109 protein-coding genes and 1 tRNA gene (2 of these 110 only partly in view) are annotated in these 113,346 nt (G+C 68.3%); 52 read left to right on the top strand and 58 right to left on the bottom strand.

Translation table 11 applies throughout. The features are described from left to right. From JL108_RS08910 to JL108_RS08890, 5 genes are all read right to left on the bottom strand, one after another. On the bottom strand, positions 1-151 hold the beginning of the coding sequence (locus JL108_RS08910; RefSeq protein WP_205197955.1) for a hypothetical protein. 152 nt of this gene lie to the left of the window's left edge; the window shows 151 of its 303 coding nt (coding positions 1-151); it begins with the start codon at positions 149-151; the stop codon falls past the left edge of the window. Continuing rightward, complete coding sequence (locus JL108_RS08905) at positions 148-1,461, bottom strand: Rieske 2Fe-2S domain-containing protein (protein ID WP_205197954.1); 1,314 nt, start codon at positions 1,459-1,461, stop codon at positions 148-150. The genes JL108_RS08910 and JL108_RS08905 overlap by 4 nt, the downstream gene beginning before the upstream one ends. Before the next feature lie 85 nt (positions 1,462-1,546). Further along, a complete protein-coding gene (locus JL108_RS08900; protein WP_205197953.1) occupies positions 1,547-2,743 on the bottom strand; it encodes an acyl-CoA dehydrogenase family protein in 1,197 nt (398 codons plus the stop codon). Next, positions 2,740-3,912 (bottom strand): hypothetical protein, encoded by a 1,173-nt coding sequence (locus JL108_RS08895; protein WP_205197952.1) that lies wholly within the window; start codon positions 3,910-3,912, stop codon positions 2,740-2,742. The genes JL108_RS08900 and JL108_RS08895 overlap by 4 nt, the downstream gene beginning before the upstream one ends. 104 nt (positions 3,913-4,016) lie before the next feature. Next, positions 4,017-5,099, bottom strand: coding sequence for a nitronate monooxygenase family protein (locus JL108_RS08890; RefSeq protein WP_205197951.1), 1,083 nt, complete (start codon positions 5,097-5,099; stop codon positions 4,017-4,019). 306 nt (positions 5,100-5,405) lie between these two features. On the opposite strand from JL108_RS08890, the gene JL108_RS08885 reads away from it, so the two are divergent. After that, positions 5,406-5,774 carry a transposase gene (locus JL108_RS08885; RefSeq protein ID WP_205197950.1) on the top strand — a complete coding sequence of 123 codons (369 nt, stop codon included), beginning with the start codon at positions 5,406-5,408 and terminating at the stop codon, positions 5,772-5,774. A gap of 83 nt (positions 5,775-5,857) precedes the next feature. Beyond that, positions 5,858-6,559 (top strand): IS3 family transposase, encoded by a 702-nt coding sequence (locus JL108_RS20600; RefSeq protein ID WP_374190846.1) that lies wholly within the window; start codon positions 5,858-5,860, stop codon positions 6,557-6,559. A 51-nt stretch (positions 6,560-6,610) separates the two neighbouring features. Here the strand turns inward: JL108_RS20600 and JL108_RS08880 are convergent. Further along, positions 6,611-6,683: transfer RNA gene (locus JL108_RS08880), tRNA-Thr, on the bottom strand. Positions 6,684-6,775: 92 nt separating this feature from the next. On the opposite strand from JL108_RS08880, the gene JL108_RS08875 reads away from it, so the two are divergent. The 3 genes from JL108_RS08875 to JL108_RS08865 are packed head-to-tail and all read left to right on the top strand — an operon-like array spanning position 6,776 to position 9,821. Next, on the top strand, positions 6,776-7,936 hold the full coding sequence (locus tag JL108_RS08875) for an amino acid deaminase/aldolase (protein WP_205197949.1): 1,161 nt from the start codon (positions 6,776-6,778) through the stop codon (positions 7,934-7,936). Beyond that, positions 7,933-9,213: a D-arabinono-1,4-lactone oxidase gene (locus tag JL108_RS08870; RefSeq protein WP_205197948.1), complete on the top strand. Its 1,281-nt coding sequence runs from the start codon at positions 7,933-7,935 to the stop codon at positions 9,211-9,213. Before JL108_RS08875 ends, JL108_RS08870 begins: the two co-directional genes overlap by 4 nt. A 56-nt stretch (positions 9,214-9,269) precedes the next feature. Next, positions 9,270-9,821 (top strand): PepSY domain-containing protein, encoded by a 552-nt coding sequence (locus JL108_RS08865; protein ID WP_205197947.1) that lies wholly within the window; start codon positions 9,270-9,272, stop codon positions 9,819-9,821. A 126-nt stretch (positions 9,822-9,947) separates the two neighbouring features. On the opposite strand, the gene JL108_RS08860 is transcribed toward JL108_RS08865, so the two are convergent. The 5 genes from JL108_RS08860 to JL108_RS08840 all read right to left on the bottom strand — a co-directional run bounded on the left by JL108_RS08860 (position 9,948) and on the right by JL108_RS08840 (position 15,184). Beyond that, positions 9,948-10,967: an inorganic phosphate transporter gene (locus JL108_RS08860; RefSeq protein WP_185973241.1), complete on the bottom strand. Its 1,020-nt coding sequence runs from the start codon at positions 10,965-10,967 to the stop codon at positions 9,948-9,950. 3 nt (positions 10,968-10,970) lie between these two features. Further along, positions 10,971-11,588 (bottom strand): DUF47 domain-containing protein, encoded by a 618-nt coding sequence (locus JL108_RS08855; RefSeq protein ID WP_143914930.1) that lies wholly within the window; start codon positions 11,586-11,588, stop codon positions 10,971-10,973. Positions 11,589-11,967: 379 nt separating this feature from the next. Beyond that, positions 11,968-12,156: a hypothetical protein gene (locus tag JL108_RS08850; protein ID WP_205197946.1), complete on the bottom strand. Its 189-nt coding sequence runs from the start codon at positions 12,154-12,156 to the stop codon at positions 11,968-11,970. 17 nt (positions 12,157-12,173) lie between these two features. Continuing rightward, on the bottom strand, positions 12,174-14,444 hold the full coding sequence (gene purL, locus JL108_RS08845; RefSeq protein ID WP_205197945.1) for a phosphoribosylformylglycinamidine synthase subunit PurL: 2,271 nt from the start codon (positions 14,442-14,444) through the stop codon (positions 12,174-12,176). A 185-nt stretch (positions 14,445-14,629) separates the two neighbouring features. Continuing rightward, on the bottom strand, positions 14,630-15,184 hold the full coding sequence (locus JL108_RS08840) for a Uma2 family endonuclease (RefSeq protein WP_205197944.1): 555 nt from the start codon (positions 15,182-15,184) through the stop codon (positions 14,630-14,632). Positions 15,185-15,362: 178 nt separating this feature from the next. Between JL108_RS08840 and JL108_RS08835 the strand changes: the two genes are divergently transcribed. Next, positions 15,363-16,118 carry an MBL fold metallo-hydrolase gene (locus JL108_RS08835; RefSeq protein WP_205197943.1) on the top strand — a complete coding sequence of 252 codons (756 nt, stop codon included), beginning with the start codon at positions 15,363-15,365 and terminating at the stop codon, positions 16,116-16,118. Positions 16,119-16,289: 171 nt separating this feature from the next. Here JL108_RS08835 and JL108_RS08830 read toward each other — a convergent pair whose 3' ends face one another. Beyond that, positions 16,290-18,152 (bottom strand): anthranilate synthase family protein, encoded by a 1,863-nt coding sequence (locus tag JL108_RS08830; protein ID WP_205197942.1) that lies wholly within the window; start codon positions 18,150-18,152, stop codon positions 16,290-16,292. A gap of 367 nt (positions 18,153-18,519) precedes the next feature. On the opposite strand from JL108_RS08830, the gene JL108_RS08825 reads away from it, so the two are divergent. From JL108_RS08825 to JL108_RS08815, 3 genes are all read left to right on the top strand, one after another. Next, positions 18,520-19,710 (top strand): ArgE/DapE family deacylase, encoded by a 1,191-nt coding sequence (locus JL108_RS08825; RefSeq protein WP_205197941.1) that lies wholly within the window; start codon positions 18,520-18,522, stop codon positions 19,708-19,710. A gap of 33 nt (positions 19,711-19,743) precedes the next feature. Next, positions 19,744-20,724, top strand: coding sequence for a hypothetical protein (locus JL108_RS08820; protein WP_205197940.1), 981 nt, complete (start codon positions 19,744-19,746; stop codon positions 20,722-20,724). Between the two features lie 74 nt (positions 20,725-20,798). Continuing rightward, complete coding sequence (locus JL108_RS08815; RefSeq protein WP_205197939.1) at positions 20,799-22,988, top strand: MMPL family transporter; 2,190 nt, start codon at positions 20,799-20,801, stop codon at positions 22,986-22,988. Here the strand turns inward: JL108_RS08815 and JL108_RS08810 are convergent. The 6 genes from JL108_RS08810 to soxR all read right to left on the bottom strand — a co-directional run bounded on the left by JL108_RS08810 (position 22,922) and on the right by soxR (position 29,044). After that, a complete protein-coding gene (locus tag JL108_RS08810; RefSeq protein ID WP_205197938.1) occupies positions 22,922-24,493 on the bottom strand; it encodes a metallophosphoesterase in 1,572 nt (523 codons plus the stop codon). The genes JL108_RS08815 and JL108_RS08810 overlap by 67 nt on opposite strands. Further along, on the bottom strand, positions 24,493-26,583 hold the full coding sequence (locus tag JL108_RS08805) for a UvrD-helicase domain-containing protein (protein ID WP_205197937.1): 2,091 nt from the start codon (positions 26,581-26,583) through the stop codon (positions 24,493-24,495). The genes JL108_RS08810 and JL108_RS08805 overlap by 1 nt, the downstream gene beginning before the upstream one ends. Positions 26,584-26,903: 320 nt before the next feature. Continuing rightward, positions 26,904-27,146: a hypothetical protein gene (locus tag JL108_RS08800; protein WP_205197936.1), complete on the bottom strand. Its 243-nt coding sequence runs from the start codon at positions 27,144-27,146 to the stop codon at positions 26,904-26,906. Positions 27,147-27,255: 109 nt separating this feature from the next. After that, on the bottom strand, positions 27,256-27,780 hold the full coding sequence (locus tag JL108_RS08795; protein ID WP_205197935.1) for a flavin reductase family protein: 525 nt from the start codon (positions 27,778-27,780) through the stop codon (positions 27,256-27,258). A 106-nt stretch (positions 27,781-27,886) separates the two neighbouring features. Then, positions 27,887-28,504, bottom strand: a complete 618-nt coding sequence (locus tag JL108_RS08790) for a superoxide dismutase (protein WP_205197934.1) — start codon at positions 28,502-28,504, stop codon at positions 27,887-27,889. A 75-nt stretch (positions 28,505-28,579) separates the two neighbouring features. Further along, positions 28,580-29,044 carry a redox-sensitive transcriptional activator SoxR gene (gene soxR, locus JL108_RS08785; RefSeq protein ID WP_143914957.1) on the bottom strand — a complete coding sequence of 155 codons (465 nt, stop codon included), beginning with the start codon at positions 29,042-29,044 and terminating at the stop codon, positions 28,580-28,582. Between the two features lie 76 nt (positions 29,045-29,120). Between soxR and fdxA the strand changes: the two genes are divergently transcribed. After that, complete coding sequence (gene fdxA, locus JL108_RS08780; protein WP_205197933.1) at positions 29,121-29,441, top strand: ferredoxin; 321 nt, start codon at positions 29,121-29,123, stop codon at positions 29,439-29,441. A 6-nt stretch (positions 29,442-29,447) separates the two neighbouring features. Here fdxA and JL108_RS08775 read toward each other — a convergent pair whose 3' ends face one another. From JL108_RS08775 to JL108_RS08730, 10 genes are all read right to left on the bottom strand, one after another. After that, a complete protein-coding gene (locus JL108_RS08775; RefSeq protein ID WP_205197932.1) occupies positions 29,448-29,963 on the bottom strand; it encodes a PIN domain-containing protein in 516 nt (171 codons plus the stop codon). A gap of 24 nt (positions 29,964-29,987) precedes the next feature. After that, positions 29,988-30,818 carry a nucleotidyl transferase AbiEii/AbiGii toxin family protein gene (locus JL108_RS08770; RefSeq protein ID WP_205197931.1) on the bottom strand — a complete coding sequence of 277 codons (831 nt, stop codon included), beginning with the start codon at positions 30,816-30,818 and terminating at the stop codon, positions 29,988-29,990. Beyond that, positions 30,815-31,357, bottom strand: a complete 543-nt coding sequence (locus JL108_RS08765; protein ID WP_205197930.1) for a type IV toxin-antitoxin system AbiEi family antitoxin domain-containing protein — start codon at positions 31,355-31,357, stop codon at positions 30,815-30,817. The genes JL108_RS08770 and JL108_RS08765 overlap by 4 nt, the downstream gene beginning before the upstream one ends. 188 nt (positions 31,358-31,545) lie before the next feature. Continuing rightward, positions 31,546-32,292, bottom strand: coding sequence for an enoyl-CoA hydratase-related protein (locus JL108_RS08760; RefSeq protein WP_205197929.1), 747 nt, complete (start codon positions 32,290-32,292; stop codon positions 31,546-31,548). 127 nt (positions 32,293-32,419) lie between these two features. Further along, positions 32,420-33,580: an acyl-CoA dehydrogenase family protein gene (locus JL108_RS08755; RefSeq protein ID WP_205197928.1), complete on the bottom strand. Its 1,161-nt coding sequence runs from the start codon at positions 33,578-33,580 to the stop codon at positions 32,420-32,422. Between the two features lie 109 nt (positions 33,581-33,689). Beyond that, a complete protein-coding gene (locus JL108_RS08750) occupies positions 33,690-35,618 on the bottom strand; it encodes a biotin carboxylase N-terminal domain-containing protein (protein ID WP_205197927.1) in 1,929 nt (642 codons plus the stop codon). Between the two features lie 523 nt (positions 35,619-36,141). Next, on the bottom strand, positions 36,142-37,743 hold the full coding sequence (locus JL108_RS08745) for an acyl-CoA carboxylase subunit beta (protein WP_205197926.1): 1,602 nt from the start codon (positions 37,741-37,743) through the stop codon (positions 36,142-36,144). Further along, positions 37,740-38,816: a winged helix DNA-binding domain-containing protein gene (locus JL108_RS08740; protein ID WP_205197925.1), complete on the bottom strand. Its 1,077-nt coding sequence runs from the start codon at positions 38,814-38,816 to the stop codon at positions 37,740-37,742. The genes JL108_RS08745 and JL108_RS08740 overlap by 4 nt, the downstream gene beginning before the upstream one ends. Before the next feature lie 5 nt (positions 38,817-38,821). Continuing rightward, entirely contained in the window at positions 38,822-39,979 is a 1,158-nt protein-coding gene (locus JL108_RS08735) for an acyl-CoA dehydrogenase family protein (RefSeq protein WP_205197924.1), read from the bottom strand. After that, the gene (locus JL108_RS08730; protein ID WP_205197923.1) at positions 39,976-41,721 is read right to left on the bottom strand and encodes an acyclic terpene utilization AtuA family protein; all 1,746 of its coding nucleotides are present in this window, start codon (positions 41,719-41,721) and stop codon (positions 39,976-39,978) included. The genes JL108_RS08735 and JL108_RS08730 overlap by 4 nt, the downstream gene beginning before the upstream one ends. Before the next feature lie 284 nt (positions 41,722-42,005). On the opposite strand from JL108_RS08730, the gene JL108_RS08725 reads away from it, so the two are divergent. Then, positions 42,006-42,875: a universal stress protein gene (locus tag JL108_RS08725; protein ID WP_143914947.1), complete on the top strand. Its 870-nt coding sequence runs from the start codon at positions 42,006-42,008 to the stop codon at positions 42,873-42,875. A 575-nt stretch (positions 42,876-43,450) separates the two neighbouring features. After that, the gene (locus JL108_RS08720; protein WP_205197922.1) at positions 43,451-44,020 is read left to right on the top strand and encodes a hypothetical protein; all 570 of its coding nucleotides are present in this window, start codon (positions 43,451-43,453) and stop codon (positions 44,018-44,020) included. Positions 44,021-44,105: 85 nt separating this feature from the next. Here JL108_RS08720 and JL108_RS08715 read toward each other — a convergent pair whose 3' ends face one another. Beyond that, positions 44,106-44,312 (bottom strand): helix-turn-helix transcriptional regulator, encoded by a 207-nt coding sequence (locus tag JL108_RS08715; RefSeq protein ID WP_205197921.1) that lies wholly within the window; start codon positions 44,310-44,312, stop codon positions 44,106-44,108. Between the two features lie 271 nt (positions 44,313-44,583). Between JL108_RS08715 and JL108_RS08710 the strand changes: the two genes are divergently transcribed. Further along, a complete protein-coding gene (locus JL108_RS08710; RefSeq protein WP_205197920.1) occupies positions 44,584-45,471 on the top strand; it encodes a hypothetical protein in 888 nt (295 codons plus the stop codon). Positions 45,472-45,626: 155 nt separating this feature from the next. On the opposite strand, the gene JL108_RS08705 is transcribed toward JL108_RS08710, so the two are convergent. The 8 genes from JL108_RS08705 to JL108_RS08670 all read right to left on the bottom strand — a co-directional run bounded on the left by JL108_RS08705 (position 45,627) and on the right by JL108_RS08670 (position 56,422). After that, entirely contained in the window at positions 45,627-46,973 is a 1,347-nt protein-coding gene (locus JL108_RS08705; protein ID WP_205197919.1) for a hypothetical protein, read from the bottom strand. A 183-nt stretch (positions 46,974-47,156) separates the two neighbouring features. After that, positions 47,157-50,066 carry a hypothetical protein gene (locus JL108_RS08700; RefSeq protein ID WP_205197918.1) on the bottom strand — a complete coding sequence of 970 codons (2,910 nt, stop codon included), beginning with the start codon at positions 50,064-50,066 and terminating at the stop codon, positions 47,157-47,159. A gap of 256 nt (positions 50,067-50,322) precedes the next feature. Continuing rightward, positions 50,323-50,964 carry a hypothetical protein gene (locus JL108_RS08695; protein ID WP_205197917.1) on the bottom strand — a complete coding sequence of 214 codons (642 nt, stop codon included), beginning with the start codon at positions 50,962-50,964 and terminating at the stop codon, positions 50,323-50,325. A gap of 105 nt (positions 50,965-51,069) precedes the next feature. Continuing rightward, positions 51,070-51,807, bottom strand: coding sequence for a hypothetical protein (locus tag JL108_RS08690; protein ID WP_205197916.1), 738 nt, complete (start codon positions 51,805-51,807; stop codon positions 51,070-51,072). Between the two features lie 132 nt (positions 51,808-51,939). Beyond that, on the bottom strand, positions 51,940-52,671 hold the full coding sequence (locus tag JL108_RS08685) for a hypothetical protein (protein ID WP_205197915.1): 732 nt from the start codon (positions 52,669-52,671) through the stop codon (positions 51,940-51,942). Beyond that, the gene (locus tag JL108_RS08680; protein ID WP_205197914.1) at positions 52,671-53,738 is read right to left on the bottom strand and encodes a hypothetical protein; all 1,068 of its coding nucleotides are present in this window, start codon (positions 53,736-53,738) and stop codon (positions 52,671-52,673) included. Before JL108_RS08680 ends, JL108_RS08685 begins: the two co-directional genes overlap by 1 nt. 495 nt (positions 53,739-54,233) lie before the next feature. Beyond that, positions 54,234-55,034: a hypothetical protein gene (locus tag JL108_RS08675; protein WP_205197913.1), complete on the bottom strand. Its 801-nt coding sequence runs from the start codon at positions 55,032-55,034 to the stop codon at positions 54,234-54,236. A gap of 41 nt (positions 55,035-55,075) precedes the next feature. Then, positions 55,076-56,422 carry a hypothetical protein gene (locus tag JL108_RS08670; RefSeq protein ID WP_205197912.1) on the bottom strand — a complete coding sequence of 449 codons (1,347 nt, stop codon included), beginning with the start codon at positions 56,420-56,422 and terminating at the stop codon, positions 55,076-55,078. A gap of 169 nt (positions 56,423-56,591) precedes the next feature. Between JL108_RS08670 and JL108_RS08665 the strand changes: the two genes are divergently transcribed. Then, the gene (locus JL108_RS08665) at positions 56,592-57,719 is read left to right on the top strand and encodes a hypothetical protein (protein ID WP_205197911.1); all 1,128 of its coding nucleotides are present in this window, start codon (positions 56,592-56,594) and stop codon (positions 57,717-57,719) included. A 278-nt stretch (positions 57,720-57,997) separates the two neighbouring features. On the opposite strand, the gene JL108_RS08660 is transcribed toward JL108_RS08665, so the two are convergent. Beyond that, entirely contained in the window at positions 57,998-60,349 is a 2,352-nt protein-coding gene (locus JL108_RS08660) for an AAA family ATPase (RefSeq protein WP_307837225.1), read from the bottom strand. Positions 60,350-60,542: 193 nt separating this feature from the next. On the opposite strand from JL108_RS08660, the gene JL108_RS08655 reads away from it, so the two are divergent. From JL108_RS08655 to JL108_RS08625, 7 genes are all read left to right on the top strand, one after another. Then, positions 60,543-60,833 carry a helix-turn-helix domain-containing protein gene (locus JL108_RS08655; RefSeq protein WP_205197909.1) on the top strand — a complete coding sequence of 97 codons (291 nt, stop codon included), beginning with the start codon at positions 60,543-60,545 and terminating at the stop codon, positions 60,831-60,833. A gap of 66 nt (positions 60,834-60,899) precedes the next feature. Continuing rightward, positions 60,900-61,190 carry a helix-turn-helix domain-containing protein gene (locus JL108_RS08650; protein ID WP_143914096.1) on the top strand — a complete coding sequence of 97 codons (291 nt, stop codon included), beginning with the start codon at positions 60,900-60,902 and terminating at the stop codon, positions 61,188-61,190. A 120-nt stretch (positions 61,191-61,310) separates the two neighbouring features. Beyond that, positions 61,311-62,075 carry an ABC transporter ATP-binding protein gene (locus tag JL108_RS08645; protein WP_205197908.1) on the top strand — a complete coding sequence of 255 codons (765 nt, stop codon included), beginning with the start codon at positions 61,311-61,313 and terminating at the stop codon, positions 62,073-62,075. Further along, on the top strand, positions 62,075-64,432 hold the full coding sequence (locus JL108_RS08640) for an ABC transporter permease (protein ID WP_205197907.1): 2,358 nt from the start codon (positions 62,075-62,077) through the stop codon (positions 64,430-64,432). The genes JL108_RS08645 and JL108_RS08640 overlap by 1 nt, the downstream gene beginning before the upstream one ends. 236 nt (positions 64,433-64,668) lie before the next feature. Continuing rightward, on the top strand, positions 64,669-65,385 hold the full coding sequence (locus JL108_RS08635) for an ABC transporter ATP-binding protein (protein WP_205197906.1): 717 nt from the start codon (positions 64,669-64,671) through the stop codon (positions 65,383-65,385). Further along, positions 65,385-66,113, top strand: coding sequence for an ABC transporter permease (locus JL108_RS08630; RefSeq protein WP_205197905.1), 729 nt, complete (start codon positions 65,385-65,387; stop codon positions 66,111-66,113). Before JL108_RS08635 ends, JL108_RS08630 begins: the two co-directional genes overlap by 1 nt. Further along, the gene (locus tag JL108_RS08625; protein WP_205197904.1) at positions 66,110-66,694 is read left to right on the top strand and encodes a TetR family transcriptional regulator; all 585 of its coding nucleotides are present in this window, start codon (positions 66,110-66,112) and stop codon (positions 66,692-66,694) included. Before JL108_RS08630 ends, JL108_RS08625 begins: the two co-directional genes overlap by 4 nt. Positions 66,695-66,977: 283 nt before the next feature. On the opposite strand, the gene JL108_RS08620 is transcribed toward JL108_RS08625, so the two are convergent. Continuing rightward, positions 66,978-67,607 (bottom strand): hypothetical protein, encoded by a 630-nt coding sequence (locus tag JL108_RS08620; protein ID WP_205197903.1) that lies wholly within the window; start codon positions 67,605-67,607, stop codon positions 66,978-66,980. 278 nt (positions 67,608-67,885) lie between these two features. Between JL108_RS08620 and JL108_RS08615 the strand changes: the two genes are divergently transcribed. Beyond that, complete coding sequence (locus tag JL108_RS08615) at positions 67,886-68,713, top strand: DMT family transporter (RefSeq protein WP_205197902.1); 828 nt, start codon at positions 67,886-67,888, stop codon at positions 68,711-68,713. Between the two features lies 1 nt (position 68,714). On the opposite strand, the gene JL108_RS08610 is transcribed toward JL108_RS08615, so the two are convergent. The 6 genes from JL108_RS08610 to rpmB all read right to left on the bottom strand — a co-directional run bounded on the left by JL108_RS08610 (position 68,715) and on the right by rpmB (position 72,870). Beyond that, entirely contained in the window at positions 68,715-69,575 is an 861-nt protein-coding gene (locus JL108_RS08610) for a DNA-formamidopyrimidine glycosylase family protein (protein ID WP_205197901.1), read from the bottom strand. Positions 69,576-69,607: 32 nt separating this feature from the next. Next, complete coding sequence (locus tag JL108_RS08605; protein ID WP_205197900.1) at positions 69,608-70,528, bottom strand: DUF1648 domain-containing protein; 921 nt, start codon at positions 70,526-70,528, stop codon at positions 69,608-69,610. A gap of 145 nt (positions 70,529-70,673) precedes the next feature. Then, positions 70,674-72,005, bottom strand: coding sequence for a DEAD/DEAH box helicase (locus JL108_RS08600; protein ID WP_205197899.1), 1,332 nt, complete (start codon positions 72,003-72,005; stop codon positions 70,674-70,676). Between the two features lie 156 nt (positions 72,006-72,161). Continuing rightward, positions 72,162-72,467 (bottom strand): 30S ribosomal protein S14, encoded by a 306-nt coding sequence (gene rpsN, locus JL108_RS08595; RefSeq protein WP_205197898.1) that lies wholly within the window; start codon positions 72,465-72,467, stop codon positions 72,162-72,164. Beyond that, positions 72,467-72,637: a 50S ribosomal protein L33 gene (gene rpmG / locus JL108_RS08590; protein ID WP_205197897.1), complete on the bottom strand. Its 171-nt coding sequence runs from the start codon at positions 72,635-72,637 to the stop codon at positions 72,467-72,469. Before rpmG ends, rpsN begins: the two co-directional genes overlap by 1 nt. After that, positions 72,634-72,870 (bottom strand): 50S ribosomal protein L28, encoded by a 237-nt coding sequence (gene rpmB / locus JL108_RS08585; protein ID WP_205197896.1) that lies wholly within the window; start codon positions 72,868-72,870, stop codon positions 72,634-72,636. The genes rpmG and rpmB overlap by 4 nt, the downstream gene beginning before the upstream one ends. 67 nt (positions 72,871-72,937) lie before the next feature. On the opposite strand from rpmB, the gene JL108_RS08580 reads away from it, so the two are divergent. From JL108_RS08580 to JL108_RS08550, 7 genes are all read left to right on the top strand, one after another. After that, positions 72,938-73,183, top strand: coding sequence for a type B 50S ribosomal protein L31 (locus JL108_RS08580; RefSeq protein ID WP_205197895.1), 246 nt, complete (start codon positions 72,938-72,940; stop codon positions 73,181-73,183). Then, the gene (locus JL108_RS08575; protein WP_307837224.1) at positions 73,180-74,250 is read left to right on the top strand and encodes a GTP-binding protein; all 1,071 of its coding nucleotides are present in this window, start codon (positions 73,180-73,182) and stop codon (positions 74,248-74,250) included. The genes JL108_RS08580 and JL108_RS08575 overlap by 4 nt, the downstream gene beginning before the upstream one ends. A gap of 18 nt (positions 74,251-74,268) precedes the next feature. Further along, entirely contained in the window at positions 74,269-74,445 is a 177-nt protein-coding gene (gene rpmF, locus JL108_RS08570) for a 50S ribosomal protein L32 (RefSeq protein WP_143914111.1), read from the top strand. Next, the gene (gene ykgO, locus JL108_RS08565; protein ID WP_087623343.1) at positions 74,442-74,564 is read left to right on the top strand and encodes a type B 50S ribosomal protein L36; all 123 of its coding nucleotides are present in this window, start codon (positions 74,442-74,444) and stop codon (positions 74,562-74,564) included. The genes rpmF and ykgO overlap by 4 nt, the downstream gene beginning before the upstream one ends. 367 nt (positions 74,565-74,931) lie before the next feature. After that, a complete protein-coding gene (locus JL108_RS08560; protein WP_205197894.1) occupies positions 74,932-75,936 on the top strand; it encodes an NADP-dependent oxidoreductase in 1,005 nt (334 codons plus the stop codon). Positions 75,937-76,012: 76 nt separating this feature from the next. Beyond that, positions 76,013-76,900 carry an SDR family oxidoreductase gene (locus JL108_RS08555; protein WP_205197893.1) on the top strand — a complete coding sequence of 296 codons (888 nt, stop codon included), beginning with the start codon at positions 76,013-76,015 and terminating at the stop codon, positions 76,898-76,900. Then, the gene (locus JL108_RS08550) at positions 76,900-77,175 is read left to right on the top strand and encodes a Rho termination factor N-terminal domain-containing protein (RefSeq protein ID WP_143914114.1); all 276 of its coding nucleotides are present in this window, start codon (positions 76,900-76,902) and stop codon (positions 77,173-77,175) included. Before JL108_RS08555 ends, JL108_RS08550 begins: the two co-directional genes overlap by 1 nt. 146 nt (positions 77,176-77,321) lie before the next feature. Here the strand turns inward: JL108_RS08550 and JL108_RS08545 are convergent, their stop codons facing one another. Then, complete coding sequence (locus JL108_RS08545; RefSeq protein WP_240190802.1) at positions 77,322-77,846, bottom strand: Dps family protein; 525 nt, start codon at positions 77,844-77,846, stop codon at positions 77,322-77,324. A 237-nt stretch (positions 77,847-78,083) separates the two neighbouring features. On the opposite strand from JL108_RS08545, the gene JL108_RS08540 reads away from it, so the two are divergent. From JL108_RS08540 to JL108_RS08515, 6 genes are all read left to right on the top strand, one after another. Next, the gene (locus JL108_RS08540) at positions 78,084-79,214 is read left to right on the top strand and encodes an ABC transporter ATP-binding protein (protein WP_205197892.1); all 1,131 of its coding nucleotides are present in this window, start codon (positions 78,084-78,086) and stop codon (positions 79,212-79,214) included. Positions 79,215-79,260: 46 nt separating this feature from the next. Then, positions 79,261-81,093 carry an iron ABC transporter permease gene (locus JL108_RS08535; RefSeq protein WP_205197891.1) on the top strand — a complete coding sequence of 611 codons (1,833 nt, stop codon included), beginning with the start codon at positions 79,261-79,263 and terminating at the stop codon, positions 81,091-81,093. A gap of 86 nt (positions 81,094-81,179) precedes the next feature. Then, positions 81,180-82,364 carry an ABC transporter substrate-binding protein gene (locus JL108_RS08530; protein WP_205197890.1) on the top strand — a complete coding sequence of 395 codons (1,185 nt, stop codon included), beginning with the start codon at positions 81,180-81,182 and terminating at the stop codon, positions 82,362-82,364. Positions 82,365-82,596: 232 nt separating this feature from the next. Beyond that, entirely contained in the window at positions 82,597-83,289 is a 693-nt protein-coding gene (locus JL108_RS08525; RefSeq protein ID WP_205197889.1) for a histidine phosphatase family protein, read from the top strand. A 144-nt stretch (positions 83,290-83,433) separates the two neighbouring features. Further along, positions 83,434-84,387 (top strand): sensor histidine kinase KdpD, encoded by a 954-nt coding sequence (locus tag JL108_RS08520; protein ID WP_205197888.1) that lies wholly within the window; start codon positions 83,434-83,436, stop codon positions 84,385-84,387. Then, positions 84,380-85,060 (top strand): response regulator transcription factor, encoded by a 681-nt coding sequence (locus JL108_RS08515; protein WP_205197887.1) that lies wholly within the window; start codon positions 84,380-84,382, stop codon positions 85,058-85,060. The genes JL108_RS08520 and JL108_RS08515 overlap by 8 nt, the downstream gene beginning before the upstream one ends. 181 nt (positions 85,061-85,241) lie before the next feature. Here the strand turns inward: JL108_RS08515 and JL108_RS08510 are convergent, their stop codons facing one another. Further along, positions 85,242-86,000 carry an SDR family oxidoreductase gene (locus tag JL108_RS08510; RefSeq protein ID WP_205197886.1) on the bottom strand — a complete coding sequence of 253 codons (759 nt, stop codon included), beginning with the start codon at positions 85,998-86,000 and terminating at the stop codon, positions 85,242-85,244. A gap of 326 nt (positions 86,001-86,326) precedes the next feature. Further along, positions 86,327-86,968 (bottom strand): histidine phosphatase family protein, encoded by a 642-nt coding sequence (locus tag JL108_RS08505; RefSeq protein WP_143914118.1) that lies wholly within the window; start codon positions 86,966-86,968, stop codon positions 86,327-86,329. A gap of 128 nt (positions 86,969-87,096) precedes the next feature. On the opposite strand from JL108_RS08505, the gene JL108_RS08500 reads away from it, so the two are divergent. Further along, complete coding sequence (locus JL108_RS08500) at positions 87,097-88,515, top strand: hypothetical protein (protein ID WP_205197885.1); 1,419 nt, start codon at positions 87,097-87,099, stop codon at positions 88,513-88,515. Positions 88,516-88,643: 128 nt separating this feature from the next. Here the strand turns inward: JL108_RS08500 and JL108_RS08495 are convergent, their stop codons facing one another. The 3 genes from JL108_RS08495 to JL108_RS08485 form a co-directional block, all read right to left on the bottom strand. After that, complete coding sequence (locus JL108_RS08495; protein WP_205197884.1) at positions 88,644-89,393, bottom strand: enoyl-CoA hydratase; 750 nt, start codon at positions 89,391-89,393, stop codon at positions 88,644-88,646. An 11-nt stretch (positions 89,394-89,404) separates the two neighbouring features. Next, positions 89,405-90,265, bottom strand: a complete 861-nt coding sequence (locus JL108_RS08490) for an alpha/beta fold hydrolase (protein WP_205197883.1) — start codon at positions 90,263-90,265, stop codon at positions 89,405-89,407. 131 nt (positions 90,266-90,396) lie between these two features. Then, entirely contained in the window at positions 90,397-91,062 is a 666-nt protein-coding gene (locus tag JL108_RS08485) for a nitroreductase (protein ID WP_205197882.1), read from the bottom strand. 52 nt (positions 91,063-91,114) lie between these two features. On the opposite strand from JL108_RS08485, the gene JL108_RS08480 reads away from it, so the two are divergent. Both JL108_RS08480 and JL108_RS08475 read left to right on the top strand, forming a co-directional pair. Further along, the gene (locus tag JL108_RS08480; RefSeq protein ID WP_205197881.1) at positions 91,115-91,975 is read left to right on the top strand and encodes an NAD(P)-dependent oxidoreductase; all 861 of its coding nucleotides are present in this window, start codon (positions 91,115-91,117) and stop codon (positions 91,973-91,975) included. Then, entirely contained in the window at positions 91,975-92,886 is a 912-nt protein-coding gene (locus JL108_RS08475; RefSeq protein ID WP_205197880.1) for an alpha/beta hydrolase, read from the top strand. Before JL108_RS08480 ends, JL108_RS08475 begins: the two co-directional genes overlap by 1 nt. Here JL108_RS08475 and JL108_RS08470 read toward each other — a convergent pair. Further along, on the bottom strand, positions 92,876-93,304 hold the full coding sequence (locus JL108_RS08470) for an OsmC family protein (RefSeq protein ID WP_205197879.1): 429 nt from the start codon (positions 93,302-93,304) through the stop codon (positions 92,876-92,878). The two genes, JL108_RS08475 and JL108_RS08470, sit on opposite strands and share 11 nt — an antisense overlap. A 341-nt stretch (positions 93,305-93,645) precedes the next feature. Here JL108_RS08470 and JL108_RS08465 point away from each other — a divergent pair, with 341 nt between their 5' ends. After that, the gene (locus JL108_RS08465; protein WP_307837223.1) at positions 93,646-94,572 is read left to right on the top strand and encodes a cation diffusion facilitator family transporter; all 927 of its coding nucleotides are present in this window, start codon (positions 93,646-93,648) and stop codon (positions 94,570-94,572) included. Between the two features lie 14 nt (positions 94,573-94,586). Next, complete coding sequence (locus tag JL108_RS08460) at positions 94,587-96,059, top strand: SDR family oxidoreductase (RefSeq protein WP_205197878.1); 1,473 nt, start codon at positions 94,587-94,589, stop codon at positions 96,057-96,059. A gap of 50 nt (positions 96,060-96,109) precedes the next feature. Here the strand turns inward: JL108_RS08460 and JL108_RS08455 are convergent, their stop codons facing one another. The 6 genes from JL108_RS08455 to JL108_RS08430 form a co-directional block, all read right to left on the bottom strand. Continuing rightward, positions 96,110-96,433: a carboxymuconolactone decarboxylase family protein gene (locus JL108_RS08455; protein WP_205197877.1), complete on the bottom strand. Its 324-nt coding sequence runs from the start codon at positions 96,431-96,433 to the stop codon at positions 96,110-96,112. A gap of 26 nt (positions 96,434-96,459) precedes the next feature. Next, a complete protein-coding gene (locus JL108_RS08450; protein ID WP_205197876.1) occupies positions 96,460-97,887 on the bottom strand; it encodes an NAD-dependent succinate-semialdehyde dehydrogenase in 1,428 nt (475 codons plus the stop codon). 66 nt (positions 97,888-97,953) lie between these two features. Continuing rightward, positions 97,954-99,054: an ABC transporter substrate-binding protein gene (locus JL108_RS08445; RefSeq protein ID WP_205197875.1), complete on the bottom strand. Its 1,101-nt coding sequence runs from the start codon at positions 99,052-99,054 to the stop codon at positions 97,954-97,956. Between the two features lie 98 nt (positions 99,055-99,152). After that, positions 99,153-100,004 carry an ABC transporter permease gene (locus JL108_RS08440; RefSeq protein WP_205197874.1) on the bottom strand — a complete coding sequence of 284 codons (852 nt, stop codon included), beginning with the start codon at positions 100,002-100,004 and terminating at the stop codon, positions 99,153-99,155. Then, a complete protein-coding gene (locus JL108_RS08435; protein WP_205197873.1) occupies positions 100,004-100,831 on the bottom strand; it encodes an ABC transporter ATP-binding protein in 828 nt (275 codons plus the stop codon). Before JL108_RS08435 ends, JL108_RS08440 begins: the two co-directional genes overlap by 1 nt. 134 nt (positions 100,832-100,965) lie before the next feature. Further along, positions 100,966-102,573, bottom strand: a complete 1,608-nt coding sequence (locus JL108_RS08430) for a thiamine pyrophosphate-binding protein (protein WP_205197872.1) — start codon at positions 102,571-102,573, stop codon at positions 100,966-100,968. Between the two features lie 107 nt (positions 102,574-102,680). Between JL108_RS08430 and JL108_RS08425 the strand changes: the two genes are divergently transcribed. The 12 genes from JL108_RS08425 to JL108_RS08370 all read left to right on the top strand — a co-directional run. After that, a complete protein-coding gene (locus JL108_RS08425; RefSeq protein ID WP_205197871.1) occupies positions 102,681-103,214 on the top strand; it encodes a 2,4'-dihydroxyacetophenone dioxygenase family protein in 534 nt (177 codons plus the stop codon). Further along, complete coding sequence (locus tag JL108_RS08420) at positions 103,211-103,999, top strand: SDR family NAD(P)-dependent oxidoreductase (protein WP_205197870.1); 789 nt, start codon at positions 103,211-103,213, stop codon at positions 103,997-103,999. Before JL108_RS08425 ends, JL108_RS08420 begins: the two co-directional genes overlap by 4 nt. Before the next feature lie 122 nt (positions 104,000-104,121). Beyond that, a complete protein-coding gene (locus JL108_RS08415) occupies positions 104,122-105,372 on the top strand; it encodes an acetyl-CoA C-acetyltransferase (protein ID WP_205197869.1) in 1,251 nt (416 codons plus the stop codon). A gap of 40 nt (positions 105,373-105,412) precedes the next feature. Further along, a complete protein-coding gene (locus JL108_RS08410; protein ID WP_205197868.1) occupies positions 105,413-107,395 on the top strand; it encodes an acetoacetate--CoA ligase in 1,983 nt (660 codons plus the stop codon). A gap of 40 nt (positions 107,396-107,435) precedes the next feature. Continuing rightward, entirely contained in the window at positions 107,436-107,909 is a 474-nt protein-coding gene (locus tag JL108_RS08405; RefSeq protein WP_205197867.1) for a MaoC family dehydratase, read from the top strand. Between the two features lie 77 nt (positions 107,910-107,986). Next, positions 107,987-109,150 (top strand): thiolase family protein, encoded by a 1,164-nt coding sequence (locus tag JL108_RS08400; protein ID WP_205197866.1) that lies wholly within the window; start codon positions 107,987-107,989, stop codon positions 109,148-109,150. Beyond that, positions 109,147-109,608, top strand: a complete 462-nt coding sequence (locus JL108_RS08395) for a Zn-ribbon domain-containing OB-fold protein (protein WP_205197865.1) — start codon at positions 109,147-109,149, stop codon at positions 109,606-109,608. The genes JL108_RS08400 and JL108_RS08395 overlap by 4 nt, the downstream gene beginning before the upstream one ends. A gap of 109 nt (positions 109,609-109,717) precedes the next feature. After that, positions 109,718-110,248 (top strand): acetyl-CoA carboxylase biotin carboxyl carrier protein, encoded by a 531-nt coding sequence (accB, locus tag JL108_RS08390; protein WP_205197864.1) that lies wholly within the window; start codon positions 109,718-109,720, stop codon positions 110,246-110,248. Between the two features lie 5 nt (positions 110,249-110,253). After that, positions 110,254-111,699, top strand: a complete 1,446-nt coding sequence (locus JL108_RS08385) for a hypothetical protein (RefSeq protein WP_205197863.1) — start codon at positions 110,254-110,256, stop codon at positions 111,697-111,699. 12 nt (positions 111,700-111,711) lie between these two features. Then, positions 111,712-112,926, top strand: coding sequence for a CaiB/BaiF CoA-transferase family protein (locus tag JL108_RS08380; protein ID WP_205197862.1), 1,215 nt, complete (start codon positions 111,712-111,714; stop codon positions 112,924-112,926). 23 nt (positions 112,927-112,949) lie between these two features. Next, a complete protein-coding gene (locus JL108_RS20205; protein ID WP_205197861.1) occupies positions 112,950-113,333 on the top strand; it encodes a Zn-ribbon domain-containing OB-fold protein in 384 nt (127 codons plus the stop codon). Positions 113,334-113,335: 2 nt separating this feature from the next. Beyond that, positions 113,336-113,346, top strand: the 5' portion of a protein-coding gene (locus JL108_RS08370; protein WP_205197860.1) for a thiolase family protein. It continues 1,132 nt past the right edge of the window; only the first 11 of its 1,143 coding nucleotides appear in the window; the start codon lies at positions 113,336-113,338; its stop codon lies off the right edge, out of view.

Below are 113,346 nucleotides of genomic sequence, written 5' to 3'. Positions count from 1 at the left end.
CGTTGATCGCATCCGGCTCACGACCGGCGCGGCGCTCGACCATGACACACTCACGAGCATTGTCGATCAGAATGCCCAACGACACGCTACTGAGCGGGGTCCACGGATCGACCGCGCCACCACGAGCGGGGCCAAAAGCGGGATGAGTCATGATACTTTCCCCGCGGGCTCATCGGACTCCGCCTTGAGTACCGTCCACCAGTCGGTCGCCTTCGGGATGATGCCCTCTCCGCCCCGGAGCGACGGATAGGGAACCGGCTCGGCGAGGCCGGACGGCGCCTCGCCGGCTGCAAGCTTTCGTAGCGACTCCAGCAGGACGCGACGCAGCCGGATGACGGCGACATCGCTCATGCCGAGGTGCTCACGGGTTCTGTCGTAGATCGGACTCATGCTCTCCTGCACCACGAAGTCCTCGTTGTTGATCCCGCGGAGGCCGGAGAAACTGGTGCCGTTCTTCATCGCCTCACGGTCCTGCAGCCACAGGTTCTCCGCGGAGGGAAGCTCCCGAGCCTCCCCGCGCCCGTGCTCGAGACTGTCGAGCTCGACACCGGCGAACTCCAACATCGCCGGCCGTTCTTCGTCGGGGATCGGAACGCCGTCGGTCTTGTACTGGATGTAGAAGAACATGCAGTTGTGGTCGTCGATCGGGACGAACGCCTGGTGATGTGCCCAATGACCGGCCGCTCCCGGGAAGTTCGAGTGGAACGGCATAACGAACTCCGTGGCGCGAATGTACTTGGAGTCGGGATCGTTGGGGACCGGGCGTATCGCGCCGTACCGGAAACCATAGGGCTGTGACTGCGCCTCCAGCCGTGGTGCCTCCGGCGTCAGGTTCGCCAGCAGCTCGCCGCCGGAATCGGGGCCGTCAGAGGCATGTGTGAGCCAGTCCGGACGGGTGATGTTCGTGTGCAGCCAGTTCAGATGCGCTGAGTCCACCGCTCCCTCGAGGCACTGCAGCCAGTTGCAGTACTCGACCCCTTTGATGATCATCAGCTGTTCTTCGGGGAGCTCGGTGAAATCGAATCGAGGTTTCTCCGGCTCCAGCTCAGCGGGCCCGAGGTAAGTCCACACCAGGCCTCCGGCCTCCCACACCGGATAGGCGTTGGCGCGCACCCTGTCTTTGAAGGTGCTGTTCTCCGGCTCGCTCGGCGTTTCAACGAGCTCACCGTCCGGGGCGATCCTCCAGCCATGGTAGAGACACTGCAGGGTGCAGTTCTCATTGCGCGCCAGGGCGAGCGACGCGCCACGGTGCGGGCAGTGTTCGTCGAGGACGCCGACCTCGCCTTCCGTATTCCGGAAAGCCACCAGGTTCCGACCGAGCAACCGGATCCGTTGCGGCGCGCCGTCGGCCTCCAACTCGGCACTGCGCGTCGCCGGCAACCAGTAACGCTCCATGAGCTGGGCCATGGACGCATCGCCCTCAACCTGGGTGACAGCGTTGTTCTCTTCCTGAGTGAGCATTCCGAGTCCTTTCTGTGTATCGCCACCGACGACTGCGGTGGTGCGAAGTCCGCGTGCCTATTCGTCACGCACGTCTGGTGTTCGGTCAGAGCTTCGCGGCGACCGACAACTTGAGCAGTTCCGAGGTGCCGGCGAGAATCCTGAACTGTCGATTGCTGGCATAGATTCGCGAGATCGGCATCTCGTCGGCGAGCCCCGCGGCACCGAAGATCTGCACGGCTCCGTCCACGACTCGCGCGCTCACGTCGGTGATGAAGACCTTGCCGGCCGCGGCGGCGGTGCGATCCAGAGCATCGCCCCGGGCGGCATCAATGTTCTGCTTGATGAGAGCGCGCGCTGCCCGCAACTGCACCGCCATCTCGGCGAGACGGATCTTGGTGTTCTGGAAATCGAAAAGGGGACGGTTGCCCTCGACCAGGCGCTCCTTCGAATAGTCGATGGCGAGGTCCAGCGCCAGTTCGGCTTGCCCCAGAGACCGGGCCGCTGTCTGCACGCGATCGATCGCCATCATCGACGAAAGCAGTCTCGCTCCCTCCCCCTCGGCTCCAAGCATCCGGTAGGCGGGAACACGCACGTCGTCGAACGCCAGTTCGCCGAGACCATGGACCGGAAGGCCCACCATGTCGACCCTTCCCCGAGAGAGTCCCTCGGCATCGCCATCAACCGCGAAGATGCTGAGGCCGGCGCGGCTCATCGCGCGGTTGGGGTCCGTCCGAGCGACGACATAGATCACATCGGCCTGGTCTCCCATCGAGATGTACATCTTGTTGCCCCGTAACACCCAGTCCTCGCCGTCGCGACGGGCAGTCGTCCGGATCGCGGCCGAGTTCGTCCCGGCATCCGGCTCCGTGAAGCCGAGTGCCTGGATAGCGCCGGTCAAGATCCTCGGGAAGAGCTCGGCTTTCAGCTCGTCCGTCCCTCCCAGAGCAAGCAGGTTCGTCGCGTTGTCCGTGCAGAAGCAGGTGCCAACCGTCCCATAGCCGAGTGATCTGCCGAGTTCCCAGCTCATGATGAAGTTGAGAATCTCGGTGCCGCCGATCCCGCCATGCTCTTGGGGGACTCGCGAGCCGATGACGCCCGCCTTCGTGCCGACTTCCCAGAGGTGCCGAATGGGCAGGTCACCGGACTCATACATATCGATCTTGGCGTCGATCTCACGGTCCATGAAGCTCCGCACCGTTTGCCGGAACAGCTCCTCGTCACCGGTGAAGATCGACTCGCCACGAATATTGCTTGCCATCAGGCAATCCCTCCTTGACACACAGCGCACACGGGTGATCACGCACCCGGACGATGGGGAGCGAGCACGACGTCCACGTACTCGGAAACGAACGGCTCGAGATCGATCTCGTTGGCTTCCAGCCACGCCGAGTCGAAGTCCTGCCAACCCACTTCCTGGTCGTATCCGAGCTCATTGGTGACCAGGTCGTACCACCCTTCGAAGGCGTCGGTCACCGCGGTCGTCGCGGCTTCCCCGTCGACGCCCTCGGGTGCCGAGTCGGCCAGATGGCTCAACTGGTCATCGAAGAAGGAATCGATCGTCGCGACGACTTCATCGTCGTAGTCGTTGAACGTGATGCCCTTCTCGATCGCCACGTCGATGACCTTGGCGTTCGAGGCGAAGACTCCGTTGCGCAAGAAGGACTCGACGAAGACGTCCAGCCTGTCCCACAAGAGCTGCTGGGCAGCGAGAGGCAGGTCCTCCCATGCCGCGAGGCTCATATCGAACCCACTCGGGTTGGCGGATGCGGAAACCCGAGAATCGAAAGCCCAGTTCTTGCCCACATCGAGCAAGCCGTACACCTGCGCCGCGGTCAGCCCCATGTCGGCGCATTCGACGGTCCCTCGTTGCATCGCATCGAACAGCTCCGAACCTGGAATGTCCACCGGAACCGCGCCCAGCTCCTTGAGGAGCGCCGCCCGCTCGGTCGCCGACGCCCGAACCTGCCGGCCGTCGAAATCGTCGAGCGTGCTGACCGCGTTGCCTTCGGTGCAGAGGAACGCCGAGGGCCCCGTCGCCGTCGCCGGGATCAGCGGCTTCAGGCCGTTGCGCTCGTTCTCCTCGACCAGCGCGTCCTGCTCGCTCCAGATCTGACCCATCGCGCCGACCATCTGCATGGTGCCCACAACCGGTGAGGACTCGTAGAGGAAGGTGGCGCCTCCGAAGTAGTTGCCGACGGCGAACTCCTCCGGTTTGTACTGGATCTGATGCTGGCCGACGTCGACCAGGCCCTCGTTCAGGGCGTCTTCCATCGTTGTGGCATCGGCGATCGATCCGCTGTAGGCGATCTTGAAGGTGATCTTGCCACCCGACCATTCTTCAACCGCCTCCGCCCAATCGACCGCCGACTTGGCATAGTCGGCGTCGGCGCTGACGAGAAGCTGCATCGTCAGCTCAACCGGATCCATCTCCGCAAGGGCATCGATGTAGTCCTCCTTCGATGCGCCCACTCCCACACTCACCTCGTCACCGGATCGCTCGTTCGCACCGCTTCCGCAGCCGGCTAGCACAAGGCCTAGCGATGCTCCGGCGATGACGGTCCTGATGGAAGTTTTCATTGCGCCTCCGTAGTTGAAAAAGTGCCGCCGGTCTTTGAGACCAGAAGAGAAGTAGCGTTGCTCATCAGCTGCCCGGCCTCGGCGACCATGCGCTCGATGATCGTTCGAGTTGGCAGACGCTCGTCGATGAAGCCCGCAACCATTCCGGCTGCGGTGAGACCGTTCTCCACCTCGCCGTCACGCTGCGCGATACGCGCGCGCTCGGCCTTCCAGTCCATAAGTTCGACCTCGGTGAGAGCGCCGTCCTCGATCAGCCTGGTGAGTTCGTCGGTCGCCTTGCCCTTGAGGTACCGGCACGGACCGTAGACGCCGGGCATCAGGATGGAATCTTCCACGCTGGACTTGACGACCTGGTCGATGTACCGCTCATGCCAGTCGTTCTCCACGGAGGTGAGGAAGCGCGTTCCCATTCCTCCGGCCGCCGCTCCCATGGCGAGGACCGCCGCCAGTCCGGCGCCGTCTTTGAGCCCTCCCGACACCACGACGGGCACGTCCACACGACAAAGGACCTCCGGAGCGAGCACCATCGTGCTGATCGGAGTCTTGAGCGTGTGGCCGCCCATCTCATGGCCAGAGGCGATGATCGCATCGACACCGTTCGCCACCGCTTTCTCGGCGTGCCGAGGAGCGCCCACCTTGTGTTGATGAACCATTCCCTCGTCATGCGCCCGCTTCACGAGATCAGGGGAGGGAAGACCCGCCGACGTCGTCAGGACTCGGAGTTGACGCTCAGCCGCCGGATCAGATCTCCGGATCTCGAAGATGACGTCCAGAACGACCTTGGCGCCGGGTCGCTCACCGCCCTCCACCGTGGTACCCACGGGACAGTTCACCGCGACAGGACGGTCCGTCTGGCTCAGCACCAGTTCAACCTGCGCGCGCATCGCGCGCCGGAGAACGACAGGATCCTCGCTCAGCCCAGGCGTACTCAGGCTTCCGAGCGCGCCAGTATTGCTCACCGCCGCAGCAAGGCGCCCAGTACCGAGTACCCCCCCACCCATACCATCTTGCAAAACCGGATGGTGAACGCCAACTAGACGGGTCCACTTCGTTGCGAGTGTTGGCTCAATCAGATTCATCTCGACCTCTGAGGGTGATGTCCTATCGCACGTCAGATGTAATTAATACTCTATAAGACAGAGGGTAGCAGAAATGTGACGGTCGCCACCACCTGCTGGCCGACGCTGCAAGCCGACAGGGGGATCTGTCCACGTAATCCCACGGAAACGGAGTCCGAAGACATCCGAGGCTGTTTTCGCCCACAGGAAGAACGTCGAAGAGGTACCCGGTCGAGCTGCGTTGAGCGAGCGGTCCGGATGGTGACCTGGGTCAGGGGACCACGAGTCGGAGTGGAGGCGATGATCGTGTCGGATAGGAGTCTGAATATGCCTGCAGCGAAGCCGCCGGAGTTCCGGCGTCGTGCCCTGGATCTGGTCGAGGCCGGTGAATCGGTGGCCCGGGTCGCGAGGAATCTAGGGATCAGTGAGTCGTACCTGCGCCGCTGGATGGATCAGGCCGCGGTCGATTCCGGTGCGAAGGAGGGCCTGACCAGCGTGGAGAAGCGTGAGCTGGTCGAACTGCGCCGCAAGAACCGAGTGCTGGAGATGGAGAACGAGATCCTCAAACACGCCAGCGCCTACTTCGCCCGGGAGAACACCCTCCCCAAGAATGGGGTTCCGGCTCGTCCACAAGCTTGCCGACGACGGGTTCCCCGCCGCGGTGACTTGCCGGGTCCTGGAAGTCTCGACGTCTGATTACTACGACCGGCTCAAACGCCCGCCATCAGCGCGAGCGAAGGCCGATGTCGTGCTGACTGAGTCGACCCGGCAAGTGCACTATGAGTCCCGTGGGAGTTCATGCCGAGTTGCAGCTCGAGATGGGCCTGCGATTGGGCCGCAAACGCGTTGCTCGGTTGATGCGCGAGGCCAGAATCCAGGACGTGTGCCACCAGCGTGCGGCGGATCGTAGGCTGGTCAATCGCGGACCATTATTCGCTCCGAGCTGGTCGTCGATGCCCTGGAGATGGCTCGCTGGCAACGTCGTCCCGAACCAGGAACGATCGTCCACGCCGACCGCGGAGCCCAGGACACATCCTGGGTCTTCGGCCATCGCTCCGTTCCACAGGGTTACTCGGATCGATGGGTCGCGTCGCCTCCAGCGTGGACAACGCGGTCATCGAGTCGTTCTGGTCGACCATGCAACGCGCGAGTTGCTGGACCGCCACGACTGGGTCAGTCGTACCGAGCTTGCCACGGCAATCTTCGAATGGATCGAGGGCTGGTACAACCCCTGCCGACGACACACCTCCATACGGAACCTCTCCCCGGCGGAGTTCGAAGCCCTTCACAACACCGCTACCCAGGCGGCACGATCACCACAAAAGAACTGTCCGGGAAACCGGGGCAGACGCCCTCGTCCAGGACCTGAACATCCGCATCATCAACGCGGCCACCGCAGAACTCCTCCGCGAACTGACCCTCGACCCCACCCGGCGTTGCCAGGGAACCGGCCGACCTTCACCCAAATAAGAAACTCCTGAACCCACAAACCGCGGGTTCAGGAGTTTCCCATGTCCTGCGCCATCAAACGGAGCCCCCGACAGGATTCGAACCCGCGACATCCTTATTACAAGTAAGGCGCTCTACCAACTGAGCTACAGGGGCGTGCGCGACCATCGTAGGGCACGCCCCGAGCAGGGGAGCACCACTGGTGCCGCCTCCCACGCGTGGCCTGTGATCTGGGCGATACTGGATCGATGCCCGACTATGAACGGCTGCTGGCCGCCACCGCCGCCCTCGACACGCCCTATGCGATCGTCGACGAGGAGGCGCTGTGGGCCAACGCGCACGATCTCATCGCGCGAGCCGGCGGTCGCCCCATCCGCCTCGCCACCAAGTCGGTACGCGTGCGGTCGATCATCAAGAACGCCCTGACCCTCGAGGGCATCAGCGGACTGATGACCTACTCACTGGCCGAGTCGCTCTGGTGGGCCGATCAGGGTGTCGACGACATCCTGCTGGCCTATCCCACGGTCGACCGTCACGCCCTGCTCGAGCTCGCCGCCAAGGACTACCGGCTCACCTCGATCACCCTCATGGTCGACTCGGTCGATCACCTCGAGTACATCGACCACGTGCTCGGGCGCGAACATCCGGCCGTCCGGGTCGCCATCGATGTCGACGCCTCCTGGCGGATCGGTGGCGCCCATCTGGGAGTCAGGCGCTCCCCTGTCCACACCAAGCGGCAGGTGCGCCGGCTCGCCCAGGCGATCGTCGATCGCCCTGGCTTCACCTTCGCCGGGTTGATGTTCTACGACGCGCAGATCGCCGGCCTGCCCGATACCTCCCTCGCCGTACGGATCGTCAAGCGGCGCTCGGATGCCGAACTGCGCCGTCGTCGCAAGAAGATCGTCAAGGCGGTACGCGCCATCACCAGCGTCGGCCTCGTGAACGGCGGAGGGACCGGCAGCCTGCACGTCACGGGCCGCGATCCGGTCGTCACCGAGCTGACCGCCGGGTCCGGACTGTTCACGCCGACGCTGTTCGACCACTATCGCGCGTTCACCCCGCGCCCGGCGGCCTTCTTCGCGTTGTCGGTCGTGCGCAAGCCCGCTCGGGAGATCGCGACCTGTTTCAGCGGTGGCTACATCGCCTCGGGCCAGACCGGCCCCACACGCGCGCCACGGCCCGTGTGGCCCGAGGGCCTCTCGCTGCTGCACTCCGAGGGGGCGGGCGAGGTCCAGACGCCCGTGGAGGGCCGCGCGGCGCGCTCGCTGTCGGTCGGGGACCGGGTCGTCTTCCGGCATGCCAAGGCCGGAGAGATGTGCGAGCGATTCGACGAGGTCGCCGTCGTCACCTCCGGGGGACAGGTCGTCCGCACGCCCACCTACCGCGGCGAGGGCAAGAACTTCCGATGACCACCTGGACCAATTGGGGCGGCAACGTGACCGCCTCCCCCGCCCTCATCGCGACTCCCGGCACCACGGACGAGGTCGCCGCGCTCGTGCGGGAGCACACGTCGATCAAGGCCGTCGGCGCCGGCCACTCCTTCACCGATATCGCGGTGACCGACGGCGCGCAGTTGCGACTCGACCGGCTGAACCGGGTGCTCTCCTACGATCCGGCGACCCGACGGGTGCGAGTGCAGGCCGGGATCTCGCTGCACGACCTCAATCCGCAGCTGCAGCGGCGAGGTCTCGCCCTGCCGAATCTCGGCGATGTCGATCCGCAGTCGGTCGCCGGGGCCATCTCCACCGGGACACACGGCACGGGCGGGCGCCTGTTCGGCATCGCCAAGGCCGTCGTGGCACTGCAGCTGGTGACCGGCGACGGCTCGGTGGTCGAGGTCGATGAAGGGCACCCGTGGTTCGACGCCGCTCGCGTGGGGCTCGGTGCGCTGGGCATCGTCACGGAGGTGACCCTCCAGTGCGTGCCCGCGTTCCTGCTGAACGCTCGCGAGGAGCCGATGACGCTCTCGACGGTCCTCGCCGATCTCGACGATCTCGTCGACGACAACGACCATTTCGAGTTCTACTGGTTCCCGCATACCGAGAAGGCGCTCACCAAGCGCAACAACCGGGTCGGGGACGGCACGCTCCGTGCTCCGCTCTCGCGCTGGAAGCACTGGCTCGACGACGAGTTCCTGTCCAACACGGTCTACGAGCGCATCAACCGGATCGCGGCTGCCAAGCCGGCGCTCATCCCCCGACTGAATGCGATCTCGGGCTCCACGCTCGGCGCCCGCGAATACACCGATCACTCCTACGACGTGTTCGTGTCGCCGCGCACAGTGCGTTTCCGCGAATCGGAGTTCGCGATGCCGCGCGAGGCGGCGCGACAGGTGATCGCGGAGTTGCAGCGCTGGTTCGAGCGGCGCGAGCAGTTCATCGGCTTCCCGATCGAGGTGCGGTTCTCCGGCGGCGACGATATCTGGATGTCGACGGGGTACCAGCGCGACACCGTCTACGTCGCGGTGCACCAGTATCACCGCAGCGACTACGCCTCCTACTTCGCCGCCGCGCAGGACATCTTCGTCGCCCACGAGGGGCGGCCGCACTGGGGCAAGCTGCACAGCCTCGACGCCGCCTACCTCGCCCAGGTGTATCCGCGCTTCGAGGACTTCCTCGCCGTCCGGGAGCAGGCCGATCCCGAGGGACGCTTCATGAATCCGTATCTCGCCCGCGTCCTGGGCTGAACGTCCTTTCAGCGACGTTCAGCCGGGCTTCAGCGCACGCGAGTGAGGCTGGGGCCATGAACATCAAGGACACGCTCTCAGGGAACAAGAAGAAGACCGTCGTCGTGGGCGGGATCGCCGCGGTGCTCGTGCTCGGAGCCGGCGGCGCCGCGATCGCCGGCGTCGCGGGCAACGACAACCTGCGTGGCGGCGACCGCGACCGGGCCGGTGAGGCGGCCCTCGAACATGTCGGCAAGGGCGAGGTGACCGATGCCGAACGCGGGGACGACGACGATGTCGAGGCCTACGAGGTCGAGGTCACGCGCCCCGACGGCAGCGAGGTCGACGTCAAGCTCGACCAGGACTTCACCGTCATCGACAGTGACGACGACCGGGACGACAGCGGGCCCGAGGCCGATGACCGGCGGTTGAGCGAGGACGAGCGGACCAAGGCGGCCGAGGCCGCTCGGGCCGAGGTGCCGGGCACGGTGCACGATGTCGAGGCCAGCGACGACCGGATCGGCGACGCAACGGCCGCCTACGAGGTCGAGGTCGTGACCGAGGACGGCATCGACTGGGATGTCTGGCTCGACGACCAGTTCGCCGTCATCGACAGCCGCCAGGACTGACCCGGGAGCAGTGATCTACACACCTCTCCCATCGGGGCGCGGTGGATTACACACCTCTCACTCGCGACGAGGGGTGTGTAAGTCACCGCCCCGGTCGGCGAGAGGTGCGTAGGTCACCGCCCCGGGTCAGGGGAGGAAGATGCGGGCGACGAAGTAGAAGAGCGCGGCGACGGTGGCCGCGGCGGGGATGGTGACGACCCAGGCCACCACGATGCCCTGCGCCACGCCCCAGCGCACCGCGCTGAACCGCTGCGTCGCCCCCGCGCCCATGATCGCCGAGGTGATCGTGTGGGTCGTCGAGACGGGCGCGTGCAGGCCGATCGCCATCACATAGAGCACCGATGCCGCGGTCGCCTCGGCGGCGAAGCCCTTCGGCGGATCGAGCTCGATGATGCGCCGGCCGAGGGTACGCATGATCCGCCAGCCACCCGAGTAGGTGCCGGCCGCGATCGCCGAGGCGGCCGCGACGATCACCCAGAACGGCACGTCATTGCCGTCATGCAGTCCGCCGGCCACCAGCGCGAGCACGATGATGCCCATCGTCTTCTGCGCGTCCTGGAGTCCGTGACCCAGCGCCATGCCGGCCGCCGAGACGGTCTGCGCGAGGCGGAAGCCGCGATTGACACGCGTCGGTCGGGCCTTCCGGAAGACCCACATGATGATGACCATGAGCAGATAGGCGCCGATGAAGCCCACCGCGGGCGACAGCACCATCGGGATGGCCACCTTGCTGATCAGCAGATCCCAGCTCACCGTCGTCGCCGAGGCGATGCCCGCGCCGACGATGCCGCCGATCAGGGCGTGCGAGGACGACGACGGGATGCCGAAGTACCACGTGATGAGGTTCCAGGTGATCGCACCGATCAGCGCGGCGAGCACGATCGTCAGCGCATGGGCAGAGCCCTCCCCTTGACCCGGCGCCGTGTCGATCTGGATCAGCTCCTGGATCGTCTGCGCCACGCCGACGCCCAGCCAGGCGCCGACGAAGTTGAGGATGGCCGCCATCGCGAGCGCGACACGCGGCGTGAGCGCACGGGTCGAGACCGAGGTCGCGATCGCATTGGCCGCATCGTGGAAGCCGTTGGTGTAGTCGAACACCAGCGCGATCACCACGACGGTAATCACCATCGCCAGGGTGAGATCCACCGGTCAGGACTCCTTGACGGTGATCTGCTCGATCGTGTTGGCGACCGACTCGAAGGCATCGATCGCCTGCTCCACCGACTCCACGACGTCCTTGAGCTTCAGCACCTGCATCGCCTTGTAGCTGCCGTCGAAGAGGTGCGCCAGGATGCGGCGGTGGTTGCGGTCGCCTTCGTTCTCGAGCCGGTTGATCTCGATCCAGTACTCCTCCAGATCGGTCATCGTCCGCAGGCGCGGCATGGCCTCGGCGGTGAGCTGCGCGGCGCGCTGCAATACCGCGATCTGGGAGGCGAAGGCCTCGGGGAACTCGCTGACTCCGTAGAGCACGATGCTGTCGACCGCTTCGTCCATGTGGTCCATGACGTCGTCGAGGTTGCTGGCGAGGTCGTAGATGTCCTCGCGGTCGAAAGGCGTGATGAAGGTGCTGTTGACGCGCTTGATGATGCGGTGCGTCGTCTCATCGGCCTGGTGCTCGGCCTCACGCATCCGCTCGGCGATATCGCCATTGTCGATGTCGGCGTCGAGCACCTGGGCGAGCAGGTTCGCGCCGCCCACGAGATGCTCGGCGGCTTCGGTGAAGAGCTCGTAGAAGGTCGTTTCGACCGGTCGGATGCGGAACCGCACGCGGTACTCCTAGAGAGGCGGAAGTTGGCCGCCCACCATGCTAAAGGGCAGGTGCCCAGCGGCACGAGTCGCGGTCGCTGAAAGCGGTCTTCGGCCGACCGGCGACGGAGACGTCCTCGGTCGTCGAGCAACCCAACCGTCGCGTCACCACCTCGGTCGTCAAGCAACCCAACCGGCGCGTCACCACCTCGGTCGTCGAGCAACCCAACCGTCGCGTCACCACCTCGGTCGTCAAGCAACCCGACCGGCGCGTCACCACCTCGGTCGTCGAGCAACCCAACCGGCGACGGAGACGTCCTCGGTGGTTGAGTAGCCCGACCGGCGACGAAGGAGCTCGGTCGGGCGTATCGAAACCACCCCTCCGAACACCGGATCCCCCCTACTCCGTGATGAGACCACCAGGATCGATGCCGAGGAGGGCGTCGATCTGCTCGGCGGTCAGCGGCGTGACAGCTCCCGATGCAGCGATCATCAACCGGCTGACGAGGTCGATCTCGGCCAGGACGGCGTCGTCGCGCAGACGCTCATCGAGGGGTCCGAGCTCGCCTGCGGGGGGATGCGGCTCCACGGAGCGCAGCGTACCGCTCACCGCGCTTGGGCGTCGATCGTCCCTAGAACTGCCGGGAGCACGGCGCTCCAGCGATCGCTGAGCTCGGCCACTCCCACCTCGAACTGGCCGTCGACGACGATGCGATCCCCGCCGGTGCGGCCGATCGAGGAGAGCTCGACATCGAAACGCTCGGCGAGGGAGACGAAGGCCTCGTGGTTCTCCTCGGCGACGACGACGAGCGCGCGACCGGTGGTCTCGCTGAACAGATCCGCGAAGGGATCGTCGAGCTCCAGCGTGACGCCGACGCCGTGACGGAAGGCGGCCTCGGCCACGGCGACCGCGAGCCCGCCATCGGACAGGTCATGCGCGGACTCGACGATGACCTCCTTGGCGGCATGCACCATGAGATCGGCCAGCCGGCGCTCGGCGTCGAGGTCGACCGCCGGGGGCAGTCCTCCGAGGTGGCCGTGGACGACATCGGCCCACGTCGATCCCGACAGCTCGTCGGTGGTCGCGCGGCCGACCAGCAGCACGTGCGCGCCGTCGCTGCGGAAGCCCGTGGCGATGCGCTGGCGCACGTCGGCCATGACACCGAGCACGCCGACGACGGGTGTGGGCAGGATCGGGGTCTCGCCGGTCTGGTTGTAGAACGAGACATTGCCGCCGGTCACCGGGATCCCGAGTTCGGCGCAGGCGTCCTTGAGCCCGTGGGTGGCGCGCTCGAACTGCCACATGACGTCGGGGTCCTCCGGGGAGCCGAAGTTGAGGCAGTCGGTGACGGCGAGCGGCAAAGCACCGGACATGGCGACATTGCGATAGGACTCGGCCAACGCCAGTTGGGCGCCGGCGTAGGGGTCGAGCTTGGCGAAGCGACCGTTGCAGTCGGTCGAGATCGCGACCCCGAGGCCGGTCTCGTCGTCGATGCGGATCATGCCGGCATCGTCGGGCTCGCCGAGCACCGTGTTGCCGAGGACGTAGCGGTCGTACTGCTTGGTGACCCAGCTCTTGTCCGCGATATTCGGGCTGGTCAGCACCTGCTCGAACTGCTCGCGCAGCTCCTCGCTCGTGGCCGGGCGCGGGAGTCGCTCGGCGGCATCGGCCTGCAGGTCGTCCTGCCAGGAGGGACGCGCGTAGGGGCGTTCGTAGACGGGGCCGTCGTGCGCGACGGAGCGCGGGGGAACGTCGACGACGGTCTCGCCGTGCCAGTCGATGACGAGGTGATCGCCGTCGGTGACCTCGCCGACGACGACGGCCTCGACATCCCACTTGTCGCAGATGTCCATGAAGCCCGCGAGATGCTCGGGCTCGACGACCGCCATCATGCGCTCCTGGCTCTCGCTCATGAGGATCTCCTCGGGCGAGAGCGTGGAGTCGCGCAGCGGGACGTGGCTGAGCTCCACGTGCATGCCGCCGTCTCCGGCGCTCGCGAGCTCACTCGTGGCGCAGGACAGTCCGGCGCCGCCGAGATCCTGGATGCCGTTGACCACGCCGGCGGCGAAGAGCTCGAGGGTGCACTCGATGAGCAGCTTCTCCATGAACGGGTCGCCGACCTGGACGGCGGGGCGCCTGCTGGGGCCCTCCGCGTCGAAGGTCTCCGAGGCCAGGACGCTCACGCCGCCGATGCCGTCGCCGCCGGTGCGGGCGCCATAGAGCACGACCTTGTTGCCGGTGCCGGTGGCGTGGGCGAGGTGGAGGTCCTCGTGGCGCAGCACGCCGACGCAGAGCGCGTTGACGAGCGGGTTGCCGACGTAGGTCTCGTCGAAGACCACCTCACCGCCGATATTGGGCAGGCCGAGGCAGTTGCCGTAGCCGCCGACGCCGGCCACGATGCCGGGCAGCACGCGGGCGGTGTCGGGGGCGTCGAGGGGGCCGAAGCGCAGCGGATCCATGACCGCGACGGGCCGGGCACCCATCGCGAGGATGTCGCGCACGATGCCGCCGATGCCGGTCGCGGCGCCCTGGTACGGCTCGATGTAGCTGGGGTGGTTGTGCGACTCGACCTTGAAGGTGACGGCATACCCTTGGCCGATGTCGATGACGCCGGCGTTCTCGCCGATACCGGCGAGGGTCTTGCCCAGCGGCGTCTCCTGCGGCAGCTCGCCGAACTTGCGCAGGTGCACCTTGCTGGACTTGTAGGAGCAGTGCTCGCTCCACATCACCGAGTACATGGCGAGCTCGGCACCGGTGGGGCGGCGGCCGAGGATCTCACGGATGCGCTCGTACTCGTCCGGTTTGAGGCCCAGTTCGGCCCAGGGCTGCTCGTGGTCAGGGGTGGAGGAGGCGTGCTCGACGGTATCCAGCGTCACGATCCCAGCCTACTGGTGTCGCTCGGCCCGCCCAGCCGGCACTCGCCTCCCCGCCAGGAGCGGTGAGTTACGCACCCATCCGGGGCGCGGACAGGTGCGTCAACCACCGCCCCCGGGTACGAGAGGTGCGTAGCCCACCGCCCTCTGCCACGTAGCGACATCGGCGGGCCAGGCGGGCACTTGTGTCAGTCGATCAGCTCGGAGGGCACCAGGCTCAGGGCGAGAGGTTCTACGACCTCGAACCGCTCGGCGCCGGCGGCCCGGGCCACCTCGGCGTACTCGCCGTCGATGAGCGTCCAGGCCGTCACCGACGGCACGTCGGGATCGACCACCCAGTAGTGGGCACAGCCGGCGCGCTGTAGCCGCTCCTTCTTCAACAGCAGATCGAAATTGCGCGTCGACGGCGACAACACCTCCACCGCCAGCAGCGGCGGAACGGTGACCCCTCGATCTGTGAGGTCACGCCGGGAGACCACGAGGAGATCCGGCTGCATGACCGTATCTGCCGCCAGCGCCACATCGAAGGGCGCGAAGAACACTTCCTCGCTCTCCGGGCAATGGTCCTCGACAATGCGCGACAGTTTTCGGATGACCCGCTGGTGCACCGGACGCGGTGCCGGGCTCACCAGGAGCACCCCGTCGATGAGCTCGTAGCGGTGCCCGTCATCGGGCATCGTGTCCAGATCGTCGCGGGTCAGCGCCCTGCCGCGCGGCAGGCCGAGGACCTCCGGAACAGCCATGGCAGTCATCGTAGTTCGCTCCTTTCCCCATGACCATCATCGAAACGGACTCCGGGCCTGGCCACCAGGCCCTCGGCGAAAGCTGTGGACAAGCGCAGCGTCCCCCGAGTCTGTGGACAGCTCTCGGGTGATTCGGCCGATCGGCCCCGGCGGCGGCTCCGGGCTGCGACGATGAGGCATGGATGTCGAACTGCTGACCGCTGCGCTCATGGAGCCCGCCCTCGGTCCGGCGGTGCCCGCGCAGGTGCTGCTGTGTGACACCGGGAAGGGTCTCGTGCTGATCGACACCGGCTTCGGCCTCGCCGATCTGACCGACCCGGCGCACCGTCTCGGACCGATGCGGCATCTGCTCCGGCCCCGTGTCGACCCGTCCCTCACCGTCGTCGAGCAGCTGCGTCGGCGCGGCATCGAGGCAGGGGCGGTGACCGATATCGTCCTCACGCATCTCGACCTGGACCATATGGGTGGCGTGGACGACTTTCCGGAGGCTCGGGTGCACACGACCGCCGACGAGTACGCCGCGGCGGTCACCGATCCCGACCCGCTCGATCGGATCCGGTACCGGAGAAGCCAGCTCGCGACACTCCCCCGGCCGGTCCTCCACACCGGCCGCGGCGACGTGTGGGAGTTCGGCTTCACCGGCCACGAGGTGCTGCCCGGGGTGGTGCTGGTGCCGATGCCGGGACACTCACGTGGCCACGCCGCGGTGGCGGTGGCGCAGGACGACCGGTGGATCCTGCACGCCGGCGACGCGCTCTTCGACGCGAGCGTCCTCGATCCGGCGCTGCCACGGCGCGGCACGCTGCGGGCCTTCGAGCGTTCCGTCGGCCGCGATCAGCGGGCGATCTCGCGCAACCACCGGCTGCTCTCCGAGCTACACCTGCTCCCGCAGGTCACCGTCGTCCTCGCCCACGACGACCGCACGACCCTCTGACCTCGGCCCGGTTCCGTGGGCGGGACATCGGGGACGCAGGATGTGATTTCGTGGTCGTCCTGGCAACCACAGAATCACATCCTGCGTCGCCGGTGGCCCAACTGACACAGGCGGTGAGTTATCCCTGACTTCAGGCGCTCAGGTGCGTGATTGCCCACCGCCCACCGGAGGTCAGGCGGGGAGGAGCTCGTTCACGACATCGCGCAGCAGCTCGTAGCCGCGCTGGGTCAAGATCGACTCGGCATGGAACTGGATGCCGCGATAGTGCGGCCCGGCCACGAGGTGGACGTCGCCGTTGTCATCGGTCTCGACGCCGACCCCCTCGGGCAACCCGGTCTCGGGCACCCGCGCGACGAAGGTGTTGTAGAACCCCACCGTCTCGGTCCGGCCGAGCACGTCGAGCCGGCTCTGCGTGCCCTGGAAGACGATGTCCTTGAAGGTGAGATCCAGGCCCAGCTGGTGGCAGAGCGTCTGGTGACCCAGGCACACGCCCAGGAACGGCCGGCCCGAGGCGAGCAGCCGGTCCACGGCCCCCCTCAGCACCCGCATCTTGGGCTCGTCGGCACGAGGATCGCCCGGCCCGGGCCCGACGACGACGAGGTCGTAGCCGTCGAGGTCCCCCTCGGCGTAGTCGTCGTGACGCACGATATCGGTGGACATCCCGAGGACGCCGAACACGTGGGAGAGCATGTTGACGAAGTCGTCCTCGCCGTCGAGGATCACGACCCGCTTGCCGACCAGATGCGGTTCCGGCTCGGTGCCGGACTGGTCGCTGAGCCAGAACTGGCTGAGTCGCTGGTTGCGCGAGCCGAGGGCGATGAGCACGTCGTCCTCGCGGGTGAACGCGTCGAATCCCTCGGCGGCGGGCGGTGCTGCGTCCACGAGCCCGAAGGCGCTGAGGATGCCGGCGGCCTTGGCCCAGGTCTCGGCGGTCTCATAGGCGGCATCGGAGTCGCGCACGAGGGTCGCGCCGGCGCTGACCTTGAGACGGCCGTCGAGGTCGACATCGGCCGTGCGGATGAGGATGGGAGCGTCGGCCTTCTGCCGGCCCTCGGCGTCGCGCCCGACCAGTGCGGCGATCGAGGCGTAGTAACCGCGTCCCTCCGGCTCGTACTGCGCGATGAGCCGGCAGGCGTTCTCCACCGGGCTGCCGGTGACCGTGGCGGCGAACATCGAGTCGCGCAGCACGTCACGCACGTCGCGATCGGTGCGGCCGGCGAGCAGATACTCGGTGTGCACGAGGTGGCTCATCGGCTTGAGGTAGGGACCGAGCACGAGTCCGCCCTCATGGCAGATGTCGCACATCATCTTGAGCTCCTCGTCGACGACCATGAAGAGCTCGTAGATCTCCTTCTCGTCGGAGAGGAAGCGCAGCAGCTCGCGCTTGCGGTCGGCGTGGGTCTCGAGGCCGCGCATGCGGAAGGTCCCCGAGATGGGGTTCATGCGCACCTGGCCGGCGTCGAGGCTGACATGGCGCTCGGGGCTCGCCCCGATGAGATAGCGGTCGCCGGTGAAGATGAGGAAGGTCCAGAAGGCTCCGCGCTCGCGTTCGAGCAGGCGGCGCAGCACGGTCAGCGCGCGCTCGTGGCCCCAGTCCGCGACCTGCGCGCGGTAGTGGCGGCCGATGACGAGATTGGCCCCCTCCCCCACGCCGATCTCGCCGTCGATGATCTGCCGCACGATCTCGGCGTAGTCGTCATCGCTGGTGTCGAAGCCGCCGCGGTCGACGAATTCGACGGGAGCGTCGGGCAGCTGGTCGAGCACCTCGGCCAGCGGGACCTCGGCGAGGAGGTCGGCGCGGATGACCGACAGCGGCGTGCCGTCCTGGTGGGCGTCGAATCCCCGCTCGCGGACCTGAGCGTAGGGGACGAGCACGAGGTGATCCCATCGCTCCTCCGCACCGTCGACGACGGGGATGTCGGCCAGGCTCTCGATATCGGTGCGGGGGCCGCCGATGAGCGTGACGGTGTCGGCCTCACGCCCGCGGATGAGGGCGAAGGCCGGTTGAGCGAGCAGATCATCGAGCAGGGTCATGGTCTTCCTACGTGTCGCGGCCGTGGACGACGAACGCCCAGTACCGGCCTACGGCGGACTGGGCGTTGGGAACAACGGGACGACAGGCCACCTAGGAGCGGCGCCACCAGGTGCGAGTCGTCATGGACGGCAGCGTAGCGCACCCCCGCTCGGTCCCCAGCGCGGCGGTAGACCATCAACCCTTCCTCTCGGGAGCGGTGACCTACGCACCCCTCCCCGCTCAGGGCGGTGACGTACGCACCCCTCCCGACGCTCGAGACGTGCGTAACCCACCGCTCCCCAGACTGAGAGGTGCGTAGGTCACCGCCCTGCGGAGGTCGATGGCGGGTGCTGGAGAGGTAGCGAGCACGGATGCCACACTGATCGCGTGGAGATCGACGAGGACACGTTGCGCGATGACCTGGCCACCCTCGTGGGCTTCGGGGCGATCGGGGGCTCGGAGGCCGAGGTGGCCATCCAGCACTGGTGCGCCGAGCGTCTCACCTCCCTCGGCCTCGAGGTCGATCACTGGCACGCCGATCTCGAGGATCTGCGCGGCGATCCGGACTATCCCGGCGAGGAGGTCGAGCGCGAGGAGATGTGGGGCTGCGTCGCCGCCACCTCCTCCGATCGCCCCGCGTTGATCCTGGCCGGACACGTCGATGTCGTGCCGATCGGCGAGGTCGGTCTGTGGGAGTCCGACCCGTTCACCCTGACCATCCGCGACGGCCGTTGGCGAGGTCGCGGCACCTGCGACATGCTCGGCGGGGTGGCGGCGATCTTCGCCGCCGCGCGGGCCGTCGACCACCGCTCCCTCGCTCGCCCTTTCGCGATCCACACCGTCGTCGCCGAGGAGGACGGCGGGCTCGGCACCTTCGACACCCTGCGTCGCGGGCACGCCGGCGATGCCTGTCTCATCGCCGAGCCGACGGCCGGTCGGGTGGTCGCCGCCAATGCCGGATCGCTGACCTTCCGGCTCGAGATCCGCGGCGCCGCGACCCACGGCTCGATGCGCCGCGACGGCGTGTCCGCGATCGGCCTGCTTCCGCGCGTGCTCGCGGCCATCGATGAGCTCGAGGCCCGGCGCAATGCCGATGTCCCGACGCTGTTCGGACCGCTGCCGTTCCCGATCTCGGTGGGCATCCTCACCGCGGGCGACTGGGCCAGCACGGTCCCCGACCGGCTCGTCGCCGAAGGCCGCTACGGCGTCCGTCCGGGGGAGAGCTTCGCCGACGCCGAGGCCGCGTTCGAGCGCCACATCGGGCAGTTGTGTGCACAGGACCCGTGGCTGCGGGAGAACCCGATCGACGTGAGCTGGCCTGGGGGTCGCTTCGCGGCGGGCATGACCGATCCGGACCACCACTTCGTGCGGCAGGTGGGTGAGCTGACCGGGGCGGGGGCCGCGGGTGCTCCCTACGGCTCCGACCTGCGGCTGTACGTGGGAGCGGAGATCCCGACCGTGCAGTACGGGCCCGGGGCCATCGCCGATGCCCACGCCGTGGACGAGTCCGTGCCGATCGACGACGTCGTGCACTGCGCCGAGGTCTATCGCGATCTCATCCTCGCCCGTTGCACGTAGCCTTCTGCCAGGCCCGTAGCCCGAAGGAGCACGATGAACGGTCGATCCGAACACGCGGCGATCGCCCTGCGCACCCTCCTTCGCACCCGTGTCGACTCGGTGAAGGCGCTCTCCGAGGAGAGCGACCTGAGCATCGCGGACCTGCGTCCGGCGTTGGCCGAGCTGGCGGAGGCCGGGCATCTGAGTGTGGCGGGAGACCGCGTCGAGCTGTTGCCCCCGCTGCAGGCGGCCCAACGGCGGATCCTGGCCGTGACCGAGCAAGCCCATCGGGCGCTGGAGACAGTGAGCGCGACGATCGAGGATCTGCCGACCCTGCTGGCGGACTGGCAGGCCGGCAGCACCGCCGGCGCACACGGGGATCTGTTCTCAGTGGAGGTGCTGAACGGAGCCCAGGCCGTCACGAGCTTCTGGAGCCGCACGGGCTTCGGGTGGGCCGATGCGAGCAAGCCGGTCCGGATCCTGTCGCCCAGTCTTGCCTTCGTGGACGATTTCGGGGTGCCGGATGTCTCCGCCGCGGATGACTACATGCGGGACCATGCGATCGATGCCCGATGCCTCCTACCGCTGGAGGCGGTCACGGAGCCTCCGGACGGCCGGGATTTCGCTGCGTTGATCGCGCCGACGGCTCAGGTCAGGCTGGCGCGCCGGGTGCCGAGCTGGTTCATCGTCCACGGCGACACCGTCGCCGTGCCGCTCAGCTGGGGTGAGCCCCGGTTGAGCAGCATGCTCGTGATCACGTCGGCCTCACTGGCACGGCTCGCCGCGGAGTTCTTCGACGAGCTCTGGCATCAGGGCGTGCCCTTCGCGCCGGCCGATGACCGTGAGGAGGCCCCCGATTGGAGCAGTCTCCTGGAGTTGATGACGCAGAGCGCGACCGTGCAGGGTGCTGCTCGTGCGCTGGGCATCTCCGAACGCACCGCTCGGCGCCGGCTGGCCGCCGCGATGCGCCACTACGAGGTCGATGGCCTCTTTGCGCTGGGCGCTGCCTGGCAACGCACCGACGCTCCAGAATGACCGCAATATGACATGGCCAGTAATGGTCACGTCTCTGGCATATATCAGCCACTCATCGGTCTTACCGTCATGCTGTGCCTGCCTCCTTGACCCGGTGTCTGATCGCCCGTCCCTGGCGCGTGATCGTCGGCGCGCTACTCCTCCTCGCTGTCGGCGTGGGCGTCGGTCTGCCCGTCGTCGACCAGCTCAATCACGATGTCGACTCCTTCGCCGACCCCGGCTCGTCCAGTGCCCGTGCCGTAGACCGGATCGAGCAGGTGCTGGGAGAGAGCGCGGTCCCGGACCTCCTCATCCTCAGCGAGTCCGGAGATCGCGCGGCTGAGGCGGTCATCTCCGAGATCGGTGACCGGCAGGGAATCGCGCGGGTCGAGGGCGGTCCTGGCGCGGGACCCGAGTTCGTGTCCCGAGACGGGCAGCACCTCCTCTGGACGGTCGGCTTCCAGGCCGATGCCGACGCCGACGCCCTCACGCGCGAGTTGAGGGCCGAGCTCGACGCCGTCCCCGGCATCGACGTGGGAGGGTTTCGGCCCGCCTTCCAAGAGGTGAACGAGCGCATCGATCGCGATCTGCTGCGGGCGGAGCTGATGGCGCTTCCGGTCCTCTTCGCCATCGCCCTCTGGGTGTTCCGCTCGGTGGTCGCGGCGCTGCTGCCCTTGGTCGTTGGCATCGTGACGATCGTCTTCACCCTGCTGACCTTCCGACCGATCGTCGAGTTCATGGAGATCTCGGGTTTCGCGCTGAGCCTCATCACCTGCCTGGGACTCGGGCTCGCCATCGACTATTCGTTGTTCATGGTCAGCCGGTATCGCGAGGAACTGATCCGCCGGGGCGAGGGTCACGCGGCCGTCCAGGCCACTGTCGCCACCGCCGGCCGGACCGTGCTCTTCTCGGCGCTGACCGTCGCGGGCGCCGGCGCGGCCCTCCTGGTATTCCCCCTGAGATTCCTCTACTCGATGGGGATCGCGGTGGTAGCGGTCGCCCTCGTCGCTGCCGCGACGGCGTTGCTCGTGCTCCCCGCCGTGTTCGCGCTACTCGGGACCCGCGTCAATGCTCTCGCTCCGAGACGCTGGGTCCGGGCGGCCGAACGCGAGGCGAGGGCCGAACGGAGCGGCGGTTGGTACCGGCTGTCGTCCCTGGTGATGCGCCATCCGGCGCTCTTCGCGGTCGCGACGGCCGCGACCCTCCTGGTGCTGGCCGCGCCGGCCGCCCAGCTCAAACTCACCGGGGCCGGGGTCGCGATGTTGCCGACCGACAGCCATGCGCGGATCCTCGACGACACCCTCCGCGAGGACTTCGGCACCGAGATGCTGTCGCCGATGATCGTCGCGGTCGAGGCTCCGTCAGCCCGCTGGACCGAGGTTCAGCAGTATGCGAGCGCCGTGCGCGAGCTCCCGGGTGTCGATCACGTCACCGCGCCCACCTATCTCGGCGACCGTCTCTGGCAGTTCGAGGCGACCAGCGCCGGCGACCCCCTCGCACAGTCGTCCCTGGACCTGGTCGGCGAGATCCGCGGACTGCCCACCGCCTTGATCGTCGATATCGGTGGCGAGAGCGCCGAACAGGTCGATCAGGTCGCCGCACTGACCGATCGCCTGCCGTGGGCGTTGCTCATCCTGGGTCTGCTGACCTTCGTGATGCTGTTCCTGCTCACCGGCAGCGTGATCCTGCCCCTCAAGGCCATCGTGATGAATCTGCTGACCATCGCGACCACGTTCGGCATCCTGGTGTGGGTCTTCCAATGGGGGCACGGCGAGGGCGTGCTGGGCTTCACGAGCCAGGGGGCGCTGGAGTCCTCGCAACCGGTCCTCCTGTTCGCGGTGGTCTTCGGCCTGTCGACCGACTATGCGGTCTTCTTGCTGACGCGGATCAAGGAGGCGCGCGACTCCGGCATCGGCGACCGGGAGGCGGTGGCGATCGGACTGCAACGCACGGGACGGATCGTGACCGCCGCCGCACTGCTGCTGGCGATCGCGACGGGCGCGCTGGCGCTGTCATCGATCGGGACGATCAAGGAACTCGGCATCGGGATCGCCGTCGCGGTGCTGATCGACGCGACGATCGTCCGGGCACTGCTGGTACCGGCGTTGATGGCCCTGCTCGGACGCGCGAACTGGTGGGCGCCACCAGCCCTACGCCGATGGCACGACCGGTTCGGCCTGCGCGAGACGGACGCCTCGACACCGGCCGTTCAGCCAGGTCAGGGCGTGGGGGTGGCGTCGTCGGCGTCGTCGCCCGGCAGGGGTGAGAGCTCGAGCTCGGTGTAGTCGCCGACGTCGATGATGCGGCCGGGCTGGAAGGTGATGATCTGCAGACCGACCGGGCGTCCGTCGTCGAAGGTGACGAGCGTGACCTGGGCGTCGCGGCGGAGCTTGCTGCCCAGCGCGAAGGCGTACACCGCGCCGCCGGTCGAGGCCGTCGTGAGGGCCGTGGTGATGCCCTCCTCGCCCTCGGTCACGTCCGGGCCGACCTGCCGGTGCAGATGCCCCGAGAGCACGAGGTCGGCGCACCCGCGGTCGATCGTCTCGCGAGCGGAGGCCGAGCTGTGCACCATCATCACGCCGATGCGCTCCTCGGCATCACAGGCGATCTCGGCCAGCTCGGCGTCCTGGGCGCCGATCGCGTCGATATTGTCGTCCTCGTTGCCGGTGTACCCGGCGGTGAGGCCCGAGCTGCGGGGGTCGCTGTCACCGAGGATCGAGATGCCCTCGATCTCCTCGATACCGCCGTCGAGCACGGTGAAGCCGACGCGTTCCATCTCCTCGCGGATGAACGGCCCCTGGTCGTGATTGCCGGCGACCGCGTACACGGGAACATCGGAGAAGGCCGCCGCGAGCGACTGGATGCTGAAGTCCTCCCACGAGGCGCCATTGGAGGTGTCGTCGCCGAGATCCATGACGAAGGAGATGTCGGCGCGATCGCCGACGGCCTTGGCGACCTGATCCATGGTGATGTTGTTGTGCCGGTCCGTGACCACCAGGGCGGTGATCTCGTCGCCCTCGGGGGCGCGGATGCCGTCGACATCCTTCACGTCGTCGGCGAGCTTGCCGTAGAAGTCGACGGACTCGGAGTAGGTGGCGATGGCGCCGTCGAGCAGCGCCTTGCTGCCCGCCACCGCAGCTCCCTTGGACACCTCGACGTCCTGCAGGGCACTGAGGTCGGCGGGGATGTCGCCGAGCTCGGGGAACTCGGTGGTGATCGGCACCCAGGCCACCGTGCGCGTGTCATCGGAGCGATGCGGAAGCGCCACCCACAGTGAGGCGACGAGCACGATGGTCAGCGTGCCGCCGACGAGGGCCGTATGGCGGCTGGGCGGCCACGCGCCCGCCAGCTGTGTGCGCCGGGCGGGCCCCAGCAGCCGCCAGATGACGGCGATCACCACCACGGTCGCCAGGCCGGCGGCGACGCCACGGATCACCGACACGAGGGCGACATCCTGCAGGACCGCGGTGACCTTGGCGATCTCGCCTTCGGGGGCTGCCGCGATCGCGGCGTCCTGCGCCAGGATCTGCTCGAAATTGGTGATGGGGCTGTCGCGCAGCACGATATCCGCGCCGATGCCGAGCGGAGCGTCGGTGCTGATCCGGAACTCGGGAAGCAGCGGACCGGCCTGCACGGTGGCATGGCCGTCGAGGTTGCCGGTGACCGTGGCGTTGTGCGCTCCGATGGTGACGGTGCGCTCAGTGTGGAGGAAGGACGCTGTCGCGACCCACGTTCCCACCACGAGTCCTGCGAGCACCAGACCGACGATCGCGAGTACGCGACGGGTCATCACACCTCCTGTAGCCATCGTTGTGTCGTGCCGACCGTGGCCAGCCGGGACGTCGCCCTCGTCAGCACGACGTAGAGCGTGCGCCAGCCAGCAGCCGACTCCGCGACGATAGCGTCAGGTTCGGACACCAGCACGCCGTCGAACTCCAGCCCCTTGGTGGCCAGGCCGTCGAGGACCCGCACCCGGTCCGGCGCGACATCGGCCAGCGAACGCCGCCAGTGCTCCACGTCACGTTGCGCGGCGACGACCGCGACGGTGCCCTCGGTCTGGTCGAGCAACCAGTCGAGCAGTTCGCGGGAGCGTTCCTCGACCCGGTCGGTCACCTCGTGACGTGGCTCGACATCGGTGCGCCGAACCGCCTCAGCGAGATCGGGATCGTCGATCGTGCGCTGCGCCACGCGGGCGGCGAGGTCGTAGATCTCCGCGGAGTTGCGGTAGTTCTTCGACAGCCGGAAATGGTGCAGGGGTTTGTTGCCGATCGCCGCGTCGCGGGCCGCGATGGTCTCGTGCGGCCTCGGCCAGGACGACTGTGCCGCGTCGCCGACGATGGTCCAGCTCGCCAGGCGTGCCCGACGACCGAGCATCCGCCACTGCATCGGCGAGAGATCCTGCGCTTCGTCGACGAGGAGATGGGCGTAGCTGTCGTCCTCGATGCTGGAGGTCGTACGGAGTCGTTCCTCGGCCTCGTCCCGCTCCCGGCGCTCGAAACTCATCAGCTGCTTGGGCAGGCCCGCATCGAGATCGATCTCGGGCGGCACCTCGCCGAGCAGATGACGGAGCTCGTCGATGAGGGGGACGTCCTCGATGCGGGGAGCATCCGGGGACCAGGTGTCGCGCACGACGGCGATCTCCTCCGCGGTGAGCACGTCGCCGGCCAGCTCGGCGATGCGCTGCGGCAGGGTCCGCCAGGCCTCGACGGCGTCGACCTCGGGCCACCACGACTCGACGAAGTCGACGAAACGGTGATCGCCGAGCAACTCCTCGATGAAGGCGTCCTCACCCTTCTCCAGGGCGCGCTCGGCGGTGACCTGGGACCAGAGCGCGGCGAGCACCGCCGCCGGCACCTGCCGGAAGACCTGGTTGCGCGAGCCTCGGGAGAGCAGCCGACGGCCGATCCGGCGCAGATCGCGACTGCTGAGATGTAGGCGTTGATCGCGATAGAACCCGGTGTACTCGCGGGGGGCTTCGGGCATCGGCGAGCGAGCCAGGCGCCGCAGGAGGGTCGCCATCTGTTCGGAGCCCTTCACCGCCGCCGCGGCGGGGACGTCGTGTTCGGAGGCGCGGATGCCGTCGACCACATCGCCGATGGCCCGCAAGGTCACCGCGGTCTCGCCGAGGCTCGGCAGTACGCGGTCGATGTAGTTCATGAAGACCGAGGACGGCCCCACGACGAGCACGCCACCGGTCTCGAAGCGACGGCGGTCGGTGTAGAGCAGGTAGGCCGCCCGGTGCAGTGCGACGACGGTCTTGCCGGTGCCGGGCCCGCCGGTGATGATCGTGGCGCCACGGCTGGGGGCGCGGATCGCCTCGTCCTGCTCGGCCTGGATGGTGGCGACCACCGAGTGCATCTGGTCGTCGCGTGCACGGCTGAGGCTCGCGAGCAGCGCGCCCTCGCCGATGACGACCATGTCGTCGGGGGCGTGCTCGGCATCGAGCAGATCGTCCTCGACGCCGATGACGCGATCGGCGCGCGAACGAAGGACACGACGACGCACGACACCGGAGGGCTGCTGGGCCGTGGCGCGGTAGAAGGCCGAGGCGGCCGGTGCTCGCCAGTCCATCAGGAGGATCTCGCGGTCCTCGTCGCGCACACCGATACGACCGATGTAACGACGGCCGCCGTCGAGGAGGTCGAGACGTCCGAAGACGAGTCCCTCGTGGGCGGCGTCGAGGGAGGCGAGTCGTCGGTTGGCCTGATAGACCATCGCATCGCGTTCGACGAGTCCGCCTTCATGGCCGATGTGACCGCGTGCCATCCCCTCGGCGACCAGGGACCGGGCGGTCACTGCCGAGGCGTCGAGCCGCTGGTAGACGACATCGACATAGGCCTGCTCGGCGGCGATCTCCGCGCGCTCTTCTGCCTCGGTCAACCGGACTCCTTCACGACTCGCACCGAACGCTCGATTCTAGCGAGCGCCGCGAAAGGGGTGCCGGCCTACTCGGTCACTCCGGATCCAGGCCCCGGGGCGCTCTCACGACACATCCCGCGGATCTCAGCGCGTGCCGTCCTGAACTCAACGCGCATCGTCTGCGTGAGCAGCAAGCACCTCAGCACGGCGTTCACCGCAAGGCTGATGAGCACGATCGCGATCAGCGCCCATATCTGCGCCTCTGTCGTCACAGTAATCACCGACGACGGCATCTGTAGTCGACCATCGATCGGTGGTAACGGAGTCCGGCGGGATGCCGATCACTCGGGACGATGGAAGACGTGCTTCATCAATGCCTGGACATCGCGGTCCAGATAGTCCAGGCGCTCGTTCACCGCCGTGAACCGAACGACCATCTCGCTCCGCAGGCCGCCCATCTCGCTCCGCAGGCCCCCGATCTCCGCTCGTATCACCCGGATGAACACTGCACCCACCAGGCCGATGATCGCCACGAACGTCGTGAGCACACCCACGATCAACGTCCATGTCTGCGCATCCGTCATCGACAACACCCCTTCAGTATCGCTGAGAGATTCCGAGGATGCCAGGAACCGGAGACAAACGGGCGAACCTTCCACAGGCCTGTGGACAACCAGGCCGGCGGGGAAGAACTCAGCTCGCCATCGCCGACGACGGACACGGGAGCCCGCCCAGCACGCCGAAATCGCGATTCCACCGCAGGAGGGGTGTGCCGCCCTCGGTGACGACGCCACGCACGACATTTCCCACCACCAGCAGTTGATCGTGTACGGGCATCGTGGAGTCGGTGCCGCACCAGAAGGTGGCCAGGGCGTCGGGGAGCCAGAGCGGACCTTCGGGCGACGAGTCCGCGCCGGCCGCCTCGAGGGCGTTCAGTCGTTCGTCGCGGGTGCCCGGCTCCGACAGACGGCGCGCCAACGGCAGGTGATGTGCTCCGAGCAGCGATATCGCCCACGTGGACCCGGCGACGATGGCCGACAGGGCGTCGCGGTGCCGGCCGACGGAGATCGCCACCGTGAACGGGTCCACCGAGACCGTGAGCATCGGCGCGGCGATGAAGAAGCGATCGTCGTCGCCTCGGACGGTGACGAGGGTGACGCCGCTGCCGTACCGGGCGAAACCGTCGTACAGCGATGCGTCGAGAGAACGAGGAGGCATGAGGACGTCACTCAATTCTGGTCGAGCAGAGCCGGTTACCGAGGTCCTGCGTTCGCGTTGAGTGTGAGGTACCTCCCCACACTCAACGCGAACGCGGGTCTTGGGGTTAGAAGATGATCTGTCCGCCGGTGGTGGCGGCGGTGAATCGTTCTTGGGCGTCGGCCCAGTTGGCGATATTCCAGAAGGCCTTGACGTAGTCGCCCTTGACGTTGAGGTAGTCCAGGTAGAAGGCGTGTTCCCACATGTCGAGCTGGGAGATCGGGATCAGCGTCGCGGGGATATTGGACTGCTGGTCATACAGCTGGACGATGACCAGCCGCTGGCCGAGGGTGTCCCAGGCCGTGATGGCCCAACCTGACCCCTGGATACCGAGGGCGACCTGCTCGAACTGGGCGCGGTAGGCGTCGAAGGAGCCGAAGTTGTCCTCGATCGCGGCGGCGAGCTCACCGGTGGGCTTGTCGCCACCGTCGGGGGACAGGTTCTTCCAGAAGATCGAGTGGTTGATGTGGCCGCCGAGGTTGAACGCGAGGTTCTTCTCCAGCATGTTCACGGTGTCGAACTTCTCGTTCGCGCGGGCCTCTTCGAGCTTCTCGATCGCGGTGTTCAGGCCGTTGACGTAGTTCTGATGGTGCTTGTCGTGATGCAGCTCCATGATCTTGCCCGAGATATGCGGGTCCAACGCCCCATAGTCATACGGCAGATCCGGCAAAGTGTACTCAGCCATGACGATCCTTTCGCAGTGATTGCTCACCACGCTAAAACCTCATGTTCACATGAGGTCAAGGGAATGTGATCGCTCTCACTCGTCCGGGATGCCTTCCAGTCGCCGCGGCCCCGAACCGGTGGCCGCGAGGGCGTCGTCGGGATTCAACAGAGCACAGGCCTTCATCGACAGGCAGCCGCAGCCGATGCAACCGGTCAGCTCGAGCTCCAGCCTCTCGATCCCGCGGCGGCGCTCTTCCAGCTGTCGCTTCCACGCCCGCGAGGCGCGTTGCCAGTCCTCGTGGCTGGGAGTCCGGTCGAGCGGCACGTCCGCGAAAGTGGCTTGAACGTCGGCGAGAGGTACGCCGAGATTCTTGGCTACCGCGATGAGCGACACGCGACGCAGCATGTGACGCGGGAAGCGACGCTGATTGCCGGTCGTCCGCACCGACGCGATCAGCTCGAGGCTCTCGTAGTAGCGCAGCGCGGAGACAGCGACCCCGGTGCGCCGGCTCATCTCGCCGATCGTCAACAGCTCGTCGGGCGCGTGATCGGGTGACATCGCCACTCCTCACCGACTTGACCTCTAGTGCACTTGAGATTCTACGGTCGAAGCGACCCGAATCGAAAGGCCCTCGATGACCTACGTGATCGCCCAGCCCTGTGTCGATGTGAAGGATCGTGCGTGCATCGACGAATGTCCCGTCGACTGCATCTACGAGGGCGAGCGATCCCTGTACATCCAGCCTGACGAGTGCGTGGACTGCGGAGCCTGCGAGCCCGTCTGCCCGGTCGAGGCGATCTACTACGAGGACGACGTGCCGGCCGAGTGGTCCGACTACCGCCAGGTCAATGTCGACTTTTTCGCCGAGCTGGGGTCCCCCGGGGGTGCGGCCAAGACCGGTGTCCTGCCGTACGACCACCCGCTCGTCGCGGCCCTTCCTCCACAGGGGGACTGAGGCCGGCTACAGAAGCTGCCGGACCTTGGCCGCGGCTTGTCGAGTGACGGCGATGAGAGTCCGCTCAGGATAAAGATCCAGTTGATCCAGCAGGAAATCATCCGGATGGAGAACCGTGAGCTCGTACGGTTCGACGGCTGCCGGCGGGAAATCACGAAGATTCGCGGTGACCAACACTTCTACATCGGCACGCACCGCAGCGGCCAGCACATGTCGGTCCTTGGGGTCGCACATCATGGCCGATTCAAGGTCGCGATGTCCTGACACGGCGGCATCCGGGAACGAACGCCGCATCTCATTGATCCGGTGCCGCACCTGACGATCGTTCAAACCCGCCACGTCGACCAGGTTCCGCTCCAGCTCGACCAAGATGTCCTCCGACCACAGAGGCCGAAATGTCTCCGCCTCGGCAAGTCGCAGCAAGGTGTCGCACAGATGCAGCGGTTGGCATGTGCGGCCTAACCTGCGCAAACGTGGTTGACGTTGCTGGTGGCTACTGGTCGCCCTACGCTGTCCTGCCACATTTTTGCCACATCGCCGAGTCGCTCACACCGCTGCCGCCGCAATGCGGCGGACGAACTCGTTGACCCATTCGACCGCTTCCTCGACCGTCGGTAAGACGTCAAGCCCGTCGGCCGCTTCGGCATAGAGCGTGTCCCACCCGGTGCCGACCTGAATGGTCGGCGGCCATGCCTGCTGGCGGCGGTAGTCGAAGAGTCGGGCGCACGTCGCGGCCACCGGCCCCACGTTGAGGTCTTCGCGCTTGTCGAGAAGTTGGAGGTCGACCAGATCGCGTGCGCGTTCACTCCGCTCGCCTGACACGGCATGGAGCTTCTGGGCGACCTGATGGTCGGAGCGCATGACCGGGACCGGCTTCGGCGCTTCGAGCCCGACCTCGGTGAAGAGGTCGGCGAGGTCGGCAGCCAGTTGGTATTCGGGCTCGTCGGCATCGCCGATCTCGTTGTGGCCCAGCTCGAACTTCACCGTGCACCACGGCCTGCCTCGGTAGTCGAGCTTCACCTCGAAGGGTTGCATGACGTACGCCGTCGGCACGGCCGGCGGGCGAGGCGCGGGCTTCTCGACCAGCCTGCCTGTGAATCGTGCCCATCCGGACGCGAGCGATTCCTCGAAGTCGCTGCGGAAGGCGGCGAGCGGCTGGACCCGCGCGGCGTCGAGGTCTTGGGTGAACCGAGTGTCGCGCCCGTAGCGCAGCGCCATCGCACTGCCGCCCTTGATCGCACCCTCGGGGAGCATCTGGCCGACCACTACCAACGTCATGCCGATCCGACGCCGCAGCGCCAGGCCGTCGCTGCCTTCCAGGTTGCGTATGCGTTGGCCCAAGGACCGCACGTTCGTCGGGGCACCCGCGTAGCTCACGACCGAAGTCCTTTCCTGACCTGCTGCAACTCAGCCGTGGTCAATAGACCCTCGCTGCGCGCCTGCTTGGCAGCGTCCCGTAGCCGTTCTCGCTCGATGCGACCTCGACATTCGAGGATGGCGTCCGCGACCGGTTGGGCTGCCAGCCCCTCATAGAACGTGGTCCGTGCCCCTTCGTTGACTCGGGTCAGCTCGACGTACGGAGGCATCTTCGACCGAGCACGGCGGTGCACTGCCACCTTGATCTTCCGTGGGTTCACGTCGGCGAGATTGAACAGTGACAGCACCGACTCACCGTGCAGGTACGCACCTTCCCCCGCCCGCAAGAGCGCCTCGGCGAACTGGTCGTATGCGGTCGGCGGGATGTCCGGGACTCGATAGAGTCCGTAAGCGACATTCACGAGCCCGCCGCGAGCGGCAAGCTTCGGCAACTCGACGGGCGGCACGCCCGCCTCTGCTGCCTCCTTCGTGGTGACGTAGCCATAGTGATCGAGCGCGATCTCGCGCACGATCTCCCGGTACTTCACCTCGGCGGCCATGTCACAACTATACCGAAAATGGTAGTGTTGTGACCATCCTGAGCGACGGAGCCGAGCGCGTCCTTGGCCTGCACCTCGGTGGTGTAACGCATGACTTTCCCTCAACGAAAAAACGAACGCTGTCAGTGTGTACCGCTCCGCCGACACGCGGCTCGGTACGACGGCACGTTCGCGGAACCGTCGAACGGCTACCGCTTGCGGGAGAGGAAGGCGAGCATGGCCTCGCGGGCCTCGTCGCTGCCGAACAGCTCGGCGGACTGGCGCGCCACAGCCTCACCGTCGCGATCGATCCGGGCGAGGAGGCCGGCGTTGAGCAGTTTCTTGGTCTCGCGCAGCCCCTGCGGGGAGCCTTCGGCGAGTTCCGCGACCACACCGGCGACGGTCTCGTCGAGCGAGTCAGCGGGCACTGCGCGGGTGATGAGGCCCATCGTGACCGCTTCGGTGGCGTCGAAGGTCCGTGCGGTGAGGAAGGTGTCGGCGGCAGCTCGCGAGGAGAAGCGTTCGAGCAGGCTGACCGAGATGACGGCGGGCGCGAGGCCGAGACGCACCTCGGTCAGGGAGAAGGTCACCGAGTCCGCCGCGAGGACGATATCGGCCGCGCCGACGAGTCCGAGGCCGCCGGCACGCACCGGGCCGCCGAGCACGACGACGACGGGCTTCGTCGAGGATGCGATCTGACGCTGCAGCGCGACGAGGACACGTGCGCCCTCCTCCATCGCGCCCTCAGCCGCCTCGGAGAGGTCGGCACCGGAGCAGAACACCCGGTGTGCCGACCGCAGCACGATGACTCGTGCGGTGTCGTCGGCCTCGGCGGCCGTCAGTCGCTCACCGAGCTCGGTGACGAGCTGGCGGCTGAGGGCGTTGCGGTTGTGCTCGCTGTCGAGCGTGATCGTGGCGACCCGGTCGGCCACCTCGAGGTGCACGAGTTCACTCATCGTCGTTCCTTCCGTTCATCTCACCCGGTGGCGGTAGGCCGTCAACGTTATCGAGACCCGATGAGGTTGATGGTCTACCGCCACGATCGAGGTGAGGTTGATGGTCTACCGCCACCGGCTGAGTTCTCTAGTAGGACTTGGGGAGGCCGAGGGAGAACTGGGCCACGAAGTTGAGGGCCATCTCCCGGCTGACGGGCGCGATCCGGCTGAGTCGCGATGCGGCCAGGGCCTGCACGAGGCCGTACTCGGTCGCGAGGCCATTGCCGCCGTGGGTCTGAATCGCCTGATCGATCGCATCGCAGCCGGCCTCGGCCGCCGCGTACTTCGCCATATTGGCCGCTTCTCCCGCCCGCAGCAGGTCACCCTCGGCGTACAGCGCCGCGGCCTTCTGCGTCAGCAGCCGCGCCATCTCGATGTCGATGTGCAGCTTGGCGAGCGGATGGGCGATCGCCTGGTGCGCGCCGATCGGCTTGCCCCAGACATCGCGTTCCTTGGCATAGGCGACCGCTTTGCGCAGCGCCCAGCGAGCCGACCCCGTGGCCATCGAGGCGGCCATGATCCGCTCGGGGTTGAGCCCGGCGAACAGCTGGTCGAGTCCCGCGTCCTCGGACCCGACGAGGGCATCGGCCGGCAGGCGGACATCGTCGAAGAACAGCGTGAACTGCTTCTCCGGACTGACGATGCCCATGTCGATCTGCGTATAGGTGAAGCCCTCGGCGTCCGTCGGCACCATGAAGAGGGCGGGCTTGAGCTTGCCCGTCTTGGCGTCCTCGGTGCGTCCGACGACGAGCAGGTGGCTCGCCTCGTCGACGCCGCTGATGTAGGTCTTCCCGCCGGACAGGATCCAGCCGTCCTCGGAGCGTTTGGCCGTCGTGGTGATGTTGTGCGAATTCGAGCCGGCGTCCGGCTCGGTGATGCTGAAGGCATAGGTGGCGGAGCCGTCGGCGAGGCCGGGCAGCCAGCGCTGCTTCTGCTCATCGGTGCCGTACTGCGCGATGATGGTGCCGACGATCGCGGGGGACACGACCATCAGCAGCAGCGGGCAGCCTGCCGAGGCGAGCTCCTCGCAGACCGCGGCGAGGTCGCCGATCTCCCCGCCACCGCCGCCATACTCCTCGGGGATCGAGACGCCGAGGTAGCCGAGCCGGCCCGCCTCGCTCCACAGCTCGGTGGTCTTGCGACCGTCCGTGGCCGCGGCGACGAAGTACTCGTCGCCGTACTTCTTGCCGAGCGCACGGACCGCTTTGCGCAGCTCCTGTCGCTCCTCGCTCTCCACGAATGCGCTCATCTGCTCTTCCTTTCCTGACGACGTGACGTGGCCTCGATACGCTCCGGTCGAGTAGCGACCGCGAGCTCTGCGAGCCCATCGCGCTGGAGCGAGACCACCCAGTGCCCGCTCATTCGGCTTCCTCGATGACGGCGAGGACGGCTCCGGCCTCGACCTGTTGTCCGGCGCTGACGGCCAGTTCCCCCACGACGCCGTCGGTCGGCGCCGTGATCGTGTGCTGCATCTTCATCGCCTCGAGGACGACGACGGTGTCACCCTTGGCGACCTTCTGTCCCGCCTCGACGGCCACATCGGTGACGGCGGCGGGCATCGGCGCGAGCAGCGACCCTTCGGCCACCACATCGGCCGGGTCGACGAAGGTCGGCACGACCTCCAGGCTGACCGGGCCGTGCGGTCCATCGACGTCCACGACGCCCTCGCCCATCGTGAGCCGGTAGGTCTCCCGCACCGCGCCGTCCGCGAGCACCACGGTGTCGCCGCGTGCGTCGACGACGCTCACGCCGTCGAGCCATGACGACACGAGCCGCCCTCCACGCTGCTCGTACGCGACCTCGTGGTCACCGTAGCGGCGCACGCGCGGCTGGCTCGGCACATTGCGCCAGGCGGCAGGCATGCGGGAGAGCACTCGCGCGGCAGCGGCCGTCTGGGTCGCCTCCCCGATGGCGGCGGCGAGCGCCGCCTTTCGATCGGCCCGGTCGTCGCTGGGCGTCATCCAGGCATCGAGGCGTTCGTTCAGCAGCGCCGTGTGGACGCGCGCGGCCGTGAACTCCTCGTCGGTGAGGATCGCTCGCAGCAAGGCGGCATTCGTGCGGACGCCGTGCACCCGGGCGTTGCGCAGAGCGCCGTCCAGCATCCGCAGCGCCGCCCGGCGGTCGGGTCCGTAGGCGATGATCTTGGCGAGCATCGCGTCGTAGTGGATACCCACCTCGCTGCCGGCCTCGACCCCGGAGTCCACGCGCACACCGTACGCGCGAGGGTTCTCGAAGGCGACGCCCTCGACGTCGAAGGCGCGCACGGTGCCGGTCTGCGGGGCCCAGTCGTCGGCCGGGTCCTCGGCGTAAAGCCGCACCTCGACGGCGTGGCCGGACGGCTCGGGCGCGTTGCCCTGGAGTGCCGCGCCCTCGGCGATCGAGAGCTGCCAGGCGACGAGGTCGAGTCCCGTCACGCACTCGGTCACCGGGTGCTCGACCTGCAGGCGGGTGTTCATCTCCAGGAAGTAGACGCGATCGCCGTCGACGAGGAACTCGACCGTTCCCGCGCCGCGGTACCCGACGGCCTCGGCCGCTGCCCGCGCCGCGATGTGCAGCGTGGTGCGTGCCTTGTCCGAGAGATCGGGGGCGGGCGCCTCCTCGACGACCTTCTGGTGGCGTCGCTGGATCGAGCAGTCGCGGTCGCCGACGACCCAGACGCGTCCGTGGGTGTCGGCGAGCACCTGCACCTCGACGTGCCGGGCGGTCGGCAGGTAAGGCTCGACGAAGACGGTGCCGTCGCCGAAGGCCGACTGTGCCTCGGCCTTGGCCTTGGCGAGCTCGCCGTCGAGCTGGTCGAGTGACTCGACGACGCGCATGCCACGTCCGCCGCCTCCGGCCGAGGCCTTGACGAGGAGGGGAAACTCGTCGGGAGAGATGCCGTCGAGGTCGACCTCGAGGATGGGCACCCCGGCGTCGCCCATGATCTGCTTGGCCCGGATCTTGCTGCCCATCGCCTCGATCGACTCGGGCGTAGGTCCGATCCAGGTGAGCCCGGCGGCTTCGACCTGGCGGGCGAAGTCGGCGTTCTCGGACAGGAAGCCGTAACCGGGGTGGATCGCGTCGGCGCCGGCCGCGCGGGCAGCCTCGATGACGAGGTCGCCGCGCAGGTACGTGTCGCCGGGCGCATTGCCCGGGAGCCGGACGGCGACATCGGCGTCACGGACGAAGGGCGCGTTCGCGTCGGCATCGGAGTGCACGGCGACCGTGCCGATGCCGAGGTCGCGGCAGGTGCGGAACACCCGCCGGGCGATCTCCCCCCGGTTCGCCACCAGAACCCTGCTGATCATGCGGTAACTCCCTTCCGTCCGATGTGGTCTCGATACGCTCCGGTCACATGGAGCCATCGCAACAGGGCGTAGCCGCGATGGAAGCGACCTCCACTACTCGACCACCGAGGATCGGGATCGGTGGTTGAGTACCGACCGAGGAACGAGGGAGCTCGTCCCTCCCAGCCACTCGACCACCGAGGATCCATATCGGTGGTTGAGTAGCGACCGAGGAACGAGGGAGCGTATCGAAACCACCCTCCCCAAGCCTGGCCTCGATACGCCGCTCGTCCCTCCCAGCTACTCGACCACCGAGAGTCGAGCAACCTCGGTGGTTGAGTAGGAAGCTCGCTCAGCGAGCGACCGTATCGAAACCACCTTCCGCCAGCCTGGCCTCGATACGCCGCTCGTCCCTCCCAGCCACTCGACCACCGAGGATCGGGATCGGTGGTTGAGTAGGCCCGAGGAACGAGGGCCGTATCGAAACCACCCTCCCCAAGACCAGCCTCGCTACTCGACCACCGAGGGGTCGTCGTCACCGCGGTCACAGGCGGAACACCCCGTAGCCGCGGGCGCCCTCGACCGGTCCGTTGGCGATCGCCGAGAGGCAGATGCCGAGGATGGTGCGGGTGTCCCGGGGATCGATGACGCCGTCGTCGTAGCCGAGGCCCGATGTGAAGTACGCCAGCGACTCCTTCTCGATCTGGTCCTCGATGAAGGCCCGCATCTGCTGGTCGGCCTCCTCGTCGTAGGCCTGTCCCTTCGCCTCGGCCGCGCCACGGGCGACGATCGAGACGACGCCGGCCAGCTGCGCCGGTCCCATGACGGCCGATTTCGCGCCCGCCCAGCTGAACATGAACCGCGGATCGTAGGCGCGCCCGCTCATGCCGTAGTTGCCCGCACCGTAGGAGGCACCGAGCACGACCGACAGATGCGGGACCTTGGAGTTCGACACCGCGTTGATCATCTGCGCGCCGTGTTTGATGATGCCGCCCTGCTCGTACTCCGCGCCGACCATGTACCCGGTGGTGTTGTGCAGGAACAGCAGCGGCGTGTCGGTCTGGTTGGCGAGCTGGATGAACTGCGCGGCCTTCTGTGCCTCGGCGCTGAACAGCACACCTTGGGCGTTGGCGAGGATGCCGATGGGGTGGCCGTGCAGTTGCGCGTACCCGGTGACGAGGCTGGGTCCGTAGAGCGGCTTGAACTCGTCGAACTCCGAGCCGTCGACGATGCGGGCGATGACCTCGCGCGGGTCGAAGGGCACCTTGAGATCGGTGGGCACGATGCCGAGCAGGTCCTCGGGATCGAGCACCGGTTCGGCGTAGTCGGCCGCTGGAACGGGTCCCTGCTTGCGCCAGTTGAGCCGGCGCATGATCTGGCGACCGAGGCGGATCGCGTCGTATTCGTCGACGGCGAGGTAGTCGGCGAGGCCGGACTGCCGGGCGTGCATCTCGGCGCCGCCGAGGGATTCATCGTCGGACTCCTCGCCGGTGGCCATCTTGACCAGCGGCGGGCCGCCGAGGAAGACCTTGGCGCCCTCCTTGACCATGACGACGTAGTCGCTCATGCCGGGGATATAGGCGCCACCGGCGGTCGAGTTGCCGAAGACGAGGGCGACGGACGGGCGGCGGTCGGCGCTCGCCTCGGTGATGTTGCGGAAGGACCGGCCGCCGGGGATGAAGATGTCCTTCTGCGTGGGCAGGTCGGCGCCGCCGGACTCGACGAGGTTGATCGAGGGGAGCCGGTTCTCCTGGGCGATCTGCGCGGCCCGGAAGCCCTTCTTGACGGTGACGGGGTTGCTGGAGCCGCCCTTCACGGTGGGGTCGTTGGCGACGATCATGCACTCGACGCCCTCGACGACGCCGATGCCGGTGACGATGGAGCCGCCGACGGTGAAGTCGGTGCCCCACCCGGCGAGCGCGCCGAGTTCCAGGAAGGGCGAGTCGGGGTCGATGAGCAGCTCGATGCGCTCGCGGGCGGTGAGCTTGCCGCGCTTGTGGTGCCGCTCGACGTACTTCTCCCCTCCCCCGGCGAGCGCCTTGTCGTGCTGCTCGGCGAGGTCGTCGAGGCGTTCGAGCATGGCCGCCCGGTTCTCGCCGTAGGCGGGCGAGGCCGGGTCGATCGCGGTGCGTGCCGCTGGGCTCATTCCACGTCCTTCCAGAGGAGTTCAGAGGGTCGGTCGAGATGGTCGATGAGGTGATGTGCGTCGGTCTCGGCGCGTTGGCGTTCGTCGCGGGTGAGGACACGGGCCGGGGTGATCTCGATCGTGGTCGGGTCGGCCTTGCGCCGCGGTTTGCGGGTTCTCCAGGTGCCGGCGACGATGCCGTCGACGAGGAGCAGGTTGCCGCCCCAGACGTCGATCGTGCCGCCGGCGGCGACGGGTGCCTCGTAGAGCGTGCGGTCCTGGTAGGCGATGACGTACTCGTCGAAGAGCGACAGCAGCTGGGCGGTGGGGTCGACGGGCTCGTACCGGGACGAGTCGGCCAGGTCGACGAGCTCCTCACCGAGGTCGATCGTCTCGTGGGCCGCGTAGCCGGTTCTCGCGTCGGTGAGCGTCAGCCCGCTCCACCAGGCGAAGTCCCGCGCGGTGGCCGGTCCGTGGGCGGCGAGGTAGCGACCGGCGAGGCGGGCGACCGCTTCATCGTGGCCGAGGCTGACGCTCGGGATGCGCGAGGCGTAGGGCACGAAGGTGTCCCACGATCCGCGCCGGGGGCCGGTCGTGACGATCTTGTCGAGCTCGGCGCTCAGCGTCACGTGGCCCAGTGCCTGGCCCTTCAGCTCGGTGCCTCGTTCGGCGAGGCGATCGCCGATCTCGCGGCGGGTCAGCGGAGCGTCGGCGGCCTCGACGATCGCGCCGACCTGGGCGACGAGCCGATCGCGATCCTCGAGCAGGCCGGTGGTGCGCAACTGGGTGCGGAGTTGGGCGCCGATGCGCGGTGCCGTGAGGTCGAGCATCCAGTCGAGGTCCTCGACGAGGACGAAATGCCAGGTGGGGCGCAGCACGTGGTGCCGCACGATCCGGCCGTGCGCGACCTCCTCGGCGACCGCGCCGCCGCTGAGCCCGCCCGTCGTACGGCGGGCGAGCGACCAGCAGGCGTCCTCGAACTCTTGGGACTGGACCGCGGCGAGGTGATCGACGGCGGCCGCGAGGTCGGGGTACGGCGCGCCGACCAGGCGTTGCCTGGCCAGCCGTCCGTCGCGCACCTCCCTCGGGTCCATCGGTCTCAGTACCCCAGCAGCTTGGCGGCGAGGTCGTTGAGCACCTCGGTGGCGCCGCCGCCGATGCCGAGGATGCGGGCGTCGCGGTAGTGCCGGTCGATCTCGGATTCGCGCATGTAGCCCATGCCGCCGTGGATCTGCACGGCCTCGCTGACGACCCATTCGACCGCTTCGACGGCCTGGTTCTTGGCCATCGCGGCGGCGAGGATGAGCTGCGGGTCGGCCCGGTTGCCGGAGTCCTGGGCGCGTTCGACGGCCTGCCGGGTGAGGGCGCGGGCGGCCTCGGTGCGCCGGTGCATGTCGACGAGCTTGTGCCGGATGACCTGGCGGCTGATGAGCGGACGGCCGAAAGTCTCGCGTTCGCGGGCGTAGGAGACGGCGAGGTCGAGGGCGCGCTGCGCGGTCGCGTAGCTCTGCACGGCGAGGGTGAGCCGCTCGTTGACGAACTGCTGCATGACCAGGTAGAAGCCGCCGTTCTCCTCCCCGACGAGGTTGGCGGCGGGGACGCGGACGTCGTCGAAGGCGAGTTCACCGGTGTCCGAGCAGTGCCAGCCCATCTTGCGCAGGCTGCGGCTGACGGTGAAGCCGGGGGTGTCGGTGTCGATGACGAGCAGGCTGATGCCGCCGTGGCCGGGGTCGCCGGTGCGCACCGCGGTGGTGACGAAGTCGGCGCGGACGCTGGAGGTGATGAAGGTCTTGGCGCCGTTGACGATGTAGTGGTCGCCGTCCTTGACCGCGCGGGTGGTGATGCCGGCGACATTGGAGCCGCCGCCGGGCTCGGTGACGCCGAGCGAGCCGATCGTCTCGCCGGCGAGGGTGGGGCGGACGTAGCGGTCGATGAGGTCGCGATTGCCGGAGTCGATGATGTGCGGCACGGCGATGCCGTGGGTGAACAGCGACGCGAGCAGGCCGGTGGAGCCGCCGTTCTCGACGATGGCCTCGGTGACGACGGAGATGTCGATGAGGTCGCCGCCCTCGCCGCCGACGGACTCGTCGAAGCCGATGCCGAGGAATCCGGCCTTGGCGGTCTGCGCGTGGAGTTCGCGCGGCAGCTGTCCGGCGTCCTCCCACTCGTCCATGCGCGGCGCGATCTGACGCTGTGTGAAGGCGGCGACGGATTCTCTCAGCGCCACCCGCTCGGGTGTGTTCCAGCGGTCGGTCATGCGAGCAGCTCCCTCGGGATGTCGACGAGGCGGGCGCGCAGCCACTCCCCGACGGCTTTGGCTTGGGGGTCGAATCGGGTGGAGGACGCCACACCGTCGCCGAGCAGTTTCTCGACGACGAGGTTGACGGCGGCGAGGTTGTGCAGCGGGTGGACGGCGATGTCGAGGTCGGCGGTCTCGGGCAGCAGCTGGCGGACGCGATCGGCGGTGAGTGTCGCGGCGAGCCAGGCGTAGGCGGCCTCGCGTCGGGGATGATCGGAGGGGATCCAGACACCGATATTGGCGGTGCCGCCCTTGTCACCGGAGCGCGCGTAGGCGAGTCGGCCGAGCGCCTTGCGCACCGTGTCGTCAGCCCCCGGCCCCGAGTCCCCAGTCCCCGCGAGCTCCCCACTCCCCGCGAGTGGCGCACCACTCGGCGGACCCTGAGCTGGATCGGAGGAGGTCGTCGACGGTGCCGCGATGTCGATGCGCCGTCTGTCGTCCAGGACGACGACGTGCGGCACGTCGGCCTGCGGGACATAGGCCGCCCGGTAGACGCCGTAGGGCGAGGCCGCGCTGGGAGGGGCGGTGACGTGGAATCCGGGATAGGAGGCGAGGGCGAGCTCGATCGCCGCGCCGCTGAACGCGCGTCCCGCCGCCTTGGCGTCCTGGCTCTTGACGTGGCAGCGCAGCAGAGCCGCCGCCTCGGGTTCGGTCGCCGGGTCGGCGCGATCGGTGCGCACCAGCTCCCAGGTGACCTCGTCGAGCGGGAGCCGGTCGAGGGCGGCACTGAGCTGGGCGCGGACCCAGTCGGCCTTGGCCTCGATGTCCAGACCGGTGAGCACGAGCTCGACGCTGTTGCGGAATCCGCCGAGGCTGTTGAGCGCGACCTTCGTGGTGGCCGGCGGCGGTGAACCCTGCACGCCGCTCACCCGCACACGATCCTCGCCGTCGTCGGTCAGCTCGATCGTGTCGAGGTGGGTGGAGACATCGGGGTTGAGGTAGACCGGTCCGCCGATCTCGTAGACGAGTTGGGCCGTGACGGTGTCGATGGTGACGGCGCCACCGGTGCCGGGGTGTTTGGTGATGACGCTGGTTCCGTCGGCGGAGATCTCGGCGATGGGGAAGCCGAGGGGCCGGCTGGTGTCGATATCGGTGAAGCCGGAGAAGTTGCCGCCGGTGGCCTGGGTACCGCACTCGATGACGTGTCCGGCGACCACCGCGCCGGCGAGCCGGTCGAAGTCCTCGCGGCCCCAGCCGTATTCGGCGATCGCGGGGCCGACGATGACCGAGGCGTCGGTGACCCGCCCGGTGACCACGACATCCGCGCCGGCGGTGAGCGCCTCGGCGATACCGAAGGCGCCGAGGTAGGCATTGGCCGTCAGAGCGCCTTCCCAGCCGAGCTCGCCGGCACGGGAGATGAGGTCGTCTCCCTCGACGTGTGCGACCCGCACCTCCACTCCTTGCTCGGCGGCGGCCTCGCGGATCCTCTCGGCGAGCCCGGCGGGATTGAGGCCACCGGCGTTGGCGACGATCTTGACCTGCTTCTCGCGGGCTAGCGCGAGGCAGTCGGTGAGCTGGCGCAGGAAGGTCTTGGCGTAGCCGAGGTCGGCGTCCTTCATGCGGTCCTTGCCCAGGATGAGCATGGTGAGCTCGGCGAGGTAATCGCCGGTCAGGTAGTCGAGATGCCCTCCCTCGAGCATCTCGCGCATGGCGGAGAGCCGGTCTCCGTAGAAGCCCGAGCAGTTCCCGATCCGGATCATGTGTACAGACTGCCGCCTTTCAAACAAACAGTCAACCCTGATTGTTTATTAGTCGCGCGGCGGGACTGATGACGATGCGTTGAGGCTGCTATCACCGCCGCAATGCATCGTCATCAGTCCCGGGAGCGCACAGATTTCGATGCCTTTGGGTCGTCATGGCGACCCAAAGGCATCATCATCGGTCCGCGCGACGACGATGGGCGCAGACCTGGCCCATGGCCCCTGCGGGTGGACCTCGTGGCGCGTAGGTTGGAGGGAGAGCCGACACGAAGGAGTGAACTCGTATGACCGTCCCCGTCTCCGGCGCCGTCGTCGTGGGATACGACGCCTCCGAGCCCAGCAAGATCGCCGTCGAGTGGGCTGCCGCCGATGCCGATCGGCGGGGCGTGGATCTGGTGGTGGTGCACGCTGCCCGCCGGCTGAAGGGGCGCGACGACGCGGGCGGCGACGAGGGCGCTGATGCGATCGCCGAGGAGGGCGCCGAGCGTGCTCGTGAGCGCGTACCTGGGCTCACGGTGCATGCGGTCGCGCGCAAGCAGGGACCGGCGGCGGCGCTGCAGGAGTTGTCCGCCGATGCCGCCGTGGTCGTGGTGGGACACCGCGGACGGGGAAGGCTCGCCGCGGGGCTCGTCGGCTCGGTGGCGTTCACGATCAGCGCGCACGCGCAGTGCCCGGTGCTGGTGATCCGCGGCAATTCCGAGCACCTGCCGGGCCCCGACCGCCCGGTGGTGGTCGGCACGGATGATTCGGAGTTCGCTGCCCAGGCGGTCGCGGGTGCCGCGAGACTGGCGGCGTCGACGGATGCCCGGCTGATCATCGCGGCGGCGTGGGATGTGCCCGAGGCCAATCCGTGGTCGGCGGCGTATCTGGCGAATGTCAACGCCACCGAGGATGCGGCCCATGCGGCCGAGACCGAGGCGGTGGCTACGGTGGAGCGCGCTCGCGAGGCGGTGCTGGCGGAACATCCCGGGCTGACGGTCGAGGTGGGCACGCAGCGCGGCCGGCCGGAGCACGTATTGGCGGATGCGTCCGAGGGCGCGGGGGTGCTGGTGGTCGGCTCACGCGGCCACAGCGATCTGGTGGGCTTGCTGCTCGGCTCGGTGAGCCGTGCGGTGCTGCACACCGCCAATTGCCCCGTGGCCGTCATCCGCTGACCCGAGCCGCAAAGGGGCCCGGACAGCGCTGAGGCCGGCTCCCGTCATGCGGCGGGGATTCCGGCCTCCACTTCCCGGTCCCCCGAAGGGGCGGGCAATAACCCCAGCTTAACACCGCGACCGGTAAGGCATCAGACGGAATCCACACCCACCTTGTGCCCGAGCAAGGCGGACCCGGAGCGCACTGCGCAACCGAAGGCCCCTGGACAGCGCTGAGGCCGGCCCCCGCCCACGGCGGGGATTCCGGCCTCCACTTCCCAATCCCCCATCAGGGGCGGGCAATAACCCCAGCTTAACACCGCGACCGGTAAGGCATCAGACGAAACCCACACCCCACCTTGTGCCCGAGCAAGGCGGACCCGGGCGCACTGCGCAACCGAAGGCCCCTGGACAGCGCTGAGGCCGGCTCCCGCCCGCGGCGGGGATTCCGGCCTCCACTTCCCGGTCCCCCGAAGGGGCGGGCAATGCCTCAAGAATAGCAGCGATCAGACGCATGTCTATCGCCATCGGGGATATCCACAACCCTTGAGTCGCCACGCTGGCCGTCCTCGCGAATGGCTCCTAACGTGACCACCATGGAACCGGGTCTCAACGCATGGATTGACGAATCGATCCACGCGCCATCTGCTGACCTGGGGTTCTACATCCTGGCGACCGCCATCTCCGATTCGTCACGGGCCGAACGGACACGCGAACGGCTCCACATGCTGGTCTTCACCGGCCAGGAGCGCTTGCATTGGCGCGACGAGTCGCCGAAACGCCGCGCCCAGATCGTCGACGTCATCGCCTCGACGAGCCTGACCCACGTCATCGTCTTAGCGGAGGTCGAAGCCAGACGTCAGGAACGCGCCCGGCGCAAGTGTTTGCAACGGCTGCTCTTCGAACTCGATCAACGCGGCGTCACCCGCGCCTGGATCGAATCACGGCAGGCCGCACAAGACCGTCGCGATCAAGAAATGGTTGCCTCGTTACACGGTTCCGGCGCGATCTCGCCACGATTTACCGTTGCGTTCGCCAAACCCCTCGATGACCCCATGCTCTGGATCCCCGACGCAGTGGCCGGAATGACGCTTGCCGCGCTCCGCGACGACAACCACACCTGGCTCGACCAGCTCAACGACAGCTACACCCTCATCAGCCTCTGAAATACCCGCCCGCGAGCCGAGACTCGATGCATCAGGGTCGCCCCAGCGATCCTGACGCATCATCTTCGGTCCGCGCAGCGGCAGTTTAGCGGCCGGGGATGAGGTCACCCGGCGGCACGTCGAGAAAGCGGCACAGCAGCACGATGGTGTCGAGGCGCAACCCGCGCGTCGCCTCGGTCCACGCGCCTTCTTCAAGAGTCCGATAGCGAGCGGTGGTCACACCGATCTCCTTCGCCACGTCCTCCTGGCTGCACCCCGCGCTCTCGCGAGCCCATGCGAGCCGGCGTCCCATCTGCTCACTGAACACACCCCATTCATCTATAGATGACCTCACCATGGAATCAGCCTGCCAGACGACGCCGACAGCCCATCACCCGGTCCGACTTTCAGGAACCCCGGCGACCCCGCTGATCGCGCCCGAGGCCTCGAATCCCTCGAAATATTCACCTATAAATGGGATTTTGGAGTACTTTTCGGATGATCATCTGATCTCAGACCGCCCCTATGTGACGCAGGTCATTTTCGTGATTGCATAGCGCTGTAGACGCGTCGGGAGGAGCCGAATGACATCGCGCGCAGCGGGTATCAACCTCGCACGATCTATCGCGCTTGCCGTCCTCCATGACGAGCACGGTTACGTCGGCTATAGCGGCCCAGCCGGTGATCCTTCGGCGGCTCTCTTGGCCACGGGGAAGACGGTCATTGTGGAATGCGCTCGTGTCGACACGAGGACCTCGCCTACTCGATTCGCCGTCGAGCGTGCCGTGCTGGACGTGCATCTGGATTCTCCCGTACCGGTGTACGTCGCTATTCCCCAACTGGCCGAGTCGGGCGAGATCGCCGTGGGCCTATGTCCGGCAGAGAGACTGGCCAGACACTATACGAACGGCACCGAGGTTGAGACCTTCGCAGTCGGGCCGTGGCAGCGGTTCTGGCAGGCTCAATCCATACTCGCGCCGGCGACGGCTCCTCCGGCGCACCTCGCTTCCGCCGTCGAACTGAAGCCTGACGATCTGGCCGACCCACACTTGGCTACGCGTCTCTCCGCTGACGAGCCCCACTGCGATGCGGAGGAGCCGATGCCTGCCCACCATCTCGTCGGCGTGGACGGGTCGGACAAGAAGTACCTGCCGTGGGTCTGGCAAGTGCCACACCCAGAGCGCCCTCTCTTCCACTACGCGTGGACGAGCGATGGCTACCGGTTGACGGAGACCGAATCTATGCGCGAACGTCTTCGCGAGCATCTTCGACGGGTGGAGGAGGCTCGTTCTCAGTCCGACGGGGTCACGCTGGTGGTCACCCGGCCCTGGCGGACGTTGCGCCCCCTGTCTCGGCGCCTACTCGTCACGCTTCTGCTGGCGCGGATCGAGACTACCGCCGCGTCGGACTGGGCGTCCCCGATCATGGAATCCGAGGACGAGACCGACGCTCGGGGCGATGGGGAAGAGTAGGTTCTCAGCCCGCGGAGGGTTCGCCACTCTGCTGAGCGATGATCTTGCGGAGATCCTCATCGGTCCACGTCCGGTCCCTGCTTGCACCGAAGGACAGAGAACGACGAGTAGAGCCCTCGATCGAGGGGATGGTCCCCAACGAGTGCTTACGCTGCTCATCTAGCGATTTGGCCATCGTTCCTCCTGTGCTTACGGAGCTTAGCTCGTTTTTGGATACTCCACAGACCCTTCAATGCGGGCCTGGCTGAAAGGTATCGCCGGGCACTGACAAGAAGGGGTCCGGCTTGCAGCGCTGCCATCAATGACACGACGATGAAACCAATCAGCCACAGGCAACCGAGATACGGCTCGCGCAGGGCACCGACGATACTGGCGGCGATGGCGACGAGGAGCGCAGAACACGTCAGCATCGCCGCGCGAAGCGGGAGCACCAGACTCGACAGGACCGCGCTCTCACCCGCACGAGCTCCGAAGATGCCGTACGCGGCCGGCACCACCAGCAGAACAGCGACTGCACCATCCCCGGCGTCCTTGAGCGCTTGATCTGCGCCGGGCAATATCTGGTGCAGCAGGAAGACCATGAAGGTGAAGAGCGTGACCACGAGGGAGTTCGTGCGCACCCCGCGCCACTCCACCTTCATCGCGAACACCGCCTTCCAGGTCCGGTCTGCCTCTTGGCTGCTGTACGAGGCGACAGCATGGGCCACTGAGCCGCCACCCGGGTCGACGCGCCCCGACTCGTGGTCCGCCCCCTCCGGCAGCTCGAGTCCGGCCGCTTGGAGACCCTCCGAGACGTGGACTTCGAGATGGTAGGAGGCGACGTCCGATGCGCCAGCGATATCGAGGTCGAAGACGGCCGGCGAGTATCCGGCTGCGATGAGGATGCGCTGGAACCATCTTGCTTTGACCGTGCCGGGCAGGAGGTTCCAGGCATAGGAGTACTTGAAGATCCGCCGAGTGTTCGGTCGCTTCCTCGGCGCGAGGCAATACAGCACGAAGTGCGTGGACGTGTCGTACAAGAGGCCGAAGGCCTGGTCGCTGATCTTGTGTCTATCGGGGAAGGTCTGCATTGCGGCGACGGCCAGTTCCCGACCGCGCTCACGGGGCGCGAAGACCGCGGTCCGAAGCACCTCCTGCTCTGACCGGCTCAGTCTCCTTTCCAGGTCTCTGCTGAACAGATAACAGAGAGCCGACCACGTGATGTGGCCGTCGTCGGCGCGCCCGAGCACCGGTAGAGGCGTACCGGAGGCATCGACGAGATCGAAGTGCTTCATCGGTCTCTTGCGAATGAGGCCGAGCGGGACGACATCGGTGGCACCGGAGTGTCCGCAGGTCACACGCGGTGGCGTGCAGTCGATGGACACTTTGCGCCGCCCGCGGTCTCCGCCGAACATGCGCAGACTCTCGACCTTGCGGTGCCGCCATTTGCCGGCAGAGGCGAGCGCATCGGCGGTTCGGCGTCCGAGAATCAAGCAGGGGGCACCCGGGGAGTGTTTGAGCATGGCCTCCTCATATTCGCCGTTCCTCGCCGCCGGCGCTGCCGCTATCCACAGGCACAAGACGGGGTGGGCGGCATTGAGAGATGCCGCCCACCCCGCTGAGGGCAGGTCCACGCTGGGAGATGCAGTCCCGTGGACCTGAGGCCGGTGGCGCCACCCGTTGGGGTGACGCCACCGGTCGTCCGATCAGCTCGCCATGTGCTGACGTCGGCGCCAGGAGGCTGCCATCGTCACGGCTCCGGCGAGCAGGATCGCCAGGCCGAGCGGTGCGAGCAGAGCCGAGCTGTCGGCGCCTGCGTTCGGCAGGTCGCGACCCGGGCCACCCGATCCACCGGGTCCGCCTTCTCCCGGACCGGAACCGTCATCGGCGGCCGTGATGGTGATCGGCTGCCACCCGATGATGAGTCCCGACTCGGGGTTGTACACCGCGAGAGTGTGATCACCCGCGACGGTGTCGGCGGGGATCGTCACCGCGATGGTGCCGTCCGCCGAGACCGCATGGAAGCCGAGATCCCGCGGCTCGGAGTACAACCACACGATGACGTCCTGCCCGGCCCAATCGCCGCACTCCGACAGGTCGACGGTGATGGTCGACCCGGCCTCCGCGCTCTCCGGAACGATGAGGCACTCGTCGGGGTTCGGACCAGGCGGGTTCTCACCGTCGTCGCCCTTGGGCTCCACCGGACCGACCTCGTCCGAGGTCGACTCCAGCGTCTCTCCGCCACGGGTCGCGATCGTGCGGAACGCGATCTTCGCGCCCTCATGATCCTCACCGAGCGCCAGTTCCGTGCCGGTCGCGCCCTCGATGACCTCACCGTCGGCGAGCCACACGTTGGTCAGCTCCGGGCTGCCCCGGAACTCCGCCGGCGTGCCGGTCAGCGTGTGACCGACCTGAGCGGTACCGGCGATGGCCGCTGCCGTGACCTCGACGAACCGGTCCACGACCTGCTCGGTGGCTGCGGAGGTCACGGAGCGCTTCTCACCGGTGGCCGTCTCGGTCACCGTGGTGCGGAACCGGATGGACTTGCCGATGTGATCGGCGCTCAGCACCAGCGACGTGCCCGTCTGCAGGACGTTGCCGTCGGCGTCGATCCACTCGTTGACCGGATCGCCGTCGATGTCGCCGGTGAAGGTCGCCGGGGTACCGGTCAGCGTCTGCTCGACCTCGGGCGTGCCCTCGATGCTCGGGTCGCCGGTGAACTCGACCGGCACATCGGCGGCTGCGACCGGTCCGGTGGGCTCGGAGTCCGAGACCGCCGGGTCCTCACCGTCGACGACGCCCGTCGTCCGGAACACGATCTGCTTGCCCTCGTGATCTTCGTCGAGAGCCAGCGTGGTGCCGGTCTCGCCCTCGATGACGACGTCATCGGCCAGCCAGGCGTGGGTCACCGTGTCGGCGGCGCGGGTGAAGGTGGCCGGGGTGCCGGTCAGCGTCTTGCCGACCTGGGCGGTACCCGAGATGGTGGAGCGCTCGTCGATGCCGAACGGGGGCTCCGTCACGGGTCCGACCGGCTCGGAGACCCAGGAGATCGGGTCGCCGGAGACGGTCTCGGTCACGGTGGTGCGGAACCGGATGGTCTCGCCGACGTGATCGGCGCCCAGCGTCAGCGATGTCCCGGTGCCGAGGACATTGCCGTCGGCGTCGATCCACTCGTTGACCGGATCGCCGTCGATGTCGCCGGTGAAGGTCGCCGGGGTGCCGGTCAGTGTCTGGCCGGTGAGCGGGTCACCGCTGATGGTGGGCGCGTCGCCCGGCTCGACCGGCTCGGGGGCGGCCGGCTCGGTGACGGGTCCGACAGCGCTGGAGACGGACACGATCGGGTCGTGTCCTTCCTTGGTGGCCGTGGTCACGAAGACGATCGACTTGTCCACGTCCTCGGACCGCACGGTGTAGGTCGGCACGCCCGCGCTCTCGGGGAGCGCTTCGTCGCTGCCTTCGTAGCGGAACTCGGTGGTCACCGCATCGGGGTCACCGTTGAAGGTCGCTGGGGTGCCCGACAGGGTCTCACCGACCACGGGGTTGCCCGCGATCGAGGAGGCGGTGCCCAGCTCGAACTCCGGCTCGCCGCCCTCGGTGTACCAGGCGGCGATATAGCCCGACCGGCCGTTGTCGAGCAACTCGACCACCGTTCCGTTACGCACGTCCGCGGGCACCTGACGTGACTCCGCCACGGGGTCACCAGTGTTGTTGTCCCAGGCCACGACCTCGCCGGTACTGGTCATCAGATACGACAAGCCACCCGCTAGATGCGCCGCGACCGCACGGACCGGCTGACCCGTCAGATCGGCAGGTATGTGGGTGTTCTCTGTGTATTCCTCGGCGGTGTAGCGGTACACCTTGCCGTCCCCGCCGACCGCGTAGTCCACGCTGATGTCGACGATGCCCGCACTGGCCGGAATCACTTCGGCGTAGGCGCCGGAGGTGTTGACGACACCGACGGCACCGTTGGACAGTCGGACACCGCCGCCGAGCACCGCCTGCTCGGCGGTCACACCGGCCGGCAGGCTGACCGGATTCACCGCGCCCGACGCGTTGATGAACACGGCTGAGCCGTTCTGCAGCACGGTGAGCTGTCCAGCGGTCTGAGCCGCTGCACCGCCCAGATCGGAGGCGCTCCAGCTCCGGTTGGGCACATCGTTGGGACCGATCGCGCGCCCCCACTTGTGCAAGGATCCGTTCTCGGTCACGGCCCAGCCCGCCGCCGAGGAGACCACGATCGCGTCCGCGACCCGCGAGGTCCCGCTGGTGACGGCCGCCGGCATGTTCTTGATGTTGTTATTCGAGGAGTTGGCGGCGACCAGGCCGCCCTCAGGGACCCGTACCAGCCAGCTGCCGCCGTGCCCGGTCGTGAAGACCTTGTCCCAGACGAGGCCGTCGGCGAGCTGAGCCTCCAGCGGACGGGGCGCGCTGGTACCGAACTCCAGCATGCGGTTGGCTTCCGGACCGGCCGACTCATCCGCGACAGCGGATGTAGCGCTGGCGCCGACGACCAGCGCACCGGCAGCTAGCGCGATCGCGCCAGCAAGCGCAGTGAACCGGCGCCCGACCGAGCCCCTCCTTCCCGGAGGGTGGTGAGGGGTGACGTGCACAGACATGAGGCTCCTCGAGAAAGTACCGATAGTGACGGGTGTTCCGCACCACGTGCGATCCCGGCACGGGGTGTGTCGACGCCTGGGTTCACGGCCTGGGCGACCAAGCCATGAACCGGGTGTTCCGCCGTCCCCCGAAACGGCAGATGCTCCCCCGACCATCAGCTCCGGCGCACAGCGGATGATCGACTACGGGAGAGACCGGGTGCGCGGGGTGGGTTCCGGATGTCCCGGAGCCCACCCCGCTCACCGTGGGGAAGTGTCAGTTGACCGCGCGACCGTCGGTCAGGTTCAGCTCGATGGTGTTGCCACCACCGGGGATGAGCGCGTTGATCAGGTGCGTCTGGGCACCGAGCAGACCGCAGCTCTTGAAGTTGCCGATCGAGTACTCACCGACGAGACGGCCGCCGGCGGCGATATCGAAGTACTCGCCAGCGGGCGTGTCGGCCGGCACGATCACCGGGTCCGCGGTGCGGCAGTTGGAGCCCGCGAGGGTCGGGATGCCGGCCACCTTGATATTGGAGAGGCGCACGTAGTACTGCGACTCGGACTCCAAGGTGCGGAAACGACCGGCACGGACGAGCACACCGGTGGTCGGCCCGACGGGCTCGAAGTTGACGTTGGCGCTGACCGGCACGAAGCCGATCACTTTGAAGGACGTGTGAGCGCCGGGGAGGGCCATGTCGCCGGTGAAGGTGCCATCGGTCTCCACGCGCGAGTTCATCACGGCGGGGCCGAGGGTGATGGTGGAGCCATTGGAGGCGATAGTGGTGGTGCCGTTCGCGTCGTAGTCGACATTGGTGGTCTGTGCCGAGGCGGGCGAACCGCCCATCACGAGGGCGGCGCTGGCCGCCAGAGCCGTCAGTGCGGTGAGGAAACCGCGACGGCGGGTACGTGTGGTCATAGTGATCGGTCTTTCTGTATTCGGAGGAGGGAACTACAGTTGGCGCGGACCCGGGGCAGGTCGAACGAGGTCTATGCGCTCGACCCGCCCCGGGCCGCTACTCACTCACCCGTGGCTGATGTCGCCAGCACCCAGGGTGTCGAGACCGAAGCGGCTCTCAACGCCGGTCGCCTCGTTGTGGTACCACGGGCCGGCCTGGTCGCCGGTCTCGATCTGGCCACCGCAGCTCGACGCGGCGGGGGAGCCGCTGCCGTTACCAGCAGTGACGTCCAGGTCGAAGCCGGTCTCCGGCGGACCGAAATCGGCCGCCGCGAGCTCCACGGCACCGTTCACGCCGTCGGTGGGACCGGCGTAGATGGTGGCGTCGACGGAGCCCTCGGCCCACAGCTCACAGGTTCCGCCACCGGGGACGTTGAGCATGTGCGCCTCAACACCGGTGATGGTCACCTCAAGCGGGTCGCCGGCATTGGCCGGGTGCTCGCGCACCTCGAACGAGCCGGCGTCCATGGTCACGGTCACCGGGATGTTCAGCGACGTGGCCGTGCAGTCGTAGAACAGCATGCTGGTGATCTCGCCGACGACGTTGCCGATCGCGACGGTCTCGCCCTGGTTGATGAAGCCCTCGATCTCCGAGGAGTCGCACCGCAGCTCGACGCCGTAGTTGGTCATGAACGCGATCGTGTTCACGTTCGCGCCCTCGACATCGATGATGTTCGACGAGCCGTCGCCACCGACCGTCACCACCGTGTGGTTGGCATGCGCGGCGGTGGTACCGAGCGCGAGCACGGCGGCCGAGCCGAGCGCGAGGGTCGCCACCTTGGTCTTCTTATTGAGCAGTTTCATGAGATGTCACTTTCTCCTCAATCAGCCACAGCGGGACACTCCCGCAGCGGTGTCAGTCGTGGCCCGTCCACGGCTGAGTTCTTGGGTCCCCCGGCGGGAGACGTCACCAAGTTCATGGGGCGAAGGAGTCGATCAGCCATGGCTGATGTCTCCTTCGCCGAGGGTGTCGAGGCCGAACCGGCTCTGGACGCCGGCCACCTCGTCGTCGTACCAGGCCCCGAGCTGGTCACCGGTCTGGATTCCACCGAAGCAGCTAGAGACGGATGGGATACCGTTCCCGTTCCCGGCAGTGATATCGAGATCGAAGCCGGATTCCGGAGGACCGAAGTCGGCCGCCGCCAGCTCGATAGCAGCGTTCACGCCGTCGGTCGGGCCTGGGTAAAACGTCGCGTCGATGCTGCCTTCTGCCCAGTACTCGCAGGTACCACCGCCCGGGAGGTGCAGGACGTGCAGCTCGAGACCCGTGATCGTGAGCGCGATCGGATCACCAGGGTTAGTGGGCTGCTCGCGCACTTCGAGAGCACCCGAATCAGCCGTCACGGTGACGGGAATGTTCAGCGACGACCATGTGCAGTCGTAGAACAGCAGATCCGTAATCTCACCGATCACGTTGCCGACGGCGACCGTCTCGCCCTGATTGATGTAGCCCTCGATCTCCGAGCTATCGCACCGCGTTTCGAGGCCGTAGTTGGTCATCAGGCCGATAGTGTTGGTATTGATCGCCTCGAAGTCGAAGATGTTCGGCGAGCCATCTCCGCCGACCGTGACCACCGTGTGGTTAAGCGCCGCTGCCGGCGTCGCGGCGAACAACGTGATCGTTGCCGCTAGGGCGAGTCCTCGCCTCGTCACTCGCATCGTTCTCATCACGAACCCTCCGGCTTCTCGTCGGGCACCGGATACGCGGGGAAGAGCTCGTCACAATTGAAGGCGAACGGGCAGGTGTCGAATCCGGAACCTGATGTTCCGAGACCTTCATTCCAAACTTCGATGGCGTTACCGGGGCCAGAGACAGTCGCAGTTAATAGTGCCGATACATCCTCACCTGCTACGGTGCGGCAGTCTCCGAAAGCTCCCACATCTATCGTTCCGAAGAGTCGCCCGCCCGTTCCGGGGTTGTAGTAGGGCGTCGTCATGCGCGTCGTGTAGTAGGGATGCTCCTCGGGACGAATCGAAGGATCCCAACCGTAGTAATCTTCGATATCGAGGACCAACGCGCCGAGGTCGCTACGGCAACTGCCCATGAGATCGAGCGACACGCCGTCGACCGTGAGCGAATCCACGCGCACTCGCGCTTCTCCCTGGGCAGCTGGTCCATCGCCAGCAGCAGTGATGTAGTTGTTGCTCGGCAAAGGCATTCCCGGCGGATAGTTGCCTCTCGGCGGCTGCGTCTGGAACGGGGCATGCGTATGGCAAAACTCCGAGGCGCTGGAGTTGGACGGTCCATAGATGGCGGAGTCGATGGTGACATAGGCAGTCTCCACGACTCCGTCGTCCCTCTTCGGCTGCTCCAACGCCACGGTGGCCTCGACCGGCACGGATCCAAATGCGACCGTACGTACCGTGAAGGGTTGCGTCTCACCGTAGCGAATGGAGGCGTTCGCGTCCGCGTCCCTGTTGACGAAAGCAAGATAAGCACGCCATTCGGTGATCTGGTAAATACCCGGGATGGGCGTCGCCTGACACGTCAGGTCTCCGTAAGGCCGAGACTGTTCGTTGAAAACTGCCGTATCCAGGGTCGGCGTCGCGACCCACTGCTGCGACCGCTCGACATAGTTGGCACCACGCGTCTGCGACCCGATCCATTGTCCGCGAATGCCCGCGGCCCGCACATCCGGCAGGCTCGGGAACTCGGGCAGCGGCGCCCACTCTTCACTCCCCGGCACCGGGGCGGCCGTGCTGGACGGCATCACCAGCAGACCGGCGACGACCACGGCCGATGCCGTAGCGACCTTGGCCAGTCGCGCGAAAGCACCTTTCCGCCCGCGGGGGGAAGCGGACCGCGCCGTCGCAACTCGGAGTGACATGGCCCACACGCTCCCTGACAGGAGCCTGAGAGTCCACCGAGTTCGCTAAGATGGTTCCAACTTAATCATTCTGTAACCCGAAGTTATCACGTGGATGACAAAGTCCGCATGACTCAGGTCACACTCAGCTTCTCCAGCACCTCGCCACGCCCCACCTGCGCAGCACGATCCCAACCCCAACACCTGCCTTGTTCGCCTCGGCGACCACCGGCCTACGCGGGGCTCCCCATGAGGCCTCAGCTCGAGGGCACACGAGCGGCGCCGGAGGCGGCGAGCATCACCCGAGCCAGTCGCAGAAGTTGCCGTCATCACAGCGCCCTGAGCCCATGAACGATCCCGGTAACGCCGGCCGGCGCATGGGAGAGAAGTCGCCGCACCCCAGCGGGGTTCTCACCGCGCGGGTCAGGCAGCGGGAGCCTCATCCGTGATCTGATCGTCATCCGGCACGTCGATCACCACGTCCTGGCCCCACTCGCTCCACTCCACCGTCGAGGTACCCGCCCCCGGCACCTCGATCTCCATGCGGCGCGGCAGATGGTCGACACCCACGTAGAGGATGTAGTCGAACGCCTCGGGCATCCCCTCATCCACCCCGAAACCCTGCGCCTCGTACATGGCCGCCGGATCGACCGACAACACGTACCGCGTCGTGGCGACACCGTCGATCTCACCACCATCACCCTCCGAGGAGATCTCTGTGGCCGCGGCACCCAACACCTCGAACTGCCGGAGCGGATCGGCCTGCTCCAGCATGCCCGCGAGCTCCGCGCCCATCGGATCATCTTCCTGCGCGAGATCGACCCGATAGAACTTCCCATCCGTCGTCTCCCCGAGGTTGACGTAGACCTTCTGATCGACCATCCGAAGATCCATCGGCTCATCGCCCGCCATCCCCAGCGCCGAGACATCCATGCTCAGCACCGCCGCCTTCTCATCAGGATCCTTCGCGAGCGCGGAATACCCCTCCAGCACCAGTTCCTGACCGCCGATCGACGTGGTCGTGGTGACCTGGACAGTCCCGGCCTCGAGCTGAGCGGACGAGATCTCCTCCACGAAGTCGTCCTCGGCCAGCTCCACTCCCCGGTCCTCGCCGACCGCCTCCGTCGAGCCCGAACGACTCCCCGACTCGGGCGTGTCGTCCGTACACGCCGACAGCGATACCAGGGAAAAAACGGCCACGAAAGCGATCACGAGTCGGCGCATACCCGGCACTCTAACTGAGGTTTACCACCACCGTGCCGACATCACACACCCAGCAGCCGGTCGAACAGCCGCCCGAAACGGCTCACCGGCCTCAGCTCCCTGTCGAGCACCTCCGCACCATGGCGGAGGCTCGCCCACGCCACCCATCCGCGCCACAAGGACTCATACGCAGCCTCGGCCTCCTCGCGCAATCGCTCGGCCTTGTCCCGCTCCCACAGCTCGCAAGCGGACTCCAAGGTCGCCTCGGGGGAGCTCTGTTCCCGAGGGGCGGAGAGAACCTCGGACGTCCCCCTCGAACCGATGGTCAACGCGCGGGCCATCGACGCCGCGTCGCGCCCCAGCCTCCAGGGAGACGCCCACATCCGGACCCGGCGACGGGCCCAGGCGTGGAAGCGCTCCGCCCTCGGCGACGTGGAATCGCACCACCGCTCACGGAAGGTGCCCAGCATCTCCAGCACCTCATCCGTGCCACCGGATCCAGCTGCCCTCACACCCCGCGGATACCGAGCGCGCCACCGGTAACGCTCCGGCACCGAGAGCCCCGACTCCCGACACAGTCGCTCCACGGCATCCGCGATCGCGGTATCCAGCGACGATTCGAGATCGAACATCCGGTCTCGCCACTGCCCGAGCGCGTCGTCGAGTGCCTCATCGACCTGCCACACGACCTCCCAGGACGCCGAGCGACACCGCTCGGACTCCTTCAAGGTGCGCACCACTTCGTCGCGCCGCCACATCGCGGCCGCCCGCCGGCGCGGCGACACCAGCCGGACGAACGCGAACGACCCGATAGAGACGACGGCAGCAACCGCACCCAGCCACGCGATCGGCTCGATGTCGGCCTCTGCCCACCGAAGGCCACGCAACCGATCGGGGACCGGCGCACCGACGGCCCACCACGTGGCCGCCACCGTCACGACACCCACGACGCTGAACAACGCCCGCATCACGGCAGCCAGTACGAGCGGAAACCCTGCCGCCGCCGTGAAGACCCGCGCAAGGACGTCCCAGACGACTCGGTCAACACGCTCGGCCGCCGCGAGCCCATCCGCCGCCCGCGGAGACCTCCATCCGGGCCCCACGCCCGTCCGCGATCGGACGGCCACGATGGCGCGCTCGCACCGGGCCTGACCGATAGCGAGAGACCGCAACCGGTCGGTACCCGCCCCTCGTGCCGCACGGCCGAAGACCGCGTCGGTCAGCAGATAGACCCGCCAGCACACCCCGTATACGGCGAGAGCCACGAGACCCAAGACGGCGAAAGCGAAAACGGTACCGAGCACCCACGTCCCGACGACCACGACCGCTGGGTGACTCTCACCGTCCAGCCGGACAGCCTCGTACGCCCAGCGGTACGTGAAGGTGACGAGATCGAGCACGTCCCTCACTCGGCCTCCTCAGTCCTCAACTACGGCACCCCCAGAACAAATCTATATATGGTAGAACGTGGATGAGCCATTAGGCCCGCAGTCATAACGTGACAGAGAGCTTCATCGTTGTGAGGGCAACACGCGCGGCCGTCTGCTCTGCCCGCGACTGACGCCGACCGAGGAGACCGTGGACTACCGTACGTTCGCCGAAGCCTACCGGCCCGAAACCGCCGGCAACCCGTGGGCCGGGACTGACTTCGTGCCATCCGAGCTCGTCGAGATGCACGAGCTTCTCGGCCGCTTCGGACGCCTCCTTCACAGCAGACTCGCCGAGGGCGTTCCCGCCGATGCGGCAGCGTACGCACAGTTCAGCACGTTCTATGTCAACCGCGCGCTGGAGCTCGAGCCCATCATCCACCAGCATCACCAAGCCACCCTCGGAAGCGCCCTACAAGAACCCGACGCCGGCACCGGCAGCGACCGAGGCGAACGCGCCATGCACGACTACCTGAACGACTCACGCAACGACGTGAGCGGAGTTCACCGCCACCTGGACGCGGAAACACTCCTCACGGTCGAGCCCCAGCATTACGCGCGTGTCCTGACAGGAGGCATCTGGGCGGTCCAGATGTTCGGCCATACCCAGTCACAGTGGTACCAGGCGCTCACCGGCCGACCGATCCACCAAGACTCCTGGCTGCGTTCGCAGATCGGGCTCGCCAACAACGCCTCCACCATGGCCTGGCAACGCGACCAGCTCTACGAAGCCGGAGTCCTCTACCTTCCCGAAGCCGAATCGCTACGACTCACCCTCACCGGAAGCCTTGCCGAGGCGGACGCACTCATCACGTTGCTGGGAGTGGCCAGGGGAGAACCCGGACTGACGGTGATTCCAGCGCCTCCTCAGTTCGAGGCCTACGCCGGTGCCGCGAACGCCGACTTCCTCGTACTGGACCTCCGGCGCGAGCAGATCATCGGCGTCCAGGTGAAATCCTCCGAGGCGTACCGGGCACGTGAGCACTACGACCCTGACCGCATCATCCTCATCGACGCCAGCCTCGATCTCTTCGGCACGCTCTCGCGCCGAACCCGACTCGGCCATTCCGACAGCAGCACCCGCTCATGGCCCGGACAGGTCACCGGACACTTCCTCGACTCGATCCAGATCCCACGACCCCCCTGGCCTTGGCTGAACATGCAGGAGTTCACGGCATCGAGACGACGCGTCCAGAACGTGGTCGCTGAGGCCCGGGACCGCAATCACGAGGCCGAGGAGATCGTGCGCGAGCGCGTCCTCACCGCCCTCGGCCGCTGAAGCACTCGCTTCACCCAGCTACAGAGTTACTCCGCGAGCTCGGCGTAACAGGACGGAGCTTCCCTCTCGGTCGCTCGTGGCGCCGCCGCTGGAGATCCACCGGAACCGGATTCTGCGGGTCTCGCGGCCACTCCGCCACCGTGGCGGCCAGACCCCGTCGCGCTGGTTACCACGGGGGGAGTAAGCTCTTTCATTGCGACCAAGCAGGCTTGGGCGGGTGCTCTCGAGCACCCGCCCAAGTTGTTTGTTCAGGCCCGCCCGGGCGCATGCCGGCCTCCTCAGCTGACGCCCGCCCAGGCGAAGAACTCCTCCGCCGACAACACCGGCTTGCCGAACTGCTTGGCCTTACGCGCCTTGCCCGACTGGGTGCCCAGCTCCGCCACCACCAGCACATCGCACCGCGTCTTCGTGACATTGTCCACCGCCGAGAGACCCTGACGCACAGCGATCGCGGTCATCTCCTCACGCGACATCACCCGCCCGCCGGGTGTCATCGCGGTGCCCGTGAAACACACCCGCGCCCCCGGCACCAGCACGTCCGCCACGCCCGGAGCCTGCGCCTGCTCGGCCAGCAGCCCATCGACGAAGCTCACTCGCAGATACCGCTCCACACCCCGCAGCCGCTCCACCAAACCCGGCGACACGCCGGGCGCGGAAGACACCACACTCGCAAGCCGCGCCGCCACCGCCTCACGCACCACCGGAGCATGCACCTCATCGAGCGACGATCCCGCCTGCGCGCCGTCGAGCAACAGCTCGCCGAGCGCCGTGCTGACCTGCACGATCGCCGAGATCGTCGGCAAGCGCTCCGGGCCCGGCGGCCGGGCCAGCCTCACCCGCGGCAACAGATAGCTCGGCTCCAGCGAGGACTCCCCGAACTCGAAGGCCGACGACGCCACCTCGACCGGCCCACGCCGCAGATGCGCCGCCAGCACCGCCTCAGCCCGTTCCACCGCGTCCGCGGACCGCAGCTCGAGCACCTCGTCCCTCGACAACGGCACGTCGACCCCCAACGGCATCGGCACGACCACACCGCCACGCTTCAACTCGAAGTCCAGCTTGCCGAGCACCTCGTCGATCCCCGGACCGACCGGCGTGTACCCCTCCAGCAGCGGCGCCAGCACCGCCCAGGCCTCGACCAGCCGCGGAGCCAGCAGGACATCGTCGGCGGCGATCGCGAACTGCGACCGAGCCCCCGCAAGATCACGCTCGGGATTGATCAGTGTGCTCACCGACGTTCCGTCGTCGAAGGCCACCGCGATCTCGACCGGACGCGGCCTCGACATCCGTCCCTCATCGCCCACGAACGCCACCTCGAAGGCGCAGAACCTCCGCTCGCCTCCCTGTGCCGGCTCGTGGAGGAATCGCATCACCCGGCGGTCGGTCTTCAAATCGCGCGGGAACACCGGCCGCTTCAACACCAACCCCTCGGTCGACGTCGCCCGGCTCAACGCCACATACACCTGACCGACATCGAACGTGCCACCGGTCAGATCGACCACCAGCCGCTCCAGGGTCTGCCCCTGGCTCTTGTGGATCGTGATCGCCCACGCCAGCTTCAACGGCAGCTGCCGATACGTGCCCACCACCTCGTGACGCAGGGACCCGCCGTCAACGACGGGCCGCGTCACCTCCCAGACATGCGGCTCCACCTCCACGCGCGCACCATCGGAGAGCTCGACCGTCACCTCGCCATCCGGCCCGGCGTCGACGATGCGGCCGAGCGTGCCGTTGACCCACCGCCCCGCCTGATCGTTGTTGAGCATCATCACCTGGGCGCCCACCTTGTAGCGGATCACCCGGTCCGTCGGCGGATCGAAGGTCCCGAGATCGCCCGACTCCTGCGCGACCTGCTCGAGCTCCTCCCCCGGCAGCAACGCGAGCCGCTCCCGATTACGAGCCGTGACGATCCGATTCGTCGTCGCCAAGGTCAGCCAGAACTCGTCGGCCGGCGGCACGAAGTCCGGATCGACCCGCGCATTCAAGTCCTCGCGCGCCTGATCGACCAGCACCCCCTCGCGGATCGCGTTGAGGATCGACGTCAGCTGCTCATCGCCCTGCTGTCGGAAGACGTGCGACAACGACACCGTCGGGAACCCCGACCGGTCGAAGGCATCCGCCGAGAAGAAATACGGCGTGGAGTAGCGGGACGAGAAGAACGCCGCCTCAGCCTCCTGCACCACCGGCGGCAACTGGAACAGATCCCCCACCAGCACCACCTGCACCCCGCCGAAGGGCTCGCCCGGCCGAGGGCCGAACCGCTCCAGCGCCGCCGCCATCATGTCGAACACATCGGCGCGCACCATCGACGCCTCGTCGACGATGAGCGTGTCCAGCGCCTTCAACGCCTTGGTGAACCGACCCGGCGAGTACCGCCCGCCGCGCACGTCCTCCAGCCCGGTGGTCGAGGTGAAGCCGAACAACCGGTGCAGCGTGTAGCCGCCGACATTGAGCGCCGCGATGCCCGTCGGAGCGGCCACCACCACATTGCGCTCGGTACCCGCGAGGAAATGCCGGATGAGGGTCGACTTGCCGGTGCCGGCCTTGCCGGTCACGAACAGATGACCGCCCGCCTCGAGCACGGACAAGGCCGAGGCGAACTCCTCGGTGATCCGCAGCCGCTCCGCCACCGTCACGTCCTTTCGTCGAGACCCGGGCCCCTCCCGGTCACCACAGCTTTCCGCAGCCTTGGGATAACCACGTGACCAGGTTCGGGAACCCTCCTAGGATGAGGCACATCATCGTCCGGTTTCGTGATGGTGCAGACTCATATACAGATGGCCTCCACCAGTTGGCCCTACCGATCCGCGAAGAGAGAATCCGATGGCAGAGCGCATCATCGATTGGAACGACCACACCGACACGACCTCGGCCGCCCTCCGGGCAGCCCGGGAGCAGCGGGGCGAAGCGGCGGAGACCGTCGCCCAGAAGGCCGGCCTGTCGCCCGTCCACTACGCCAAGCTCGAAGAGGGCATCGCCCTCGACCTCGCACCGCGCGTCGAGGCCATCGAGCGACTCTGCGCGGCACTCGAGATCGAGCCGGGCGACCTGCTCCCACTCCCCTGGACGATCGAGGACGTCTCCGACCTGCCGGACGCGGGCGACTCCGCGTGACCACCCCATCATCTCATTGGTATTCTGAGAGTGACAATCACGAAAAGGCCATCTGGAGAGGGCATCATGAGCAGCAGCAACTACACCTGGGATGAGTTCGCGGTCGACATCGGCGCACGCATCAAGGCCGCGCGGCTCGCCAAGGGCATGAGCCAGGAGAAGGTCGCACGGGCAGCCAATATCGCCACCTTCACGTACCAGAAGCTCGAGAAGGGCGTCGCACGTCCCGGCGCCGCGCTCAACCCGCGGCTCACCACACTCGTGTCCCTGTGCCGCGCACTCGACGTCACCATCGACGACCTCATCCCCACCAAGTGGCCCGCCGAGATCCCGAGCGTCGAACGCGGAGCGCGCTGACGACTCCCCGTCATGTCATCCCGTGGGTGGACACATCCAGCTCGTGTCCGCCCACGGACCGCACCACGTTCCGACCGGCGACCGACGCCTGCAACCACGGGATTTTCCTAATGTCGAGGTATGACACAGACCGCGACATCCTCCGTCCTGTCCGGCACCGCAGCACGTGCCCGCGACCTCACCAAGACCTACGGGCGCGGTAGCACCGAGGTCCACGCCCTGCGCGGCGTCGACCTCGACCTCCCCGCCGGACGCTTCACGGCCATCATGGGACCCTCCGGCTCCGGCAAGTCGACCCTCATGCACTGCCTGGCCGGACTCGACACCCCCACCGGCGGCGAGATCACCGTCGGCGGACAACACCTCCAGACACTGAGCGACACCGCCCTCACCCGCTTCCGTCGCGACCACATCGGCTTCGTCTTCCAGGCCTTCAACCTGCTGCCGATGCTCACCGCGCGCCAGAACATCTGGCTGCCCCTCGACCTCGCCGGGAGCCGCGCCGACGACGCCACCCGGCGCCGCTTCGACGATGTCGTCGACGTCCTCGGCATCCGCGAACGACTCGACCACCGTCCCAGCGAGCTCTCCGGGGGCCAGCAGCAGCGCGTCGCCATCGCCCGCGCCCTCGTCACCACGCCCGACATCGTCTTCGCCGACGAACCGACTGGCAACCTCGACAGCGAGTCCTCCCGCGAGGTGCTGGACTTCCTGCGACGCTCCTGCCGCGAGTTCGGCCAGACCGTCGTCATGGTGACCCACGAGATCGACGCCGCCAGCTACGCCGACGACGTCCTCGTGCTCGCCGACGGCCGCATCCGCGCCCGCCTCGAACGCCCGACCCCCGAGGCCCTCGTCGACGCGCTGCGCGGGGGGCGCGCCTGATGCGCACCGTCACCCTCGCCTCCCTACGCCTCTACAAGCGGCGCTATGTGGCCGCCTTCCTCGCCGTCGCGATCGGCGTCGCCTTCATCGTGACCATCGGCGCCCTCAACGCCTCCGCCAAGGACGGACTCACCACCGGCGTGGGCACGCCGTACCGGGGTGCCGACCTCGTCGCCGCTGACGTCTACGAACCCGAACGGGCCGCCGCGATCGTCGACGCGGTCGAGGCCGACGGCGGCATCGCCTCGCCCATGGGCTACGCCATGGAAGACGCCGGAACAGTCGGCGTCGTGTCCGATGACGACACCCTTCGCTGGCAGGTCCTCTCCGACGGCGCCTGGCCCCGCGCCCCCGGCGAGATCGTCGTCGACCGGCAGGCCGCCAAGAGCAACGACGCCGCCATCGGCGACGACATCGAGATCTCCGGCATGACCTTCCAGGTCGTCGGCATCGTCGAATCCGGCGAGGCCTCCATGCGGGCCGACTACTACGCCCTCTGGGAGGACGTCAGCCAGCTCGGCTCCTTCTGGACCGACGCGGTGCTCGTCACGGGCTCCAGCGAGAGCACCATCCTCGACGCCGCACCCGATGCGCGCGTCCTCACGGCCGACGCCTATATCGACGAACGCCAGCAGGAGATCTTCCAGGGCACCGATGTCCTGACCTTCCTGCTGCTGATCTTCGTCACCATCGCACTCACCGTCGCCGCCATCGTCATCGCCAACACCTTCTCGATCCTGTTCGCGCAGCGCACCTCCGATATCGCGATGCTGCGCTGCGTCGGAGCCACCCAGGCGCAGGTGCGGCGGTCCGTGCGCGTCGAGTCGCTCGCCATCGGCATCGTCTCCTCGGTGGCCGGCATCATCGGCGGCCTCGCGCTCTCCTTCGGCGCGATCAGCGCGGTGCGCGCCGCCTTCGACAACGTGCCCCTGGGCGACCCCACCGTCCCGCTGCCGTGGCTGCTGGCCGGGTTCGTGGTCGGCGTCCTGGTGACGGTCGTCGCGGCCTGGTTCCCGACCCGCGCCACCACCCGCGTCAGCCCCCTCGCGGCACTGCGTCCCGCGGACGGCTCCGGCCTCGGCAGCGCCGCCGGCCGCGTGCGCCTGGCGAGCGGAATCGGCCTCCTGCTGGCCGGTACGGCACTGCTGGTCCTCGCCGTGGCGAGCCAGAGCATCGTCGCCATGCTCGGCGGCGGTGTCCTGTCCTTCGTCAGCATCCTCGTGCTGGGACCATCCATCGTCCCGCCGATGATCCGCGCCGCCGGAGCACTGGCACGACCCATCGCCGGCGCCACCGCCCGCATCGCGACCGACAACGCCATCCGCAATCCGAAGCGCACCGCCACCACCACCTCGGCGCTGCTCGTCGGAGTGACCCTGACCAGCGCGGTCGTCGTCGGCATGGCGAGCACCTCCAACGCGATCGCCGAGGAGAACCGCGTCAGCTATCCGGTCGACGCCGCCGTGGGTGCCGACACCGAGCTCCCCGCCGACACCGTGGACCGGCTGCTGGCCGTCCCGGACGTCGAGGAGGTCACCACCCTCGCCGGAACGATGGGAAGCATCGACGGCATCACCACCCCCGTGGCCTCGACCCCCCGGGACACGTCGATCCTGCACGACACCGAGCGGCTGCCGGTCGACGGCGAGATCCTGCTGGGCGACGACATCGCCCGGGAGCTCGACTTCCCCGACACGGTGACCCTCGACGCCGGCAACCGTCAGCTGACCCTCGACGCGCGCATCGGCGACTACGGGCACACGCCGCTCGTCTCCATCGACACGATGCGCTCGATCACGGGTTCGACCGTGCCGGTCGCCGCCTGGATCGGCACGAGCGCCGGGGCAGACCCCAGTGAGGTCGTCGGCGATCTCACCGCCGTCGCGTCGGGCCTCGACCTCCAGCTGAGTCAGTCGATCGAGCAACGGGGATACATCGAGCAGCAGATGACCATCATGACGGCCGTCGTAGTGGGGCTCCTCGGGATCGCCGTGTTGATCGCGCTGGTCGGGATCGGCAGCACACTGGGGCTTTCCGTGCTCGAACGGCGCCGCGAGAACGCCTTGCTCCGCGCCCTCGGCGTGACCCGGCGGCAGCTGCGCGCGACCCTCACGATCGAGGCGATCCTGCTGGCCGGAGCGGCGGCCGTGCTCGGAGTGGCGATCGGGACACTGTTCGGCTGGATCGGCGTCGAGGTGCTGATCGGGCAGCTCACCGATGCCGCAAGCTTGAGCGTCCCGGTCGGTCAGCTGCTGGCGATCGTCGCCATCGCCGGGGTCGCGGGCGTGCTGGCCTCGGTGCTGCCCTCCCGCCGCGCGGCCAAGGTGGCACCGGCCGCGGGTCTCACCATCGAGTGACCCGCAGCGGGCGGTGGGCTACGCACCCCTCGACGCCGGGAGCGGTGAGATAGGCACCTCTCACCCGCCGTGAGACGTGCGTGGGTCACCGCTCACGCGAGTCCCCGCCCGCGCGCGATCGATGGCGGTACGTGGTCAACGTTATCCGGGCTCTATGAGGTTGATGGGCTACCGCCGCCCACGGAAGCCATTGAGAGAGCTAGCGAACCGGGTCCACTCGAGGCATAATTCAACACATGATGAATAAATCCATCGAGGTGGACCGACTCGTCGTCCAGCGCGGCCGGTCCACCGTGCTGCCCGGCTTGGACGTCGCCATCGGCGCGGGCTCCATCACCGGCCTGCTCGGACCGAGCGGCAGCGGCAAGACCACGCTCATCCGCTGTATCGCCGGCGTTCAGCAGATCGCCTCCGGCACCGTCCAGGTGCTCGGCGAGCCCGCCGGCACACCACGCAACCGGGCCCGAGTGGGCTACGTGACCCAGGCCAGCTCGGTCTACGCCGACCTCACCGTCGAACAGAACCTGCGCTACTTCGCCGACCTCGCCGGCGCCACACGCACCCGAATCGACGAGGTGCTCGGTCTCGTCGACCTCGTCAACCACCGCAGTGCCCTGACCGGGAACCTCTCCGGCGGACAGCGCACCCGCGTCTCCCTCGCCGCCGCGCTGGTCGCCGCACCCGAGGTCTACCTGCTCGACGAGCCCACCGTCGGGCTCGATCCGGTGCTGCGTCGCGACCTCTGGCAGCTCTTCGCCGACCTCGCGAGCGACGGCGCGACGTTACTCGTCTCCAGCCACGTGATGGACGAGGCCGCCCGCTGCGACCGCGTCCTCCTGCTACGGGACGGCCACCTCATCGCCGACGACACCCCCGCCGGCCTGCGCGCCGATGCCGGCACCGACGACCTCGACGAAGCATTCCTCCGCATCGCCGAACGAGAGGCGGCCTGATGTCCCGCACACTCGCCACCGCACGCCGCGTCCTCCAGCAGCTGTCCCACGATCCCCGCAGCATCGTGCTGATCGCCGCGATGCCCTCGATCCTGCTGCTCGTCTTCCGTTACGTCTATGACGCCCAACCCGGCGTGTTCGACCGCATCGGTCCCCAGATGATCGGGCTGTTCCCGTTCATCATCATGTTCCTCGTGACCTCCGTGACGATGGTGCGCGAACGGACCTCCGGCACCCTCGAACGCCTGCTCACCACCCGACTGCGGCGCGGCGAGCTGATCGGCGGTTACGCCCTCGCCTTCGCCGTCGCCGCTCTCACACAGGCGGCGATCACCACGGCCTTCGCGCTCTGGGTGCTCGGACTCGACATCGCGCTCCCCTGGGTGCTGCTCGCCTTCGCCGTGCTCGGCGCCGTCGTCGGCACCGCGCTCGGGCTGCTCGCCTCGGCCTTCGCGCGGACCGAGTTCCAGGCCGTGCAGTTCATGCCGCTGGTGATCGTGCCGCAGATCCTGCTCTGCGGACTCCTCCTCGCCCGCGATCAGATGCCCGATGTGCTGTACGCGATCTCGTGGGCCCTGCCGCTGAGCTACGCCACCGATGCCTTCACCGAGCTGGCCTCGTCCGACAGCTTCTCCGGCGATCTCCTGCGGGACCTGCTCGTCCTCATCGGGTTCGCCCTCGTGGCGGTCTTCGGCGCGTCACTCACGTTACGACGGAGGACGGCGTGACCGGTCGCCGACGCGGCCGGCCTCGCAGCTCGGAATCGGCCGATCGGCGCGCGGCGATCCTGGCGTCGGCGCGGACCGCCTTCGCCGCGCGGGGCTTCCAGGGCACCACGGTGCGCGCGGTGGCCGCGGACGCGGGAGTGGACCCCAGCCTCGTCGCGCACTACTTCGGCAGCAAGGAGCGGCTCTTCGTCGCCACGATGGAACTGCCGGTCGACCCCGCCGCCAAACTCGCGGGCGTCATCGCCGAGGGGCCCGAGGGACTCGGCGAGCGACTGGTGCGGACCTTCGTGTCCTCGTGGGACCCGCATCGCGAGGTCATCGCGGCCCTCCTTCGAGGCGCGGTCTCCGGCAGCGAGGCCTCTCCACCGGTCATCGAGATGGCCCGCGAGGTGCTCGTCGCGGCGATCCACTCCGCCCTCGAGGGTGAACGGCGCGAACTCCGCGCGGAACTCGTCGCGGCGCAGGTCATCGGGCTCGGCATGGCCCGCTACGTCGCCGCCTTCGAGCCGCTCGCCTCGTCTCCCGTCGAGGACGTGGTGGCGGCCTACGCGCCGGCGGTGCAATCCCTCATCGACGGGTGATCGCACAGCGGTCGCGGCCTGCGCCTGGGCGGTGAGCAGTCACGCACCTGGGGCGACGGGGCGCGGGATGGCCCACCGGGCACCGGGCACCGGGCACCGGGCACCGGGCACCGGGCACCGGGCACCGGGCACCGACGGAGGATGTGACTCTACGGTTGCCATGACGACCCTCGAGTCACATCCTCGGTCGGGGATGGGACGCACGATGTGACTCTGCGGCACTCATGGCCACCGCAGAGTCACATCTTCCGTCTCCACAGGGCGGGCCGGTGGAGTGGGTCGGTCAGTTGGCGAGAGCGGCGATGCCGACGAGAAGGAAAGCGATGAACGAGATCGGCACAACCCACGCGGCCGCGATCGCCATCGTCACCGTGGTGCCGATCCGAGGAGGGAAGAAGTAGCGCGCCCGCGGCAGGTCGCCGACACTGTCGATCCACTTGCCGCTGAGGCCCACCGTGTTCCACACCCCTCGCAGCCTGGAGAAGACACGGGTACCACCGTCTCCGCCGGTGATCTGGAGCAAGGCGCCCCGAGCGTCCTCGACCTTGCCGCTCATGCTCACCGCGATACCCAGCTCGGTGGCCAACCGGTCCGGCTCGGCCACGGCCTGCAGGATCCGCCAGCGACGGAATCCGAACACGAAGACCACCAGACCCAGCACGAGGGCGACGGCCAGCGCGACCCACCGCACCCCACTGCCCTCCACGATCGCGATCATCAGCAGACCGGCGATGAAGGGCAGCGGCAGGACGAGCAAGGCCAACGTGGGCCAGCGCAACAGCCGCACGGCGAGCGTGATGACCTGCGCGGCACGCGTCGATGCGTCCGCCGTCTGCCCGTCGATCCGGGAAGCCATGTCGTCGACGGCACGATTCGCCCGCGACCCCATCCCGTCCTTGCCACTCCTGCTCATATCCCCAGCCTAGGCGTCGTCGGCAATCCGCGGGCCGCTCGGCGAGAGCGGTGGGATAGACACCTCTCACTCGGATGGCCGGTGAGATAGACACCTCTCCGGGCCAGTGAGAGGTGCGTAAGTCACCCCTCGGGCCGGCGAGACGTGCGTAAGTCACCGCCCGGGCCGGCGAGACGTGCGTAAGTCACCCCTCGGGCCGGCGAGACGTGCGTAAGTCACCGCCCGCCCCGCGAGGTGCGTACGTCACCGCCCGGGGAGCGGACGACTACTGTGCGTGAGTGGCCATCGTCCTGTCGCTCCTCTCCGCGCTCGCCTACGGCGTCTCGGACTTCGTGGGCGGGACCACCTCCAAGCGCGCATCGCCCTGGCAGGTCGCGATCCTCGCCCAGTGCGTATCGCTCGTCCTCATGCTCGGCGTGGCCGCCACGGTCGGAGGCCGGCTGACCGGACACGACATCGCCATGGCCGTGATCGCCGGCCTCGGCAACGGTCTCGGGGCCGTCTTCCTCTATCGAGGCCTCGCGGGCGGACGGATGAGCGTCGTCGCGCCCATCTCGGCGGTCGGCACCGCCCTCATCCCGGTCGTCATGGGACTCGGCTTGGGTGATCGACCCGGACTCGTCGCCGGCGCGGGCATCCTGTGCGCCTTCCCCGCGATCGCGATGATCTCGCGACCACCGGCCGACGATCCCTCGCACCGCAGCGGCGGCGTCCTCGACGCGGTCCTCGCGGGCGTGGGCTTCGGCACGCTGTTCACGGCCCTCGCCCATGTCGGCGACGGCACCGGCCTGTGGCACTTCCCGGTCATCTACGTGACCTCGCTGATCCTCCTCGTGACGACCGCCGTCACGTTCCGTCAGCCGTGGAGGCCGAACCGCGCCTCACGTCCCGCCCTCGCGATGGGCGTGCTCAGCGTGATCGCCGGAGTGACCTTCTTCTTCAGCACCCGCTACGGCCTACTGTCGGTGGTGGCGGTGGTGTCGTCGCTCTACCCGGCCGCGACCGTCCTGCTCGCGGCATCGCTGCTGCGCGAGCGGATCGCCGCCTGGCAGGGCATCGGCCTGATCCTCGCGACCCTGGCCGTCTCCCTCGTGGCGCTCGGCTGACCTACTTGAGGAACTTGCTGGTGCTGCGGTTCTTGAGCGGCTTGCCGCCGGTCTGACAGGTGGGGCAATACTGCAGTGACGAGTCGGCGAAGACGACCTCCGCGATCGTGTCGCCGCACACATCGCAGGTCTCGCCCGCCCGGCCGTGCACCCGCATCCGGGCCCGCTTGGAGTCCTTCAGCTCCGAGGCCGGCTTGCCCGCCGATGCCGCCATCGCCTCGGTCAGGACATCGTGCACCGCCGACTCGAGCCGCGCGACCTCGTGGTCATCGAGCTGCTCGGCGATCGCGAATGGCGACAGCCGCGCCGCGTGCAGGATCTCGTCGCTGTACGCATTGCCGATACCGGCGATGATCTTCTGATCCCGCAACAGTCGCTTGACCTGCATCTTGCGGGCCAGCAACGGGCGCAGCTCGAAGCCCTCGGCCAGCGGATCCGGGCCGAGGGCCGCGATACCGGGCACCTCCTGCGGATCACGCACCGTATAGACGGCGAGGCCCTTGCGCGTACCGGCCTCGGTGAGATCGAAACCGAGGCGGGGGCCCTCGCCGGCATCCAGCCGCAGTCGCATCGCGATCGGGCCGTTGCCCATCTTGAGGCGTTTGTCGGCGAGCTGATCGGACCAGCGGATCCATCCGGCCTTGGCCAGGTGGATCACCAGGTGCAATCCGTCGACCTCGATATCGATGAACTTGCCGTGCCGGGAGACCCCGGTGACAGCGAGCCCGGTGTACGCCGAGACCGGCGGGTCGAAGGTCTTGAGCACGGCGAAGGAGGCGAGCTCGATGTCGGCCACCACCGCCCCGACACACCGCTCGCGCAGGAAGCCGACCAATGCGTCGACCTCGGGCATCTCGGGCATGGGGTCAGCTTAGAGCTCTCCGCCGACACGCGTCAGCCGGCGCGCAACTGGGCATTGACCGCAGCGGCGGCTCCGCGCGCATCGTCGATCACGATGAAGAGGGGGCGCGCGTCGCGACGATGGATCACGACCGCCTCGCCGCGCTGATACACCACGCCCGTGCCGCGAGGCGTCATCCGCACACCCCAGCCGCCGAACTCGCCGGGCCCGATCGTGGTGACCTCGGCCCCGGTGATCCGGTCGGCACCGACACGCCAAACCGGCCAGGGCGCGAGGCTACGCAGACGCACGCCGCGCTGATCGACGGTCACCCGCCACCAGGCGGTCGCCAACAGCGGCAGGCCGGTCACCACGAGGATGATGCCGACCATGAAACCGGGCGCGGGCAGGAACAACAGGACCACCCCGGCGAGGAGCACGACCCCGGAGATGCCCAGGAAGATGTCGCTGCGGACGACCCCGGACCAATCCGCACTCGCCGCGGCGGGGACCGGATCATCGGGATGGCTGCCCTCGTACCGATCGCGCGGGGTGAGGAGACCACCGACGGCGCATCCCACTGCGGCGGCACCGATCGCCGCGACGAACCACCAGCTCGAGAGCTCGACACCGCTCGCATCGTCCAGGCCGCGCTGCGCACCCGTCGTGGCGAGGTCGAGTCCGATGACGAAGGAGGTCAGGCCGACCGTGAGCGCGGCGGCGAGCCGGCTCGGCGCCTTCAGCGCCCACACCACGGCACCCACCAGGAGGGCGATACCGGGGCCGACGGCGAGGGTCGTCATGAGCGAGACCGGCAGTGAGCTGTAACCGTCCGCGACACCGGAACCGCCCCAATGCCGGGCGATCTGGTCGGGCAGATCACCCGACCAACTCCACACCACGGCGACCCCCGCCAGACCGATCACGACGGGAAGGCCGAACACGATCCAGGCAGCACGAGGATGTCGGGTCATGTCCCCACGCTATCGAGCGCTCACCTCGGCGCGGGCACCCGCCGAGTGGTGCAAAATCACCCCGGACTCGATGAATCCGGGGCGAGATTGCACCACTCGTGAGGAGGGCGAGCGCGCGGACGGGCCGACGCGCTCGCCGTGCGGGTCAGACCTGAGCGGGGCGGCGCTCACCGCTGCGACGCCGGTTGCGATTACGGTTCCGGTTGCGATTGCGGTTGTTGCCGTTCGCTCCCGGACCCTGCGCACCGGGACCGCCGCGACGAGCCGGGGTGTCCTCGACCGGCGCGGGACGACCGGCACCCGAGAGGGCGTCGACCGTCATCGGCGACGGAGCGGTGGCGGCATCGTGATGCCGCGCCTCCACCCCGGCCTTGCGCTGCAGGGCGATGACGTCCTTGATGTTCTCGGGAGTGGCGACCGTGACCACGGTGCCCTTCTCCCCCGCGCGCGCCGTACGGCCCGAGCGGTGCAGGTACGCCTTGTGCTCGGCCGGCGGATCGTAGTGGACCACCAGGCCGATGCCGTCGATGTGAATGCCGCGCGCTGCGACATCCGTGGCGACGATCGCCGTCGCATCGCCACGCGTGAACTTGGCGAGATTGCGCTCACGACGACGCTGGTCGAGATCACCGTGCAGATCGACCGACTCCACGCCACGCTGCGTCAGCTGACGCGCGAGACGCGCCGCGCCGCGCTTGGTGCGCGTGAACACGATCGTGCGCGGATTGGCCTCGAGCAGCGAGGTCAAGGTCGTCGACCGCTGGTCACCGGGGACGAGCAGCACGTGGTGCTCCATCGTGACCGGCTGTCCCGCCAGCTCGTCGAGCTCGTGCAGGCGATGCTGCGGCAGGTGCTTCTGCACGAGCCGGTTGACATCACCGTCGAGGGTCGCCGAGAGGAGCAGTCGCTGACCGTCCTTGGGCGTCTTGGACAGCAGCGCGTCGACGGGCTTGTAGAAGCCGAGGTCGCACAGGTGATCGGCCTCGTCGAGCACGGTCATCTCGACATCGTCGAGGCTCACCTCGCCACGATCGAGCAGGTCACCGAGGCGACCGGGAGTGGCGACGAGGATGTCGACCGGACGCGACAGGTCGCGGATCTGACGGTTGATCGGCACGCCGCCGTAGACCGTCAGCACGCGCAGCCCCAGCGGGATCGCGAGCGGCTTGATGACCTCTTGGACCTGGGTGGCGAGCTCACGCGTCGGCAGGATGATGAGCGCGCGCGGACGCTGCCGGCGGCTCGACCCATCGGCCAGCCGGGCGAGGACGGGCAGGCTGAAGGCCAGCGTCTTGCCCGAGCCCGTGCGGGCACGGCCGAGGACGTGGCGGCCTTCCAGCGCGTCGGGGATGACGGCGGCCTGGACCGGGGTGGGGCTCGTGATCTGCTGACGCATCAGCGCCGACACGAGCGGCTTCGGAAGATCGAAGGAGGAAGAAAAGGTGGGCAGCACGGGGCTGCCGGAAGGGTGATTCACAGAACTCTCAGACGTTGCGGATGCCCGCTACCAAGTCACGCAGTATTGCGTAGTTTCGTCGGGCCGAGCGTCAGCCAGCGTCGTCGCGGCGCGCTCGTTCTGTATCAGTCTACCGCCTCGCCCAACCTCCGCCGAGGCCGGGCGAGGCGGAACCGCTCACCACGAGGACTTGGTGATGCCCGGGAGCTCGCCGGCATGAGCCGCCGAACGGAAGCGGATTCGCGACAGTCCGGCCTTGCCGATGTGCCCCCGAGGACGCCCGTCGACCTGGTCCCGGCGGCGGAAACGCACTGCCGCGGAGTCCCGAGGCAGCTTGGCGAGGGCCCGCGAGGCGGCGAGCCGCTCGGCCATCGGCAGGGTCGTGTCCTTGCTGGCGTGTCGGAGCTCGGCCCGGCGATCGGCGTGTCGTTCCACCAGCTCACGGCGCCGCTCGTTCTTGACGATCTTGCTGCGCTTCGCCATCAGCGCTCCTCCCGAAAGTCGACATGTCGCCGAATCACCGGATCGAACTTGCGCAGAACGAGGCGATCGGGGTCGTTGCGGCGATTCTTGCGAGTGACATAGGTGTAGCCGGTCCCGGCAGTGGACCGCAGCTTCACCACCGGACGGACGTCCGAGCTCCTCGAGCTCATACCTTCTCCCCTCTCTTCTGGATCTCGGCGACGACGGCGTCGATGCCGCGCCGATCGATGGCCTTGATGCCGCGCGCGCTCACCGTCAGCGTGACGCGGCGGTTCAGGCTCGGCACCCAGTAGGTCTTGCGCTGGATGTTGACGTCGAACCGCCGCTTGGTGCGGCGATGCGAATGCGAGAAAGCGTGGCCGAAGCCCGGACCCGCTCCCGTCACCTGACAGATACGTGACATACGATCTCCTTGTTGAGAATGACTCTCATGACGATATCATCGTAGCGATCCTCCAGAAAGGTCCACCATGAAGCGCGACATCCACCCCGCCTACCGGCCCGTGGTGTTCCGCGACCGCGCCGGCGGCCTCACGCTGCTGACCCGGTCCACGGCCACCAGTGACGACACCATCGACCTCGACGGGCAGACCTACCCCGTCATCGACGTCGACATCTCCGCGGCCAGCCACCCGTTCTGGACCGGACGCGGACGAGTCATGGACACCGAGGGCCGCGTCGAGCGGTTCAACCGGCGCTACGGAGCCGGCCGGTGACCACCCCCGTCGCGATCGTCACGGGCACCCAGGCCGAGGCCGTCGAACGCACGGTGCTGACCCTCGCGTGGGACACGCTCGGCGCCGTCGCGGTCCACCACACGATCGACGTCACCCGCCAGACCCTCACCCGTGTGGTCGCCGACCACACCGGAATCCTCGAGCGCGAGGAGCTCGACCTCGATCACGCATGCGCCAGCTGCGCGCTGCGCGAGGACATCCTGCCCACGCTGGCGCGCCTCGCCCACACCGGCCGATGGAGCTCGATCGTCGCCCATCTGCCGATCAGCGCCGACGCGACCGGCATCTGCCGCGTCATCGACTACGATCCGGAGTACCGGGACCTACTGCGCGTCAGCGAGGTCATCGCCGTGGTCGACGGGCCGGAGTGGGAGAACGACCTGCTCGGCGACGACCTGCTGATCGAGCGGGAGATCCACACCTCCGCCGAGGACGGACGCAGTGTCGCCGAGACCCTCAGCTCACTGATCGAGTACGCGGACACCGTGCTGGCGGTGGGCGAGCTCCCCGACGAGGGAGGCGATCTGATCTCGGTGCTGGCCCGTCCCGGAGCCCGGCTCGTGCCCGACCATCTCGTCTACGCCCTCGACCCCGGCCGGACCCGCCATCACGATGCCGCCGAGACCTGGGTCGATCCGATGGGAACCCAGCCGGTCGGACTGATCGAGAAGGGCACCGCCTGGACCGTGGAGCTGCGCTCGGACCGCCCCTTCCACCCCGGGCGGCTCCGCGAGCACATCGCCGAGCTGGGCGGAGGCCCACGCCGCTCGCGCGGATGCTTCTGGCTGGCATCGCGCCCCGGCCAGGCCTGCGAGTGGTCCGGCGCGGGCGGCCAGCTCAGTGTCGGCACCGCGCTCGTGCAGCCCGACGGGCCGCCGCACACCCGGCTGCTCGCGACCGGCGTCGACGACGAGATCGACGAGATCGTCACGTTGTTCAACCGCTGCCTCGTCACCGACGAGGAGATCGCCAGGCGCGGCTGGGCCTGGAACATCGCCGACGACGGATTCGACCCCTGGCTCGGCCCGATCGAGCGCGCCGCCTGACCCCACGGAGGAGACCCCATGGCCGTACCGAAACGCAAGACCTCACGCAGCAACACGCGGCATCGCCGCAGTCAGTGGAAGGCCAAGCCCGTCGATCTGGTCCCGGTGACCACAGGCGGCGACACCGTCCGCGTCCCGCGCCGCCTCGTCAAGGCGGTCCACGCGGGACTCGTCGACCCCAAGGAGTACCGATGAAGGTCCGCAACTCGATCCGCTCACTGAAGAACCAGCCCGGATCCCAGGTGGTCCGCCGCCGCGGCCGCACCTACGTCATCAACAAGCAGAACCCCCGCCTCAAAGCCCGCCAGGGGTAACCGAAACCCCAACCCAAGCGCGGCCTCGATACACGTCGGCCGTGAAGGGTCCCGATCGGTGGTTGAGTAGGCACGGCGAGCGCAGCGAGCACGTGCCGTATCGAAACCACCACACCCAAGCGTGGCCTCGATACGCGTCGGCCGCGAACGGCCTTCGGCTACTCGACCACCGAGGATCCAATCCGGTGGTTGAGTGGGTCCGAGGAACGAGGGCCGTATCGAAACCACCACACCCAAGCGCGGTCTCGATACGCTCCCTCGTTCCTCCCCCGCAAGCGGGAGGTGCCCCCAGGTCGCTACTCGACCACCGAGGGCCTGGATCAGTGATCTGGCTCCATGCGCAACCCGACCGCCTAGAGTGAGCGGCGTGACCACCACGACGCAGCAGATCACCCTCGCCCAGCGGCCGACCGGCCTCCCCGACGACTCGACCTGGTCGCTCGACACCGTCGAACTGCCCGATCCCGAGGACGGTCAGTTCCTGGTCCGCATCGATCACATCTCCCTCGACCCGGCCATGCGCGGCTGGCTCAACGACGTGCGCTCGTATGTGCCGCCGGTACAGATCGGCGCGGTCATGCGCGCCGGCGCCACCGGCCGTGTCGTCACGTCGCGTCACCCGGACTTCGCCGAGGGCGATGCGGTGACCGGAACCTTCGGCGTCACCGAATACGCGATCAGCGACGGCACCGGCGTCAGCCGCATCGACCTCGACGTGGCCGACTCCCCCACCTGGCTCGGTGCGCTCGGCATGCCGGGCATCACCGCCTACTTCGGCCTGACCGATGTCGGCGAGCTGCACGAGGGCGACACTGTCGTGATCTCGGCCGCCGCCGGTGCCGTGGGCAGCGTCGCCGGACAGATCGCCAAGGCCCGCGGCTGCCGCGTCATCGGCATCGCCGGAGGCCCCGAGAAGACGGCGTGGCTGCGTGAGATCGGCTTCGACGAGGCGATCGACTACAAGAACGAGAACGTGTTCAAGCGGCTGCGCGCCGTCGCCCCGGACGGCATCGACATCTATTTCGACAATGTCGGCGGCGACATCCTCGACGCCGCTCTCGCCAACCTGCGGCGCGGTGCCCGGGTGGTCATCTGCGGAGCGATCAGCCAGTACAACGCGGAGTCGCTGCCTCCCGGACCGAGCCGGTACATGTCGTTGCTCGTCTTCCGTGCCCGGATGCAGGGCTTCGTCGTCTTCGACTACGAGGACCGCTATCCCGAGGCGATCGACGCCATCGGCGCGATGATCACCGAGGGCTCGCTCCAGGCCCGCGAGACCGTGGTCGACGGTGGCGTCGCGGCCTTCGGCGACACCCTCCTCGGACTCTTCCGCGGAGACAACACCGGCAAGCTGGTCCTGCGCGTGGGCTGAGGTGCGGGCCGTGTCGTTCGGTGGTTGCCTGGGTACTGGATCAAGCAGCCAGCCGATCGACGCGAAAGGTTGAACGATGCCTGCACCCGACACCACAGAACCAGCGCTCTCCCAGGGCTTTCCTCGCCAGCAGCAGGAGCCGCCCGGGTCGACCCATGAGATGACGCCGCGCCCCGATCACGGTGAGGACACCTACGAGGGTCACGACCGCCTCTCGGGCAAGCGCGCCCTCGTGACAGGAGGCGATTCGGGTATCGGCAGGGCCGTCGCGATCGCCTTCGCCCGCGAGGGAGCCGATGTCGCCTTCACCTATCAGCCCGAGGAGAACGACGACGCCCGCGAGACGGCACGCTGGATCGAGGACGCCGGTCGCACGGCCCTGGCGATCGAGGCCGACCTGCGCGATCCCGCGACGTGCGAGCGCGTCGTGCACGAGACGGTCTCGCAGCTCGGCGGTCTCGATGTGCTCGTCAACAATGCGGGCTTCCAGTACGCGCGCGGCGACAGCATCGCCGACATGAGCGACGAGCAGATCGACCGCGTGCTCACTACGAACCTCAAGGCGATGTTCGTGCTGACCCGCGAGGCGCTGGAACACCTGCGCGCGGCGCGCGGCAATGTCATCAATGTGTCGTCGATCCAGGCCTATGAGCCGTCGACCTCGCTGCTGGACTACGCCTCGACCAAGGCGGCGATCAACAACTTCACCGTCAACTTCGCCCAGGAGGCGGGTCCGCACGGTGTCCGCGTCAATGCCGTGGCGCCGGGCCCGATCTGGACGCCGCTGCAGCCGGCGACGCAACCGCCGGAGAAGCTCGAGCAGTTCGGCCAGGACACACCTCTGGGGCGTGCCGGCCAGCCCGCGGAATGCGCGCCGGCCTTCGTGTTCCTGGCGAGCGATCAGACGGCCAGCTACGTGTCGGGCACGGTGCTCGGCGTGACAGGTGGAAAGGGGGTGTTCTGATGGCCAGGAAGGACAACGAGGAGAACCCGAGCCTGAAGAACCCGGACATGTACGAGGATCTCCGCGACGAAGGAGCCTCGAAGGAGAAGGCGGCGCGGATCTCCAATGCGGCCGCCAATGAGGGCAAGAAGAAGGTGGGCGAGCGCGGCGGCAAGGCCGGGTCCTATGAGGACTGGACGGTCGACGAGCTCAAGGACCGCGCCAAGGAGCTCGGCATCGAGGGCTACTCGGACCTGAAGAAGGACCAGCTCATCGACAAGCTCCGCAACCACTGAGCCCACCTACACGTTGAGTGGGGACCACCTCCCACGAGCGCAGCGAGTAGGGGGAACGTCAGGACGATGAAATCGGCGTCCAAACGTTCCCCCAAGGACTCCGCTGCGCTCCGTCCAGGGAGGTACCCCCACACTCAACGGGTGCGTCAGGCGTTGCGCTGACGGGGGAGGGACTGGTTGGCGACGCGGTTCTCGGCGTCGATCATCCAGGCGAGCTGCTCGATGCGCTCGAGGATGCTGTGGATGATGTCGGCCGTGGTGGGGTCCTCGGCATCGACATCGTCGTGGATGCGGCGCGCGGTCGCCGCGACGGCATAGAGGGCACCGGTGATGAGGTCCACCGTCTCGGTGGTGTCGACCTCGTCGGCCGGGAACTCCGCCAGGCTGGACTGCGCGGCCACCGTCTTGATCCGGCCGTCCGGGGTGACGTAGACGGCGCGCATGCGCTCGGCGACGGTGTCGGAGAACTCCCGCGCGGCGTCGACGACCTCGTCGAGCTGCAGGTGCAGGTCGCGGAAGTTCTTGCCCACGACATTCCAGTGCGCCTGCTTGCCCACGATGTGCAGGTCGATCAGGTCGACGTGCAGCTGCTGCAACTGCTCGGCCATCTTCGCCGAAGCGGTGAAGGGCGGGTGCGCGGTGTGGGTGGCGGTGGTGTCAACAGGGCTCATGATCATTCCTCTCACGATTTCTTTGAATGATTCAATCAAAGCACGGTAAACACTGCAATTCCAGCAAGGGAAACCTCATCAAAGTGAGGTTTGGCTGAGCTTGGCGGAGGAGGGCCCCGGCTCCGCGCCCCGAGGTAACGCCGCTATTACCAACACTTACACGCGGACGGTCCCGCGAGACGCTGCGCTCTCTAGTGTGATGGTCGCCACACTCTCTACCGCTGAGGACCGCACACGATGTCACACCAGTCCCAGACCGCCCCGCCGGATCTGACTGACACGCTGTCACCCGCACGCGCCGGAACCCTCGCGCTCGAGCACATCGGGATGCGCTACCCCGGCGCGGCGACGGAATCGCTCTCCGACATGTGCCTGGAGATCGAGGCGGGCGAGTTCGTCACCCTGCTCGGGCCCTCGGGCTGCGGCAAGACCACGACCCTGAGGATCATCGCCGGCTTCGAGAACCCCACCGCCGGCCGCGTGCTCCTCGACGGCACCGACATCACCGAGCAGTCCCCCAACAAACGGCCGATGTCGATGGTCTTTCAGAACTACGCCCTCTTCCCGCACATGAACGTGTACGACAACGTCGCCTTCGGCCTGACCATGCAGAAGTGGAAGCCCGCCGCGATCACCGATGCCGTCACCATCGCCCTCGCCAGCATGAACCTCACCGGCATGGAGGAGCGTTACCCCCATCAGCTCTCCGGCGGCCAGCAGCAGAGGGTCGCCCTCGCCCGCGCCATGGTGCTGCGCCCCTCGGTGATGCTCTTCGACGAGCCGCTCTCGAATCTCGATGCGAAGCTGCGCGACCAGATGCGCACCGAGATCCGGCAACTGCAAGAACGTCTCGGCATCACCAGCGTCTACGTGACCCACGACCAGGACGAGGCGATGAGCATGTCCGATCGCGTCATCGTCATGAACCACGGCAAGATCGAGCAGTCGGGCCCGCCCAGCACCATCTACCGCTACCCGGCCACCCGCTTCGTCGCCGACTTCATCGGCCGGGCCAGCTTCATCCCCGTCGACATCAACGGCCGCGGCGCATCGGGCGAGGTCACCGTCACGGCCTTCGGCACCACCTCGCAGGTCGCCGCGCATCCCGATGTGGAGATGCGGGGCCTGCTGGTGGTGCGCCCCGAGAACGTCACCGTCGCTCCGGTCGATCACGGCGCGACCGGCTCGGTCGTGAGCGCGATGTACTACGGCTCCTCGGTCGAGTACGAGATCGAGACCGCCGACGGCAAGGTGCTGGTGTCGGTGCCGGTGCCCGACGAGCTCCTCGGCCAGGGGACACCCGTCTCGCTCGCGCTCGATGCCGCCCGCGCGTACGTCCTCCCCGATGAGGAGGGGACGACCGCATGAGCGAGCGAACGATGAGGTTCACCTCCCACCGCCAGGCGGTGGCGGCATGAGCACCGCACGTACCACCACACGAGCACGCCGCTCGACCACCCGGACCCAGGCCGCGCTGTCCCGCGGACGGCTCGCCCTGAAGAACCCGACGACCGTGATCGGTGTCCTGTTCCTGCTGCTGTTCTCCTATCTGATCGTCGTCCCCGTCGTGACCATGCTGAACGACGGCATCCGCGTCCAGTACGAGGACACCGCCCGTACGGGGCAGCAGTTCGGGGAGCTGACCACGTACAACTTCGAGCGGGTCGTGTCCTCACCGGTCTCCCAGCAGGTCTTCTGGAAGCCGCTGACGCACACCGTCACCATCGCCTTCAGCTCACTCGCGATCGCCCTCGTCATCGGCGCCCTGCTCGCCTGGCTGCTGACCCGGACCAATATGTGGGGTCGCCGCTGGTTCGCCACGGCGTTGATCGTGCCGTACATGGTCCCGTCGATGGCCTTCGCCCTCGCCTGGACCGCGATCTTCAAGAACCGCGCCGCCGGCGGCGAACCCGGCTGGCTGGAGTCGATGGGCTTCACACCACCCGACTGGCTCGCCTACGGACAGCTCCCGATCACCATCGTGCTCTCCCTGCACTACATCCCCTTCGTCATCCTGCTGTTCGGCAATGCCCTGCGCCGCTTCGACTCCCAGCTGGAGGAGTCGGCGCGCATCATGGGCGCGACCTCGGGCGTGTTCACGCGCCGCATCCTGCTGCCGCTGATGCGCCCCTCGCTGATGTCGGCCGCGACGCTGGTCTTCGCCCGGTGCATCGGCGACTTCGGTGTCGCCTACATCCTCGGTCAGCCGGTCGGCTTCGACGTGCTGGCGACCTCGCTGTTCCGCAGCGTCGGCTCCGGCCAGTCCGGGGTGGCGGCAGTGCTCGCCATGGCCATCATCCTCATCTGCCTGATCTCGGTGTTCGTCGAGATCGTCCTCGCCAAGGAGGCGCGCCGCTTCGTCACCATCGGCGGCAAGGGGAGCATGGACAAACGCACCTCCCTCGGCCGCTGGCGGCTCCCCGCGACCGGCTTCGCCACCGGCGTCTTCGTCATCAGCGCGGTCATCCCGCTGCTGGCGCTGTTCCTGACGACGATCATGCACATCCCGGGACGCTTCTCGGCCAATAACTTCACCCTCGACTACTGGATCGGCCACGACCTGGCCACCACCGCCATGCGCAACGGCATCCTGCTCACCGGTGAGTTCTGGTCGTCGGCGTGGAACTCGATCTGGATGGCGGGTGTCGCGGCGACCTGTGCGGGCATCTTCGGCCTGCTGGTCGGCTATGTCATCACCCGGACGACGATCCCGATGCTCGGCGGGACGCTGCGCTTCATCACCTTCCTGCCCTATCTGGTGCCTGCTGTCGCCTTCGCGGTCGCCTATCTCTCGCTCTTCGCCGTCGCGCGGGGCCCGGTCCCCGCGCTCTACGGCACCGCGATCATCCTCGTGCTGTGCATGGCCGTCGAGGGCATGCCCTTCGCCTCACGCGCCGGCACCGCCTCAATGATGCAGCTCGGCAAGGAACCGGAGGAGGCGGCGCAGATCGCCGGCGCCGGATGGTGGAAGCGGATGATCAAGATCGTCCTGCCCATCCAGAAGGGCCCGCTCATCGCGGCCATCCTGCTGCCCTTCATCGGCCTGCTGAAGGCCGTGAGCCTGGTCGTGATCCTCGCGGTCCCGGGCACCGACCTGCTCACCACCTACGCGGTGCGCCTCGTCGACTACGGCTACGCCCAGGCCGCCAACGCGGTGACGTTGATGGCCTGTGTGATCGCCTTCGTCGCGACCCTGGCCGTGCAGCGCCTCGGCCGCAGCAACCTGGCCGACGGGCTGGGTGGTTGATGAGCGACCTCGCACGCCGCCGACCGCGACGGCCCCGTTTCCTTCATCCATCGACACGTCTCTCTGACCCCCACCGAGGAGTACCCATGCATCACCCCCGACGCGCCCTCCGCCGATCCTTCATCGGCCTCACCGCGGTGGCATCGCTCACCGTCGCCGCCGCCTGCTCGCCCTCGTCCTCCCCCGAGGGCGGCGACGAGCCGTCCTCCGTCGAGATCGGGATCTCCGATGACGACTACTCGCTCGACGCCCTGATCGAAGCCGCGAAGGAGGAGGGCCCGATCACCGTCGCCGACACCAGCGGCAAGATCCAGGAGGTCGCGGCCGGCTTCACCGAGAAGTACGGCATCCAGGCCACCGCCGTGAAGCTCGAGGGCCAGGACATGAACGAGATCATCGTCCGCGAGGCCGGCGCCGACAATGTCCAGACCGATGTCCTCGCGACGAGCGATATCGGTCTGCTCATCAATCGCCTCATCCCCGAAGGCGTCGCGGTGAGCTGGATGCCGCCGGACATCAAGGACAGCGTGCCCGAGGAATACCACAGCCCGGCGATCCACCGCTCCACTCCCTATGTCTGGGCGTACAACGGCGCCGAGTACGACACCTGCCCGATCGACAACTGGTGGGGCGCCGTCGACGAGGACCGCGCCGGCCGGGTCACACTGCTCGATCCCCAGCTGCAGCCCGCCACGTTCAACCTGTTCAATCAGATCGAGAGCCACGCCGACGACGAGCTCGCCGAGGCCTACGAGGACCACTACGGCGAGCCGCTGCCCGATGATGCCGACAGCGCCGCTTCTCTGTTCCTGGAGCGGTTCGCCGCGAACCGGCCCAAGCTCGAACGCGACACCAGCAACTCCGTCGCGGTCATCGGTACCCCGGGGCAGACCGCGGACACCTTCGTCGGGCTCGTGCCCATCCAAGGCTTCCGCGAGGCGTACCGCGAGCAGTACGCCGACCTCACTCGCTGCGACGGTCTCGAGCCGTGGGTCGGCTACTCGATCCCCGGCAGCATCATCATCGCCGCCAAGACCACGAAGCCGAACGCGTCGAAGCTCTTCGTGCACTACCAGATGACCCAGGAGGGCTTCGCGCCTCGCATGGTCGATGGCGTCCTCTCCACCAATGAGGACATCGAGTACAGCGACGTGCCCGGCGACATCCATGAGGTCCAGGACAAGCTGTTCACCTTCGATCCCGCGACGGCGGAGGACGATGCCGTGCGCATCCAGGACTGGCAGGACCTCTGGGTCGCCAACAACGGCTGATCCTCTCCTACCGCAGGGCGGTGGCTGCCACCTCGGGCCGGCAGCCGCCGCCCTGTGCCGTGCCCGACACGCCGACACGCGACCGGTGGTGCCACCGGGCACCGTAAGGACCGGTAACAATCGCGTTACCGCTGGAATCGCAGCGACGACGCGTCTCACGATGGGCGTTGGAACATGCCGCGAGCGGCGCGCAGGCGCCGAGGGACAACTCGGCCCCCCCCATACTGCCGGGATGCGACTCATGCTCCTGCGTCACGCCCAGACCCCTTCGAATGTCTCCGGCCAGCTCGATGCCAGCACACCCGGCCCGGGACTGACCGCGCTCGGCGAGCGTCAGGCCGCGGCCGTGCCCGACGCGCTCGACGGCGTCCCGGTCGACAGGATCGCCGTCTCGACACTGCTGAGAACCCAGCTCACCGCCGCTCCCCTCGCCGGGCGACGGGGTCTCGAACCGGTGGTGACCGAGGGCGTCGAGGAGATCGGTGCCGGCGACCTCGCCATGCGCAGCGATGCCGAGGCGTGGCGGGCCTATCGCGAGACGGTCACCGCGTGGGCGACCGGGGACCTCGACCAGCGCATGCCGGGCGGGTACGACGGCTGGGCCTTCATCGAGCGTTACGACGCCGCCATCGCGAGGCTCGCCGAGGATGGATGCGAGAGCGCGGTGGTCGTGTCCCACGGCGGCGCCATCCGGGCCTGGACCTGGTATCGCATCGGCGGCGGCGACCTCACGGGGACGACCCCGCTGAGCAACACGGGACTGGTCGAACTGGACGGCGACCCCACGTCCGGCTGGCAGCTGGTCTCCTGGCCCGCGGCCCCGGTCGGCGGCGCGCACCTCGTCGACACCGAGGCGAGCGACCCGACGGCCGGCGCCGGCAACCAGGGCGGTGACCTACGCACCTCTCACTCCCGGGGGCGGTGACGTACGCACGTCTCACTGGCCGCGAGAGGTGCGTAGGTCACCGCCCCAGAGGAGAGGAACCGGAATGTGTCGACCCTCGGTGGTGCTGGCCCACCCGCGGCCGCGCTGGTCAGGCCGACCTCGCTGAGGCACAATCAAACCGCCATGGCCAGTGACGACGTGACTCCCACCCTGGTGCCAGCGCCCCAGCTGTCACCCTGGCGACCGATCTTCCCCTATGCCGCCGGGGTCGGCGGCGGGCTCGCGGTCGCCGGGGGAGGCTGGCTGCTCGCGCATCGGGTCGGGTGGATCGCGGCGGTCACCTGGAGCGTGGTCGCCCTGGCGGCGGTGATCACCGGCTGTCTCGTCGCCGTCCGGCGCGAGGAGCGCTACCGCCGGGAGGCCCTGGACCGACTGATGGCCTTCTCCCAGCGGCATGCCACCACGGCCTGGGCGGTCAGCCACGAGCTGCGCAATCCGCTGACCATGATCCAGGCCTCGGTCTCGGTGCTGGAGACCGAGGAAGCGGGGGCACTCAACGACCAGCAACGCCAGTTCGTCGCGATCATCGCCCAGCAGACGGCCCAGGCGGCGGCGATCTGCGAGGGCATCCTCGTCCAGGCGCGGATCGACTCCGGCACCTTCACCCTCGAACCGCAACGGACGGACCTGCCGCGGCTCGTCCGTGAGATCGCGACGGGCATGCGCCTCGTCGCCGAGCAGCGCCAGCAGCGCATCCTGCTCGATCTGCCCCGGATCATGTCCCCCGCGATGGTCGACCATGTCGCCCTGCGGCAGGCGCTGAGCAATCTGCTGCTCAACGCGTGCCGCTACAGCTCGCCGGGATCGGACATCTACATCAAGCTCCTCGACAACGACCACGCGATCGTCCTGCAGGTCACCGACTCCGGCGATGGCATGTCGCCACAGGAACGCGATCAGCTCTTCGAGCCGTTCCGGTCCGGCGCTCCCTCACATGACGGCACCGGACTCGGCCTGTCGATCACCCGTTCCCTGATCCAGGCCCACGGGGGGAGCGTCGTCGTCGACACCCGGCTCAGAGCGGGCACCTCGTTCATGATCACGCTGCCGAAGGAGGACAGTGACGGCCATGTCTGAGCCGAAGGCCTTGATCGTCGACGACGAACCGCAGATGCTGATGATCCTGGAGTACCTGCTGACCAACCGGGGCTTCACCGTGAACAAGGCGCTGAACGGAGCGGAGGCGATGGCGGCCTTCCAGAGCGAGGCCTTCGACATCGTCGTCCTGGACGTCACCATGCCGCGGATCGGCGGAGTCGCGGTCTGCCAGCGGATGCGCGCCACGAGCGACGTCCCGATCATCATGGTGACGGCGCGCTCGCAGACCGAGCAGATCCTGGCCGGCTTCGATGCCGGCGCCGATGACTATGTCATCAAGCCCTTCGAGCCGCGGATCCTGCTCAGCCGCATCGACTCGGTGCTCCGCCGCGGGCGCGGACGCGAGCAGCGGCGCTCGGAGTTCGGCATGCTCACGATCGACTGGTCCTCCCACACCGTGCGCGTCTCGGGCAAGCAGATCACCCTGCCCGAGACGGAGTGGCGGCTCCTCGCAGCCTTGGCCGAGCATCCCGGTGAGGTACGGGCGTGGCGGCTGCTCCTCACCCAGGGTTGGCAGTCCGAGGACTGGGTCGGGGGCCGCGATCTCGTCAAGGCGACGATCTACCGGCTCCGGCAGCGGCTCGGGCCCGACGCCGCGGATCTCATCGTCACCGTGCGCGGCAGCGGCTACCTGCTCGATGCCGGGGCCTGACCCTCACCCCCAGGGCGGTGACTTACGCACCTCTGCCGCGAGCCAGCGGTGACTTACGCACCTCACGGCCCAACGGGCGGTGGGATAGGCACCGCTCGCCGCGGTCGAGACGTGCGTAGGTCACCGCCCCGGCTATGAGCCTCTAGGCCGAGGAATGCAGAATCCGCCCGCGCGATCCGGCTCACACGAGGCGCTTCACCAGCCCGAGGGGCGCGTGCTTCATCACGGGAGCGAGCGGCGCCCAGGGCAGCGTCGGCACGCAGGCCTCGGCGACCTCGGCCTCGATCTTGCCCACCAGCGCCCGGCTGCCGGTCTCGGTGTCGACCATCAGCTTCGCCTCCTGGTCCACGCCCTCGTTCATCTCCGAGGCGATATAGCCGGGGTAGAGGGTGGTGACCTTGATATCGAGGCCCTTACGGCCGATGAGGTCCATCCGGATGCCCTCGGCCAGGTGCGCGACGGCCGCCTTGGTCGCGGCGTAGGTGGTCATCGAGGAGGGCATCCCGCGCATCGCCGACATCGACGAGATCAGCACCAGATGACCTGTCTTACGCTCGTAGAAATGCTCCATCGCCGCCTCGCACTGGGCCAACGCCCCCAGCACATTCGTCTGCGCCGTCTCGAGATTGGCCGCGAACCGGCCGGTGCCGATCCGGCCGCCCTTGCCGAGTCCGGCGTTGACGATGACACGATCCAGTCCGCCGTGCTCCGTGGCCGCCTCACCGACGACCTCGAAGACCCGGTCGTGATCGTTGACGTCGAGGGCGTGCACGCTCACCTCGATCCCGGGATGCGCGGCGAGCAGCTCGGCCTGGAGCGCCTCGAGCCGGTCCGTGCGCCGCGCCGCCAACGCGAGATGACCGCCCTTCTCCGCCAGCACGCGGGCCATCCCCTCACCGATGCCGGAGGACGCTCCCGAGATGAAGGTGGTACGACGCATACAGACTCCTCGACGTGTGACGCGGCTGTTCCTTGGAGTATGGCAGCGGTCCCCACGGTCGCGGGCGCGAATCCGAGAAGGTTCCGGAGGTCGCGCACGCCATCGGCAGCGGTAGCTGATCAACCCCATCCAGCGCCGATAACGTTGACCACCTACCGCCAGCAGGACGGAAAGGTTGATGACCTACCGCCACCGGGTGAGGGGCTAGCGGCCACCGCACGCCGACGGCGGCGGTACGTGGGCAACCTCAAACGACCCCGATAACGTTGATGACCTACCGCCAGCAGGACGGAAAGGTTGATGACCTACCGCCACCGGGTGAGGGGCTAGCGGTAGGTGACCAGGTCGCGGGCGAGGTGGGTGTGCTCGTTGAAGCTCAGCAGCCGGGGGCCGGTCGACCCGGAGATGACCGTGGTGACGCTCGCGTTGATGATGACATCGTTGAGCCGCTGGAACAGGGCATCGTCGCCGGTGAGCAGATGCGAGACGATCATCGCGATCGGGCCGCCCGAGGTGAACACGGCGACGCTGCGACCGGGGCCCGCCGTCGCGACCGCGGCATCGAAGGCACCCATGACGCGTTCCACGAAGACGCTGTAGGGCTCGTCGTACTCCCCCACCCCGGAACGCCAGTCCGCGATCGCCTGGTTGAGCAGCCGCTGGAAGGCCTTGCTGTCCAGCCCGAGCGCCCCGGCATCGTGCGCGGTGGCGATACCGACGTGGTCGTACTCGTTCCAGCCGGCGTCGACGTCATAGCCGTCCGGTCCGCCGCAGGCATCGATCGCCGCGATCGCGGTCTGCGCGTGCCGTTTCATCGAACCGGCCACCGCATCGGTGGGCACGAAACCCTCGGCTTCCCACCCCTGGCCCAGAGCGCTCGACTGCGTCTCGCCGATCGGAGACAGCACGTCGTAGTCGTCGCTGCCGAACGAGGCCTGACCATGACGAATGAGATGCACGACACCCACGCCGCGACCCTACCGGCAGGTAGCGCCACGGGGACGGGCGGCGTGCTCCTCACCCCGTCCACCGCCGTCGCACCGTCTACCGGCCCACGGCTCGCGCGGATGCGGAACCCGAGGCTAGTCTCACGTTCATGAGTACGTCGGGAGTGAGATTTCCAGGCGACAGCACCTCAGCCACCGCACGGGAGGTCGTGGCCGAGGCGTTGCGCGAGGTCGACGCGGTCGGCGCGCGGGCTGTCCAGAACGAGACCAACTGGCGCCGGGGATATCTGGCGCACTTCACCCGCCTCGTGGAGGCGGGCATCGGATCGCCGGAAGCCGCGGTCGCCATCGCCGAGGCCGGGCTCCACGCGGCGAACGAACGCTTCCGCTTCGACGACGTGCCGCTCAGCAAGGCCACCGACAGCGCCCGGGTCACGCAGGCCTTCCACACCCGCACGATCGAGGGCGGTGCCGAGCCGGAGACCGAGCTCACCATCCCGTACCGCGGCGAGCGTCTCCGCGGCCGCCAGCTGACCGATCAGCTCGACGCGTGGGTGGCGAACGGCGTCATCACGGCCTCCTGCGCGCAAGCCGTGACCCGGGTGCAGCAGAACCCCGAATGGTTGCGCCTGGAGGGCGACACCGTCGCCGTGCTCGGCGCCGGTGCCGAGATGGGGCCCTACCGCGCGTTGCTGCGCTGGGGTGCGGAGGTCGTCGCCCTCGACCTGCCGCGCCACGACATCCAGGAACGCATCCGCGAGCATGCCGAGACCGGTGCGGGGCGCGTGCACCTCCCCGCTCGCATCGTCATCGACGACGCCAGCGAGGCCGGGGCGGACATCGTGCACGAGCTCCCGGCCATCGCCCAGTGGCTCGAGGGCATCGACGGACGACTCGTACTCGGCAACTACTGCTATGCCGACGGCGGCACCCACGTCCTCGTCTCGATGGCGGCCGACGCACTCGGCAGCCACCTGCGCCAGCGCCGCCCGGACACCGCCCTGGCCTTCCTCGCCACCCCCACCGATGTCTTCGCGGTGCACGGGGCGGAGGTCGTGACGGCCAACGACCGGTACAGCCACGCCTCGCGGCTCCTGCGGACACCGCTGCGCGTCGTGAGCGGTGGACGGCTCCTGCAGCGCAACTATCCCCCGCTCGCCGACATGGGCATCTGCGACGCCCTCGTCCCGCAGCAGGGCCCGAACTACGCCTTCGCCAAGCGACTCCAGCGCTGGCGGGCGACCTCGGCGCGGCACGACGGGGCACTCGTCTCGCTCAATGTCGCCCCTGCGACTCGTACGCGATCGGTGATCAAGAACAAGGCCCTCGCGGCCGCCTACGCGGGTGCGCACCGCTTCGGCGTCGAGGTCTTCGATCCCGCCACGAGCAACGTGCTGATGGCCGCGCTGCTCGTGCACGATCTGCGGGCCGACGAAGCGCCGCAGGCCGAGCCCTGGATGGACGAGGCGCAGAACGCCGCCCACGGCGGGTTGTGGACGGCCGCCTATCACCCGCGCAGCGCCCTCGGCCTCGCCGCGGTGCTGGGCGTCGGCGCCCTGCGCGGCTAGCTCAGGCCGAGCCGATCATGCGGACGAGGGCGGTGAGTAGGCGTCCATCTGAGCGCAGAAATGGACGCTGACACACCGACCACCGGGCGGAATGGACGCTGACGCACCGCCCAGGGCGGCGGTGAGGGTCAGCGGCCGGTGAAGTTCGCGGCGCGCTTCTCGATGAAGGCGGCCTTGCCCTCCTCGTGATCGGCCGTGCCGGCGAGCTCGGTCTGCCCGGCGGCCTCGCGATCGAGGGTCGCGCCCAGGGTCGGCAGGCTCGCCGCGTTGACGGCCTCCTTCGTCCTCGCATAGGCCACCGTCGGGCCAGCCGCGAAACGCGCGACGGTCTGTTCGACCGCGGCGTCGAAATCCTCATCGGCCACCGCCTGGGTCAGCAGCCCCCACTCCACGGCCAGCTCGGCCGGCAGCTTCTCGCCGCTGAGCAGCAGCCGCATCGCCCGCGTGCGTCCGATCGACGCCGCCAACAGCTCGGTGGCCGCGCCATCGGGCATCAGGCCGATGTTGACGAAGGCCTGCAGCACATAACCCGAGGTCTTCGCGATGGAGACATCGCAGGCCACCACGATCGAGCAGCCGACGCCGGCCGCGATGCCATTGACGGCCGCGACCACGGGGAACGGAGCATCGGTGATGGTGTGGATGAGCCGGTCGATCGCCTCGAGGATGCCGGGATTGACCGTGTCCTTGGCCATCGCCGCGCCCGAGGAGAACGCGCGCCCCTCGCCGGTGATGACCGCGACGCGGATTCCCTCGGCATCCGCGAGCGCGTCGCTGATGTCGTTGACCATCGCGGTGTCGAGCGCGTTGAGCCGATCGGGGCGGTTGATGGTGATGCGCAGGACGCCGTCGCGGCGATCCACCAATACGTCGGTCATCGTGCCTTCTTTCATCGCGTAGGTCTCCATTGTCCGAGCAGGGTCTGCAGCGCCGCGATGAGCGCGACGGGCTGATCGATCATGATGTGGTGCCCCGCATCGGGGATGACCGTCACCGGCACCGTGCCGCCCAGGCGATCGCGGACCGTCTCGGTGATGTCGATCGTGGCCATGCCGCGCTCGCCGCGCAGCAGCACGACCTCGCAGGCGGCACCCCGCAGGTCCTCCGGCTCCATCATCGAGTTGACGAAGACGCGGGGGTCGAACTTCCACCGCCAGCCCTCGGCCTCCTCGCACACCGAACCCTCGGCGATGTGCCGCATGACGTACGCGAGCTGCACCTCGTCCTCGGGAAGCGTCCGGAAGCGCGCGAGGATCGCCTCCCGGTCGGGGTAATAGCGCGGCGTGTCATAGACCCGCTGATGGCGACGCTCGGTCGATTCGGCCGAGAGCTTGTGGACCGGCGAGTCGATCGCCACCGCACCACGCAGCCGGTCACCGTGGTCGCGCGCGGCGGTGAGGGCCACGAAACCGCCCATCGAGTGTCCGTAGACGACCGGCGGCTCAGCGGACTCGGCGCCCGCCACCGCCAGGACCTCGCGTGCCCAGGTCTCCAGGTCGTAGCTCTCGCGTCGTCCGCTGTCACCATGACCGGAGAGATCGATGGCCAGGACGCGGTGCTCGGCGGCCAGATGCGGGCCGATGTGGTCCCACCATCCGCTGTGCGCGGCGCCGCCGTGGACGAGGACGACCACGGTCGCGCCCTGCGGCCCCCAGGCCCGGTAGCGGATCGACGTGCCCTCGACGTCGACCGACAGCAGCTCGGGCCGCTGCGCAAGGGCCGCGGAGTACCACTGGGGAATGTCGCTCACCCGCTCACCGTAGTAGGTCGGATGCTCCTCCCGATGCCACGGGTTGGTGATGATGCGTCGCCGCGGGCGGTGCGAGACGCACCTCTCGAGCCTGCCGAGAGGTGCGCACGTCACCGCCCCGAGAAGGAGCGTCAGTCGTGGAAGCGGACCGCCTCCGCGACCGGCACCCGACGACTGCGGAAGGAGTTGGCCGGGTGGTCACGGTCGGGGTGGCCGAAGGAGATCGCGCAGACCATCTTGCGCTCGTCGTCCCACTCGAACCAGTCGCGCAGGAACTCCGCCTTCTGCGCGAGGGCCGCCTGGGCGATCGCACCGAGACCGTGGGACTCGATCGCGAGCAGGAAGGTCTGCACGTAGGACCCCACGTCGACGAGCGCGTACACGCCCACACTGGCGGGAACCGTGATGAACGCGGCGTGCGGCGCCCCGAAGAAGTCGAAGTTCAGCATCGTCTGACGAGCGGACCCCTCGCGATCACCGCGTTCGACCCCCACCGCCTCGTACAGCTGCCATCCGACCTCGCGACGCCGGTCGCGGTAGACGCCCTCATAGGAGCCCGGGAACTCGAAATCGCTGCCCCAGCGGTCGTCCTCGGCGAGCGCCTTGCGCAACCGGTCCAGGGCCGCGCCGCTGACGATCTCCGTGTGCCACGGCTGGGTGTTGCACCAGGACGGCGCGCGCTGGGCAGTGGTCACGATCTGCTCCAGCACCTCGCTGCTTACCGGCCCTGGGGCATAGCCTCGGCAGCTGCCACGACGTCCGACGAGGTCGTCGAACAGGACATTCTCCTCCGCCATGCCCCGAGAATAGGCCATGATGGGGAGACATCCGACGCAGTGGAGGTTCTCGATGTCCCTGGCAGGTACGACGATGATCATGTCCGGCGGCAGCCGTGGTATCGGTGAGGCGATCGCCGTCCGAGCGGCGCGCGACGGCGCGAATGTGGCCCTGCTGGCCAAGTCCGCCGAGCCCCATCCCCAGCTCCCCGGCACCATCTATACCGCCGCTCAGGCGATCGAGGAGGCGGGCGGTCACGCGCTTCCCCTCGTCGGCGATATCCGCGACGACGCCTTCGTCACCGATGCCGTCGCCCAGACCGTCGAGCGATTCGGCGGCATCGATCTCGTCGTCAACAATGCGAGCGCCATCGATCTCTCGCGCACCGAGGACCTGTCGATGAAGAAGTACGACCTGATGACGCAGATCAACAGCCGTGGGGCGTTCCTGCTGTCGAAGCTCTGCATCGAACACCTGCGCGCCTCGGCCAATCCGCACATCCTGACGCTCTCCCCGCCGCTGCTGACCGATCCAAAGTGGTTCGGGCAGTACACCGGTTACGCGATCGCGAAGTACGGCATGAGCCTGGTGACGCTCGGGCTCTCCGAGGAACTGCGCGCCGACGGGATCGCGGCCAACTCGCTGTGGCCGCGCACCGCCATCGACACCGCCGCCGTGCGCAATGTGGTGGGTCCGGGACTGGAGACATCGTCGCGGACACCGCAGATCATGGCCGATGCCGCCTACGCGATCCTCACCAAGCCGGCCCGCGAGGTCACGGGCAATTTCTTCATCGACGACGACGTCCTCGAGGCCGAGGGGGTCACCGACTTCTCCGTCTATCTCAACGGCGGCAGTGAGGAGGACCTCGCGTTGGACTTCTGGGTCGAGGCCAAGGGTGCCGTCGGCGCGGACCCGACGAGGAGGCTCTGATGCCCGTCGATCCCCAGCTGAGGGGGCTGCTCGAGCTCCTCGAGACGACTCCGTCGATGCCCGAGCTCGGCGTGGACGGTGCCCGTGCGGCGATGAGGGCGCTGACCGTCGACGCCCGCACGCCCGATCAGGTCATTCCCGTCGGTTCCGTCGAGGAGACGGTGATCGCCGACCGGCCGGCACGCGTCTACCGACCGGAGACCTCCGGCCCCGTGCCGACCGTGCTGTTCCTTCATGGTGGCGGCTGGGTGGTCGGCGATCTCGACACCCACGACAACGCGGCCCGGGCGATCTGCCGCGGCGCTGAAGCCGTGGTCGTGTCCCTCGACTACCGACTCGCGCCGGAGCATCCTTTCCCGGCCGCGGCCGATGACACCGTGGCAACGGCCGAGTACCTCGCGGCGCGCCTCGACGAGTACGGCGGCGACGATCGCTTCGGGGTGGCCGGGGACAGCGCCGGCGGGAACCTCGCCGCGATCGCCGCGCAGCGTGTGCCGGCGGTCACCGCGCAGTTCCTCATCTACCCGGCGGTGGACTCCGATCCCGCAGCGGACTACCCCTCCCGCGCCGAGAACGCGCACGGCTACTTCCTCGACGCGCCGACGATGGCGTGGTTCGTGGAGCAGTACGCCCCGGGCACGCCCCCGGTCGAGGATCCGCACTACGCGCCGCTGCGGGCCGACAGTCTCGACGGCCTCGCTCCCGCGGTCGTGCTCACGGCCGAGTTCGATCCTCTCCGCGACGAGGGAGAGGCCTATGCCGCCGCCCTGGAGAAGGCCGGGGTGCCGGTGATCCTCCGTCGCTACGACGGGCTCATCCACGGGTTCCTCGACATGGGGATGGTGTCGACCACGGCGCAGGCGGCGGTCGACGATTCCATCGCGCTCTTCGCGGAGGTGCTCAGACGTTGAGACCGGTCACGACCGGTGTGCCGAGCTCGACCGTGCGCGAGACGGTGCAGAGCCGGTCGTGGGATCGCTCGACGGCGGTGGGCAGGCGCTCGGTCATCTGCCGGCCCGCTTCGTCGTCGGGGAAGGTGACGTCGAAGCCGACGGCGATGTCCTCGAGGCGGTTGCCGTCGGCGTCGGAGACCTTGATCCCCGAGGCCGACACGTCGAAACGCGAGGGCTCGCTCTTCTTGGTGGTGAGGAAGTCGACATCGATCGCGGTGCAGCCGGCGATCGCGGCGAGCAGCAGCTCGACCGGTGTGAAGTCGGCGTCCTCGCCGTGCCCGATCTCCAGCACTCCGCCGCGGACGTTCTCGATGCGGTAACGACCCTGGGCCGTGCGTGAGAGGTGGATACTGCGCAGATTCGACTCGTCGCTCATGACGGCACTGTCCCACAGGATGGACTCCTCCGCGGGGTACGGCCGGCCGGTGCGACGAAGGATGTGACTTCGTGGTCGTCATAGCCGCCGCAGAGTCGCATCTTTCCCGACAAGGGCACGAAGGATGTGACTCGGCGGTTGCGATAGCTAACACAAGGTCACATCCTCGGTCGCCGCCTCGTCCCCGTCCACCAGGGCGGCGCGACAACGTCCTTCCGGACGCCTACTCACCGCCCCGGCTCGCAGATGGACGCCTACTCACCGCCCTCGGCAGGGATGGGTGATGAGTCACGCCGTGCAGCTCACCCGGCGGGGGCGGCTGATCGTGGCACGATGAACAGGTGCCCGCTGGGAGCCTGCTGACCGTCGTCATCGCGTTCACCGCGAACCTCGTGGTCGCGATCGCGAAGTCGATCGCCGCCGCGATCACCGGCTCGGCCTCGATGGTCGCCGAGGCAGCGCATTCCTGGGCCGATACCGGCAACGAGATCTTCCTCCTCGTCGCGGAGAAACGAGGATCACGCCGCCGCGACCGCCAGCATCCCTACGGTTACGGCCGCGAGACCTATATCTGGTCGATGTTCGCCGCCTTCGGCCTGTTCACCATCGGCTCGGTCGTGTCGATCATGCACGGCATCCAGCAGCTGACCGCCGAGGAGGCCGAGGCCGACTACACCATCGCCTACGTCGTCCTGGCGATCGCCTTCGTCCTGGAGGGAACCTCCTTCGTCCAGGCGCTGCGACAGGCGAGCCGCGGCGGCGAGCGGATGAAGATGCGCACCCTCTCCTATGTCAGCCGGACCTCCAACCCCACCTTGCGGGCGGTCTTCGCCGAGGACGCCGCGGCGCTGCTCGGCCTCCTCCTCGCGGCCGGTGGGCTCGCGCTGCACCAGATCACCGGAGACGCGATCTGGGACGCGGCGGGATCCATCCTGATCGGCGTGCTGCTGGGCCTCGTCGCGGTCTTCCTCATCACCCGCAACAGCGAGTTCTTACGCGGCCAGCGGGTCGCGACGTCGACCCGCGTGCAGGTGCTCCGCGAGCTGCTGGACCATCCCTCGGTCGACCGGGTCACCTATCTGCACATCGAGTACGTGGGACCCGCGCAGCTGTTCATCGTGGCCGCTGTCGACATCACCGGCGACCGCCCCGAACACCAGGTCGCGGAGCGGCTGCGCGGACTCGAGGCCGAGCTGGAAGCGCACGACAATGTGACCGAGGTGGTCCTCACCCTCTCCACTCGCGACGAGCGGAGTCTCGTCCCCTGACTCAGACTGGCTAGATGACACGCAGCCTGGTGACCGGAGCGACCGGCTACATCGGCGGACGGCTCGTTCCCCAGCTCCTCGAGACAGGCCACGACGTCCGCGTCCTGGTCCGCGACGAGGCCAAGGCCAGAGCCCGCGAGTGGTCCGACCAGGTCGAGATCGCCCAGGGCGACGCCACCGAGGCGGACGACGTGCGCCGGGCCCTCGAGGACGTCGACGTCGCCTACTATCTCCTGCACTCGATCGGGACGGGCAGTGGCTTCGCCGACGCCGAACAGCAGATCGCGCAGACCTTCGCCGATGCCGCCCAGGATGCCGGGGTACGCCGCATCGTCTACCTGAGCGGGATGGTGCCGAAGGACGAGGAACTGTCCGAGCATCTGCGATCGCGGACGCAGGTGGCGCAGACGCTGCTCGACTCCGGTGTCCCGACCGCGGTGCTCCAGGCGGGCGTCGTGATCGGCTCGGGATCGGCCTCCTTCGAGATGCTGCGCTACCTGACCGAGCGACTGCCGGTGATGGTGACGCCCCGGTGGGTGCACACCCGCATCCAGCCCATCGCGGTTCGCGATGTGCTCCGCTATCTGACCAAGAGCGCGGACCTCCCCGACGACGTCAACCGACGCTTCGACATCGGCGGTCCCGACGTCCTCACCTACCTGGAGATGATGCAGCGGTACGCCCACGTCGCCGAGTTGCCACGACGGCGAGTGCTGCCCGTACCGGTGCTGTCACCGTGGTGGTCGAGCCACTGGGTCGGACTCGTCACCCCCGTACCCGCCGCTCTCGCCCGGCCCCTCGTGGAGAGCCTGCGCAACACCGTCGTCGCGAGCGAGCACGACATCGCCGACTACATCCCCGACCCTCCCGAGGGACTCGTCGGCTTCGACCGGTCGGTCGAACTGGCCCTCACCCGCGTCCGCGATCTCGACGTGCCGACGCGCTGGTCGTCGGCGGCCACCGCGGGTGCACCGAGCGAGCCGCTGCCGTCGGACCCGGACTGGTCGGGCGGGACGCTGTACACCGACGAACGCACCCGCGAGGTGCACGCCTCACCCGAGCACCTGTGGCAGGTGATCGACGGGATCGGCGGCGACAACGGCTGGTACTCGTGGTCGCTCGCGTGGGAGGTGCGCGGTCTCGTGGACCGCTTCCTCGGCGGGCCCGGGCTTCGCCGCGGCCGCCGTGACAGCGCCCGGATGCGGGTCGGCGATGCGGTCGACTTCTGGCGGGTCGAGGAGACCGACGGCCACGCCTTCGTCCGGTTGCGCGCCGAGATGAAGCTGCCGGGACTCGCCTGGCTCGAGATGCGGGTCGGGCAGGCCGATGGCGGCACCACGACCTTCCACCACCGCGCGATCTTCCACCCCAAGGGCCTCCTCGGCCACCTCTACTGGTGGTCGATCTACCCCTTCCACGGGATCGTCTTCGGCGGCATGCAGCGCAATATCGCCCGCGCCGCCGAGTCCCTCGAAGACCAGACCTGAACGGCATACGGCACCCGTTGAGCGTGGGGCACCTCCCACACTCAACCGGTTCAGTCGCCGTAGGCCTTCATCGCGAGCCACCCATGGGTGAAGGCGCCACCGGCGCGGAGAGCGGCCGCCACCATGACCGCTTCCGCGACCTGCGCGCGGGTGGCTCCGGCCCGCTTCGCCGCCGACACATGGGCCTCCATGCAGTACGGGCACTGGGTGGTGGCGGCGACGCCGATCGCGATGAGCTCCTTGGTCAGGGCCGGCAACGCATCGGTCTCGCCGAACACCGCCTGGTCGAACTCCGTGAACGCCTTGGCCGCGACAGGTGCCTCCTGCAGCAGATCGCGCGTGTGCCGGTGGTCCTGTGAATCGTGGTAGTGCATGGTGCTCCTCCTGGTCTCGTCGGTGATCAGAGGTCGGCGGCGATGTACCGCGACTCCAAGAACTCGTGGATGCCCTCGAAACCGCCCTCGCGGCCGAGGCCGGACTCCTTGACGCCCCCGAAGGGGGCGGCCGGGTCGGAGACCACGCCTCGGTTGACCGCGACCATGCCCGACTCGAGCCGCCGGGCGACGCGCAACCCCGTGCCCGGGTCACCCGCCAGCACATAGGAGAGCAGTCCGACCGGGACGTCATTCGCCATCGCGACGGCATCATCGAGATCCTCGAAGGACACGATCGGCGCCACCGGCCCGAAGATCTCGGTCCGGGTCAAGGTCCCCCCGTGCTCGACCCCGGTGACGACGTGCGGGGCGAGGAAGGTGCCGCTCTCCGGTGCCGACCCGGCCACCGTGACCGAACCGCCCTCGGCCGCTCCCCGTTCCACCAGCTCCCGCACCTTGTCACGCTCGGCGGCCGAGACCATCGCACCGACGTCATGGCTGGTGTCGAGGCCGGGACCGATGCGCAAGCGGCCGAGCGCCTCGGTGAAGGCCCGCGCGAAGGGGCCCGCGAGGGAGGCATGGACATAGAAGCGATTGGCGGCCGTGCAGGCGCTGCCGCCGTTGCGCATCTTGGCGACCATCGCGACCTCGACCGCCTCCTCGACATCGGTCCCCTCGAGCACCAGGAAGGGCGCATTGCCGCCCAGCTCCATCGAGGTGCGCAGGACTCTGGGAGCCGCGGCGGCCAGCAGCGCGGTGCCGACGCCGGTCGACCCCGTGAAGGACAACGCGGTAACCCGTGGGTCGGCCAGGATCGCGGTGGTCAGCCTCGCCGGATCCGTCGTCGGCAGGACACTGACGACCCCGTCGGGCACCCCCGCCCGACGCAGGACGTCTCCGATCCACAGCGCGGTCAGCGGTGTCTCGGCGGCCGGCTTGAGCACGCAGGGACACCCGGCGGCCAGCGCCGGGGCGAGCTTGCGGGTGGCCATGGCGGCGGGGAAGTTCCAGGGGGTCACCAGATAAGCGATCCCGACCGGGCGGTGGTCCACGATGATGGTCTTGTCGCCAGCGGGTGCGGAGCGGAAGTCCCCCCGGACCCGCACCGTCTCCTCGGCGAACCAGCGGAAGAACTCGGCGGCATAGACGATCTCGCCGTAGGCATCGCTCCACGCCTTGCCGTTCTCGCGCACGATGAGACGCGCCCCGTGCTCGGCCTCATCCAGCATCAGGCGGTGCGCCTCGCTCAGGATGAGCGAACGCTGACGCGGACTCGTCGCTGCCCAGGAGGCGAAGGCCGAGCCGGCCGTCTCGACAGCGGCCGCGGCATCACGCGGTCCGGCATCGGCGACCTCGGCGATGACCTCGAGGGTTGCCGGGTCGACGACCTCGAATCGATCAGCGGTCTCGACCGGCTGTCCGGCGACGAGCAGATCGGTGGGCACGGTGGTCATGGTCCTCCTCGGACGTGCCGAGGGCGTGGGGTCGCGTCGACGATCCCACGCCCTCGACGGAGTCGATCAGCTGTCGTAGTCCGCCACGTCGAAGCCGTCCATGGCCTCCTCGACCAGTGACAGATCGACGACGGTGTCGAGATCGATCGGATCCTCGACGATGCCGTTGTCCAGGAAGAACTGGTAGGTCTCCTCCAGCTCCTCCTGCGACAGCGAGCCGATCGTGCCGGTGGACGGGCTCGGTTCGATGCAGGTCTTGTAGAAGTCCTCGTTCCACTCGGCGTACTCCACGACGCGATCGTCGCGCTCGGCCGCCGGCGGCGCCACATTGCCGAACACGTCCCAGTGATCCTCGACGGCCCGCTCGGGATCGTCCGCCGCGAGAGCGCAACCGCGGTAGAAGTTACGCAGATAGGCCACCAACGCATCGCGCTTGTTCTCGATCGCATCCGTGGTCGTGGTGAGCAGCATCTGCCCGTACAGCTCGGTCAGCCGGGTGTCGAGGCGCTTGAGCGGGGTGTCGGCGATCGCCGAGATGCTCTGCCACATGCCTTCCCAACCCACCAACACGTCGATCTTGCCGGAGTTGAGTGCCTCGGCCATCGGCGCGCCGATGGCGACCGGGAGATAGGTGACGTCATCGGGATCGAGACCGGCGGCCTTGACCGCGCCCTGAGCCATCAGGTGCGAGGACGATCCGAGGGTCATCACGCCGATGGTCTTGCCGGCCAGATCCTCGGGCTTCGCGATGTCGCTGTCCTCGGGCACCGTCAGCAGGTAGTTGGGTCCGTTGAGGAAGCCGATGACGCGGATGCTGTCGTCGAGGTGAGCGGCCGCGTAACCGTTCGGGGTCGCGCCCTGGGCGATGTCGACGCTGCCCGCGGCCATCAGCTGCATGCCGGCGGTGGCACTCTGCGCGACATCCCACTTCAGCTTGTAGCCGTCGGCCTCGTCCCACCCCTCGGCGATCTGGATCGCACCGAAGGGCGCGCCGGAGGGGCCATTGGTCGGGTCGCCGTTGACGCCGCTGAGCGCCACCGTCTCGCCGTCGTCGCCGGCACCGGCGCCGCCACCGCAGGCTGCCAGCATCGACGCGCCGATGAGGAGCGCCGCCGCTGAGGCCGCGGCACGGCGGAACCGCCGCTGACCGAGGGGGGATGTGAACATGATTCTCCTTAGATGGGCAGTACGAACCCATGACGAGGCCGAGCCTCACGCCGGGGGTCGAGGGAGGGCAGAAGGGAGAGGGGACAGAGGGCGGAGGGTTACTTGGGGACGATGGACCGAGGCATCGCCTTGTGTGCGAGGCCCACCACCACGTGGAGGGCCGCGCCGAGAGCTGCCAGGATGATGAGGACCGCGTACACCGCCGCGGAGTCGCCATAGGCCGCTCGTTCGGTGATCACTCGGCCGAGCCCGTACTCGGTGCCGACGATCTCGACCGTGATCACGCCCAGGAGCGCACCGACGACGGCGACGTCCAGGGAGGGGAAGACATAGGACATCGCGCGCGGAAGGCGCAGGTGCCGCAGTTCCTGGCGCCTGGAGGCACCGATACTGCGCATGAGCGCGTGCTCGTCCGGGTCGACGTCCAGCAGACCCGCCATGGTGGCGGAGATGACCGGGAAGAAGGCCAGCGAGGCGCCGATGATGACCTTGGGGACATCACCGTAACCGAGCCAGACCACGAAGAGCGGCGCGATGGCGATCTTCGGAAAGGCCTGGAAGGCCAGTACATAGGGGTAGACGGCCGTCTTCAGTGAGGCGATGAAGGCCATCAGCGCGCCGCCGACGATGCCGAGCACGAGGCCGACGATGAAGCTCCAGAGCGTACCGCGCACACTCGACCAGATATCGGCATTCCAGGCGCCGTCCAGGAGATAGACCTTCAGCGCGTTCCAGACGGCGGCAGGTTCGGGGACGATCAGGGCCGAGACCATGCCACGGCTCGTCGTGAACCACCAGAGCAGGCCGAGGACGACCGGAACGACGAGTCGCAGGCCCATGGAGGACGAGAACCGTCGCCAGGCGCTGCCTTCACGCGGGGGACGCTGATCGATCGGACGCACCTCGGCAGGCTCTTCGCCGGTGGCGGTGTCGGTGACGGTGGCAGTCATCAGTCGTTCCCTCCCAGTGCACCGGCCTGATGGAAGCAGGACCGGATATCGGAGACCAGCTCGAAGAAGCGGGGATCGGTGCGTAGCTCAGGCGTGCGCGGGCGGTCGAGCTCGATGTCGACGATCTGCTCGATGCGGCCGGGGCGTGGAGCCATGACGGCGACGCGATCGGACAGGTACACCGCCTCCGCGATGTTGTGCGTCACGAAGATGACCGTCTTGGGGTGCTCGGACCAGAGGCGCAGCAGCTCGTCGTGCAGGACCTCGCGGGTGAACTCGTCCAGGGCCGAGAAGGGCTCATCCATCAACAGCACCTGCGGTTCACCGGCAAGGGCACGGACGATCGCGGTGCGCTGCTGCATGCCTCCGGAGAGCTCCGAGGGGTACCGGTGGCGGAAGTCGCCGAGACCGATGAAGTCGAGCAGGTCGATCGCGCGCTGACGCACCTCCTTGGTGAGCGTTCCAGCGACCTTCGCCGGCAGCAGCACGTTCTGCTCGACCGTGTACCACTTCAGCAAGGCGGGACGCTGGAACACCACGGAGACCGACGGGTCCGGCTTGGTGACGATACGGTCGCCGACGGCCACACGGCCGCTGGTGATGTCATCGAGCCCGGAGATGAGCTTGAGCAGCGTGGTCTTGCCACAGCCGCTCGGTCCGACCAGGCTGACGAACTCACCCGGTTGCAGGTCCAGGTGCGTCGGGCGCAGGGCCTCGACGGGAGCGCCGCCGCTGACCCGGTAGATCTTGGCGGCGCCCTCGATGGAGATCGCGTGAGCTCCGGCGGTGGGTGCCGCGCTCGGCGCGGTGTGGGCAACTGAGGCCATGAGGGCTCCGTTTCCTCGAGAGATGGGGCGTGACGTGGATCACGCCGACGTCTTAGACAACATCTTGTTGGGTGAATCGCCACCCTGTCAATGATTTTTCTTGAACACTCGAATTTCCACTGAGATTCCAGCCATCAGACGAAGGCCCCCGGTACGTCGTGGGGATCGACCACGAGGTCGATGAGGACCACACCCGCGGGCTGCGCGACCTCCTCGAGGGCGACTTCCAGGTCCGCCATCGTGCGGACCGAGATGCCCCGGGCCCCGAGCGCCGACGCAGCTTCCGCGAAATCGGGCCAGTCGAAACAGGTGATCTGAGGATCCATCTGACGCTGCACGAGCTGGATGTGCTCCGCCCCGTACGCACGGTCGTTCACGACGACCACGACCAGCTGCTGGCCGTGGCGGACGGCCGTGTTGAGCTCATTGAGACCGGCGCTCATGAACCCGCCGTCACCGACCACCGCGAGGGCCGGCCGATCGGGGGCGCCCGCCTGCGCGCCGATGGCATTGGCCAGCCCCAGTCCGATCGAGGCGAAGCTGCAGGTGTGGACATAGGCCTTCGGGTGCGGAGCTCCGAGCTCGGCATAGGCGGTCAGGATGAAACGCCCGTCATCGATGACGAGGGTCCGATCCCGCGGGAAGGCGTCATCGAGGCGCCGCAGCGCCGCGACGAGCTCGACCCGGTCACCGAGAGGAGCGGGCAACGGTGGCCGCGGGCTCTTCAGGGCCGTCGCCAGAGCGTCGTCGGCGAAGCCGGAGGGGCGGTGGCCGATCTCATCGAGCAGCGTCAGCAGGTCGGTCGCGGTGTGGGCTGCATCGGCAGCCACCGCGATGTCCGTGGCATTCCGTCGCCGGTGCCGGGCGGGGTCGGCATCGACCTGGATGACCCGCTTGCCCTCGATCAGCCCGCCCTCAGCGGTGGTGAACTGGTTCAGCCCCGCCCCGAAGGACACCACGAGGTCGGCGCGGTCGATCGCCCCGAGGGCCACCGGGTGCGCGAGGGTGCCGAAGATCCCGAGATCATGCGGGTGCCCGGCGAAGAGGCCCTTGCCCCGCAGCGTGGTGGCGAGGGGCGCACCGAGCCGTTCAGCCAGCGCCACCAGCTCGTCGCGCGCATCTCGCGCACCCCGGCCACCCAGCACGATCGGGCGCTGGGCGTTGACGAGCGCGGCGGCGACGTCCTCGAGGTCGTCCGGGTGGGGCCGGGGCCGCCGCACCTCGGTCACCAGCGGCGCGGACGTGGGTTCCTCGATCTGCTGCCACTGGAAGGTGATGGGCAGATTCAGCACCACCGGCCTGGACTCGGCGCGCGCCCGCCACAGGGCTCGCGCGAGGTCCTCGGTGACCGTCTCGGGACTGCTGGCCCGCTCGAAGGCCGCCCCGGTGACGGCGACGACGCTCGCCTGGTCGATGTCCTGCAGATGTCCACGAGCCGCCGGGTCGGTGTCCCCGGCGAGGACCACGATCGGCATCCGCGCGCGGCTCGCGTCGACGAGTGCCGTGACGGCGTTCGTGAGCGCCGGACCGTGGGTGATCGTGGCGATGCCGACCCCGCCGGAGGTGGAGGCGTAACCGGTCGCCGCCAGCACGGCGGAGCCCTCGTGCGCACACGCCACGTAGCGCCCGCCGTCGCGGGCCCATCGTTCGACGAAGAACAAGTTGGCGTCGCCCAGGACGCCGAACATGTCCGTCACCTGCTGATCGTGCAGGGCTTGGGCCAGTGCCTCGTGGTAATACATCGCCGCTTCCTTCCACTCCGGGCCACTCCTGTGATATGAGTGACGCAGGACACAGACAACACCCTGATGAGTAGATCGTCAAGGTGTCAATCCGCCGAAGGAGAAACATGTCGCCGACCGCCGCACCCGATCAGCTCGCCACACCCTATGCGGGGCCACCGTTGCCCGGGGTGGTCGAGGACCTCGTCGTCCCCGGCGTCCTCGACGACGAGATCGACGAGCGGCTCTGGGTGCCGCAGGCACCGGGCGTGCACTTCCGGCCCCTCTTGCTGAACGTCACGCAGGGCTACTGGGTCAACATCCTGCGCGTGCGGCGCTCGGGCATCCTGTCGCGCCACCGGCACGCCGGTCCCGTACACGCGATCACCCTCGCCGGCCGCTGGCACTATCTCGAGCACGACTGGTGGGCAGAGACGAACAGCTACGCCTTCGAGCCACCCGGCGACATCCACACCCTCGAGGTCCCCGAGGACTGCGAGGAGATGCGCACGCTCTTCCACGTGTCGGGCGCCTATATCTACGTCGACACCGACGGCAACCCCGTCGGCGTGGAAGACGTGTTCTCCAAGCTCGAGGCCACCCGCCGGCACTACGCCTCCCAAGACCTCGGCACCGACATCGTCGAAGGGATGATCCGATGAGCGACAGCACCGTCACCGGCAGCAACCGACTCGAGGGGCGCCGCGTCCTGGTGACCGGCGGACGAGGCGGCATCGGCGCCGCCACCGCACGCCTGGCGGCAGCAGAAGGAGCGGCCATGGTGATCGTGGCCGATATCGAGGTCGACCACGACGCCCCGCTCCTGCAGGAGCTGCGCGATCTCGGGGCCGAGGCCTTCGCGACACGACTCGATGTCGCGGACGAGCCCTCCTGGCGCTCCGTGCTCGAGGAGACGCGCGAGCGGGCGGGCGGACTCGACGTGCTGGTGAACAACGCCGGCATCACCCACCGTGAGGGTGTGCTCGACACCGACCTCGAGAACTGGGAACGCGTCATCGCCGTCAACCAGACCGGGGTCTTCCTCGGGATGAAGCACGGCGCGCAGCTGATGACTGAGACAGGTGGCGGCGCGATCGTCAACATCGCCTCGTTCACCGCCTACACCGGCTATCGGGCCTTCTCCTATGCCGCCTCCAAGTGGGCGGTACGCGGCATGACCCTGGCGGCCGCCGACGAGCTCGGGCCCCGCGGCGTGCGGGTCAACTCCGTCTCGCCGGGCTTCGTCGCCACCCCGCTGACGGTGAACGCCCCGAAGCTCGTGCAGTCCTTCGCCGCCGACGCCCCCGTCGGCCGGATGTGCGAGCCCGAGGACATCGCCGGGGCCGTCGTCTACCTCGCTTCCGATGCATCGTCCTATGTGTGCGGTCAGGATCTGGTGGTCGACGGCGGCTTCATGGCGAACAGCCTGCGACATGTCCGCGCCTGATCCGGCAGCCGCGGAGCGAGACTCTATTGACATGCTGATGATTCACTCGGCACTATGTTGCGTAGAGCGCGTGACCGCCGTCACGTTGGCGCTCCCGCGTCCGTTCAGGAGGAAGCCCGCCGATGACTGACCGAGCCGACGACCATGCGGTGATCGTCGCCGCCGCACGCTCCCCCATGGGACGCGCTTACAAGGGCGCCTTCGCGAACCTGCGCCCCGAGGACCTCGCCCGACAGATCATCCGGGCCGCTCTCGATCAAGTGCCCGAGCTCGATCCCGCCACCGTGGACGACCTCCTCCTCGGATGCGGCCAGCCAGGGGGCGAGCACGGCAACAACATCGCCCGTGTGATCGCCGTGATGATGGGGCTCGACGACGTCCCCGCCCTCACCCTCACGCGCTACTGCTCGGCCTCCATCCAGGTGCTCCGGATGGCGCATCACTCGATCCTCGCCGGTGACGGCGATGCCTTCATCACCGCCGGACTCGAGCTGGAGAGCCGCCATCGGCGCGGGACGAGCGACTACCTCCCGGCCGAGGCCCAGGAGCTCGTCGGCGGCAGCTGGCGCCATCCCGCCTTCGAGGAGCCCGATGCGGCGGCGCGTGCCCGCGAGCACGAGACCTGGAGCGATCCACGCGTCGATGGACGGATGCCGCAGGTCTACATGGAGATGGGGCGGACTGCGGAGAATGTCGCCGGCCTGAAAGGGGTGTCCCGCCGCGCACAGGACGAGTTCGCGCTCTGGTCCCAGCAAAAGGCAGAGGCGGCCCGCGAGGCCGGCTTCTTCGCCACCGACGTCACCCCGGTGCGCGACGGCGAGGGACGACTGATCGAGGCCGACGAGTCCCCCCGCCCCGGCACCACGCTCGACAAGCTGTCGGCGCTACGACCGGTCTTCCGCGAGGACGGCACCGTGACCGCCGGCAATGCCTGCCCGCTGAATGACGGCGCAGCCAGCATCATCGTCATGCGGGAGTCCCGCGCCCGCGAGCTCGGCATCACCCCGCGGGCCCGCATCGTTGCCAGCGCCGCGCACGCCATCTCCCCCGAGATCATGGGCCTGGCCCCCATCGGCGCCAGCGAGAAGGCCCTGGCCAAGGCCTCGATGACGATGAGCGATATCGACCTCGTCGAGCTGAACGAGGCCTTCGCCGCCCAGGCGATCCCCTGCGCCGACGAACTCAAGGTCCCCGACGACCGCTTGAACGTGCACGGCGGCGCCATCGCCATCGGGCACCCCTTCGCCATGACGGGCACCCGCCTGGTCACCACCCTGCTGAACTCCCTCGAGACCCGCGACCAGCAGACCGGCCTGGCAACCATGTGCGTCGCCGGCGGCCAAGGCATGTCGATCGTCATCGAGCGCGTCTGAACGGCCGCCACCGCGGACGAGCGAAAGGAAGACACCATCCATGACTGAGATCGCCGAGGCACCCAGCCAGCCCCGGGTGCTCTGGCATCCCGACGACGCCCGCCGCACGAGTGCCGTCGACGCCTACCGGCGCTGGCTGGCCACCGAGCGCGGGATCGACCTCGCCGACTATGACCAGCTGCTGCGGTGGTCGGTCGACGAGGGGCCGGCCTTCTGGTCGAGCCTGTGGGACTACTTCGAGCTCCCCGGCCGCGGTCACATCGCGCTGACCCCGGACCAGGCCGATCAGGTCTTCTGCCCGGACTGGTTCCCCGGGGCCGAGCTCAACTACGCCGAGCGGATGCTCACCCTGCCCGGCCTGGGCGACGACGACCTCGCGCTCTTCGGGCGATCGGACAGCCGGCCCGATACCCGGCTGACCGTCGCCGAGCTGCGCCGCGAGGTCGCCCGGGTCCGCTCGGGCCTGTCCGCACTCGGAGTCACCAGGGGCGACCGGGTCGCCGCCTATCTCCCCAATGTCCCCGAGACGCTGATCCTCTTCCTCGCCACCGCGAGCCTCGGGGCCGTCTTCACCTCCTGCGCGCCGGAGTTCGGCACCCAGAGCGTCATCGACCGCTGGAGCCAGATCGAGCCCAAGGTCGTCGTGGCGATCGACGGCTACCTGTTCGGCGACAAGCCGATCCGTCGCGACCGCGAGGTCCGGCACATCGTGGACGCCCTCGACTCGGTCGAGCAGTTGGTCGTGCTGCCCTATCTGCCGGGGTCCGAGCCGGTCCCCGGAGCCGATCTGCAGTGGGAGGACTGGGGCGAGGCCGCCGAGCTCGCCTTCGAGCGGGTGCACTTCGCCCATCCCCTCTACGTGCTGTTCTCGTCCGGCACGACCGGTCTGCCGAAGGCGATCGTGCACGGCCATGGCGGCATCACGCTCGAACACCTCAAGTCCCTGGCCTTCGCCCACGACGTCCAGCCCGGCGACCGGGCCTTCTGGCAGACCACGACCAGCTGGATGATGTGGAATCTCGTCATCTCCTCGCTCGGCCTCGGCGGTGCCGTCGTCATGAGCGATGTGAATCCGACGTCCCCGGACGTCGGTGCCCTCTGGCGGCTGGCCGAGGACGCCCGCATCACCCACTTCGGCACCTCCCCGGGATTCCTGCAGCTGTGCCGCCGGGCGGGATACGTGCCGCGCGAGCATGTCGATCTCACCCACCTGCTGCAGCTCGGCGTCACCGGCACGGCCTGCGCCCCCGACCTGGCCGACTGGGGGTGCGCCGCGGTCTCCGACGACGTACGTCTGATGGCCGGATCGGGAGGCACCGACATCTGCTCCGGCTTCGTCGGCGACTCCCCCGCCCAGCCGGTACGGACGGGGCGGATGGCCTCGGCCTATCCGGGTGTCGCGGTCGCCGCGGTGGATGCCGACGGCACACCGGTCATCGGCTGCCAAGGCGAGCTGGTGGTCACCAAGCCGATGCCCTCGATGCCGGTCGGTTTCTGGGGCGATGACGATCGGTCCCGGTACCGCGCGGCCTACTTCGCCGACTTCGACGGGATCTGGCGCCACGGCGACTGGATCACCTTCTGGCCCGACGGCTCCTGCGCCATCTCGGGACGCTCCGATGCGACCCTGAACCGCGACGGGGTACGGCTCGGCACGGCGGAGTTCTACGAGGTCCTCGATGTCCTCGACGGCATCGCCGACTCCTTGGTGGTGCACGTGGAGCCCACGCCCGGCGAAGGCGGCCGACTGCTGCTCTTCGTGGTGCCCGAGAACGATCAGGAGCTCGACGACACCCTCGTCGCGGCGATCAAGGCGGCGATCAAGTCCCAGCTCTCACCGCGCCATCTCCCCGATGAGATCCACGCCGTCCGCGCCGTCCCCCGCAATCTCACCGGCAAGAAGCTCGAGGTCCCGGTCAAGCGCATCCTCGAGGGCGCCGCGATCACCGATGTCGCCACCGCCGGCGCGCTGCAGAACCCCGAGAGCCTCGAGGCATTCGCCGCCCTGGCCCACCGGTCCTGAGCACTTCCGTCCATCCACCACCAGGAGAGAAGGCACGCACATGTACGACGAGAACAACTCGGTCTGGAACACGACCTTCCGGGGCAAGGCGCCCGAGGTCGGCGAGACGGCCGAGCGGACCCGCACCATCACCCAGGCGGATGTCGACGCCTTCGCCCAGGCGAGCGGCGACTACAACCCCCTGCACTTCGACGACGAATTCGTCGCCGACTCCACCATGTTCGAGGGCCGCATCTCCCACGGCGGGCTGATCATCGGTGCCATCAGCGAGGTCGGCGCCGAGGATCTCCCCGGACCGGGCAGCGTCTTCCTCAGCGTCAACTGGCGCTTCGTGGCGCCGGTCTACATCCCCGACGAGGTCACCTCGCGGGTCGAGGTCCTCGAGGTCCGTCACGACAAGCCGATCGCCAAGCTCCGCCAGACCGTCACCCGCAGCGACGGACAGATCGTCCTGGACGGCGAGGTCCTGACCTACATGTCGCCGCGTCACTCGTTGCAGCCCGCGCAGGACTGATCCGAGACTCGAGCCGGCCCGGGGGACTCCTCCCTCGGGCGGCTCGAGCCTGCCCTCACCCCCTCGAAAGGACCTCCATGGGACGCCTTGCCGACCCCCTCGGAACGATCATCGGGATCGGAGAGCTGACCCCCCAACGGCGCACGACCACCGAGACCTCGCTGGGGCTGATGGCCGATGCCGCCGCTCAGGCCGTCGCCGACGCCTGGCTGGAGCCGGCCGATATCGACGGCCTGCTCGTCGGCGTGCAGCTCGGCGAGACCCCCCAGCACGTGCCCGCGGCCACGGCGGAATACCTGGGGCTGCGACCGACGATGGCCAATGTGGTCGACCTCGGCGGCGCGAGTGCCGCGGGCATGGCCTGGCGCGCGGCCGCGGCCATCCGAGCCGGCATGTGCGAGGCCGTCCTCTGCGTCGGCGGAGCCGCCCGACCCGGCGCCTTCCCGAGCGCCAAGAACCGCAATCCCATCCGCGAGTTCGACGTGCCCTTCGGCGCCAGCGGCGCCAACACGACCTACGCGATGATCGCGCAGGCCCATATGGACCTCTACGGCACCCGGGCCGAGGACCTCGCGGAGATCGCCGTCCGCGCCCGCGCCAATGCCCAGCTCAACCCGGCGGCGATCTTCCATGGCCAGCCCATCACCGTCGAGGACGTCCTCGCCTCGCCGATGATCAGCGCGCCCATCCACCGGCTGGAGGCGGTGATGGAGGCGGCAGGAGCGGCGGCCTTCGTGGTGGTATCGCCCGAACGGGCCCGTCGGCTCGGGCGGGCCGGCGCCGACCTGCTCGGCGCCGGCGAGTACGTCACCCATCGCGCGCTCAGCGGTGCGCCATCGGTGACCTCGGGACCGCTGCGACTCGCGATGCGGCAGGCGATGGAGCGCAGCGGAGCCGACCTGGGCGATCTGGGCACCCTGCAGCTCTACGACTGCTACACCATCGTCGTCGGCGTCACGCTGGAGGATCTCGGGCTCTGCCGGCCTGGCACCTTCGGCAGCTGGCTCCGCGATCACGACTTCTCCCCCACGGGGGACTATCCGGTCAACACCCACGGCGGGCAGCTCGGCTTCAGCCAGTGCGGTCTCGCCGGACCGATGTCGCATCTGCTCGAAGGCGTGCGCCAGGTACGCGGCGAGGCCGGCCAGCGCCAGGTCGCCGACCCCCGGCTGTCCCTGGTCACCGGCAACGGCGCGACCCTCAGCGAAGCCACCGCACTCGTCCTGGGAGGGACCTCATGAGCGAGCTGAGCGCGCGGATCACCCGCCCCGACGAGTTCGCCGAGTTGCGGGTGGCTCCCCCGACCCCCACCGGCGAGTCACAGCCCTTCTGGGACGCGATCGCCGATGGCCACCTGCTCGTCCAACGATGCACGAGCTGTGGGCTGGCGCAGGGCCATCCGCGACGGCGCTGCACGCGGTGCTGGTCCGATGCGCTGGCGTGGGAGGAGGCCTCGGGGACCGCCACGATCGTCACCCACTCCCTGGTGCACCGCCCCGGACAGCAGCCGTGGTCCGCCGTCGCGCCGTACTACGTCGGGCTCGTGCGGCTGAACGAGGGAGCGGTCATGCTGACCCACCTGCTGACCGAGGGGGCGACGCCGCGGGCCGGCGGCACCTGCCGACTGGCCCCCACGCGCGTCGGCGAGTGGGTCCTGCCCTTCTTCCGCCTCGACCCTCCCACGACGACACCTTCTTGACTTACGCAACAGTCTGTCTCTTGACACGACAAGCTGTTGATTCTAACGTGATCGTCATCACTCCTTCCCGGGCGGCACTGCCCGGACCGCACCGAACGAGAGGACGTCCATGAGCGAGCAGGCCGCGGCGCGACCAACCCCCGCCCTGACCTTCGACACCGTCGTCGAGCTGCTGGGCGTCCTGGACGGTTCGGACCTGCCGACCACGATCGACTTCCGCGACGGCGGCCTGCGCCTGAAGATCCGCCGCGGAGTCGACTCCGTCCCCGCGGCTCCGGCAGTGGCCTCCGCTCCGGTATCCGCGACCCCGACCGCCGCCCCAGCCACACCCGCCCCCACGGCGGAACCCACCCCCACGGCCCCCGCCTCGGGACAGGCCGAGGATGACACCGCACCCGGCCAGACGGTCGACGCGCCGATCGCCGGCGTCTTCTACCGGGCCCCCAGCCCCGGCGCGGACCCCTTCGTCGAGGTAGGCCAGCGGGTCACCGCCGACGATGTCATCGGGATCGTCGAGGTCATGAAGCTCATGAACACCGTCCGCGCCGGAGTCGCCGGAGTGGTCGTCGCCGTGGGCGTCGAGGACGGCGAACTGGTGGAGTTCGGGCAGACCCTCGTGCGCATCGACACCGAGGCCTGAGCACCATGAGCCTCAAGATCGCCGACGAGACCTTCCGCGACGGGCCCCAGTCGCTGTGGGCCAACCGCCTGCGCACCCGCGACATGCTGCCCGCCGCCCCGCACGCGGCCGCCGCCGGCTTCGCGCGGTCGAATCTGCTCAGCGGAGTCGGCTTCGAGGTCGCCATCAGCTTCCTGCGCGAGAACCCTCTCGACCGGTTCCGACTCCTGCGTCAGCTCATGGGCGCGACCCCCAGCACCATCCTCGTGCGCAGCCGCAATCTCTTCGGCTGGACGCGCTACGCCGACGATGTCGTGACCTTCTGCCTCGAGCACCTGGCGAGCATGGGCCTGGACGAGTTCGAGGTCTTCGATGCGCTCAACGACACCCGCAATGTCGAGCACCATATTCGCGAGGGCGCACGCCTCGGCCTGCACACCTCCGCCTGCCTCACCTTCTCCGAGTCACCGGTCCATACGGACGAGTACTTCGCCACCAAGGCCAAGGAGTACGCCAGTTACGGCGCATCGGCCATCCTGCTCTACGACGCCTGCGGGGTCCTGCGCCCCGAGCGCGTCGCTCCACTCGTCGAGGCCATCCGCTCGGCGGCCCCGGGCCTCGATCTCGAGTTCAACGTCCACGACCAGACCGGCCTCGCCCTCGACTGCTACGCCGAGGCGCTCCGCGTCGGCGTGCGCGCACTGTCCAGCGCGGCCCGGCCGCTCGCCGGCAGCAACTCGGTGCCGGCGACCGCCGACGTGGTCGACCTCGCTCAGCACGCGGGTGTCGGAGTCGACCTCGACCTGGACGAGATCGCGTGGATGGACAGCTACTTCCGCTACGTGGCCTATGCCTACGGCAAGCCCCAGCGCCACGACATCGCCTACGACGAGCGCACCTACCGCGAGTACACCGGCCACCAGATCCCTGGCGGGATGATGTCGCACTATGTCGGCCAGCTCGAATCGCTCGGCCTGCTGGACCGTCTGCCCGAGGTGCTCGAGGAGGCCGCCCGCGTGCGCGTCGATCTCGGCTGCCCCGGCATGGTCACCCCCTTCAGCCAGCTCGTGGGCGTGCAGGCGATGCTCAACGTCCTCGACGGCCAGCGCTTCCACACCGTGCCCGCGGATCTGCGCGACTACGCCTCCGGCGCCTTCGGCGATCCACCCGGACCGATCGACCCCGAGGTCCTCGACCGGATCCTCGGCGACCGGCCGACCGTCGACCCCATGCCCGGCTACGCCGAGGAGATGCTGCCTGCCATCCGGCGCGATCTCCCCGCCGGCGCGAGCGACGACGACCTCTTCTTCGCCCTCTTCGCACGACCCGAGGACATCGCCGAGGTGCACGCCGCACCCCGCGACACACTCCCGGTCCGCGAGCTCTCCCCGCTCGGCGCGCTGGTCACCCAGCTCGCCGCTCGGGACGACATCACCGGTCTCGACGTCCGCATCGACCTCGAGCGACCCTGACTAGGAGGCACCATGTCCCGTCTGCCCTTGGAAGGCGTTCGCGTCGTCGCCCTGGAGCAGTACATCTCCGGGCCCTACTGCACCATGTGGCTGGCCGATGCCGGTGCCGAGGTCATCAAGGTGGAACGGCCCGACGGCGGCGATCCACGCCGCGTCTTCATGCCCCAGCGCCAGGGCGACAACGGCGAGTCGGTCTCGGGAGGCTTCTTCTCCTTCAACCGCAACAAGAAGAGCGTCACACTGGATCTGCGTTCCGATGAGGGCATCGAGGCCTACCGGCAGCTGGTCGCCACGGCCGATGTCGTCGTGGAGAACCTGCGCCCCGGCGCCGTCGACAAGCTCGGCATCGGCTATGCCGACCTGACGGCCGATCGCGACGATTTGGTCTACGCGGCCATCAGCGGCTACGGCCGCACCGAGGGTCTTCCCTTCGCTGGCCGCCCCGCCTTCGACGCCGCCATCCTCGGGATGTCCGGAATCACCCATGTGACCGGCGGCAGCGCCGACCGTCCGCCGGAGCTGCCCATGTACGGGCTGGCCGACATGACCACGGGCATCCTCGCCGGCTACCAGATCCTCATGTCCCTGTTCGATCGCGAACGCACCGGACAGGGCCGGCTCATCGACGTGAGCATGTACGACACCATGGTCGCGCTCAACGAACGTCCACTCATGCACCATGCCTTCACCGGCAAGGTCATCACCCGCGGACCGGATGCCTTCCAAGCACCGATGGGCGCCTATGAGTGCGCCGACGGCTTCATCTCCCTGGTGGTGCCCAATGACCTGATGTGGCGACGCGTCGCCGCCTGCATCGGCCGTCCCGAGCTGGCCGACGATCCCGCGACCGCCACCGGGGCCGCCCGAGCCGCCGATCCGGACTCCTATCTACCCGCGATGACGGCCTGGCTGCGTGAGCGCACCCGGGCGCAGGCCGTGGCCGAGCTCGAGGCAGCCGGCGTGCCAGTGGGCATCGTGCAGGACTCCTCGGATATCGCGGCTTGCCCCCATCTGGAGGCCCGCGGCATGTTCGTCCGGGTCCAGGACCCGGACATCGGCGAGGTGCGCATGCCCCACGCGCCCTTCGCGCTCTCGGACTCCGCCCCCGTCCCGGCACGCAGCGTGCCCCGCCTCGGCGCCGACAACGAGGAGATCCTCGGCGCCCTCGAACTCGACCAGGACCGGCTGGCCCGCGCGACCGGTGCGGCGCTGACGACCGCGCCCTGACCCTTCACCGAGGAGAGACCATCGTGACCACCCCGACGACCGAGGCCGCCACCGCGCTGCTCGGCACCCACTGCGCCACCTGCGACCGCACCTTCTACCCGGCCCGCGATCTCTGCCCCACCTGCTGGGCCGACGATCTTCCCGCCGCGTCCCTGCCGACGACAGGCACCATCGCGACCTGGACGGTCGTGCGCATGGGCAAACGCTTTCCCACACCCTATGCGCTGGCCTATGCCGACTTCGACGGCGATGTCCGCGTCCTCGGACGCGTCGCCAACTGGGAGGAGGGCCGCCCGCTGCGGCCCGGCTCCACCATCACCACGCACGCCACCGTCGAGGACACCGACGATGGCCCCCGCACCGTCGACCACAGCTTCACCGTCGACCTCGACGCCCTGGAGGACTGACCATGACGAGCTC

Source organism: Aeromicrobium sp. YIM 150415, assembly GCF_016918125.1.
Classification (GTDB): Bacteria; Actinomycetota; Actinomycetes; order Propionibacteriales; family Nocardioidaceae; genus Aeromicrobium; species Aeromicrobium piscarium.
This window is presented reverse-complemented; position numbering and strand designations above follow the sequence as displayed.

What these genes read in the sequence shown, in the direction of transcription:
- JL108_RS08610 (WP_205197901.1), bottom strand. Translation starts at nt 69,575, where the DNA reads ATGCCCGAGATGCCCGAGGTCGACGCATTGGTCGGCTTCCTGCGCGAG.
- JL108_RS08420 (WP_205197870.1), top strand. Translation starts at nt 103,211, where the DNA reads ATGAGCGACAGCACCGTCACCGGCAGCAACCGACTCGAGGGGCGCCGC.
- JL108_RS08555 (WP_205197893.1), top strand. Translation starts at nt 76,013, where the DNA reads ATGCCTGCACCCGACACCACAGAACCAGCGCTCTCCCAGGGCTTTCCT.
- JL108_RS08715 (WP_205197921.1), bottom strand. Translation starts at nt 44,312, where the DNA reads ATGGGACGCCGGCTCGCATGGGCTCGCGAGAGCGCGGGGTGCAGCCAG.
- JL108_RS08630 (WP_205197905.1), top strand. Translation starts at nt 65,385, where the DNA reads ATGTCCCGCACACTCGCCACCGCACGCCGCGTCCTCCAGCAGCTGTCC.
- JL108_RS08435 (WP_205197873.1), bottom strand. Translation starts at nt 100,831, where the DNA reads ATGGCCTCAGTTGCCCACACCGCGCCGAGCGCGGCACCCACCGCCGGA.
- JL108_RS08840 (WP_205197944.1), bottom strand. Translation starts at nt 15,184, where the DNA reads ATGGCTGTTCCGGAGGTCCTCGGCCTGCCGCGCGGCAGGGCGCTGACC.
- JL108_RS08470 (WP_205197879.1), bottom strand. Translation starts at nt 93,304, where the DNA reads ATGAGCGACGAGTCGAATCTGCGCAGTATCCACCTCTCACGCACGGCC.
- JL108_RS08755 (WP_205197928.1), bottom strand. Translation starts at nt 33,580, where the DNA reads ATGAGCGCATTCGTGGAGAGCGAGGAGCGACAGGAGCTGCGCAAAGCG.
- JL108_RS08415 (WP_205197869.1), top strand. Translation starts at nt 104,122, where the DNA reads ATGACTGACCGAGCCGACGACCATGCGGTGATCGTCGCCGCCGCACGC.
- JL108_RS08500 (WP_205197885.1), top strand. Translation starts at nt 87,097, where the DNA reads ATGAGTACGTCGGGAGTGAGATTTCCAGGCGACAGCACCTCAGCCACC.
- JL108_RS08740 (WP_205197925.1), bottom strand. Translation starts at nt 38,816, where the DNA reads ATGGACCCGAGGGAGGTGCGCGACGGACGGCTGGCCAGGCAACGCCTG.
- JL108_RS08485 (WP_205197882.1), bottom strand. Translation starts at nt 91,062, where the DNA reads ATGGCGGAGGAGAATGTCCTGTTCGACGACCTCGTCGGACGTCGTGGC.
- JL108_RS08700 (WP_205197918.1), bottom strand. Translation starts at nt 50,066, where the DNA reads ATGTCTGTGCACGTCACCCCTCACCACCCTCCGGGAAGGAGGGGCTCG.
- JL108_RS08605 (WP_205197900.1), bottom strand. Translation starts at nt 70,528, where the DNA reads ATGACCCGACATCCTCGTGCTGCCTGGATCGTGTTCGGCCTTCCCGTC.
- JL108_RS08675 (WP_205197913.1), bottom strand. Translation starts at nt 55,034, where the DNA reads ATGCGCCGACTCGTGATCGCTTTCGTGGCCGTTTTTTCCCTGGTATCG.
- JL108_RS08695 (WP_205197917.1), bottom strand. Translation starts at nt 50,964, where the DNA reads ATGACCACACGTACCCGCCGTCGCGGTTTCCTCACCGCACTGACGGCT.
- JL108_RS08475 (WP_205197880.1), top strand. Translation starts at nt 91,975, where the DNA reads ATGCCCGTCGATCCCCAGCTGAGGGGGCTGCTCGAGCTCCTCGAGACG.
- rpmB (WP_205197896.1), bottom strand. Translation starts at nt 72,870, where the DNA reads ATGTCACGTATCTGTCAGGTGACGGGAGCGGGTCCGGGCTTCGGCCAC.
- JL108_RS08515 (WP_205197887.1), top strand. Translation starts at nt 84,380, where the DNA reads ATGTCTGAGCCGAAGGCCTTGATCGTCGACGACGAACCGCAGATGCTG.
- JL108_RS08480 (WP_205197881.1), top strand. Translation starts at nt 91,115, where the DNA reads ATGTCCCTGGCAGGTACGACGATGATCATGTCCGGCGGCAGCCGTGGT.
- JL108_RS08400 (WP_205197866.1), top strand. Translation starts at nt 107,987, where the DNA reads ATGGGACGCCTTGCCGACCCCCTCGGAACGATCATCGGGATCGGAGAG.
- JL108_RS08520 (WP_205197888.1), top strand. Translation starts at nt 83,434, where the DNA reads ATGGCCAGTGACGACGTGACTCCCACCCTGGTGCCAGCGCCCCAGCTG.
- JL108_RS08580 (WP_205197895.1), top strand. Translation starts at nt 72,938, where the DNA reads ATGAAGCGCGACATCCACCCCGCCTACCGGCCCGTGGTGTTCCGCGAC.
- JL108_RS08425 (WP_205197871.1), top strand. Translation starts at nt 102,681, where the DNA reads ATGTCGCCGACCGCCGCACCCGATCAGCTCGCCACACCCTATGCGGGG.
- JL108_RS08790 (WP_205197934.1), bottom strand. Translation starts at nt 28,504, where the DNA reads ATGGCTGAGTACACTTTGCCGGATCTGCCGTATGACTATGGGGCGTTG.
- rpmG (WP_205197897.1), bottom strand. Translation starts at nt 72,637, where the DNA reads ATGAGCTCGAGGAGCTCGGACGTCCGTCCGGTGGTGAAGCTGCGGTCC.
- JL108_RS08540 (WP_205197892.1), top strand. Translation starts at nt 78,084, where the DNA reads ATGTCACACCAGTCCCAGACCGCCCCGCCGGATCTGACTGACACGCTG.
- JL108_RS08760 (WP_205197929.1), bottom strand. Translation starts at nt 32,292, where the DNA reads ATGAGTGAACTCGTGCACCTCGAGGTGGCCGACCGGGTCGCCACGATC.
- JL108_RS08635 (WP_205197906.1), top strand. Translation starts at nt 64,669, where the DNA reads ATGATGAATAAATCCATCGAGGTGGACCGACTCGTCGTCCAGCGCGGC.
- JL108_RS08835 (WP_205197943.1), top strand. Translation starts at nt 15,363, where the DNA reads ATGGATGTCGAACTGCTGACCGCTGCGCTCATGGAGCCCGCCCTCGGT.
- JL108_RS08685 (WP_205197915.1), bottom strand. Translation starts at nt 52,671, where the DNA reads ATGAGAACGATGCGAGTGACGAGGCGAGGACTCGCCCTAGCGGCAACG.
- JL108_RS08865 (WP_205197947.1), top strand. Translation starts at nt 9,270, where the DNA reads ATGAACATCAAGGACACGCTCTCAGGGAACAAGAAGAAGACCGTCGTC.
- JL108_RS08735 (WP_205197924.1), bottom strand. Translation starts at nt 39,979, where the DNA reads ATGACCGACCGCTGGAACACACCCGAGCGGGTGGCGCTGAGAGAATCC.
- JL108_RS08705 (WP_205197919.1), bottom strand. Translation starts at nt 46,973, where the DNA reads ATGCTCAAACACTCCCCGGGTGCCCCCTGCTTGATTCTCGGACGCCGA.
- JL108_RS08830 (WP_205197942.1), bottom strand. Translation starts at nt 18,152, where the DNA reads ATGACCCTGCTCGATGATCTGCTCGCTCAACCGGCCTTCGCCCTCATC.
- JL108_RS08620 (WP_205197903.1), bottom strand. Translation starts at nt 67,607, where the DNA reads ATGAGCAGGAGTGGCAAGGACGGGATGGGGTCGCGGGCGAATCGTGCC.
- JL108_RS08430 (WP_205197872.1), bottom strand. Translation starts at nt 102,573, where the DNA reads ATGTATTACCACGAGGCACTGGCCCAAGCCCTGCACGATCAGCAGGTG.
- JL108_RS08905 (WP_205197954.1), bottom strand. Translation starts at nt 1,461, where the DNA reads ATGCTCACTCAGGAAGAGAACAACGCTGTCACCCAGGTTGAGGGCGAT.
- JL108_RS08440 (WP_205197874.1), bottom strand. Translation starts at nt 100,004, where the DNA reads ATGACTGCCACCGTCACCGACACCGCCACCGGCGAAGAGCCTGCCGAG.
- JL108_RS08870 (WP_205197948.1), top strand. Translation starts at nt 7,933, where the DNA reads ATGACCACCTGGACCAATTGGGGCGGCAACGTGACCGCCTCCCCCGCC.
- JL108_RS08875 (WP_205197949.1), top strand. Translation starts at nt 6,776, where the DNA reads ATGCCCGACTATGAACGGCTGCTGGCCGCCACCGCCGCCCTCGACACG.
- JL108_RS08450 (WP_205197876.1), bottom strand. Translation starts at nt 97,887, where the DNA reads ATGACCACCGTGCCCACCGATCTGCTCGTCGCCGGACAGCCGGTCGAG.
- rpsN (WP_205197898.1), bottom strand. Translation starts at nt 72,467, where the DNA reads ATGGCGAAGCGCAGCAAGATCGTCAAGAACGAGCGGCGCCGTGAGCTG.
- JL108_RS08810 (WP_205197938.1), bottom strand. Translation starts at nt 24,493, where the DNA reads ATGACCCGTCGCGTACTCGCGATCGTCGGTCTGGTGCTCGCAGGACTC.
- JL108_RS08395 (WP_205197865.1), top strand. Translation starts at nt 109,147, where the DNA reads ATGAGCGAGCTGAGCGCGCGGATCACCCGCCCCGACGAGTTCGCCGAG.
- fdxA (WP_205197933.1), top strand. Translation starts at nt 29,121, where the DNA reads ATGACCTACGTGATCGCCCAGCCCTGTGTCGATGTGAAGGATCGTGCG.
- JL108_RS08510 (WP_205197886.1), bottom strand. Translation starts at nt 86,000, where the DNA reads ATGCGTCGTACCACCTTCATCTCGGGAGCGTCCTCCGGCATCGGTGAG.
- JL108_RS08645 (WP_205197908.1), top strand. Translation starts at nt 61,311, where the DNA reads ATGACACAGACCGCGACATCCTCCGTCCTGTCCGGCACCGCAGCACGT.
- JL108_RS08750 (WP_205197927.1), bottom strand. Translation starts at nt 35,618, where the DNA reads ATGATCAGCAGGGTTCTGGTGGCGAACCGGGGGGAGATCGCCCGGCGG.
- JL108_RS08795 (WP_205197935.1), bottom strand. Translation starts at nt 27,780, where the DNA reads ATGCCTCCTCGTTCTCTCGACGCATCGCTGTACGACGGTTTCGCCCGG.
- JL108_RS08820 (WP_205197940.1), top strand. Translation starts at nt 19,744, where the DNA reads ATGAACGGTCGATCCGAACACGCGGCGATCGCCCTGCGCACCCTCCTT.
- JL108_RS08385 (WP_205197863.1), top strand. Translation starts at nt 110,254, where the DNA reads ATGAGCCTCAAGATCGCCGACGAGACCTTCCGCGACGGGCCCCAGTCG.
- ykgO (WP_087623343.1), top strand. Translation starts at nt 74,442, where the DNA reads ATGAAGGTCCGCAACTCGATCCGCTCACTGAAGAACCAGCCCGGATCC.
- JL108_RS08890 (WP_205197951.1), bottom strand. Translation starts at nt 5,099, where the DNA reads ATGAATCTGATTGAGCCAACACTCGCAACGAAGTGGACCCGTCTAGTT.
- JL108_RS08545 (WP_240190802.1), bottom strand. Translation starts at nt 77,846, where the DNA reads ATGAGCCCTGTTGACACCACCGCCACCCACACCGCGCACCCGCCCTTC.
- JL108_RS08495 (WP_205197884.1), bottom strand. Translation starts at nt 89,393, where the DNA reads ATGACCGACGTATTGGTGGATCGCCGCGACGGCGTCCTGCGCATCACC.
- JL108_RS08725 (WP_143914947.1), top strand. Translation starts at nt 42,006, where the DNA reads ATGACCGTCCCCGTCTCCGGCGCCGTCGTCGTGGGATACGACGCCTCC.
- JL108_RS08745 (WP_205197926.1), bottom strand. Translation starts at nt 37,743, where the DNA reads ATGAGCCCAGCGGCACGCACCGCGATCGACCCGGCCTCGCCCGCCTAC.
- JL108_RS08720 (WP_205197922.1), top strand. Translation starts at nt 43,451, where the DNA reads ATGGAACCGGGTCTCAACGCATGGATTGACGAATCGATCCACGCGCCA.
- JL108_RS08525 (WP_205197889.1), top strand. Translation starts at nt 82,597, where the DNA reads ATGCGACTCATGCTCCTGCGTCACGCCCAGACCCCTTCGAATGTCTCC.
- JL108_RS08710 (WP_205197920.1), top strand. Translation starts at nt 44,584, where the DNA reads ATGACATCGCGCGCAGCGGGTATCAACCTCGCACGATCTATCGCGCTT.
- JL108_RS08650 (WP_143914096.1), top strand. Translation starts at nt 60,900, where the DNA reads ATGAGCAGCAGCAACTACACCTGGGATGAGTTCGCGGTCGACATCGGC.
- JL108_RS08730 (WP_205197923.1), bottom strand. Translation starts at nt 41,721, where the DNA reads ATGATCCGGATCGGGAACTGCTCGGGCTTCTACGGAGACCGGCTCTCC.
- JL108_RS08455 (WP_205197877.1), bottom strand. Translation starts at nt 96,433, where the DNA reads ATGCACTACCACGATTCACAGGACCACCGGCACACGCGCGATCTGCTG.
- JL108_RS08535 (WP_205197891.1), top strand. Translation starts at nt 79,261, where the DNA reads ATGAGCACCGCACGTACCACCACACGAGCACGCCGCTCGACCACCCGG.
- JL108_RS08530 (WP_205197890.1), top strand. Translation starts at nt 81,180, where the DNA reads ATGCATCACCCCCGACGCGCCCTCCGCCGATCCTTCATCGGCCTCACC.
- JL108_RS08640 (WP_205197907.1), top strand. Translation starts at nt 62,075, where the DNA reads ATGCGCACCGTCACCCTCGCCTCCCTACGCCTCTACAAGCGGCGCTAT.
- JL108_RS08655 (WP_205197909.1), top strand. Translation starts at nt 60,543, where the DNA reads ATGGCAGAGCGCATCATCGATTGGAACGACCACACCGACACGACCTCG.
- JL108_RS08550 (WP_143914114.1), top strand. Translation starts at nt 76,900, where the DNA reads ATGGCCAGGAAGGACAACGAGGAGAACCCGAGCCTGAAGAACCCGGAC.
- JL108_RS08460 (WP_205197878.1), top strand. Translation starts at nt 94,587, where the DNA reads ATGACACGCAGCCTGGTGACCGGAGCGACCGGCTACATCGGCGGACGG.
- JL108_RS08405 (WP_205197867.1), top strand. Translation starts at nt 107,436, where the DNA reads ATGTACGACGAGAACAACTCGGTCTGGAACACGACCTTCCGGGGCAAG.
- JL108_RS08690 (WP_205197916.1), bottom strand. Translation starts at nt 51,807, where the DNA reads ATGAAACTGCTCAATAAGAAGACCAAGGTGGCGACCCTCGCGCTCGGC.
- JL108_RS20600 (WP_374190846.1), top strand. Translation starts at nt 5,858, where the DNA reads ATGAGTCCCGTGGGAGTTCATGCCGAGTTGCAGCTCGAGATGGGCCTG.
- JL108_RS08800 (WP_205197936.1), bottom strand. Translation starts at nt 27,146, where the DNA reads ATGACGGATGCGCAGACATGGACGTTGATCGTGGGTGTGCTCACGACG.
- JL108_RS08380 (WP_205197862.1), top strand. Translation starts at nt 111,712, where the DNA reads ATGTCCCGTCTGCCCTTGGAAGGCGTTCGCGTCGTCGCCCTGGAGCAG.
- JL108_RS08885 (WP_205197950.1), top strand. Translation starts at nt 5,406, where the DNA reads ATGCCTGCAGCGAAGCCGCCGGAGTTCCGGCGTCGTGCCCTGGATCTG.
- JL108_RS08445 (WP_205197875.1), bottom strand. Translation starts at nt 99,054, where the DNA reads ATGTTCACATCCCCCCTCGGTCAGCGGCGGTTCCGCCGTGCCGCGGCC.
- accB (WP_205197864.1), top strand. Translation starts at nt 109,718, where the DNA reads ATGAGCGAGCAGGCCGCGGCGCGACCAACCCCCGCCCTGACCTTCGAC.
- JL108_RS08765 (WP_205197930.1), bottom strand. Translation starts at nt 31,357, where the DNA reads ATGGCCGCCGAGGTGAAGTACCGGGAGATCGTGCGCGAGATCGCGCTC.
- soxR (WP_143914957.1), bottom strand. Translation starts at nt 29,044, where the DNA reads ATGTCACCCGATCACGCGCCCGACGAGCTGTTGACGATCGGCGAGATG.
- rpmF (WP_143914111.1), top strand. Translation starts at nt 74,269, where the DNA reads ATGGCCGTACCGAAACGCAAGACCTCACGCAGCAACACGCGGCATCGC.
- JL108_RS08410 (WP_205197868.1), top strand. Translation starts at nt 105,413, where the DNA reads ATGACTGAGATCGCCGAGGCACCCAGCCAGCCCCGGGTGCTCTGGCAT.